Genomic DNA, 114,398 nt, shown 5'->3' with positions numbered 1-114,398 from the left:
ACGGACCGGATCGTCCGGTCGACGTTGGTCACCGCCTGGTTCTTGGCGGGCTGACCGGTGAGGACCTCGCCGTTCTTGGCGAAGGCCACGATGGACGGGGTGGTGCGCGACCCCTCGGAGTTGGCGATCACCGTCGGCTCGCCGCCCTCCAGGACCGCGACGACGGAGTTGGTCGTCCCCAGGTCGATGCCGACCGCTCGCGCCATGAATTCCTCCAGGTGGTGCGTCTGTTTGCGCCCTTTGTTGAGCGAAGCTGGCTCAAGTTTGCCAGGCGGACCGGCCTTGAGTCCACCCGACTCAACCTTTCTGACTGTCACAACGGGCGGGCGGGCGGCCGTGTTCCCGGTTCGGGAGGGTGATCCGGCGCACAGGGGACCCGTTCACCCGGCGGTGAACGGGTCCGGTCGCGCCTGGGGGTCAGACCCGCCCGAGGACCATGTTCCCGCTGTCCGTGCGCAGGAAGAGCTCGTACGCGGCATCCCGGTCGTTCACCACGCCCGTGATGTCGACCTTGCCGCTGTCGGTCTCCGTGACCACTTTGTACGCGCCGGCCGGAACCCGCACGGTGAGCTGCCCGCTGTCGGTCCTCGCGCGCACGGACGCGGGCTCGGCCAGCGCCAGCTCGACGTGACCCGATCCGGTGGTGACGGTCACCGGGCCCTTGGTCATGCCGGTGGCGCGCAGGTCCCCTGAGTCGAGCCGCACGTCCAGCGGGCCGCCCGCGCCGGTGATGGAGGCGTTGCTGGAGTTGCCCCTGAGCGAGACGCCCTCGACGACCTCGTTGAGGACGACGGTCCCCGAGTCGACCTCCAGGTCCACCGACAGCGCCCCCTCGGCGGACACGTCGCCGCCGTCGCTCTCGCCGGTGATCCGGGCCCGCTCGGGCAGCACCAGGTCGTAGGTGGCGGTGCAGTGCAGGCCGCAGCCCTCCAGGACGAGCGTCTCGCCCTCGACGCGGTGGCTGGTGGCGGGGGTCTTCGCCTCGTGGCGGGAGTAGCGCAGCGAGCGGGTCAGCACGGCCTCGGCGCCGGGGCGGTGCCGGAACACCACGTCGCCGTCGCTCTGCGCCAGGCGCACCTCGGTCACCGGCCTGCCCAGCCCGTACCGGTCGGTGGCCTCCTTCCAGACCAGCCGCACGCACGACGTGGTCCCGGCGACCAGCACCACCGCGAGCACCGCCGCGAACGCCCTGCGCGCGCCGCGGGCCCGCCCCTCGCTCCCCATGCGGTCAACGCTAGGCGCACGGGCGGTGCGCGGGCACCGGGGGAACCCCCGGTTGACGGGTGGGGGTAGCCCCACCGGGTGGCGTGCCCGCCGGGGGCTCAGGCCAGCGCCTCCACGATCGTGCGCAGCGCGGGCGCCGAGCGCGCCGGGTCGTCCAGGAACCACTCCGAGGCGATCACGTGCGACCCCGTCATGCGCTCCCACACCAGCCCCTGAACCGGGACCACCGTGATCACCAGCCGGAACGGCCGCACGGGCCGTCCCAGCCTGGTCTCCACGCCGCGCACCACCTCGCCGACGGGCAGCGCCGCGTGCCTGCCCCTGCGGGAGCGCCGGTGGTGGTAGTCGCCGACCAGGCCCTGCAGCGAGCGCAGCGCGCCGCGCAGCGCGGGCCGCTGGGCCAGCGAGCGGCTGTCCGGGTCGGCGGGCGAGGTGCCGTGGCGGTCGGCCCTGGCGTGGTCGAGCACGTCGGCCCACCAGCCGAGCCACTCCTGCGCGGCGCCCGCCCGGTCGACGCCGCGCGGCACCACGACGGGCACGGCGGGGTCGAGGCCCGGCAGCTCGGGGACGGTGTCCACGGACAGCGCGAGCGTGTCGCGCACGAACAGCGCGGTCGTCACGGTGTGGTTGCTCCCGTGCGACACCTGCCACGACTCCCGCCCGGTGAACCCCATGCCGACATTGTCCGGTGGTCGTGTCCGGTTCGGGGTTCTCCCGAGGCATCGGAAGGGACACGGCTTCGGCTCGCCCACCCCGGCGGGCACGGCCCGCTTCGGCTCCCCGGAGCGGCGCGCGGGGGGCGGCGCGCGGTCAGGAGTCGGACGAGCTGCCCAGCTCGATCGCGACCACGCCCGCGATCACGAGCAGCAGCCCGACGACCATCGTGGCGTTGATCCGCTCGCCGAACAGCACGACGCCCACCGCCGCGACGGCCGCGATGCCGAACGCGCACCAGATCGCGTAGGCGACGCCGAGCGGCATCCCCAGCTTGAGGACCTGGCTGAGCGCGCCGAACGCGATGGCGTAGGCGATCACCACGACGACCGAGGGGACCGGCTTGGTGAACCCGGCGGAGAGCTTCAGCGAGACGGTGGCGGTGACCTCTGCGACGATCGCCAGCGCCAGCAGGAGGTAGACCACGGGAAGCCTCCGGGAGCGGGTCGGGGGACGCCTGCGAGTCTAGGCGTCGCGACCGGGCGGTCCCGGCTGCGCGGGGAGCCTTCGCCAAGTGGTTACTGACCAGTAATCCAGCGTAGGCTCCCACGGAGGAAACCGGACTAGAAAGGCCGCGACCACATGGGAGCCCTCCAGCTCACCCTCGGCGCCATCGGCGTCGCCGCCAGCGCGTACGCCTGGGGAATCTTCGTGGCGGGCGTGGTCCGGATGGTGCGGATCATCCGGCTCGGCCAGCCCGACGCCACCCGCAACGGCCCGGTCTGGCCGAGGCTGCGCACCCTGGTGGTGGAGTTCGTCGCGCACACCAGGATGGCCAAGCTGCGCAAGGTCGCCCCGTGGCACTGGATGGTGATGTGGGGCTTCCTGATCGGCTCCGCGGTGCTGTTCGAGGCCTACGGCGAGGTCTTCTACCCCGGCTTCCACTGGCCGGTGATCGGCACCTGGTCCGCGTGGGCGCTGCTGATCGAGCTGCTGGGCATCGGCACCGTCGTGGGCGGCGTCGCGCTCGCGGTGATCAGGCAGCTGAACCACCCGCGCCGCGCCGACCGGGTCTCCCGGTTCGCGGGCTCCGACTTCAAGGCCGCGTACTTCGTCGAGGCCGTCGTGATCGTCGAGGGCCTGGGCATCCTGGGCGTGAAGGCGTTCAAGCAGGCCTCCGGCCTGGAGGACCCGCCGCTGTGGTCGTCCTTCGTGACCGCGCCGCTGAGCGAGCTGCTGCCCGCGAGCCCCGACTGGGTGTCGGTCATGGCGTTCGTGAAGCTGGTGACGGCGCTGATCTGGCTGGCCGTCGTGGCGAAGAACCTGACGATGGGCGTGGCCTGGCACCGGTTCAGCGCGTTCTTCAACATCTACTTCAAGCGCGAGGACGACGGCGGGGTCGCGCTGGGCGCGCTGCGGCCGATGATGAGCGGCGGCAAGGTGCTCGACCTGGAGGAGGCCGACCCGGACACCGACGTGTTCGGCGTGGGCAAGGTCGAGGACTTCACCTGGAAGGGCTGGCTGGACTTCAGCACCTGCACCGAGTGCGGTCGCTGCCAGTCCCAGTGCCCCGCGTGGAACACCGGCAAGCCGCTGTCCCCCAAGCTGATGATCACCGAGCTGCGCGACCACGCGTACGCGAAGGCCCCCTACCTGCTGGCCGGTGGCCGCCGCGACATGGCGGGCGACGAGGTCGGGCTGGTCGAGGACAAGTACGAGGACTACAAGAAGCGCCTGGAGTCGATCGACGTCCTGGCGATGGCCGAGGCCGAGCGCCCGCTGGTGGGCGAGGCGGGCGAGCTGGGCGTCATCGACCCCGAGGTGCTGTGGTCCTGCACCACGTGCGGCGCGTGCGTCGAGCAGTGCCCGGTGGACATCGAGCACGTCGACCACATCGTCGACATGCGCCGCTACCAGGTGCTGATCGAGTCGAACTTCCCGTCCGAGCTGGGCGGCATGTTCAAGAACCTGGAGAACAAGGGCAACCCGTGGGGCCAGAACGCCAAGGACCGCTTGGCGTGGGCCGACGACCTGGACTTCGAGGTCCCGGTGTTCGACGGCGAGCTGGGTGACGCGGAGTACCTGTTCTGGGTGGGCTGCGCGGGCGCGTTCGAGGACCGGGCGAAGAAGACCACCCGCGCGGTCGCGGAGCTGCTGCACACGGCGGGCGTGAAGTACACGGTGCTCGGCCCGGAGGAGAGCTGCACCGGCGACCCGGCGCGGCGCGCGGGCAACGAGTTCCTGTTCCAGATGCTGGCGCAGCAGAACGTCGAGGTGCTCAACAGCGTCTTCGAGGGCCGCGAGGCCGGGCGCCGCAAGGTCGTGGTGACCTGCGCGCACTGCTTCAACACGCTCGCCAACGAGTACCCGCAGGTGGGCGGCCAGTACGAGGTCGTGCACCACACGCAGCTGCTGAACCGGCTGGTGCGGGAGCGGCGGCTGGTGCCGGTGGCCGAGATCGCCGAGGACGTCACGTACCACGACCCGTGCTACATCGGGCGGCACAACAAGATCTATGAGGCGCCGCGCGAGCTGATCGGGGCCTCGGGCGCGAAGCTGCGCGAGATGCCGCGCAACTCCGACAAGGCCATGTGCTGCGGCGCCGGTGGCGCGCGCATGTGGATGGAGGAGCGGATCGGCAAGCGGATCAACCTGGACCGGGTGGACGAGGCGCTGGGCACCGCGCCGTCGAAGATCGCGACGGGCTGCCCGTTCTGCCGGGTCATGCTGACCGACGGGGTGACCGCGCGGCAGAACGAGAAGGTCGTGGGCGGCGGCGTCGAGGTGGTGGACGTGGCGCAGCTGCTGCTGACCGCCGTGCGGCGCGGGCAGGAGCTGGAGCGGGCGGACGTGCCGACCGACGAGTCGTCGACCGGGACGCCGCTGCCGGACGGCGACAAGGCCGCGACGAAGGACTGATCGGCGGGAACGCGCGGAGGGCCCCGTCGTCCGGGTTCGGACGGCGGGGCCCTCCGGCGTTCGCGGGGGCTTCGGGTCAGTCCTGCTCGACGGCCCGCTCGTAGACCAGGTTCAGCAGCCAGCTCGCCAGCGCCACGATGATCGCGCCGAAGAACGCGGGCCAGAAGCCGGTCACCTGGAACGGCAGGCCCAGCTCGCCCGCGACCCAGCCGGTCAGCCAGAACATCAGGGCGTTCACCACCAGGCCGATCAGGCCGAGGGTTAGCAGGTAGAACAGGCAGCCGAGGAACTTCACCACCGGCTTGACCACCGCGTTGACCAGGCCGAACACCACGGCCACCCCCAGCAGGGTGCCGATCTTCGCCGGGGTCGACCCGCCCTCCAGGTCGATGCCGGGGATCAGGGTCGACACCCAGACCGCCACGGCCGTCAGCAGTACCTGCGCCAGAATGCCCATGCCGCAGGGTAACCGCGAGGCTCCTCCGAACGGGTCAGGCGCGGCGGCGGCGGGTGCGGGTGGCGCGGTGCAGGACGAGACCCGCGAGCAGCAGGGTGAGGCCGGTCACCAGCGGCCAGAACGGGGCGGCGCCGGTCCTGGCCAGCTGCTTCGGGGCGCCGCCGACCGGGGGCGCGGTCGTCGTGGGGGTCGTCGAGCTGCCGGGCGCGCTCGTGGTGGTGCTGGACGGCGGGGTGCTGGACGGCGGGGCGGTGACGGAGAGCGCCAGCTCGGCGGTGTTGTCGCTCGGGTCGCCGTCGCCGAACGTGGTCCCCGGCGCGAGGACGACCCGGAAGCCGGTGATCGTCGGGTCGGTCAGCGCGTAGCGGAGCTTCGCGGTCGTGGTGGCGCCCGGCTCCAGCGGCGCGGTCAGCGCGAAGCCGTCGCCCTCGGCCACGACGCCCTCGCCGGTGGACAGCAGCTTCGCCTTCGGCCGGTCGACGGTGAAGCGCACGCCGTCCGCCGCCTCGCCGGAGTTGGTGACGGGGACGGACAGCTCGACCTCGTCGCCGACGGCGCGGGCGCCCGGCTTCTCGGGGCCGAGCTTGAGCGCCCCGAGCGCGAGGTCGGCACGCGGCGCGAAGTACGGGGTGTCCACGTGGACCTGCGCGCCCTTGCCGACGAACAGCTTCGTGGTGACGGCGGAGGGCAGCAGGCCCTGGGCGCGCAGGTCGGCGAGCGCCAGCTCGTGGTCGCCCTCGGGGACGTCCTCGATGCGGTACGAGCCGGTGGCGGTGAGGCCGCCGAGCCGGTGCACGGGCTGGAGCTCGCGCTCGCCCGCGTCCCGCACGCCGTCCCGGTCCGCGTCGACGAACGCCGAGCCGGTGACGACGCCGCCCCGGATGCCGAAGTCGAGCGTCGCGCCGCCGGTGCGGAACACCGAAGAGGGCGTGGTGGTCGCGTAGCGGTCGGTGTTGGCGTTGTAGATCGCCAGCGGGGTGCCGGAGGGCAGGCCGGTCGCGCGGTAGCGGCCGTTCGCGTCGGTGCCGTACTCGCCGATGTGCTCCTTGGTGGCGGCGTTGAAGACGCGGATGCCCTTGCCCGAGGCGAGGGCGGGCTCACCTGCGTCGACGACGCCGTTGCCGTTCCGGTCGAACCAGATGAGGCCTTCGAGGACCTCGCCGTCCTGGGCCAGGGCGGTGCCACCGCCGAGGAGCATCAGCACCGCGGTGACCGCGACCAGCTTCTTCACCTGGAGTCCCCCGTGGGAAAGGAAGTGTCGTGCGACGACACCCCGTCGTCGTGGGAGGGGCTCCGGGCGTTTCCGCGATCTGGATCACACCCCGGTCCTCCCCCGCACCGCTGCGGACGCGGGAACGCCGGGTGGCGCTCCGCTCGCCACCCGGCGTTCCGGGACCGCGCCCCGGTTCGGCGGGGCGCGGTGGGGGAAACCCGCGCCGGGAGGGCGCGGGAATCCGGGGTCAGGATTCTTCGGAATCGCCCTGCGCGCCGAGGGTGATGCTGGTGCTGTTGTTCTCGGCGCGCTTGTCGGAAGCGCCGAAATCGCCGGGCAGGACTTCCAGGGTGATCTCCCCCCTGCTCAGCGGGGCGGTCACCCGGAACCGCGCGCCGAGGTGCTGGACCTCGCGCCGGGCGCGGGTGTCGGTGAACGCGCCGACGATCTCCCCGCGCGCCGAGCGATCCGCCAGGTGCGGCATCACGCCGACGCCCACCAGCGGCGCCAACTGCTCGGGGAAGGTGAGCCGGGCGCCGAACCGGTCGTCCAGGTCGCCCCGGTAGGACGCGCCGCCGACGACCGTCACGATCTCTCCGGGCTCGTAGCGGTCCTTCTTCGGGGAGATCACCAGCGTGGTCGCGTAGTAGTCGTTCGCTCCCCTGGCGAACCCGGCGTCGACCGAGGTCAGGTGCGGTTCGGCGGCGGTGATCTCGATCTTCGCGAGACCGTTCGCGCCGCTGACCTCCGAGTCCCCGCCCCCACGGGTCCAGGTCTGGCCGTCGTCCTCGCGGTTGGGCGTGCGCAGCTCGTAGTCGCCCGCCGGGAGGCCGGCGAAGCGGTACGCGCCGTCCACGTCGGTGTTGGTGCTCCGCTCGACGCCGGTCGCCGCGTCCCGCAGGAACACCGGCTGGCCGGAGATCCCGTACTCGTCCTCGCCCCTGCGACCGTCCGCGTCGAGGTCGTTCCAGACGACCCCGGACGCGGAACCGCCGACCCCCTCGTCGGCGTTCGCGAACCCGGTGGTGAGAACCGGGAGAATCGCGGCGAGGGCGAGCGCCGCGACGATGAGCTTGCGGGTTCTGCGCATTTCCTGGTCCCCCACGGACAGGCATTTCGTGACGTGGGGAAGACGTTCCCTCTGGCGCTCGGGTTGCCCGTTCCCGACGTTTTTCGGTAACGAGCCGACAACGTTCGGTGAACCCGCCCGCGACGCGCGGAGGGGCCGGGCCACGACCGGTGTCGCGGCACGGCCCCTCCGGGGTCGGGCGGTCAGTCCGCGCGCCCGGCGCGGCGGCGGGTCAGGCTCACCGCGAAGGCCGCGCCGCCGCCGACGAGCAGCACGGCGCCGAGCGCGAGCGGGCCCGCGGGCGAGACCCCGGTGTCGGCGAGCGCCGCCTGCTGCTCCTCCTCCTCGTGCGCGACCGGCATGTAGACGTTCCTGGCGCCGCTCGCGGACGGGGTGCTGCTGGGCGCGGCGGCCTCGGGGGCGGGCGCGCCACCGGGCTTCCCGGCGCCCGCGCGCGCCGGGGTCGCGGCGGCGCCGCCTGCCACGACCGGCTCGCCGGTGGCGGTGATGGGGAGCGCCTGGGCGTTGTTGGCCGGGTTGACGTCGGTGGCGCCGTGCCGCAGGGGCAGGGCCTCCACCCGGACCTCGGCGGCGCTGAAGGGCGCGTCGACCCGGAACTCGTAACCGATGAACTCGATCAGGCCGGGGGACCGGTCGTCCTGGAACATGCCGGTGACCTCGTGCGGGCCGTCGGCCTTCCCGCTCGCGGGCATCCCGCCGACGCGGGTGAGCTTGGTCAGCCCGGCGGGCACGGTGAGGCGGGCGCCGAAGCCGTCCGGCAGGGGCCCCTCGTAGTAGGTGCTGCCGATGATCTTCACGGTCTCGCCGACCTCGTAGGAGTCCTTGGCGGGCTCGAAGAGGAGCTGCGAGACGGCGTAGTCGTTGCCCGTGGGGGCGAACCCGCCGTCGAGGCCCGTCACCGAGGGGCGCTCCTCGGTCAGGGTGACGGTGGCGGACGCGGCGACGGCGCCGGGCGTGAAGTCGGAGCCGCCGCCCACCGGGCTCCAGGTCTGGCCCTGCGCGGTGCGGTTCGGGAGGGAGAGGGTGTGCGCGCCGAGCGCGAGCCCCCGGAACGAGTAGCTGCCGTCGGCGGCGGTGGTCGTGGTCAGACCGCCCAGCACGACGCTCTGGCCGGAGATCCCCCTCTCCCAGTGGTTCAGCACGCCGTCGCTGTTCTTGTCGTTCCAGATGACCCCGGAGATCGCCCCCTCGCTCTTCTCCGGGATCTCCTCCTGGGCGTTGGCGACACCGCTCAGGAAAAGCGGTGAGACCACGGACGCGACGAGAACTGCGGCTACTTTCTCACGAGTGCTGCGCATTTCTTCTTCCCCCAGTTTTACCGCTCGGCCGTGCTGATCCACTGCCCTTGGAGGACGTCGCCCGGCACGCCGGGGTTGCTCCGCTCCGCGCACGACCGGTAACAAAACGACAACGCGGGAAGGGGGTCGCGGATACGTCTGCCGCACCGCGACCGAGGTCACGGTGCGGCAGTCCGAACCGGGGTGGCGATCAGGCCTTGGCGCGGCGGCGGCGGCTCAGGCCGAAGGCCGCGACACCGGCGGTCAGCAGGGCGCCCGCCAGCGCGATCAGGCCCACCGGGGACGCGCCGGTGGAGGCGAGCGAGCCGGTGGCCTGCGCGACCGGGGTCGCGGTGGGGGTGGAGGTGGAGGTGCTGGTCGCGGCGCTGGAGCCGCTGGTCGGGGCCGGGCTGGTGACATCGCCGACCGGCTGGTCGACCGGACCGGTGGCCGGGTCGGTGGTGGGCGCGGGCGCGACCGGGGCCGCGACGGCGGTGAGCGAGACGGTCGTGGTGTTGTTGGCCGGGTCGGGGTCGGTGACGCCGAAGTGGCCGGGCAGGACCTCCAGGGTGATCCGGCCCGCGTCGATCGGCTGGTCGATCCGGAACCGGGCGCCCGTGGAGCCGATCTCACCGGTGCGGGACGCCTCGGACATCATGCCCTCCAGCACGGTGGCGGGCTCAGCCTCGGCGAGGGTGCTGTACATGTCGCCGAGGCGGTTCAGCTTGGTCAGCCCCTTGGGCAGGGTCAGCCTGGCGCCGAGCAGGTCCGCGTGCGGCCCCTCGTAGTGGACGCCGCCGACGATCTCCACGACGTCACCGACCTGGTAGGTCTCCTTGCTCGGGCTCAGCGTGATCCGGGAGGCCCGGTAGTCGTTGGAGCCACCGGTGAAACCGGCGTTGACGCGGTTGATGTCCTTGAACTGCTCGTCGATCGTGAAGGGGGACCCCATCCGGCCGTACGACCTGAACCGCGAGTCGCCGCCGGTGGCGGTGAAGGTCTGCCCGTGCTCCAGGCGGTTGGCCATCTCCACCTCGTACAGGGCGTGCGGCAGGTTCTCGAAGCGGTAGGAGCCGTCGGCGGCCGTGGTGGTGACGACCGGGACGCCGGGGGCGGGCACCGCGGGGTCGTAGTAGAGCAGGGTGACCTGGTGGCCCGCGATGCCCGGCTCACCCGCGTCGATCAGGCCGTTGCTGTTGGTGTCCTGCCACACCAGCCCGGAGACGGAGCCATCGCCGGTCGGGATGGCGTCCTGGGCGGTGGCGACGCCGGTCAGGAACAGCGGGGCGATCGCGGAGCAGACGAGAGCGGCGGCGAGGTGCTTGCGGGTGGCGCGCATTTCTGATTCCCCCGGGAAGTTTCGTTCTTGTTCTTTGCCGTGCTGCTTGGGACATCCAGAAGACGCCTGCACCCCGGCCGGGTTGCGCCGGTTTCGACGAGTTGGGTAACGGAATGACAACGCTGGAAATGACCTTGAAAATGACGGAAGCCGCACCACGAAAATGATCGTGGTGCGGCTTCCGGGAATTCTTCTCAGCGGTGGGCCACAGGATAGGACGCGCTTGCAGGGGGTGGGTTGCGCAGTCGCGCGCCGGGTTCGGCAACGAAACGGCAACGCCCCCGCGCGTCGTCAGCGGCGGGTGTCGGTGCGGCGGAAGTTCAGGTGCGCGCGCGACGGCGTCGGCCCGCGCTGGCCCTGGTACCGGCTGCCCGCCTCGCGCGAGCCGTAGGGGAACTCGGCGGCGCTGCTGAGCCGGAACAGGCACAGCTGGCCGATCTTCATGCCCGGCCACAGCGTGATGGGCAGGTTCGCGACGTTCGACAGCTCCAGGGTGATGTGCCCGGTGAAGCCGGGGTCGATGAACCCCGCCGTGGAGTGCGTGAGCAGTCCGAGGCGCCCGAGGGAGGACTTGCCCTCCAGCCTGCCCGCCAGGTCGTCCGGCAGGGTCACCTGCTCGTAGGTGGAGCCGAGCACGAACTCGCCGGGGTGCAGGACGAACGGGTCGTCGCCCTCGGTCTCGACGAGCGAGGTGAGGTCGTCCTGCTGGATCGCCGGGTCGATGTGGGTGTAGCGGGTGTTGTTGAAGACCCGGAAGAACCGGTCGAGCCGCACGTCGATGCTGGAGGGCTGGACGAGGGAGTCGTCGAACGGCTCGACCACGAGCCGCCCGGACTCGACTTCTCCGCGCAGATCGCGGTCACTGAGCAACACGCTTGACAGGGTATGTGTATGATCGGAGCCGCACCGCAAGCGGGTGTAGTTCATTGGTAGAACGACAGCTTCCCAAGCTGTAGAGGCGGGTTCGATTCCCGTCACCCGCTCAGAAGCGAAAGGCCCAGGTCAGAGCCTCCACGAGGTTCACCGCCTGGGCCTTTCGCGTGTTCGGCCCCGGTGGGTCGCGCCGGTCCCGGCAGGTCCCGCGAACCCGCTCCCCACCTGGCACGACGCGCGTTCGCCCCGGTCGCCGGGCATCGGGAGCGGGGCGCGACGCGCCCGGCGGGACGAACTACACGATCGAGTGAGGCGACCACCGGCGCCCGACCGGTTCGGCGCGGTTTCCGGCGGTCCGGGACGGCGGTTCGGCGCCCCTCGGCGTGGCGCGGGCCGGCCTCCGCGAGGCGTTGTGCGGCATTCCGAAGCGGGGCAGCAAGTGATCTTGGTCATTCTCCGGCCGGGCGCGCAGGTTGCGATCCCAAGCCTTCCGTCTAGGCGTTGCTGACAGTCTTAAAGTTGCAACCTGCACACGCAGGTTGTCGCATGAAGGTTGCGATCGAAGGCTTAGACGCGGGGGTCAGCGCGCGATCGAGCTGATATCAGCGAAAACGGCCTCAAAAACTACCCCCCTGGAGCAGCGTCCGCGCGATCCGCAACCCGAGCCGGGGCACACCACCCGAAGACGTGAAACTTCGGCTTCCCGAGGGGTTAAGCGGTCATAAGCGCAGGTGCAGATCAACTTAACCCCAGACTTACGGCCATGGGGGTTTACCGGTCCAAGCGGACGCGGAACAAGGTGCTGCTGATCAGCGCGCTGCCGATGACCTTCGGCCTGCTGGGGCTCATCCAGCCCTGGACCGACGAGTGGGTCGGGAGCGAGTCGCTCTACTACGCGGGCGCCCTCAACTTCGCGCTGGGCGTGGCCCTCTGCGCGATCGGGCTGTTCAGCAGGGTCGAGCTGACCGCGATGGGGTTCGTCCTCCACAGCAGCACGGGCCACAAGCACGAGCTGGCGCGGCAGGACGTCGCCGAGATCTGGCACGTCGACTGGAAGCCCTCGTTCATCTACGTGCGCGACCACTGGGGCCGGGTCTTCACGGTCAGGACCTCGGTGCACGACGTGGAGTACGCCCGCCACCTCGTCCAGGTGATGCGCGACCACCAGCGGCAGGGCCAGCCGGAGATGCCGCCCGCCAGGTCCGGCTCGCACCCCGGCTCGGTCCCCGCGATGCGACCGGTGTCGCACCCCGGCTCCGTGCCCGCGATGCGGCCCGTGGCGCATCCGGGCTCAGTGCCGTCGATGCAGCCGGTGTCGCACCCCGGCTCGATCCCCGCGATGCGGCCGGTGTCGCACCCCGGTTCCGTGCCGTCCATGCGGCCCGTGGCGCACCCCGGCCTGCCTTCTCCCACGCCTCCCGCGAACCAGGCCCCCGCCCCCGAGGGGCGGGCCACCGGGTCCGCGCCGTCCCCGGCTCAGCCCACCACCTGAGCACCGGGATGACCGGCGCCGCCGCGCGGGAGCGGGCGGCGCCGGTCTCCGTCACTCCTTCTCGTTCCGGCTGTCGGCGTCGCGCCCGGTCCGGGTCCGGGTCTCGGCGTCGACCGCCACCGGCAGCGCCTCGCCGGTCGCCGCGTCCGTGCGCAGCGACTCCACCAGCGCCTCGCGCTCGGGCGACGGCTGCGGCTTGAGGAAGCCGATCGTCAGGTAGAGCACCAGGGACAGCACGAGCGGCCAGGAGACGATCACGCCCTGGGTCACCCACTCGGCCTTCTCGAACTGCTGCTGCCAGTACAGGAACACCCACGTGCCGAGGCCGCCGATCACGGACGCCTTCGCCGCGAGCGGCCCGATCCTGCGGAACGGCGGCAGCAGCCCGAGCATCAGCGGGATCGCGATCGGGCCCATCGTGGCCGCCACCAGCGCGATCACGATCTTGAGCACGAACCCCTTGGTGTCCGCCGTCAGCGCGATCGTCATGGAGAACCCGATGAAGACGAACGTGGTGAACCTGGCCAGCTTCAGCTGCGCGTCGGGGGAGAGCCCGGTGGCCCGCTTCCACAGCCTCGGCAGCATGTCGCGGGTGATCACGGCCGCGATCACGTTGGCGTCCGAGGACACCATCGCCATGGTGTGCGAGAAGAACCCGGCGAGCACCAGGCCGACCATGCCCGCCGGGAGCATCGCCTTGCCCATCTCGACGTAGGCCTGCTCGGCGTTGGCCTCCATGCCGGGCACGATCAGCGGCGCGGCCCACATCGGCAGGAACAGCACCAGCGGCCACACCAGCCACAGCACGGCGGACAGCAGGGCGGAGCGGCGGGCGGCGGCCCCGGACGGCGCGGCCATGTAGCGCTGCGCCAGGTTCCACATGCCGCCGTTGTACTCCAGCGTCTTGATCAGGAAGAGCGCCATGAAGAACACCAGGGTGTAGGGCCCGGTCAGCGGCTCGCTGTGCGAGGCGGGCAGCCGGTCCCACATGGTCCAGATGAAGTCGATCCCGCCGAAGTGGGCGGCGACCGCGACGAACATGGCGATGCCCGCGAGGCCCTGGATGACGAACTGCCCGAAGTCGGTGAGCGCGTCGGCCCACAGGCCGCCGAGCACCGAGTAGACCATGGTGACCACGCCGACGACGAGGATGCCGACCCACACGTCGACGCCCGCGAAGCCCTGGAGCAGCACGGCGACCGCGACCCACTTGGCCGCGATGTCGACGACCTTCAGCGCGGCGCCCGCCCAGGCCATGATCTGCTGGGTGGGCACGTCGTACCGGATGGCCAGGTACTCCAGCGGCGACTTGACCCCGTGCTTGGAGCGCAGGCGGTTCCACGCGGGCGCCCACAAGAACGCGCCGATGCCCACGCCGACGCCGATGGTCAGCGCCCACCAGATGTAGACGGTCAGCCCGAGCCGGTACGCCTCGGCGGCGAAGGCCACGAACATGACCGCGCTGTACCCGGACATGTGGTGCGAGATCCCGGAGAGCCACCAGGGCATCCGGCCGCCTGCGGTGAAGAAGTCGGCGATGGTGCTGATCCGCCCCCGCGACCAGACGCCGATCCCCACCATGACGAAGAAGTACCCGCCGACCACGACCCAGTCGAGGGTGTCCATCTGTCCTCCCTGCGTGCGCTGATGCCCGCGCGTGGGCAGCTCGGCTCGGGCGGCGGTTCCGGGCGGCTCCCACGCGGACGTGTGACGTAGGTCTTACGGAGGTGTTGCCGTGTGCGGTAGCCCACACCGGTCAAATGACTCACACTTGTGATCCTTGTTCACATACTTGATCAGTAGTCACGCAGAGTGAGTAAATCTTTCTTCGGGGAAACCGCGTCATATCGCGGGGTCCGCTGCGTCACAGGTCCATGGGAACCGGCGTCAACGGGCGCCCGCTGTCCGCGGCGGGCGCTGCTCGACTTGCCTCAGGACCGGGGGTCGCGCTCGTCGACCCCGTGCCGCTGCTCCGGGAGGGCCTGGCGGCGGTGGTCCGCCGGACGCCGGGGCTGAACTGGCTCGGCTCGACGGGGCACCTCAACTCGGCGGTGCGGCTGCACGAGCGGCTGCGGCCGGACGTGCTGCTGGTCGACTCGGTGCTCGACCCGCAGGGCCACCTGGCCTCGCTGCTGGTCGCGAGCGATCCGCAACTGGCGGTGGTCGCGCTCGTGCGCGAGCCGCACCGCACCCCGAAGTACGTGCGCGGCGCGCTCGCCGCGGGGGTGCGCGGCCTGGTGCCGCGCACCGCCGAGCCCGCCGAGGTGGTGGAGGCGATCCTGCGGGCGCACCGGGAGCGGGTGCACCTCGACCCGACGCTGGCGCCGCTGGCGGCGGGGTTCAGCCCCGGCGCGGACTCGGGCACCAGGCGGGCGCTGTCGCGGCGGGAGTACGAGGTGCTCCAGCTGATCGCGGACGGCCTGGAGAACCAGTCGGTGGCGGACGCGCTGTACGTGTCGGTGGAGACGGTGCGCACGCACGTGAAGAACATCCTGCGGAAGCTGCGGGCGCGGGACCGGACGCACGCGGTGTCGCTGGCGTACCAGGCCGGGCTGCTCAGCGGTCGGCTGGCGCCCTAGGCCGGGACCTGCGGTTCGCCGGGGGAGGCCCCTCGGCGCGGACCGGCGCCCGTTCGCGGGCGCCGGTCCCGGTCGTGCCAGGAGGACGTCCGCCGTCACGCGTCCGGTGGAACGGGAGGGGGCGCTCCGGCGTTCGGTCGACCACAACCGGGTGGCTGGCCTTGCCGAGGTTACTGACAGGTAATACCCTGCTTGTTACCGGTCAGTAAGGGGGATCAGGCCCCGACCTTGATGGAGTGAGCGACGAGATGGGTCACTACAAGAGCAACGTCCGAGACCTCGAATTCAACCTCTTCGAGGTCTTCAACGTGCAGGACCACCTCGGCACGGGGCCGTTCGAGCAGGCCGACGAGGAGACCGCGCGCGGCATCCTCACCGAGCTGAACAACCTCGCGGTCGGCCCGCTGGCCGACTCCTTCGCCGAGTCCGACCGCAACCCGCCGGTCTTCGACCCCAAGACCCACTCGGTGACCCTGCCCGAGTCGTTCCGGCAGTCCTACCGGGCGCTCTGGGACGGCGAGTGGTACCGGCTGTCGCTCCCGGAGGACCTCGGCGGCTTCGGCGTGCCCCCCTCGGTGCAGTGGGCGGCGTCCGAGCTGGTCCTGGGCGCGAACCCGTCCGCGTACATGTACATGGCGGGCCCCAACTTCGCCACGGTCGTGCACCGCAACGGCACCGAGGAGCAGCAGCGCTGGGCCCAGTTCATGATCGACGACGGCTGGGGCGCCACCATGGTGCTGACCGAGCCGGACGCCGGTTCGGACGTGGGCGCGGGCCGCACCAAGGCCGTGCGCCAGGAGGACGGCTCCTGGCACCTGGACGGCGTGAAGCGGTTCATCACCTCGGGTGACCAGGACCTGACCGAGAACATCATGCACCTGGTGCTGGCGCGCCCCGAGGGCCCCGGCATCGAGTCCCGGCCGGGCACCAAGGGCCTGTCGCTGTTCCTGGTGCCGAAGTTCCACTTCGACTCGGAGACCGGCAAGTCCACCGGCGAGCGCAACGGCGCCTTCGTCACCAACGTCGAGCACAAGATGGGCCTGAAGGCCTCCACCACCTGCGAGCTGACCTTCGGCCAGCACGGCGTGCCCGCCAAGGGCTGGCTGCTGGGCGAGGTGCACGACGGCATCGCGCAGATGTTCCAGGTCATCGAGTACGCCAGGATGATGGTCGGCACCAAGGCCATCGGCACCCTCTCGACCGGCTACCTGAACGCGCTGGCGTACGCCAAGGAGCGGGTGCAGAGCGCCGACCTGACCCGGATGACGGACAAGACCGCGCCGCGCGTCACCATCACCCACCACCCGGACGTGCGCCGCAGCCTGATGCTGCAGAAGGCCTACGCCGAGGGCCTGCGCGCGGTGTACCTGTACACCGCGACGTTCCAGGACAGGATCAAGCTGGGCGGCGAGGGCCAGGCGCTGGCCGAGAAGGTCAACGACCTGCTGCTGCCGGTGGTCAAGGGCGTCGGCTCCGAGCGGGCCTACGAGCAGCTCGCGCAGTCGCTCCAGACGCTGGGCGGGTCCGGCTTCCTGCAGGACTACCCGATCGAGCAGTACATCCGCGACTCGAAGATCGACTCGCTGTACGAGGGCACCACCGCGATCCAGTCGCTGGACTTCTTCTTCCGGAAGATCATCCGCGACAAGGGCCAGGCGCTCGCGCACATCAACGGCGAGATCCAGGCGTTCCTCGACGCCGAGGGCGGCAACGGCAGGCTCAAGGAGGAGCGGGCGCTGCTCAAGCAGGGCCTGGAGGACCTCCAGGGGATGCTCGGCGCGCTCGTCGGGTTCCTGACCTCCTCGCAGGAGGACGTGACCAACCTGTACAAGGTCGGCCAGAACTCGGTGCGGCTGCTCATGACCGCCGGTGACGTGCTGGTCGGCTGGCTGCTGCTGCGCCAGGCCGAGGTGGCGCTGACCAAGCTCGCCGGCGCGCCGTCCGCCAAGGACAAGGCGTTCTACGAGGGCAAGGTCGCGGTGGCGTCGTTCTTCGCCAAGACCGTGCTGCCCGAGCTGTCGGCGCGCCGCAAGTCCACCGAGAGCACCGACAACTCGCTGATGGACCTGGACGAGGCCGCGTTCTGACCGACGTCCCCGTGACGCGCGGGAGGGCGGCGCCCGACGTGGGTGCCGCCCTCCTCCGCGTTCCGGCCCGTCCCCTGCGCGGGCGGGCCCGCTCTCACGCGTGCGCGATCACTTGTGGGCCTTGGCCGCCGCGAAGCAGTAGCCGCCGTAGCCGACGAAGCCGAGCGCGATGACGATCAGCACGACGACGCCGTAGGGCTGGCCCGCGAGGGTGTGCAGCGCCTTGTCCATGCCGCCGGACTGGTTGGGGTCGGCGAAGATCGCGGCGAGCCCGACCAGGACGCCGATGGTCGCGATCGCGATGCCCTTGCCGATGAAGCCGACCTGGCCGAGCCGCTCGACGGTCTTCTGCGTGCCCTGGGGCAGCTCGGACATGTTCAGGTCGTCCTTGAAGGACTTCTTGACGCCCTTGCGGATCTGGTTGACCCCGACGCCGATGACCACCAGGGCGGCGATGCCGACGAGGAACTGCCCGCCGGGCATGGCCAGCACCTTGGCCGTGAGGGTCTGCTGCTGGGAGCCCGAGTCCGAGGACGAGCCGCCCACCGCGTAGGTGATGGCCGCGATGCCGATCGCGACGCCCGCGACCGCGCGGACGCCCGCCGAGATCCGGCGGAACAGGCGCTTGCGCTTCTCGGTGACCCAGCTGTAGCCGGAGGCGGCCAGCGCGGCCTGCCACACGGCGAACGCGAACAGGCCGATGGCCACGATCCACAGCAGCACGACGCCGAACGGCGCCTCGGCGATGGTCGCGACCGCGCCCTTCTGATCGGTCTGCTGGTCGGAGTCGCCGAGGACGACCTGGACGGTCAGCGCCGCCAGCAGGACGTGGACGATCCCGTAGCAGACCATGCCCGCCCGGCCGAGCAGTTGAACCGCCGGGTGTCTCCGCACCTCGTGAACGCTGTTAGCCACGACCGAGTGATACCCGGTCGTGGCTACAGCGAATCACCGAGCGTTGAGCGTGGTGCGTTCCGCGTGGTGCGTTCCGCGCTAGGCGGGCGGCGCCTCGCACACGATCTTCGGCGACGGGTCGTACTTGACGGTGCGGGTCTCGTTCCGCGACTGGCCGGTGCGCCGGTCCTTGATCGTGCGGGTGTCGGTGACCGTGAAGCCCTGGGCGCCCGCGCTCGCGACGCACGGCTGCGTGGACTTCTTGATCTCCTGCGGCTCGGTGTGGTTGGTCTTCTCACCCGTCGAGCCGGTGACGTCGTAGTTCTTGGTGCCCCAGAGGACGATCTTGATGGAGCTCGCGGTCCAGATGGTCTGGATCGCGACGCCCGTGTCGTCCGGGTTGGTGAACTTGATGTCGATCAGGCTGTTGCCCGCCGTGTCCATGAACACCGTGGCCTCGCGGCCCGCCGGGTACCGGGAGATCCAGTAGCTGTGCTCCTTGTGCCCGGCGTCCTTCATGCCCGCGTAGTAGTAGGCGTTGTAGAGCGTCGTGGCGAACTGCGAGATGCCGCCGCCGACCGCGCGGCCGGGGGCGCCGTTCTCGATGATGCCCGCGTCCACGTAGCCCTCCGCCTTGCCGCGCGGACCGGTGTAGCCGTTGAGGCTGAACGTCTCGCCCGGCTTCACGATCGCGCCGTTGACCTTCTCGGCCACCACGCGGATGTTCACGCCGGAGTCCTGGGCGAAGCCACCGGTCTGGAACTCGCCGATGACCTCCTTGATGCCCATCTTGTTCGCCTGCTCGGTGGTCACCTTGGCGGGCGTGTGCTTGTACTCCGCCTTGACCTCGCGCTTGTCGCCGCGCTTGAGCACGTCGATGAAGCCGTTCAGGGACTTGTCCCAGTCGACCCCGAGGCCGTCGACCGACTCCTTCACGGTGGGCTTGCCGCCGTCGAAGACGATCTCGGCGTCCTTGCCCTCCTTCTCGGTCTCCTTCAGCTGGGGACCGGCGGCCTCGATCACCTTGCCGTTGTCCACCTTGGCGTTCAGCGAGCCGTCGTCGGCGGGCTCGAACACCAGGACGGTGGCCAGGTTCTCCGGGGTCAGGGTGGCGTCCTTGCCCTCGCCCTTGATCACGACCGGGGAGGCGACCGCCGGGGTGGCGACCTCCTCCAGCGCCTTGGCGACGCCCTCCTCGGTGGTCTTCACCGGGGTGGTGGCGACCGGGAGCTCGACGCCGTTGCCGTTGGCCCAGCTGGACAGCAGCACCCGCGAGGCCTCGGGGACCTCCAGCTTCTGCCCCTGCTTCGGGTCGACGGCGACGGGCTTGGCGCCCTCGAAGCGGATCGTGCCCTCGGCCGGGTCGTGGTCGGTCGTGCCGCGCAGCCCCTCCAGGGCGGCCGTCACCTTGGCGTCGTCCGCCTTGGAGACGATGCCGACCTCGCGGCTGCTGAAGAACGAGGTGACCCTGGTGATCGGGGACAGCGGCTGGCTGCCCGCCTGGTCGAGCGTGGCGGCCCAGTCCAGTTCCAGCCCCGCGGCCTTCGGGTTCAGCTCGGTCTCGACGTCGCCCGCCGTGACCTTGATCGGCTTCTCCAGCCGGGGGCTGATCTCGTCGCGGAGCTTGCCCTCGGCGTCGGCGTGGCTCATACCGCCGACGTCGACGCCCGCGACCGTGACGCCGCGCGGGACGTTGCCGCTGGACACCGCGAGGTCGATGCCCCACAGCACCGCGAGCGCGCCCACGACGGACGCCGCGACCAGGCCGATCTTGCGGTTGCGCTTGCGCTTGTCGTCGGCCTCGGACGCCGGGGCGCCCCCGTCCGGCTGCTGCTCGACCATGTGGGGGCCGAACACCGTGGCCTCGGCCGGGTGCGCCGCGCCCTGGGGCGGGAACGTGCCGGGGCGCTGCCCCGGAGGCACGCTCATCCCACCCGGAGGGGTGCCCGGAGGCACGCTCATCCCACCCGGCGGGGTGCCCATCGGGATGCCCGCCGCCGGGGTCCCGGTGCGCGCGCCCGGCGGGATGGTCCCCCGACCGGGGTTCACGACGGTGGTGTCGCCGCTCCCCGTGACGGGCGCGAAGACCGCGGTCGCCTCGGTGGAGCCGGGGGGCGGCGCGGACTGGAACTTGCGCTGCCCCTCCGGGGTGACCGCCTGGGTGGCGTCCGCGCCGAGGTTCTTCGTCGCGTCCGCGCTCAGGTTCCGGGTGACCTCCTGGGAGCCGCCGGTCTGGGGACCACCGGCCTGCGGGGTCCCCTTCGGGGGCGTTCCGGTCTGGGCGCCCGTTCCCGGCGCGCCTGCTCCCTGCGCCCCTGCTCCCTGGGCCCCCGACCGCATCCACGGCGGGTCCTGCTCGCCACCGGTCTGCCCGGCGGCGTCCTCGCTCTCACTGCTGCTCTTCGTCGTCGCCTCGGCGGCGCCGCCCGGCGCACCCTCCGGGTTGAGCGCGCGCGTCACGTCGGCCTTGGGCTTGGCGCCCTCGGGGTCGAGCGCGCGCGTCACGTCGCTCGCGGGCTGCACGTTCTGCACGGTGGCCGCGGTGGACGCGTCCGACTCGGTGCTCGTGGCGGCGGTGGCGGCGTCGGGCTCCTCCGACGGCCAGCCCTGGTTCACCGCCGAGGCGGAGATGATCGTGGTGCGCTCCGAAGCAGTGCTCGACGGCGGGTGGGACGGCTTCTTCATGGCCGTGGTCCGCTCGGCGTCGTGCTCCGGTCGCTGGTTCTCCGGCACCGCTCCCCCTCTTGCTCTACCGCAAGGTCCTGGGACTGCTTACCCGACCGTCGTCACGCGGTGGTCACGTTCCGACCCGTCAGAGGTAAAGACCTGTGCCGTGGTCGGTCCGCTCGGTCGCGGTGGCGTGCACGTCGCGCTCCCGCATGACCAGGTAGGCGTGGCCCTGGACCTCGACCTCGAACTGGTCATCCGGGTTGAAGAGCACCCGGTCCCCGACCTTCACGTGGCGCACGTTCGTGCCGACGCCGAGGACGTCACCCCACGCCAGACGCTTCGCCACCTGCGCGGTCGCCGGGATCACGATGCCCCCGCTGCTGCGGCGCTCGCCGTCCTCCGGCGAGATCCGCACCATGACGCGGTCGTGCAGCATCTGGATCTCAAGCTTGACATCGGACACCGGAGGAGTCTACGTGGCCCCCCGGTGTCCCCCCGTGCTCACCCGTCGGAGCGAGCCCGCCTCACCCGTCCAGGCCGCCCATCATCAGCGGCAGCCGCGCCGGGCCGTCCGGGGTGATCCGGACCGGGACGCCCCAGTCCTGGCGGGTGAGCTTGCAGACCGGGTGCTCCACCGCCGGGTCGTCGGTGCAGCTCGCGGCCTGGGCCACCACGTGCAGCACGCCCTCGGTGAAGCCCTCGGCGACGCGCAGCTCGCGCACCAGGTCCGTGCCGACGCCCGCGCCGCCGACCAGCAGCCCCGGCGGGGAGCTGGTGATCTCCAGGCGGGTCGACGGGCCGTAGCGGTCGTCGAGCTTCTGGCCGGTGGGCGGGGTGAAGACGACGGCCAGCTCCAGCGCGCCGACGCCGATCTCGGTCGGGGGGCGGCGCACCCGGTGGGCGTCGCCGGTGATCCGGACGCCGGGGGCGACCGGGCGCTCCAGGCGGTGCGCGGCGGAGGCGACGACGACCAGCTCGCCGTCGACCAGCACGGCGTCGGAGGGCTCGGCGACGTCGGTGGCGATGGTGGAGACCTCACCGGTGGCCGGGTCGTAGCGGCGGACCGCGCCGTTGTAGGTGTCGGCGATGGCGAGCGAGCCGTCCGGGAGGGCGGTGACGCCCAGCGGGTGCTGGAGCAGTGCCTGGTCGGCGGGGCCGTCGCGGTGGCCGAAGTCGAACAGGCCCTTGCCGATCGCGGTGTGGACGGTGCGGTCGGGGTCGAGCCAGCGCAGGGCGGAGGTCTCCGAGTCGACCAGCCACAGCCGCTCGCCGTCCGAGGCCAGGCCCGAGGTCTGGGCGAAGAAGGCCTGGTCGGCGGGGCCGTCGTTGAGGCCCTCGACGGTGGTGCCCGCGAGGCGCTCCAGGCGCTTCGCGACCGGGTCGAACAGGCCGAGGGTGTGGTTGCCCGCCAGGGCGATGGCGACCGCGTTCGCAGGCTCCCACCAGACCAGGTCCCACGGGCTGGTCAGCGGGATCTCGTCGGCCGGGCCGTCGGTCGCGCCGTCGCGCCACTGCTCGCCGGTGCCCGCGACGGTGGTGACCTCGCCGGTGTCCAGGTCGAGGCCGCGCAGGAGGTGGTTGACGGTGTCGGCGACGACGGCGTGGTAGCCGGTCGCGGCGGCGACCTCGGGCGGGAGCAGGGCGATGCCCGCGGGTTCGGAGAAGGTGGGTTCGAGGCCGTCCGCGCGCCCGCGCTCGCCGGTGCCGATGCGGCGCAGGACGGTCTCGCCGTCGGCGGCCAGCTCGACCAGGGAGTGGTGGGCGGAGTCGCTGACCAGGAGGGTGCCCGCCGGGGTCAGCACGGCCTTGGCGGGGAAGCGCAGGGCGGTGTCCGGCGGGGGCGGGGCGACGTACGGGCCGTCGCCCCGGTGCAGGGTGCCCTTGGCGTCGTGCTCGGCGATCAGCTCGGTGACGACCTGGCGCAGCGCGTCGACGTGGCCCTCACCGGCGGCGACGTGCACGACGTAGCCCTCGGGGTCGACCAGGACGAGGGTCGGCCAGGCCTTGACGGCGTAGTTCTGCCAGGTGGTGAGCTCGGGGTCGTCGAGGACGGGGTGGTGCACCTCGTACCGCTCGACGGCGGCGGCCAGTGCGTCCGGGTCGGCCTCGTGGACGAACTTCGGCGAGTGGACGCCGATGGTGACCAGGACGTCGGCGAACTCGGCCTCCAGGGGGCGGAGCTCGTCCAGGACGTGCAGGCAGTTGATGCAGCAGAAGGTCCAGAAGTCGAGCAGGACGACCTTGCCCCTGAGCTGGGCGAGGGTGATGTCCTGGTCCCCGGTGTTGAGCCAGCCCCGGCCGACGAGCTCGGGGGCACGGACACGGGCACGGCGTCGCGCGGTCGTCACGGGGGAAGTGAACACCGGGGTGGGGGGTGGGTGTTCCCCAGCCCACCGGTTGGGACGGTGGTGGGGCGCACGACCGGGTGGTCGCGGGGCTGGTGGCGGGGTGCGCTCCAGGTCAGCGGACCGTCTTCGGGCCCAGGGTGTGGGCGCCCAGGGCTCGGACGCGGTCCTTCAGCTCGCGGTCCGCCGTCACCACGGTGCAGGGTCTCGGGGCGGCTTCGGCCACCAGGGCGACGATCTTGTCGTCGCCGCTCGCCTCGGCCGCCACGACCCGGACGCCCGGCACGGACTCCACGTGCTTCGCCCTGCCCTCCACGACCAGGACGACCTCCAGCGGGCCCGGCAGGGGTGGCACTCCTTCGGTGGACACCCGCACGAGGGAGTCGCGGAGGCGTTCGGCCGCTGCGGCCCGGTCTCGCCACCAGCCGTCCGGGACTGAGCCCACGACGTTCGCGCCGTCTACTACGAGCAGTGGGTCGGTCATGCCGCCATGCTGCACCGGCGTCGGGGTGGAGCCGGGGAGGTTCGGGGTTCCGATGCGGGTGTGGCGCGTCTGCCAGCGGGAGCGCGGGGTGCGGCAGTGGGGCTCGGGGTGGCGGGTGGGATGCGCGGCGACCTCGGCCCAGGGCCCCGACCGGGGGTTTGAGCTGGGGCGACCCGGAGCCGGACGTGGCAGAGCCCCGAGGTGCTGCCAGGTCGGGGGTCCGACAGCACTTCGGGGCTACCTGGAACATCGAGACACGATCGTGAGCCGTTACAGCCCCTGAAGCGTGCGACAGGGATCACGTTTTGATGTGCCCCACATGCACGCGAGACCCTGCCGCGCGGGAGGTGCGGCAGGGTCTCGTCGTTTTCCCCCGAAGAGCTCGCGCGGTTCCGGCGGGGCGCGCCCGGTGTCGAGGTCGGGCAGCCGTTCGCGCGCGAAGGCTTCAGCGGAGGGAGTCTCAGCGGAGGGTGTTCGCCTGCGCCTGGGCGATCACGATCAGCTCGTGGCGCATCGCGGGCGTCGGAGCCATGTCGATGGCGCGGGCGACGGCCTTGCGGTTGCGAGCCTCGACACGGCGGGCGCGGAGCTTCGCAGCGAAGTTCATCGGGAACTCATCCCTCTCAAAAGTATTGCTTGGCGCTTCGGGGCGGTACGTGTCAAGTATGCACCCTTCCCGTAACACAACGCAAACGATTCTCCGGTGAGCCGGGGCACATACCGAAGATTCGTCGGCCACAACCCTCTTGCTACCGAAGATTCACCCGTGCAGCAACTACCCTGTGCTGATCAACAACTACCCCGCGTGTCTGACCCGGTGACTTTCCGGGACCTTCGTCCGTGCCCCACCCGTCTTTCGGACGTGTTGTCAGGGACCACTCGGACGGGTTGGCTGGGGTGCATGGCCGAAGTGGTGACCAAGGGTGTCGGCAGGGTCGAGCGGACCGCCGACCGCGCGCAGGTGGACGTGACCTTCGAGGCCGAGGCCTCGACCAGGAACGAGGCCGCGGGCGCGCTCGCCGAGCGGGTCGGGCGGGTGGAGGAGCTGCTGCGCCGCGACGGCGCCGAGGTGCGGGTGCGGTCGCTGTCGGTGCACGACAACTGGCTCGGCGACCGCCGGGCGGGCGCGCGCGCCCAGCAGCGGTACGTGGTGCGGGCGACGGACCTCGCCGTCCTGGACGAGCTGCTGTCCGGGCTGGTCGCCGCCGAGCCCGCCTGGCTCAACGGGCCGACCTGGGAGCTGTCCTCCGACGTCGACGCGGTCACCGAGGCCCAGCAGGCCGCTGTGGCCGACGCCCGGCGCCGGGCCGAGGGGTACGCGGCGGCGCTGGGCGCCCGGCTGGGCCCGCTGCTGCGGCTGGCCGACGGCGACGGCGAGGTGTGGGCGGCCGAGGCCGCGAGGGCGACCATGGCCTACGGGGCCGGTGGCGCGCCCGGCGAGCCGGTGCGGATGGAGCAGCTGAACCTGGAGGCGCAGCAGATCGTGGTCACCGTCCGGTGCTCCGCGACCTGGACGCTGCTGGACTAGCGCCCTGGGGCCGCGCCGGGAGGACCCGGCGCGGCCCCGCGCCCCGTCACCCGGCCGCGACCGGCCCGGTCAGCTCCACCACCACCGCCCGGTTCTGCTCCGCCGCCCCCGGCACCGGCTGCCCGGTCGCGTCGACCTCGGGCCGCACCGGCTCGTCGTACCCGACGCCGCGCACCGAGGTCAGCGCCGCGCGCGGGACCCCCAGCGACACCAGCGAGTTCGCCACCCGGCGGGCCCTGCGCTCGGACAGCGCCAGCGCGCCCTCCGCCGCGCCCCGGTGCGCGGTGTGCCCGGTGATCCGCGCCGTCGTGCCCGGCCCGAACCGGCGGGCGATGCGCTCCATCGCCGACGACGCGGTGGGCACCAGGACGTCCGAGTCGGGCTGGAACAGCAGGGCGTTCGGCAGGGTCACCACCTCCGTGGCGCTCCCGGCGACCGCGCCCGCGTCCGCGTCCTCCCCGGAGCCCGCGTCGGCGGCGCCCTGGTCGGCGGAGCCACCCGGCGGCTCGTCCGGCAGCCCGCCCGCCACCGGCACGACGGGCACCCGCACCAGCGACACCGGTTCCCGCCGCTCGCCCGCCGTCACGTCCAGGTCGCACCCGGAGCCCTGCCCGCGCAGGCAGATCCCCCGCCACAGCTCGCCCAGCGCCCGCCTGCCGTCGTCGGGCAGGGGCTGCTGCGGACCGGCCACCTCGCCGAGGCCGCTGAGCAGCACCCGCTTGCCCGCGAGCCGGGGCACCGCGTCGACCGGGAGCGCGCTGATCGCGTCCGGCACGTCCAGGGCGAGCCCGCGCTCGGCGAGGTCGAGCGGCGCGGCGGTCTGCAGGCCGCTGCTCAGCAGCACCACGGTCTGCGCGCCCGGCACGCGCGCCGCCGCGGCCAGCAGGCCGAGCGGGTCGAGCTGGGGGTTGTCGCCCGCCGCCGCGCCGACCACGGACTCGACCTTGCCCAGCACCCCGACGAGCGCCTTCTCGCGCCGCTCCGGATCGCGCTCCAGCGCGCCGTCCCCGTTCCTCGGGCTGATCGGCCCGTCCCACAGGGTGATGGGCGAGTTGGCGCTGGACCGGTGCACGACCAGCCGCACGTCCCCGCCCACGACCGCTTCGCGCAGCACGGCCCGCACGGCGGGGGTGAGGGTGACGGCGGGTTCGTTGGCCGACGCGGTGACGCCGATGACGACGGTCGAGGTGGGTTCGCGCTCGGCGCACGCGGTCGTCGTCGCGGGCAGCAGCGCCAGGGGCAGCAGGAGGGTCAGGACTCGGCCGGGTGGAAGACGGACCATGCTCCGAATAACGGCGCCCCAGCGCGGCCCGTTACGGCCGAACGCAGTAATGCGGGGACGGATTTCCATTGTCCCGCAATGGTTTCAGCGCTCCAGGACGGCGACGACGCCCTGCCCGCCCGCCGCGCAGATCGAGATCAGCCCGCGCCCGGAGCCCTTGCGCGCGAGCAGCTTCGCGAGCGTGGCCACGATCCGCCCGCCGGTCGCGGCGAACGGGTGGCCAGCGGCGAGGGACGAGCCGGTGGTGTTGAGCCTGGCGCGATCGACGCGGCCGAGCCGGGCGCCGTGCGCGAGCGCCGGGTGGTCGGGGTCCTCCCAGGCCTTGAGGGTGGCGAGGACCTGGGAGGCGAACGCCTCGTGGATCTCGTAGAAGTCGAAGTCCGGCAGCGCGATCCCGGCGCGGGCGAGCATCCTCGGCACCGCGTGGACCGGCGCGGTGAGCAGGCCGTCGCCGCCGTGCACGTGGTCGACGGCGGCGGTCTCGGAGAAGGTGAGGTACGCCTGCACGGGCAGGCCGCGCGCCGCCGCCCACTCCTCGCTCGCCAGCAGGACCACCGCCGCGCCGTCGGTGAGCGGGGTGGAGTTGCCCGCCGTCATGCCGGAGTCGGCGCCGAACACCGGCTTCAGCGCGGCCAGCTTCTCCGGGGTGGAGTCGGGGCGCAGGTTCTCGTCCCTGGTGAGGCCGAGGAACGGGGTCACCAGGTCGTCGAGGAAGCCGGAGTCGTAGGCGGCGGCGAGGTTGCGGTGGCTGGCGGCGGCGAGCTCGTCCTGCTCGGCGCGGGTGATTCCCCACTGCCGCGCGGTGATCGCGGCGTGCTCGCCCATCGACCTGCCGGTGCGGGGCTCGCCGTTGCGCGGGACGTCCGGGACGACGTGGCCGGGGCGCAGCTTGCCGAGCGCGCGCAGGCGGGCGGCGGTGGTGCGGGCGCGGTTGAACTCCAGCAGGACCTCGCGCAGGCCCTCGTTGACGCCGATCGGGGCGTCGGAGGCGGTGTCGACGCCGCCCGCGATCCCGGAGTCGACCTGTCCGAGCGCGATCTTGTTGGCCACGGTGATCACGGCTTGGAGGCCGGTCCCGCAGGCCTGCTGGAGGTCGGTGGCGGGGGTGGTGGGGGACAGGGCGCTGCCGAGGACGGACTCGCGGACGAGGTTGAAGTCCCTGCTGTGCTTGAGGACCGCGCCGCCGACGACCTCGCCGACGCGCTCGCCCGCGAGGCCGAAGCGGGCGACCAGGCCGTCGAGGGCGGCGGTGAGCATGTCCTGGTTCGAGGCTCGGGCGTACGCGCCGCCCGCTCGGGCGAACGGGGTGCGGTTGCCGCCGAGGACGGCGACCCTCCTGGTGCCTGCCACGTGGCCTCCCTCGTCGCGGTGGCCCGAAGCTTACCTACTCGCGAGTAGACTTACTAGCCGGTAGGGAGTGTGATGCACTCATGGATCGGTACCAGTCCTTCGCCGGGACCGCCCTCGGGCGGTTGGTCGTTCGCAAGCTCGGACTCCCCGCGCCGCACCCGCTGCGGCGGCACGTCCCCGGACAGCCGCTGCTGGACGGGCCGGTGCTGCTCGGGGGTGGCGGGCGGTTGCGCGGGCCGGTCGGGCGGGTGATCGCGGAGGCCGGGGTTCGGGTGGTCGAGGCGGCGGGCCGGTCGGGGGCGGGCGGCCAGGGAGCGGGCGGCTCGGGGGCGAGCGGCCTAGTGGACGGCGGTTCGGTGGACGGCGGTTCGGCGGCTGCGGGCGATGGCGCGGCGGCTGCGGGCGGTGGCGTCGCGAGCGGGGTGGGCGGGCCCGCCGTCGGCGCGGTGAGCGGGGAGCTGTGGGGCGCGCTGGTGTTCGACGCGACCGGGATCGACTCGGTGGCGCGGTTGCGGGAGCTGCACGCGTTCTTCCAGCCCGTCGTGCGCTCGCTCGCCCCGTGCGGGCGGGTCGTGGTGCTCGGCTCGCCGCCCGAGGGGGCCGCCTCCCGCGCGGCGCAGCGGGCGCTGGAGGGGTTCACCCGCAGCCTCGGCAAGGAGCTGCGCCGGGGCGCGACCGCGCAGCTGGTCCAGGTCGCCGAGGGGGCCGAGGGCGCGATCGGGTCCACGGTCGAGTTCCTGCTGTCCGGGCGCTCGGCGTACGTGTCCGGCCAGGTCGTGCGGATCGGACCGGCCGAGGCCCCCGCGCCCTCCGACCGGGGGCGACCGCTCGACGGGCAGGTCGCGCTGGTCACCGGGGCGGCGCGGGGGATCGGGGCGGCCATCGCCGAGGTGCTCGGCCGGGACGGGGCGCACGTGGTCTGCCTGGACGTGCCCGCGTCCGGCGCGGCGCTGGCCGAGGTCGCGAACCGGGTGCGCGGGTCGGCGTGCCACTTCGACATCACCGCGCCGGACGCGCCGCGCGGGGTCGCCGAGCTGCTGGCCGAGCGGCACGGCGGGGTGGACGTGGTGGTGCACAACGCGGGGATCACCCGCGACCGCACCCTCGGTCGGATGACCCCGGACGAGTGGGACGCCGTGCTGTCGGTGAACCTCGCCGCCCAGGAGCGGCTGAACGGCGAACTCCTGCGGGTGCTGCGGCGCGGTGGCAGGGTCGTGGGGGTGTCGTCGATCGGGGGCGTCGCGGGGAACGCGGGCCAGACCAACTACGCCGCCAGCAAGGCCGGGGTGATCGGCCTGGTGGAGGCGCTGTCCGAGGAGCTGCGCGGGCGGGGGACGGCGAACGCGGTCGCGCCGGGGTTCATCGAGACCGCGATGACCGCCGCGATGCCGCTGCTGCCCGCGCTGGTCGGGCGGCGGCTCAACTCGGTGGCGCAGGGCGGGCTGCCGGTGGACGTGGCCGAGGCCGTGGCGTGGCTCGCGCACCCGGCGTCGGGCGGGGTAACCGGCAACGTCGTGCGGGTGTGCGGGCAGAGCCTGCTGGGGGCGTGATGGCGAACCTGGGACTGCTGTACGCGAAGGCCGCCCTGTCGGGGTTCGCCCGACGGGGTGAGGAGCTGCCGGGGGGTGAGCGCTCGGCGCGGGTCGTGGTGGACCGGGACCACCTGGCCGAGTACGCGCGGGTGTGCGGGTTCCGGCGGCGCGACGAGCTGCCGGTGACCTACCCGCACGTGCTGGCGTTCGCGCTGCAGGTGGACCTGATGACCGCGCGCGGCTTCCCGTTCCCGCTGCCGGGGCTGGTGCACGTGGCCAACCGGGTCACCCAGACCAGGCCGCTGCTGGTCGGCGAGCCGCTGGAGCTGCGGGTGCGGCTGGAGGACCTGCGCCCGCACGAGCGGGGTCGCCAGTTCGACGCGGTGACCACGGCCGAGGTCGACGGGGAGCGGGTCTGGGTCGACGTGTCGACATATCTACGGCGCTCGGGGGGTGGTGGCGCGCGGTCGGGCGGGGTGCTGGAGCCACCGGAGCCGAGCGCGGTGTGGCGGGTGCCCGGCGACGTGGGCAGGCGGTACGCGGCGGTGTCCGGCGACCGGAACCCGATCCACCTGTTCGGGCTGGCGGCGCGCGCGTTCGGGTTCAGGCGGGCGATCGCGCACGGGATGTGGACGAAGGCCCGCTGCGTGGCGGCGCTGGAGGGCCGGATCGGCGGGGCGCAGGTGGTGGACGCGCGGTTCAAGACCCCGCTGGGGCTGCCCGCGCGGGCGGAGTTCTCGGCGCGGCGGACGGTGGAGGGGTGGCGGTTCGCGGTGTGGAGCGGCGGGCGGCCGGTGCTGGAGGGGTCGGTCAGCGGGTGAGCAGCGCGGTTCCCGCTGCGGGGACGAGGCTGGTCCGGTGGGGAGGGGACCGCACTGCAGTACCGTGTTTCCCCGCACCTCTACTACAGCCAGGAGCACCGGTGATCGAGAACGGGGCGGGCGACCTCCTGGAGGCCGACGTCGAAGCACTCGTCAACACGGTGAATTGCGTCGGGGTGATGGGGAGGGGGCTGGCGCTGCAGTTCAAGCGCCGCTACCCGGAGAGCTTCGAGAGCTACGCGCGCGCCTGCGAGGACGGCGTGGTGGAGCTCGGCCGGATGCACGTGGTGGAGCGCAACGCGGTCACCGGCCCGAAGTACGTGGTCAACTTCCCCACCAAGGGGCACTGGAGATCACGGTCCAAGCTCTCCGACGTCGAAACCGGGCTCGACGACCTGGTCCGCGTCATCGAGGAGCGGTCGATCAAGTCGATCGCCATCCCTCCGCTCGGCGCCGGGAACGGCGGTCTTCCCTGGTCGGACGTGGAACCGCTGATCCGCGCGAAGCTCGCCGCACTCCCCGAGGTCACCGTTCTCCTCTTCACGCCGTCGAACGCCGACCGCCACTCACTCCCGAACCGGTGAGGACGACCTGAGGGCGCGGCGCGAGGGGCGGCCCTGCGCCGAGCACCACGGCTCCACCGCGTGGGGGCGCCTGGAGGAGACCGGCGCGCTGCGGAGCACCGCCCACGTCCGCCCCCGCGCGGCGGACGCCCCCCGGACACCCGCCGCGCGCCCCCCTCACCGCACCTGCACCCCCGAGATCGCCCGCGCCACCACCAGGCGCTGGATCTCCGAGGTGCCCTCGAAGATCGTGAACAGCTTCGCGTCGCGGTGCATCCGCTCCACCGGGTGGTCGCGGGTGTAGCCCGCGCCGCCGAGGACCTGGATCGCGCGCTCGGTCGCCCAGACCGCCACCTCGGCCGCCTTGAGCTTGGACATCGAGCCCTCGCCCGCCGTGAACGGCACGTTGTTGCGGCCCATCCAGGCCGCGCGCCAGACCAGCAGGCGGGACGCGTCGATCTCCACGCGGACGTTCGCCAGGTCGAACGCGATCGACTGGTTCTCGATGATCTTCCGGCCGAAGGCCTCGCGGTCCTTCGCGTACGCCAGGGCGTACTCGTGCGCCGCCCGCGCCACGCCCACGGCCATCGCGCCGACCACCGGCCTGGTCGTCTCGAACGTCGCCATCGCGCCCTGCACGCCCGCGCGCTGCCCCTCGCGCGCCCGCGCCAGCCGCGCCTCAAGCCGCTCCCGGCCGCCGAGCAGGCAGCGGCCCGGCACGCGCACGTCGTCCAGGAACACGTCCGCCGTGTGCGAGGCGCGCATCCCGTGCTTGCGCACCTTCGCCGGGGACGACAGGCCCGCCGTGCCCGGTGGCACGATGAAGCCCGCCTGGCCGCGCGCGCCCAGCGCCGGGTCCACCACCGCCGTGACCACGTGCACGTTCGCGATGCCCCCGTTGGTGGCCCACGACTTCTGGCCGTTGAGCACCCACTCGTCCGCCGCCTGGTCGTACACCGCGCGCGTCCGGTAGCCCGCCACGTCCGACCCGGCCTGCGGCTCGGACGCGCAGAACGCCGCCACCCGCGGGTCCGACTCGTCGCCGAAGCACTCCGGCACCCACTCGGCCAGCTGCTCCGGCTCGCCCGCCGCCAGGATGCCCGCGACCGCCAACCCGGTGCCCATCAGCGACAGCCCGATGCCCGCGTCACCCCAGAACAGCTCCTCGGTCGCGATCGGCAGCGACAGCCCGACCGGGTCGGCGAACCAGGTGGCCAGCGACTCGAACCCGTACAGGCCGATCTTCGCCGCCTCCCGGATCACCGGCCACGGCGTCTCCTCGCGCTCGTCCCACTCGGCGGCGGCAGGCCTGATCACCTCCGCCGCGAACCCGTGGACCCAGTCGCGCAGGTCCCGCTGGTCGGAGTTCAGCTCCAACGAGAAGGCGCCCACGTCAACCCCTCGGGATGTCGAACAGGCCCATGAACCCGGCCGCCAGCCCCAGGTCGCCCCGGACCTTGAGCTTGCCGGTCATGAACAGCACGGGCGCGGACGCGTTGCCGGTCGCCAGCTTCACGAAGTCCGTCGGCGCCGCCGTCACCACCGCGCGCGGCTCGCGGTCGAAGCCCTTGGCGATCGAGCAGCGCTCGTCCTCCACCACGACCTGGTAGTGGTCCTCCTCGGGCCCGGTGAGCGCGAAGTGCACCACGGCCCGCGTCGCGCCAGCGCGCTCGGGCCGGAAGTGCCGCTCCATGCGCCGGAACACCTCGTCCAGCACGCGCCCGCGCACGGCGGGCCGGGCGAACGCCTCGTCCAGCTGCCCCTTGGACGCGCGCGACACCAGGCGGGCGAAGTTCGTCGCGCCCATCGCGGCCAGGTCGAGCGGGGCCCCCGCGTCGGCCAGCGCGCCGAGCGCGGCGAGCAGGTCGGCGAACTCGCCCTCGGTGAGCTTGCGCGGGTCGACGCCCTCGGCGATGGCGTTGACGTCCGCCGAGCGCAGCGCCGGGTCGTCGGGGCTCGCGCCCTCCAGCGCGGAGATCAGCTCGGCGGGCCTGAGTCCCGCCACGGCCTCAGCGGTGAGGTCGATGGACACGGTGGCACCTCCTCGTCCGTACTGGCCCGTGAACCTACTCGTGAGTAGGTAGGGCGGCAAGGGGGTTCGCTAGCCTTGGGGTGAACGATCCTGGGGGTGTGATGGCAGCAGAGCAGCAGGTCCGCGCCGGTCGGACCAAGCGGCTGCCGCGCGCGGTGCGCGAGCGGCAGATCCTCGACGCCGCGGTGGACGTCTTCTCCCGGCTCGGCTTCCACGCCGCGTCGATGGACGCGATATCCGAGGTCGCGGGCATCTCCAAGCCCATGCTGTACGCCTACCTCGGCTCCAAGGAGGAGCTGTTCACCGCCTGCACCCGGCGCGAGTCCGCCAGGCTGATGGAGGCCATCGCCACCGGCGTGGAGGTCGACCAGGCTGCGGACGTCCAGCTGTGGACGGGACTGCGGGCGTTCTTCGGGTTCGTCGGCGAGCACCGGGCGAGCTGGCTGGTGCTGCACCGCCAGGCCAGCTCGCAGGGCGGGCCGTTCGCGGCGGAGCTGGCGGAGCTGCGCGGGCGGGCGATCGGCCTGGTGGCGCAGCTGGTGGCGCGGGCCGCCGAGGAGGCCGGGGTGCCCGGCGCGGGCGAGCGGGACGCCGAGAGCATGGCCGCCGCGCTGGTAGGCGCGGGCGAGTCGCTGGCCGACTGGTGGCTGGACCACCCCGACGAGCCGTCGGGGGTCGTGGCGGCGCGGTTGATGAACCTGGTGTGGATGGGGTTCGGGGACCTGGTCGACGGGCGCGTCTGGCACCCTGGCTCGCCCGAATAGGGCGAGTCAGAAACCCCAAGCCTTTCGAGGTGGACGGGAGAAGCCCCGCCTTCCGCTCTTGGTCTTTCCTCTTGGCGCCGCGAGGGCCGTTCCTTCCCTGTGCACCGGGAAGGAACGGTCTGCGACAGGTCAGCCGATCGACGCCAGCAGCCAGCGGCGCTCGTCGGCGGTGGACGGGACCGGCGGCCAGCCGTTGATCCGCGCGATCAGCACCCAGTAGTGCTCGGCCCTCGGGTCGCCGAACTCCCTGAGCCAGGCCCACTGGTCCTCGGCGTCCAGGGTCCCCAGCTCCTCGGCGAGCCGCGCGGAGATCTCCCGCACGATCTCGCGGGACTCGGCGGACCCGGCCTCGACGCCCGCGTCGATCGCCTCGCGCGCCCGCGCCACGGCGATCGTGAACGCCTCCGCGTTCCGCTCGCCCCCGGTCATGTCCACGCCCTCGGCGCGCATCTCCTGGTGCCGCTCGGACATCCGCCGGATCGACGCGCGGAAGTCCGCGTCCCGCACCAGGTTCGCCAGCTCGATCCAGGCCTCCACCTGCTCGGGCGACGGGTCGTCCGGCAGCTCGATCCGGACCGAGCGCATCATCGACTCGAAGCCCGGCTCCAGGTCGAGCCCCCCGAAGACCTCCTCGAAGAAGTCGTCCAGGACGCGCTGCCGCTCCTCCTCGGACAGCTTCGCCAGTTCGTGCACCATCTCCACCTCCCCTGATCTCGCCACCGCGCGCAGCACGGACCGGCGCAGCCGCAGCACCCGCAGCTGCGCGTCGATGGCCTCCGCGTGCGTCCGCGCCACCTCGGCGACGGACACCTCGCGCCCCAGCACGCGCCGCGCGGTCGGCAGGTCGAAGCCGAGTTCGCGCAGCGTGCCCAGGAGCTTGAGGCGGGACAACCCGTCGGCGTCGTAGCACCGGAACCCGCCGGACGTCCGCCCCGCGACGGGGATCAGTCCGGAGTCCGAGTAGAACCGGACGGCCTTGACGGTCATGCCGGTCATCCGGGCCAGGTCGCCGATCGAGTAGTACCGCACGGGGAACAGCCTGCAATCTCCCGTGAGGGGAGAGTCAAGACAGAAAAAGCCGCGTCACCCGATGCGGGGTGACGCGGCCTCTTCTGGGGATCTCGGCCGGAGTGACCTCAGTACGTGATCGCCACGGCGGGGTCGGCCAGGAGCGCGCCGACGTCCGCCAGGAACTGCGAGCCCTGCTGGCCGTCGACCACGCGGTGGTCGAAGCTCAGCGCCAGCTGGCACACCTTGCGCGGCACCACCTGGCCGTCCACCACCCACGGCATGTCGCGGATCGCGCCGAGCGCGAGGATGCCCGACTCGCCGGGGTTGAGGATGGGCGTGCCGGTGTCAACGCCGAAGACGCCGACGTTGGTGATGGTGAACGTGCCGCCGACCATGTCCGAGGGCTTGGTCCTGCCCTCGCGCGCGGTGGTGGCCAGCTCCTCCAGCGCGACGGCCAGCTCGCGCAGCGACATCCGGTCCGCGTCGCGGACCTTCGGCACCACCAGCCCGCGCGGGGTGGCTGCGGCGATGCCCAGGTGCACGTAGTCCTTGTAGACGATCTCGCCCGCCGGACCGTCCCAGGCGGCGTTCACGTCCGGGGTCCGCCGCGCCGCGAGCACCACGGCCTTGGCCGCGAACGCCAGCGGGGTCAGCTTGACGCCCCGGAACTCCGGGCTGTCCTTGAGCCTGGCCCGCAGCTCCATCATCGGCGTGACGTCGATGGTCAGGAACTCGGTGACGTGCGGGGCGGTGAACGCGCTGTCCACCATCGCCTGCGCGGTCGCCCTGCGGACGCCCTTGATCGGCACCCGCCGCTCGCGCGCTCCGCTGTCCACAGTGGACGGAGCGGGTTCGGCGACCGGCGCGGCCAGCGACGCCTCGACGTCCTCGCGGGTGATCACGCCGCCGGGACCGGAGCCGGTCAGCGCGCGCAGGTCGACCCCGAGGTCCTTGGCCAGCTTGCGCACCGGCGGCTTGGCCAGCGGGACGTAACCGCCTTGCGGCGCAACGGGTTCCGCGACCGCGACCGGAGCGGGCGCGGGTGCGGGTGCGGCCACTGGCGCGGGAGCGGGAGCCGCAGGCGCGACCGGAGCGGCTGCGGCCGGGCTCCCCTTGCGGGGGCGGCGCTTCGCCGCGCCGGACTTCGGCCCGTACCCGACCAGCGTGGGCACCCGGCCGGACTCCTCGACCGCCACCCCGTTGACCGGGGCCGCCGGGACCGGCGCGGGCGCCGCCCCGCTCGGGTCGACGTCGATGGTGATGATCGGCGTGCCCACGTCGACGGTCTGCCCGACCTGCACGAGGACCTCGGTCACCACCCCGTCCCACGGGCAGGGCAGCTCGACGGCCGCCTTCGCGGTCTCGATCTCCACGATGACCTGGTTGACCTTCACCGCGTCGCCGGGCCGCACGTGCCAGGTCAGGATCTCGGCGTCGGTCAGCCCCTCGGCCGTGTCCGGGAGCGGGAACTGCTTGTACTGCGGCACGATCTCCCCCTCACCAGGCCATCGAGCGGTCTACGGCGTCGAGCACCCGGTCGAGGTCGGGGAGGAACTCCTCCTCCAGCTTCGCGGGCGGGTAGGGCGTGTCGTACCCGGTCACCCTGAGCACCGGGGCCTGGAGCGAGTAGAAGCACTCCTGCTGCACCTGGGCCGCGATGTGGCTGGCCAGCGACGCCTCGCCGGGCGCCTCGGACACCACGACGAGCCTGCCGGTGCGCCGCACCGACTCGTACACCGGGCCGAGGTCCAGCGGCGAGAGCGAGCGCAGGTCGACGACGGCCAGCGAACGCCCGTCCTCCTCGGCGGCGGCGGCGGCCTCCAGCGCGGTGCGCACGACCGGCCCGTAGGCCGCGACCGTCACGTCCGCGCCCTCCCGCAGCACCCGCGAGGCGAACAGCGGGCCGGGGGCGGCGGTCGTGTCGACCTGCCCCTTCTCGTAGTAGCGCCGCTTCGGCTCGAAGAACAGCACCGGGTCGTCGCAGGCGATGGCCTGCTGGATCATCCAGTGCGCGTCGGCCGGGTTCGAGCAGGTGACGACCTTGAGGCCCGCGGTGTGCGCGAAGTACCCCTCGGGCGACTCGGAGTGGTGCTCGACCGCGCCGATGCCGCCGCCGTAGGGCACCCGGATCACGATGGGCAGCTTGAGCCTGCCCTGGGTGCGGTAGTGCAGCTTGGCGACCTGGCTGACGATCTGGTCGAACGCCGGGAAGATGAAGCCGTCGAACTGGATCTCGCACACCGGCCGGTAGCCGCGCAGCGCCAGGCCAACGGCGGTGCCGACGATGCCGGACTCGGCCAGCGGCGTGTCCAGCACGCGCTGCTCGCCGAAGTCCTTCTGCAGCCCGTCGGTGATGCGGAAGACGCCGCCGAGCTTGCCGACGTCCTCGCCCATGACGACGACCTTCGGGTCGGCCTCCATCGCGGCGCGCAGGCCGGAGTTGATCGCCTTGGCGATGGTGAGGGTCTGCACGGCGGCGGGCGCGCCCGCGTCCGGGCGGTCGACGGTCGGCGCGGCCATCAGCGCTCACCTCCGAGGAAACCGGCGTGGTAGGACAGGAACTCCTCGCGCTGGGCGTCCACGACGGGGCTGCCCTCCGCGTACACCTGGCTGAAGATCCGCTCGGCGGGCGGCGCCTGGAGCGACGAGCAGTGCTCGCGCAGCTGGGCGCCCAGCTCGTCGGCCTCCAGCTCGACGTAGTCGAAGAACTCCTGGTCGGCCCACTGCTGCTTGACCAGGTGCACCTTGACCCGCTCGATGGGGTCCTTGAGCTTCCACAGCTCCAGCTCGTCGGAGAGCCGGTAGCGGGACGGGTCGTCCGAGGTGGTGTGGGCGTCCATCCGGTAGGTGAACGCCTCGATCAGGACGGGGCCGTTGCCGGTGCGGCACTGGTCGAGCGCCCAGCGCGTGACGGCGAGGGTGGCGAGGACGTCGTTGCCGTCGACCCGGATGCCGGGGAAGCCGTAGCCGCGCGCCCGCTGGTAGAGCGGGAGCCGGGACTGGCGCTCGGTGGGCTCGGAGATGGCCCACTGGTTGTTCTGGCAGAAGAACACCACCGGCGCGTCGTAGACGGCAGCCCAGACGAAGCCCTCGTGCACGTCGCCCTGGCTGGTGGCGCCGTCGCCGAAGAAGGCCATGGTGGCCTCGCCGTCCTGGTCGCCCACGGCGCCGTCGAACCGCTGGCCCATGGCGTACCCGGTGGCGTTGAGCACCTGGTTGCCGATGACGATCGTGTAGGGGTGGAAGCGGTGCTCGACCGGGTCCCAGCCGCACTGGTCGGTGCCCCGGAACATGCTGAGCAGGTCGGTCGGGGGAACGCCCCGGCACCAGGCGACGCCGTGCTCGCGGTAGCTGGGGAACGCCATGTCCTGCGACCGCATCGCCCGCCCGGCGCCGACCTGCGCGGCCTCCTGGCCGAGCAGGGGCGCCCAGAGGCCGAGCTCGCCCTTGCGCTGCAGGGCGTTGGCCTCGCGGTCGACCCGGCGGACCAGGACCATGTCGCGGTACAGCCCGCGCAGCTCCTCGGCCGTGACGTCGACGTCGAAGTCGGGGTGGCGCACCCGCTCGCCCTCGGGGGTGAGCAGCTGCACCAGGTCCGAGCCGCCCTCGTCCGTGGCCTTGAGACCGGCGATCACCTGCGCGGCGGTCGGCGCGGCCCCGGTCGCCGGAACTGCGTCCGGACCGGGGTGCGTCCATTCTTCTGGGGACGACATCGTCCTGCTCCCTACGTCTAGGAGGCCGCCCGGTCGCTCGTGACGACCGTCCGCGGCTCGCCCTCCGGTCGTCGGCGACCCCGGTGAGGGCGGCCCGACAGCCGTCGGCACTGACGGTGTTCTCATCCACATCCTGACACGGAATCACTCAAACCGGTGAGTCCCGTCCCATTTTTCGGCAGACCGCACAGCAGTCTGAGCAGCACAAACAATCGGAAGGCCTATCTTTGGACCACCGATCACCCCGTTCGGATAACGAACACTACTGTCCCGGTTATCGCTTGTTAACAGAGCGCGTTCGGGGTGCCGCACGGCACGGGCGTGCCAGGATCAGGGGGTGGACCGATCTGCGTTGACCCGTACCGTCCGAAGCACCTGGGACGAGGACGTCCTGCCCAGCCTGACCGGGCTCGTCGCCGTGCCCGCCGTCTCCCCCGCGTTCGACCCGGACTGGGCCGAGAGCGGCCACCTCGACGCCGCCGTCGAGCACGTGCGCGCGTGGCTCGTGGCCCGCGACCTGCCCGGCGCGCAGGTGGAGGTGGTCCGCCTGCCGGGACGCACCCCGCTGCTCCTGGTGGACGTGCCCGCCACGGCGGGCGACGACACCGTGCTGCTCTACGGCCACCTCGACAAGCAGCCGCCGGTCGCCAACTGGTCCGAGGGTCTCGACCCGTGGACCCCGGTCGTGCGCGACGGCAGGCTCTACGGCCGGGGCTCGGCCGACGACGGCTACTCCGGCTACGCCGCCGTCACCGCCATCGAGGCGGTGCGCGCGGCGGGCGGGCAGCACGCCCGGTGCGTGCTGCTGCTGGAGACCAGCGAGGAGTCCGGCAGCCCCGACCTGCCCGCCTACCTGGAGCACCTCAAGCCCCGGCTCGGCGACGTGAGCCTGGTCGTGTGCCTGGACTCGGGCGGCAACGACTACGAGCGGATGTGGCTGACCACCTCGCTGCGCGGCCTGGTCCAGGTGGCGCTGACCGTGAAGGTGGTCGAGGGCGGCCTGCACTCGGGCATGGCCAGCGGCATCGTGCCCAGCTCGTTCCGGATCGCCAGGCAGCTGCTGGACCGGCTGGAGGACTCGGCCACCGGCGAGATCCGCCTGCTGGAGATGCACGTCGACGTGCCGGAGAACCGGGTCGCCGAGATCCGCGAGGCCGTGGCCGCCGCGCCGGGCTCGCTGACCGGGGCCGTGCCGTGGGCGGGCGGCACCGGGCCGGTGGACGAGGACGAGGTGCAGCTGGCGCTCAACAACGGCTGGCGGCCCACCCTGTCGGTCACCGGCGCGGACGGCCTGCCCAAGCCCGAGGACGCGGGCAACGTGCTGCGGCCCTCGACCACGCTGGTGCTGAGCTTCCGGCTGCCCCCGACGGCCGACTCGGCCGAGGCGCTGGCCGCCGTGGAGCGCGCGCTGACCACCGACGTGCCGTACGGCGCGGTGGTGGAGCTGTCGCGCACCGAGCACGCGTCCGGCTGGAACGCGCCGGAGCTGGCACCGTGGCTGCGCGAGTCGCTGGACCGGGTGGGCGCCGACGTGTTCGGCTCGCCCTGGCGGACGGTGTCGCTGGGCGGCTCGATCCCGTTCATGGGGCTGCTGCACGAGGCGTACCCGGCGGCGCAGTTCGTGGTGACCGGCGCGGTCGGCCCGGACAGCAACTGCCACGTGCCCGACGAGTGGCTGAACCTGGCGCACGCCGCGCGGGTCACCGAGGCCGTCGCGCTCGTGCTGGACGCCCACACCCGCAGGTGAACCGGGGCCGCTCCCGCCCGTCGCCGGAGGGCGGGAGCGGCGCCGTCCCCGATCACCGGTGATCGCGGTCGCAGGCTTTCCCGCGCAGGTCAAGGCCGGTTCGTGGGCCGTTCGCCGAGTTCCGTTAACCCGGACGGGTGGGCACCATTACGCAACCGAGAGGGAACCGGTGCACCGGATCGATGTCGCACACTGGGCCCGTGACCGAGCAAAGGCTGGAAGCCGAGCGGGCCAGGTTGGCCGTCTCGGACTCGCCCACCGCACCGTGGCGCCTGTGGGGCCCCTACCTGGCCGGGCGCCAGTGGGGGACGGTCCGCGAGGACTACTCCCCGGGCGGTGACGCCTGGACGTCGTTCCCGTTCGACCACGCCCGCTCGCGGGCGTACCGGTGGGGCGAGGACGGCATCGCGGGCATCTGCGACGTGCACGGCTTCCTCAACCTCGGGCTCGCGCTGTGGAACGGCCGCGACCCGATCCTGAAGGAGCGGTACTTCGGGCTCACCAACAACGAGGGCAACCACGGCGAGGACGCCAAGGAGCACTGGTGGGTCGTCGACGGGACGCCCACGCACTCGTGGATGAAGGTGCTCTACCGCTACCCGCAGGCCGAGTTCCCCTACGCCGAGCTGCGCTCGATGTCGGCGCACGCGACCAGGCAGGACCGCGAGCCGGAGCTGTCGGACAGCGGCGCGCTGGACGAGAACCGGTTCTTCGACGTCGAGGTGACCTACGCCAAGGCGGGGCCGACCGACGTGTGCGCGGTGCTGACCGCGACCAACCACGGCCCGGACGCCGCGCCGCTGCACCTGCTGCCGCAGCTGTGGTTCCGCAACACCTGGGCGTGGGGCCGCGACGACCGCAGGCCGCACCTGACCGCGTCGGCGCAGGACGGCTGGTCGCGGGTGACCGCCGAGCACGGCGCGCTGGGCCGCTACACGCTGCACGTCGAGGGCGCGCCGGTGCTGCTGGTGACGGACAACGAGACGAACGAGGTCGCCCTGTTCGGGGCGGCCGAGAACCCCACCCGCTTCACCAAGGACGGCATCGACCGGCACGTCGTGTCCGGCGAGGCGGGCGCCTGCCAGGTCGTCGGCCCCGGTGAGCGCAGCGCGCCCGGCACGAAGGCGGCGGCCTGGTACTCGTTCGGGTCGGTCCGGCCCGGCGAGTCGGTGACCGTGCGGCTGCGGCTGGTCGAGGGCGACGGGCACCCGGACGCGTTCGGCCCCTCGTTCGACGAGGTGGTGGGGGCGCGCTCGGCCGAGGCCGACGAGTTCCACCGCACCGACCTCGACCCGGTGCGCGCGGGCGTGGTGCGCCGCGCGATGGCCGGGCTGATGTGGACCAAGCAGCACTACCGCTTCCGCACCAGCGACTGGCTGGAGGGCGACCCCGGCAAGCCCGCCGCGCCGACCTCGCGCAAGAGCCCGCACGCGCGCAACTCGCACTGGCGGCACTTCGACGTGGCCGACGTGATCTCCATGCCGGACGAGTGGGAGTACCCCTGGTTCGCGGCGTGGGACCTGGCGTTCCACACCGTGCCGTTCGCGCGGGTGGACCCGGCGTTCGCGAAGGAGCAGCTGCTCCTGCTGTGCCGGGAGTGGCTGATGCACCCCAACGGCCAGCTGCCCGCCTACGAGTGGGAGTTCGGCGACGTGAACCCGCCGGTGCACGCCTGGGCCGCGCTCCAGGTGTACCGGTCGGAGCCGGTCCCGGACCGGAAGTTCCTGGCGAAGATCTTCCACAAGCTGCTGCTGAACTTCTCCTGGTGGGTCAACCGCAAGGACGCCGACGGCAGCTACCTGTTCGAGGGCGGGTTCCTCGGCATGGACAACATCGGCCCGGTGAACCGGTCGGAGCCGATGCTGGGGCAGTGGCGGCTGGAGCAGTCCGACGCGACCTCGTGGATGGCGGCGTACTCGCTGCACATGATGGAGATGGCGCTGGAGCTGGCGCGGGTCGACGACTCGTACGAGGACGTGGCCACGAAGTTCGTGGAGCACTTCCTGAGCATCGCGGACGCGGCGGCGCAGTTCGGCTCGGGCGGGCGCGGGATCTGGGACGAGACGGACGGCTTCTGCTACGACGTGGTGTCGCGGCGGCTGCCGGACGGGTCGGTGGAGTCCAAGCCGGTGCGGGTGCGGTCGATGGTGGGCCTGATCCCGGTGCTGGCGTGCGCGGTGCTGGAGCCGTGGGTGGACGCCGAGGTGCCGGGCTTCACCCGCAGGTTGGAGCACCTGCTGGCGCGCAGGCCGGAGCTGGCGCGGTTCATCACCCGCGAGCCGGACGGGCGGGCGCTGCTGTCGCTGCTGGACGAGCGCAAGCTGCGGCTGGTGCTGACCAGGATGCTCGACGAGGGCGAGTTCCTGTCGCCGCACGGCATCCGGTCGCTGTCGGCGGCGCACCGGGAGGGCCTGGAGGTGCAGATCGCCGACCAGGAGCACCGGATGGGCTACGAGCCGGGCGAGTCGCACACGCCGATGTTCGGCGGCAACTCGAACTGGCGCGGCCCGGTGTGGTTCCCGACGAACGCGCTGCTGGTCGAGGCGCTGCGCACGATCGAGTCGTTCCACCGGGGAAGGTTTCACGTGGAACTTCCCACCCGCTCGCAGCGGCAGGTGACGGCGGGGCGCGCGGCGGACGAGCTGGTGGGCAGGCTGGTGTCGCTGTTCCTGCCGGACTCGGACGGGCGCAGGCCGTCGGACGGCAAGCGGGTGGAGGCGACGGACTCACCGCTGTGGCGCGAGCACGTGACCTTCAGCGAGTACTTCGACGGGGACACCGGCGAGGGGCTGGGGGCCACTCACCAGACCGGGTGGACGGCGCTGGTCGCCTCGCTCCTGACGGACCGACGTCACACCACGAGCCGTTGACCACGAATTGCGGCCTCTACCCCGTATGAGCGTACATCCTTCACCCGAATGGCATTTGTAACGAAAATATCGTATCTAGACGCGCTCCGTAACAATCACGTGCTGTCATCAGTGTCCCCCGAGTGGCAGTATGCCGAACACTCAACCAAAAGAGTTACGAGGAGTGACACCGTGACCCGTCGATCCAGGCACGCCGTGCGCGCCCTGCTTCCGGTGCTCGCCCTGGCCGCCACCGCGACCGGGTGTGCGACCAAGGTGGACAACTCCGCGGGCGGTGGCAGCGAGATCAGCCTGGTCCAGGAGGGCAAGCTGGTCACCTGCACGCACATGTCGTACGAGCCCTTCCAGTTCACCCAGAACGGTGAGACGGTCGGGTTCGACGTCGACCTGGTCAACCTGGTCGCCAAGGAGCTGGGCGTCACCCAGCAGATCTTCGACACCCCGTTCGAGAACATCACCTCGGGCACGGTGTTCAGCACCGGCGAGTGCGACGTGGCCGCGGCGGGCATCACGATCACCGAGAAGCGCAAGGAAGCCGTCGACTTCTCCGACCCGTACTTCGACGCCAGCCAGGCGCTGCTGGTCAAGAAGGACTCCGGCCTGAAGGACCTCGCGTCCCTCAAGGGCAAGGTCCTCGGCGTGCAGCAGGGCACCACCGGCGAGGAGTACGGCAACGCGAACGCCCAGGCCAACGGCTACGAGGTCAAGCAGTTCGAGGACCTGCCGCTGCTGGAGACCGCCGTGCGCACCGGTTCGATCGACGCCGCCATCAACGACAACGGCGTGCTGTTCGACTACGCCAAGAAGTTCCCCGAGACCGAGGTGACCGCCGAGTTCGACACCGGCGAGCAGTACGGGATCGCCCTGAAGAAGGGCAACACCGCGCTCAACGCCAAGATCGGCGAGGTCATCAAGAAGGCCAAGGAGAGCGGCGAGTACGACACGATCTACGAGAAGTGGTTCGGGAAGAAGCCGTCGAGCAACTGACTCGGGAACCCGCGGGGCCGGTGCGAGAGCACCGGCCCCGCGCCCGTCCGAACCTGAGGGAGTGAGATGGCACTGTCCAAGCGGCAGCGCGCCAAGGTCTTCCGGGGCGCGCAGTACGCGCTGCTCGTCGTCGTCGCCGCCCTGATCGCGGCCGTGGCGGACTGGGAGGCGATCCGCAAGTCCTTCTTCGACGTCGAGACGGCGAAGGAGATGTTCCCGGACGTCATCACGACGGCGCTGGTGAACACGGTCGTCTACACCGCGCTCGGCTTCGCCGTCGGCCTGGTCGCCGGCCTGGTGCTGGCGCTGATGAAGCTGTCGTCGGTCGGCCCGTACCGGTGGATCGCGACGATCTACATCGAGTTCTTCCGGGGCGTCCCGGCGCTGCTGGTGTTCGTCGCGCTGAGCGTCGCGGTGCCGCTGGCCTTCGGCCTGAAGTTCGACATCTACTCCACGGCCGCCATCGCGCTCGGCGTCGTCGGCGCCGCCTACATCGCGGAGACGATCCGCGCGGGCATCAAGGCCGTGCCGAAGGGGCAGCTGGAGGCCGCGCGGTCGCTGGGCATGTCCCAGACCCGCACGACGGTCACCGTCGTGATCCCGCAGGCGTTCCGGATCATCCTGCCGCCGCTGACCAACGAGCTGATCATGCTCACCAAGGACTCCTCGCTGATCAGCATCATCGGGCTGATCGCGACCCAGCGGGAGCTGACCAAGTACGGCCGCGAGGTGCTGAGCCAGTCGCCGACGGTGACGCCGCTGCTCATCGCGGGCCTGTGCTACCTGATCATCACGCTGCCGCTGGGCTACCTGTCGCGGTGGATGGAGACGCGGGGCGCGGGCGGCAGCCGCAGCAAGAAGGTCAGCTCGCCGGAGTCCAAGGGTCTGGGGGTGTCGGCGTGACCGACGTCGTTGCTGAGGGCGGTGCGGCCGAGGCGGTCGCCGCCGAGGACATCGCGGTCGAGATCACCGGGCTGAAGAAGTCGTTCGGCCCGCTGGACGTGCTCAAGGGCATCGACCTCCAGGTCAGGCGGGGCGAGGTGGTGTGCGTCATCGGGCCGTCCGGCTCGGGCAAGTCGACGCTGCTGCGCTGCGTGAACCTGCTGGAGGAGCCCAGCGGTGGCAAGATCGTCGTCGACGGCGTCGAGCTGACCGACCCGGACGTGGACATCGACCGCGCCCGCACCCGGATCGGCATGGTGTTCCAAAGCTTCAACCTGTTCTCCCACCTGAACGTGCTGAACAACCTCACGGTCGCGCAGCGCAAGGTCCTCAAGCGGGACCAGAAGCAGGCCGAGGAGATCGCGCTGCGCAACCTGGAGCGCGTCGGCCTGTCCGAGAAGGTCGACGCCATGCCCGCTCAGCTGTCCGGCGGGCAGCAGCAGCGGGTCGCGATCGCGCGGGCGCTGTCGATGGACCCGGACGTCATGCTGTTCGACGAGCCGACCTCGGCGCTGGACCCGGAGCTGGTCGGCGACGTGCTCGCGGTCATGCGCCAGCTCGCCGACGAGGGCATGACGATGCTCGTGGTCACGCACGAGATGCAGTTCGCCCGCGAGGTGGCGGACAAGGTGCTGTTCATGGACGGCGGGTACGTCGTCGAGCAGGGCCCGGCCGAGCAGGTCATCGGCGACCCGCAGCAGGAGCGGACCAAGACCTTCCTGTCGCGGGTGCTCAACCCGAACCACCAGGTGTGACGTGGAGGGCGCGCGGCTGGACGTGCTCGACCCGAGCCCGCCGCGCGCCTTCCGCGTCCCCGCCGCCGAGCTGCTGCGGGCGCTGCCCGCCGAGGGCGGGTGGCCGCTGGCCAGGCGGCGCGGGGCGGTGCCGCCGGTGCTGCGGGTGGCCGACCGGTTCGTCACCGGGCAGCTGGACCTGCGGGCCGTCGAGCTGAACTACCTGCTGGAGTTCGAGCGCTGCCGGTTCGAGGAGCCGCCGGACCTGCGGCAGGGCAGGCTGGCCGGGGTGCAGTTCACCGGGTGCTGGTTACCGGGGCTGCTGGCCAGGAATTTGAGCAGCGCCAACGAGTTCTCGCTCGTGGCCACCGCGTGCGCGGGTCCGGTGGACCTGACCGACGCGGACGTCGCGGGCTCCCTCTCCCTGCAGGACACCTGCATCGCCGTGGACGGCGGAGAAGCGCCCGCACTGCACGCCGACCGGCTCAAGCTGGCGGGAGCGCTGCTGGCGCACCGGATCGAGGTGCGCGGCGAGCTGCGGATGGCGGGCGCGCAGATCGGCGGGAACGCCAACTTCAACGGCGGCGAGCTGGACAACCCCGGCGGGTACGCCCTGCGCGGCAACGGGATCAGGGTCGGCGGGAACCTGGTGCTCGGCGGCGGGACCGCGCGCGGCACGGTGTCGCTGGTCAACGCGCAGGTCGAGGCGAAGCTGACGCTGCGCGGGACGGTGCTGTCGGCCGGGCGGCGCGCGGACGTGGAGCTGGACCAGAGCGGGGACGCCGCGTCGACGCTCGTGCTGGACCGGGCGTCGGTGAACGGCGACGTGGAGCTGGACCACGGGTTCTCCAGCGCGGGACCGGTGCGGGCGGTCAACAGCGCGATCGGCGGGACGCTGTCGCTGAGCCGGGGCCGGTTCGACGGGCTGGACGTCGGCGGCGGGCGGCGCGGGCGGGCGCTGCACCTGGACGGGGCGCGGGTCGACGGGGACGTCACCGGGCGCGCGGCGCGCGTGCGCGGACAGCTGCGGATGGTGGACGCGGTGGTGCGCGGGAGCCTGCTGCTCGACGGGTCCACTGTGGACAACCCGCGCGCGGACGCGGTGCTGGGCAACCGGTCGCGGGTCGGCAGCAACCTGGCGTTCCGCGAGGGCGAGGTCGCGGGCGGCATCGAGCTGCGGGCGGTGCAGGTGGGCGCGAACCTGGACCTGCGCGGCAGCCGGGTGGTCGAGCCGGGCAGCTACCGGCACCAGCGGGGGCGCAAGCCGTCGGTGGACGTGGGCGGCGCGGTCATCGGCCGGGACCTGATCTGCGCGGCCGGACCGGGCGCGGACGGTCCGGGGGAGTTCACCGCGCACGGCGGGGTGCGGGCGCGGCGGGCCAGGATCGGGCGGATGGCGACGTTCGCGGGCTCGGTGCTGGGGGACCGGTTGGACGCGCAGGCGCTGAACCTGCTCGGCGTGCAGGTGCAGGACCTGGTGCTGACGCCCGCCTCGGCCCCGCGCGGGGGCGTGGTGCTGCGGCAGGCCAAGTGCGTGACGCTGGAGGACAACTCGGCCTTCTGGGACGCCACCGGGTGGATAGACCTGGAGGAGTTCCGGTACGACTCGCTGCGCGACCCCATCGACCTGCGCGACGACGGGGCGGTGGAGCAGCGGTTGCGCTGGTTGCGGCAGGCCATGCGGCGCTCGTACCGGCCGGGGCCGTACGACCAGTTCGCGGAGATGCTGCGGGCGGGCGGCAACGACGAGCACGCGGCGACCGTGCTGGTGGAGAAGCAGCGGCTGCGGTACCGGGCGCTGGCCGAGGGCAGGCGGTGGTTGCGGCCTCTGGTACTGGTGTGGAGCTGGTTGCAGCGGTCGATGGTCGGGTACGGGTACCGGCCCGCGCGGGCGCTGGGGTGGCTGGTGGTGTCCTGGCTGCTGGGCGGGGCCTGGTTCGCGCTGGGGCCGGACCTGGTGGAGATCAACGCCGACGACACGCTGCCGTGGAACGCGTGGCTGTTCACCATCGACCTGGTGGTGCCGATCGTGGACTTCGGCAACAAGAACCGGTGGCAGACGCCGGGTGCGTCGCAGTGGATCGCGTCGGGGCTGATCGTGCTGGGCTGGGTGCTGGCCACCACGGTCGCGGCCGGGTTGACGCGGATGCTGAAGCGTTAGCGGGCTTCCCGCAGTTGTGCGGTGCGCGTCCCCAGGCGCGGGCGGATGGTGGTGGCGTTCCCGCCGCTCGTGGGCGACCGCCGCCGCCTGAGGGGGATGTCCCTTGGCAGAGAACCGTTCCGAGCACCGTTCCGAGCACCGCTCGCTGCTGGCCGTCGACATGGCGGGCTCCAGCGCGCCGGACCGCAACGACCGCGCCATGGCACGCGCGCGCGACGCGCTGTTCGGGGCGCTGGAGAGCGCTTTCGACCGCAGCGGCGTGCCGTGGCGGGAGTGCGAGGTGGAGGTCCAGGGCGACGGGTGCGTGGTCCGGGTCCCGGCGCGCTTCCCCAAGGCCGCGCTGGTGCACCCGCTGCTGGGCCACTTGTCCGACCTGCTGCACGAGCACAACGAGTTCGCCTCGGCGTCGACGCGCGTGCGGGTGCGGGCCGTGCTGCACGCCGGGGAGCTGGCGGTGGACGGGCGCGGGATGACCGGCAGGCCGCAGGTCGCGGTGGCCCGGCTGCTGGACTGCGCCGAGCTGCGGGCGGCGCTGGCGGGCGCGCCGTCGGCGGCGGTGGCGCTGGCGGTGTCGGAGCGCTTCTACGAGGACGTGGTGGAGCCGGGCGGGCTCGGGATCACGCCGGACGACTTCTGGTTCGCGGAGGTCGGCGGAGCCGGGTCGCTGACGATCGCCTGGCTGACCGTGGTCGGCGAGCGCGGGCGGGGCGCGCGGGGGCGGGCCGACGGGGCGCGGGACGCCGGAGCAGGCGCGAGAACCGGCGCGGGTCGGGTCGGGCGGGTGGAGCCGGTGGAGCGGAAGCCGTCCGGCGGCTTCACCTTCAACGGCGCCACCACGTTCCACGGCGACGCCATCGTGGGCGACAAGCACGTGTGGACGGACGAGAAGGGGAGGAACCGGTGAACGCGGAACCGCTGTCCCAGAACGAGAGCTACGTCGGCCAACGACTGCTGTTCCAGCGCGCGCACGACGTCGAGGTCAACCTGACCGACGCCATCGGCGGTTGGGGCGCGCGCTACCTGCTGCTGAAGGCGTTCGGCGGGGCCTTCCTCATCTTCTTCCTGGGGGCCGGGGCGACGGCCGTGGTGGGGGGCGCCGGGGCCCTGATCGGCGACTCGGGCTTCACCATGGCGCTGCTCGGCCTGATGACGTTCCTGCTGCCCTGGGCGTGGTTCGCGGGGGTGCTCCTGCTGCCCCAGCACCGGGTGCTCAGCGACTGGCACCTGCTGCTGGACAAGCAGGCCCCGGTCGCGGAGACCGCCTACGGCGTGGTGTACCGGGCGCTGACGGCGGACCGGAAGATCCCCGCGACGATCACGCCGCGCCGGGTGGCGGTCGGGGACCCGGCGCCGGGGGTGCGCAACGTGCTGCGGGTGTCGCTGGGCCGGTACAGCGTCTACGTGTCGGTCTTCGCCTTCGGCAACGACCTGTACCTCGGGTGGACGATGTGGCTGCGGTTCCTGCCGATCACGGCGCTCCGGCGCTGGCTCGGGTCCTTCCTGCGCGGGGACCGGGGGCTGGCGGGCGCGATCGAGATGGAGCCGGTGAAGGCGCTGCGCGAGGCGGTGCACAACGCGCTGCGCGAGGCCGTGGAGGCGGCGGCGGTCGGGCGGACCGTGCCGATCGTCGAGACGTTCGGGTACGAGGTGCCGCTGGAGCGGGACGGGCAGTGGTTGATGTCGGCGGGCGGCGGGCGGGAGGCCGTCGCCGAGGCCGGGACGGGCGCGCCCCAGGGGCTCGGGGGCGGGACGCGGCTGTCGGTGAGCAGGCAGGTCGAGGTGTTCTCCGAGCGCGGCGAGGTGCTCGGGACCGCGGAGCCGGGCACCTCGTACGAGCTGCTGCGCGAGGACGGCGCGGGACTGCTGGTGCGGGACTCCTCCGGCGCGGTCGCGGTGATCAGGGACCGCGACGCGGTGCTGCGGTGATCGTCCTCGCCCGGCGGGGCTTCCGCTGGGAGGCGCGGTTCGGGGCGCGGTTCGCCTCGGCCGTGGACCTGTCCGAGCTGGCCGGGTACTCGGACCGGCTGCCGGACGCCCGGCGGGCCGGGGCGAGGCGGGAGACCGTCGCGTACCTCGGCGCGCTCGGGCAGGCCGGGCCGGACTGCGAGTTCGCCCTGCACGGCGGTCCCGGCTGGTCAGGGATCACCGGGGTGCTGCGCGGGCCGTACCGGGAGGGCGTGGAGCGGGACGCCGAGCGGGTGCTGGAGCGGCTGCTGGCCGTTCCCGAGCACCTGGTGGCCGAGCCGGGCCTGCCCGAGCCGGACGCGCTCGAACCGCCGCGCGCCGGGTGGGTGGCGCAGCTGCGCAGGCGGTGCCTGGTCGCCCCGGCGACCAGGCCGGACGCCGGGACGCGCTACTACCTGACCATGCCGCCGCTGGAGTCCGAGCCGAGGCTGTGGGACGGGCTCGTCGACCGGCTGCCCGAGGGGGTGCGGCTGGTGGTGGGGCTGCGGCCGGTGCCGGTCGCGCCCGAGTTCACCGCGCGGCTCCGGTCGTACGCCGAGCGGTACGCGGTGCTGGGCGCGCCCGGCGAGTTCTCCGGCGGCGGGATGTACAGCGGGCGGCGGGTGCTGGCCGGTGAGCCGTTCGCGGCGGGCGCGGCGGCGCTGTTCCACGACGCCGCGGAGCGCTACGCGGGGTGGGCGTTCCGGGCGCGGGTGTCGCTGGTGGCGCCGGACGGGCTCGCGCCCGCGCTGGTCGGCGCGCTGGAGCAGGCGACGCGCGGGGTGCTGGTGGAGCCGACGCCCCTGGACCGGGAGGCGGCGCTGCGGTCGCTGACCTCGTGGGACGCGCCCGCGTGGGGTGCCGACCCGGCGGTGCCGCCCGCGCTGGCGCCGCTGCGCGAGCTGGCCGACGCGGCGGACGCCGCCCAGGTGGCCTGGCTGCCCGCCGCCGCGACCGGGGTGCTGCGGTCGCTGCCGGTCACGCCGCCGCCACCGGAGCGGCGGACCGCGCGCGGGGTCGTGTTCGAGGGGCCGGTGACGGTGGCGGGGGACCTCGTCGGCGGGGACAAGCACCGGTGGGACGCGCCGCGCTGAGCCGCCGCCCCCGCTCGGACCGGGCTCCGGCCGGGGGTGTCCCGCGTCGCTCCCGGCTGCGGCTTCCCGCAGGGAACCGGATCGGCTTACCGTGAGTCCTACGGGTAGGCGAACGGTGGGAAGGTGGCTTCGGTGTACATCGACGAGTCAGCAGGTGCGGCGGACAGCGAGCTCAAGGTCACCGTCGACGACGAGGAGTACACCGTCGAGGTCGGGTACGACCTCGACCACGACGGCGTGGACGAGACCGCGGTCGTGGAGACGGACGACGGCGGGCACATCGCGTTCTCCGACACCGACGGCGACGGGGACGCGGACCTGATGACCACCTTCGACGACCGGGGCGAGGTGGTCGGGCAGTCCAAGTTCGACGACGCGTCCGGCGAGTGGGTGCGGATCGGGGACGAGGCCGAGCGGACCAACTCGGCCGAGGGGCGGAGCATCACCGTCACCACCGCGAGCGGGTCGCGGGACGTGGGGCCCGCGACCGTGGACAGCGACGAGGACGGGCGCGCCGACAGCGTCATGGTCGAGGACGCCGAGGGCGACACCTGGCTGTTCACCGACTCGGACGGCGACGGGCAGGCGGACGTGGCCACCGAGATCACCCGCGACGGCGAGGTCACCGTCTCGCAGCGCACCGGCGACGCGGAGTGGACCGAGGTGGAGCACGGCAAGTTCGACTCCACCGGCAAGTACACCGTGGACTCCAGCAGCGACCAGCTGTGGGGCGACGGGGTGGACGACCGGACCGCGGTGTCGGGCGTGGTGCGGATCGACTCGACCACCGGGCAGTGGATCAGCCCCAACTGAGCCGACGCGCGCGACCCCGTTCGGGCGCGCGCCGAGCGGTGCTGTTCGGTCTCGTTTTGCCATCGTTCGACCGGGGGGTCGAAGGTCGGGCGCGACTCGGGCCGAAGAGAACAACCAGGACCAGCGCTCGTCAGCCGCGCTGGTCCTCTTGTTGTGCGGGGACGCCGCCCGTTGTCCGGGTGGCGCTGCGCGAGTGGCGCGCGGAGAACGGGCGCGTAGCCCACGAACGGGCGCGGGCTGAAGGCGTCGACGTGCCCGCGCCCGCCCGGAACGTCCGGGTGCGAAAAGCGCGCTCCGGCGTGATCCGCGTCTCGACTCGCGCGTGGACGGTGCCACGCGACGGGGTCTGACTGGCCGGAATCGGCGGTCGCGCCGCAGGTGAACGCGGTTCCCCGCCCTTCTTGAACAATTCACCGATCGATCCACCCGACAAAGTGAGAGCGCTTGCACAATCGCGGCCGTAACGCTGCCCGGCGCCCCATCGCATTTGTCCGCTGAACCGTTGCGGATTGATCGGTGATCGGGTGCTGAATCGATTACCTGATCGGTTTTGTGAGGCAACCGACAGGTCGTCGCGGTGTCACCCGGCATTCACCCGGCTAACCTCCGTCCATCCCTTTCAGCGCACGCCCCCACCGGGGCGGGCGCAGCCATTCCCGAGGACGCCGACGTCCCGCCCGGACGTCGTCGTCCGCCCGTGGGCAGGTGCTTCACCGAGGAGACGAGACGAGATGACGGCAGTGACCATTCCCGGTCTCGACCAGGCCCCGACCGACCACCAGGAGCTGCTGGCCTGGGTGCGCGAGATCGCCGAGCTGACCTCTCCCGACCGGGTCGTGTGGGCCGACGGAACACCGCGCGAATGGGCCGAGCTGACCGGAAAACTGGTCGACGCGGGCACTTTCACCCCGCTGGCGAAGAAGCCGAACTCGTTCTGGGCGGCCTCCGACCCGACGGACGTGGCGCGCGTCGAGGAGCGCACCTTCATCTGCTCGGTCGACCCGGCCGACTCCGGCCCCACCAACAACTGGGTGGACCCGGCCGAGATGAAGGCGACCATGACCGAGCTCTACCGGGGCTCGATGCGCGGGCGCACCATGTACGTCATCCCGTTCTGCATGGGGCCGCTGACCGCGGACAAGCCCATGCTGGGCGTGGAGATCACCGACTCCGAGTACGTCGTCGTCTCCATGCACATCATGACCCGCATGGGCACGCGCGCCCTGGAGCTGTTCGGCGACGGCGTCCCGTACGTGAAGGCGCTGCACTCGCTCGGCGCGCCGCTGGCGTCCGGTCAGGCCGACGTGGCGTGGCCGTGCAACGACACCAAGTACATCACGCACTTCCCCGAGGAGCGGACGATCTGGTCGTTCGGCTCCGGGTACGGGGGCAACGCCCTGCTGGGCAAGAAGTGCTACTCGCTGCGGATCGCCTCGGTGATGGCGCGGGACGAGGGCTGGCTCGCCGAGCACATGCTGATCCTCAAGCTCACCTCGCCCGAGTCGAAGGTCTACTACATCGCGGCGGCGTTCCCGAGCGCCTGCGGCAAGACCAACCTGGCGATGCTCCAGCCGACCATCCCCGGCTGGAAGGTCGAGACGCTCGGCGACGACATCGCGTGGATGCGCTTCGGCGAGGACGGGCGGCTGTACGCGGTGAACCCGGAGAACGGGTTCTTCGGCGTCGCGCCGGGCACCGACTACCACACCAACCCCAACGCGATGCGGACCATCGAGAAGGGGAACTCGCTGTTCACCAACGTCGCGCTGACCGACGACGGCGACGTGTGGTGGGAGGGCATGGGCGAGCCGCCCGCGCACCTGACCTCGTGGAAGAAGGCGGACTGGACGCCGGGCTCGGACGAGCCGTCGTCGCACCCGAACTCGCGCTACTGCACGCCGATCGAGCAGTGCGACATCAAGGCGCCGGAGTGGGACGACCCGAACGGCGTGCCGATCTCGGCGATCTTCTTCGGCGGTCGGCGGGCCACGACCGTCCCGCTGATCACCGAGTCGCGGGACTGGCAGCACGGCGTGTTCATGGGCGCCACGCTGTCGAGCGAGACCACGGCGGCGGCGGTCGGCCAGGTGGGCGTGGTGCGGCGCGACCCGATGGCGATGCTGCCGTTCATCGGCTACCACGCGGGCGACTACTTCCAGCACTGGATCGACACCGGCAAGGGCGCGGACGCCGACAAGCTGCCGAAGGTCTTCTACGTCAACTGGTTCCGGCGCGGCGAGGACAAGCGGTTCCTGTGGCCGGGGTTCGGCGAGAACTCGCGGGTGCTCAAGTGGGCGGTCGAGCGGATCGAGGGGCGCGCGGCGGCCCGTGAGACGCCGATCGGGCACGTGCCGACCGCCGAGGCGCTGGACCTGTCGGAGCTGGGCGCGTCGGTGGAGGACGTCGAGGCCTCGCTGGCGTTCGACGCGGACGAGTGGCGGGCCGAGCTGCCGCTGATCGAGGAGTGGTTCGCGAAGATCGGCGACAAGGTGCCGACCGCGCTGCGCGACGAGCTGGAGGCGCTCAAGCAGCGGCTCGGGTAGAGGGTGGCCGGGCGGGCCGCGGTCCGGCCCGCCACGTGGCCCGGTGGACAACGGCGTCCACCGGGTTCCTGCGTTTTCACGGCCGGTTCGAGGGTTGAGAAGCCGATCTTCGGGGTATCCGCGCGCCGGGTTTCCGGCTCGGCCGGATGGCTGTGGACAACCGAGTTGTCCCCAGCCTTTCCCCAGTTCTCCACTCTTGCGCCGGCAGTTCTCCACAGCTGTGGACAACTGCATTGAGGGCCATCGCGAGGGTTATTCATGCTGCTCAGAGCGGGTTTCTACTTAGCTCGGCGGCTGTGGAAAGTCAGCCTTTTGATCAACTATTCCGCCTGTGGAGACTAGTTCTCCACAGGTTGTGGATGAACCTGTGCACAGGTTGTGGAGATTGTGGACAGCTTGCGCATGGACCTGTCGACGGGCCGCTGTGGACAACTCAGGCGCCCTCCGGCGGGTCACCCCGGAGTGCTCGCTCGGGCGCGCTACTCGGGCAGCGGCCCCCGGCCGAGTCCCCACAACCTGCCGGTGAACGGGCGGGCGGCCTCGGCGTAGCAGACGGCGGTCGTGAAGCCCTCGGACCAGGCCTGGCTGCCGAACGAGCGCCAGGAGGCGAAGACGTCCTCGCGGACGGCCCCCACGTAGCCGTTGACCTTCGCCGCGCAGTGCTCCGACGCGGCGGCGTTCACCTGCTCCTCGGACAGCGGCGCGTCCTGCGGACCGCCGAGCCGGAGCACCCCCGGCACGGCCTCGGCCAGGTGCGCGGCGTCGCAGGCGACGATCTCCAGCGCCTCGTCGCGGGCGGGCGAGCCGCTCGTGCACAGCTGCACGGACGCGAACCCGGTGGCCTTGAGCAGGCCCGCGAGCGACCCGGTGCGGCTGGCCTGCTGCCCGCTGGGCGAGATCTCCACCGCCGTGCACAGCCGCCAGCGGTCGCCGCGCGCCCAGCCGTCCGCGCTGGGCCAGATCGCCTGGGCCTGGAGGCGGGTGGCGTCGTGGTCGGCCGCGCCCAGGTACTCGGCGAGCGCGGCGCGGCAGGCGGGCAGGGCGACCCGGCGCAGGTCGCGCTCGGAGCGCTGCTCGACCCCGGCGAGGTCGCCGATGGCGATGACCTCGGCGACGTGCGGCGCGGCGCAGTCGACCGCCTTGAGGTCCTGGTCGACGCACGAGCCCGGCTGCGGCAGCTCGCTCGCGGCGGGCGTGATCGAGGGCCGGAGCACAGCGCCGTCCGGCGTCCCGCCGACCTGCTCTGTGCACCCGGCGAGGACAACAGCCACCACGGCCAACAACCCGCTCAGCGCCCGCCAGCGTCGCACGCGATCACCCTACTGGTGCGACCGGTGACGCTGCGCTGAAGAAACGGGGTCGAAGTACCGGGGCCGCAGCGGTGCGGGCCGGAAGGACCGGGTCGGGCGCGGGGCCGGGTCGGGCCCCGCGCCCGGCGCGCGGGTCAGACCAGGGCGACCAGGGCGATCACCTGGTCGGTGATGGCCCTGCGCTCGGCCTCGAAGAACTCGTCGGTCAGCGCGTCGCCCTCGGGCTGGCTCAGGACCGGGGTGTGCAGGTGACCGCCGAGCACGCCGGTCGCGCCCAGGCCGGTGCGCACCCGGTTGGCCCGGTACATGCTCTCGTTGGACAGGTAGTCGCCACCGCCGCCGGTGGCCGCCGCCGCGCCCGGCGTCGGCTCGCCCGTCCCGCAGCGCTGGGCGCCCGGCGCGGGGGTCGTGCCCACCGGCCACTCGCAGAAGCTCCGGTTGAAGAGCACCGGGTAGTCGCCGGTCGGCGTGGTCGTCATCCGCTCGTGGGGCAGGGTCGTCTCGATGAACTCGGTCGACGGCTGCGGCCAGCCCGCCGCGTCCGGGACCACGCCGGGCGAGGAGGCGTTGTTGTTGTCCGGCGACCAGCCGCGCCAGCGCGCGGCCCAGCGCTCCACGTCGAACTGGCCGGGCCTGCCCTGGCTGACCGTGACGAAGGCGTGCGGGCGCTGCCCGCCGGTGACGGTGGAGCCGTAGAAGCGCTCGACGACGCCCTTGTCGAACTCGCCCCAGGTCACCGGGAGCACGGCGACCTCGACCAGCACCCGGCCCTGCGGGGTGTCGATCACCCGGCCGTCCAGCTGGAGCGCCGCCGCGCCGGACGGGTTGCTGCGGGTGATGCCGGAGCCGTCGAGGAAGAACGGGTCGAACCCGGTGAGGGCGATCCGCCGCACCGGGCGGTCGGCCGCGCGCCCCTCGGGGGCGGGGGCCGCGTCGGGGGTGGCGCGGGGGACCTGGCCGAGCAGCGCCAGCGGGTCGGTCCCGATGGTGCTGCCGAGCCGGTCGGCGGGCGTGGGGCCGGTGGTGTTGGGGCCGTCGAAGCTGCCGCCGCCGCCACCGTTGCCGTTGCCGACGCCTGCGGAGTGGGGGCCGTCGGCGCTGCCGCCGCCACCGCCGTTGTCGGCCCCCGCCGCGCTCCCGCCATCGCGGGCGGCCTCGGCGAGCGGGAGGGCGATCGGCGCGCCGTTCGCGCGGAACCGCACGTCGGACAGGCCGCGCGAGGCCCGGTCGAGCCGGTCGAGAAGCGCGGACCGGTCGGCGGCGGGCAGCGCCCACCGGGGCTGCCACTGCCGCAGCGCCTTGGTCATCCCCAGCCGCGCCCAGTACAGCGGCCGGTCGTCGTGGGCGTCCCACTCCTGCGGCGCCTGGGCGCGCTCGACCGCCGCGCGCCACAGCCCCTCGCCCACCCGCTGGACCAGCCCGGCCGCGTCCCGCCTGCCGGTCCCGCACAGGGCGGAGGCGAACCGCGCCACCTCGTCGTCGAAGCCGCCTAGCCGCGCCAGCTCCGGCCCGACCGGTGGTGCGGCGGGGTCGAGGACGGCGGTCAGCCGCCGCTCCTCGACGGTCAGCGGGGCGTTCGGGTCCGAGCACCCCGGAGCGGTTCCGGGAGCGGCCACCGCGGCGGGCGCGGCGGTCAGGGCGAGCGTCAGGGCGGTCAGCACCGGTGTCACCGTGCGCAGTTGGAAGATCACCCCGTGATGTTCTCCGCCTGCCCGCCCGCGCGAAACCCGCTGAAGGACGGTGCCCGCGCCGCTCAACGGCGGCACCCCCGCGCGGTCGCCGCACGGGCTCCCCGCGCAGGTCCGGGCGGTCGTCGAACGATCAGCGGAGCCGGTGGCAGGCCCTCCGACCAGTAGGATCGCCCCCATGACCACCGCTGAAGCCGGCACCTGGCTCCGCGCGCTCGCCGAGGACGGCGCGCGGATGAGCCGGTCCAGCACGGCCGAGCGGGTCGCCGACGCGCTCAGGGCGCGGGTGCTCGACGGGGCCATCAGAGCGGGCAGCCAGCTGTCCGAGAAGTCGCTCGGCGACGCGCTGCGCGTCTCCCGCAACACCCTCCGCGAGGCCTTCCGGCTGCTCACCCACGAGCGCCTGCTGGTGCACGAGCACAGCCGGGGCGTGTTCGTGCGCGTGCCGAGCACCGAGGACGTGGCCGACCTGTACGCGGCCCGCCGGGTCATCGAGGCGGGCGCGCTGCGGCGGTGGCCCGACGCCCCCGAGGAGCGGCGCTCGCGGGTGGGGGACGCGGTCCGGTGGGCCGAGCGGTTGCGGGACGACGAGGACTGGGTGGGCGTGGGCACCGCGAACGGCCGGTTCCACGCGGCGATCACCGCGCTCGCGGGCAGCGCCCGGCTGGACGAGGAGATGCGCCGCCTGCTCGCCGAGCTGCGCCTGGTGTTCCAGGTCGTGGGAGACCCCGAAGGCTTCCACCGCGACTACCTGCCGAGGAACCGCGCGATCGCCGACCTGCTGGAGTCGGGCGAGCTCGACGCCGCCGAGTCGGCCCTGCTGTCCTACCTGGACACCGCCGAGGAGCACGTCACCCGAGGGCTGGGCACGCTCTAGCCGCGTTCGTCGGGCCTTGCCCGGACGGGGTGACCGGGCCGGCTGGAACGCCCGATTTGTCACTTTGAGTGATCGATTGATCACGATTGCGCCACACAACCAAGGCACAGTCGGGCGAAGGCAGTGACGTTCGTCGCCCCGCCGTCCTAGCATCCCCCGACACCGTCGTCAGGGACAGCTTGGAGGGCGCAGCTCAATGCCTCGAAAATCGCCTGCCCGGAACGCCGGGCTGCGGTGGAGCAACTGGAACCTCCTCCTGCTGCTCCCGCTGCTCATGCTCATCACGCCGTGGTTCAACGACGACGAGCCCCGCGTCCTGGGGCTGCCGTTCTTCTACTGGTACCAGTTCGCGTTCGTGCCGATCGGCGTGGTGTGCGTCGGACTGGTCTACGTCAAGACCAAGGACGCCCCGACCACCACCGGCCCCGACGAGCTCGGCGTGGACGACCTGGACGAGCGGGAGGCCGACCGGTGAGCACCGAATCCCTGCAGTGGACCGAGCTCTCGGTCTTCGCCGTCCTGTTCCTGCTGGTGACCGTGCTGGGCTTCTTCGCGGCGAAGTGGCGGGCGGGCGACACCCTCGACCACCTCGACGAGTGGGGCCTCGGCGGCCGGAAGTTCGGCTCCTGGATCACCTGGTTCCTGGTCGGCGGCGACCTGTACACGGCTTACACGTTCGTGGCCGTCCCGGCGCTGGTGTTCGGCGCGGGCGCGCTCGGCTTCTACGCGCTGCCTTACACCGTGGTGCTGTACCCGATCGTGTTCCTGCCGCTGGTGCGCATGTGGTCGGTGTCCAGGGTGCACGGCTACGTCACCCCGGCGGACTTCGTGCGCGGGCGGTACGGCTCGCACTGGCTCGCGCTGATCGTCGCGCTCACCGGCATCCTCGCGACGATGCCGTACATCGCGCTGCAGCTGGTCGGGCTGGAGGCCGTGCTGCGCACGATGGGCCTCAACGGCAGCGGGATCATGGGGCACCTGCCGCTGTTCATCGCGTTCGTGATCCTGGCGCTGTACACGTACCAGTCGGGGTTGCGCGCGCCCGCGCTGATCGCGTTCGTCAAGGACAGCCTGATCTACGTGGTGATCCTGGTGGCGGTGATCTACCTGCCGGGCAAGTTCGGCGGCTGGGGCGCCATCTTCGACACCGCGCAGGCCGCCTACGACAAGACGCCCGCGAAGTCGGACGGTGTGCTGCTGAACGCCAACAACCAGCTCCAGTACGCGACGCTCGCGCTCGGCTCGGCGCTGGCGCTGTTCCTGTACCCGCACTCGCTGACCGGCATCCTGGCCTCGCGCGGGCGGAACGTGATCAAGCGGAACATGGTGGCGCTGCCCGCCTACTCGCTGCTGCTGGGCCTGCTGGCGATGCTCGGGTTCGTGGCGATCAGCGCGGGCGTCAAGCCGATCACCAACCAGGCCACCGGGCGGCCGGACACGAACACCATCGTGCCGGTGCTGTTCGGGCAGGAGTTCCCGGCGTGGTTCGCGGGCGTGGCGTTCGCGGCCATCGGCATCGGCGCGCTCGTCCCGGCGGCGATCATGTCGATCGCGGCGGCGAACCTGTGGACCCGCAACATCTACAAGGAGTACCTGAAGAAGGACGCGACGCCCGCGCAGGAGGCGAAGCAGGCGAAGCTGGCGTCGCTGGTGGTGAAGTTCGGCGCGGTCGCGTTCATCGTGTTCATCGACCCGCAGTTCTCCATCGACCTGCAGCTGATCGGCGGCGTGGTGATCCTGCAGACGCTGCCCGCCGTGGCGATCGCGCTGTACACCCGGTGGTTCCACCTCTACGGCCTGGTCGCCGGGTGGGCCGCGGGCATGGGCTGGGGGATCTACCTGCTGTACACGATCCCCAGCGCGGACGGGAAGCGTCCGCACTTCGCCGGGTCGGCGCTGGCGCTGGACAAGCTGTCGCTGTTCGGCTGGCACCCGTTCCAGGGGTCGGCGGTGCAGATCTACGTCGGCATCGTGGCCGTCACGGCGAACCTGGTCGTGGCCGTGCTGGTGACCCTGGTGGCGCGCAGGTTCAAGGCGGCCAACGGGAGCGACGAGACCACGCCGGACGACTACCACGTGGACGAGGACAGCGACCGGGTCAAGCCGGTGGCGGCCCACTGAGCCGGGAGGTCGCCAGCGCCGCGGCGCCGACGAGGCCCGCCCGGCTGCCCAGCCGGGCGGGCTCCACCCGCAGACCGTCCAGGTAGGACAGCCGGGCGTGGTCGGCCACGGTCTCCCGGACCGGGTCGAGCAGCAGGTCCCCGACCTGAGCCACGCCACCGCCGACGACGGCCAGTTCGAGGTCGCACAGCGCGGCGGTGGCGACGACGGCCAGGCCCACCGCGCGGCCCGCGCGCCGGAACGCGGCCTGCGCGACCTCGTCGCCCGCGAGCGCGTCGGCGGCCAGGTGGGCGGCGTCCGCGCCCTCGGGCGCCCGCCAGCCCTGGCGGCGCGCCCAGGCGACCACCCTCGGCCCGCCCGCGACGGTCTCGGCGCACCCGCGACCGCCGCACGTGCAGGGCTCGCCGTCCTCCTCCACGACCACGTGCCCGATGTGGCCCGCGTTGCCGGTGCGCCCGAGCAGCAGCTCGCCGCCCACCACCAGCCCGCCGCCGACGCCGGTGGACACGACCAGGCCGACCATGTCGGCGGTCCCGCGCCCGGCGCCCGTCCAGTGCTCGCCGTAGGCCATGCACGGCCCGTCGCCCGCGAGCTCGACGGGCAGTCCGGGCAGCAGCGCGGACACCCGGTCGACCAGCGGGAACCCGCGCCAGCAGGCCACGTTGATGGGGCTGGCCGTGCCCGCGACGAGGTCGACGGGCCCGGCGCAGGCGATGCCGACCCCGGCGACCGGCTCACCGGCGAGCACCTCGTCGGCGACCCGCGCGACGGCGGCCCAGGTGCGCTCGGGGTCGTCGGTGGGGGTGGGGGTCCGCGCGGTGCGCACCACGGCGCCGTCGCGGTCGACGAGCCCGGCGGCGACCTTGGTGCCGCCGATGTCCAGGGCCAGGACCAGGTCCGTCATTCGCGGGAGTGTAGTTCGGGGTCAGGGGCCCGCGCGGCGGGTTCGGCAGTCCCGCGCGCCCGCGAGCGCGGAGGTCAGCGCGGCCTGGAAACCGGGCACCTGCTCCACGTCGAGCGCGAAGCAGAACTCGGCCTCGGGACCGATCACCTCGACCACGTCGCCGGAGACCTCGACGACGCAGGTGTTCTCGGCGGCGTAGCTGTCGAAGCAGTCGACGGGCCACTCGCGTCGGATCACTCCGGGCTCATCCTCGGACACCGCCTGCGACATGTCTTCTCCCACCTGGTTGCATACACGCAACGCCAGCCCGTTGCTAGCTAAAACTTAAGCCCAGTGTGAACACTTAACTATCGCCTGACGGAGTGAAACCGCCATGTCCTCAGTCCGGCCGACAGTCGAGCGGCTGCAACTCGGCGTCAGCCTCACCAGACTCCGAACAGCCGCGCGCAAGTCCCAGAGCGAGGCCGCGAGCGCCATCGACCGCACGGCGGCGCGGCTGAGCCAGGTCGAGAACGGCAAGGGCAGCCTCGGGACGGAGGAGCTGGTCAAGCTCCTGGACTTCTACGACATCCGGGGGAACGAGCGGAACACGATCCTCGCGCTGGGCGCGGCGGCCCGGCGGCGGTCGGTGCGGCGCGGGTACGTGGACACGCTGCCGGAACCGTTCCAGCGCTTGGTGGAGATGCAGGTCGCGGCGAGCCGGATCAGCTGGTACGAGTGCGGCGTGATCCCCGGTCTGGTGCAGTCGCCGGACTACCTCCAGGCGATCATGCGCACCGGGAACTCCATCTACTGGGAGAGCTCCGAAGAGGAGACCGGCAATCGCATCTCGTTCCGACTGGATCACCAGCGACGAGTGCTGGAATGCAGTGACCCGAAGGAAATCACGGTCATCTTCACCGAGGATTCCTTGCAGCACGTCGTCGGCGGCACTTCAGTGATGCGAGGCCAAGCGCTCCACCTGCTGCAACTGCTGGAGCGGCACGAGAACCTGACGATCGGGATCGTGCCGAACAACGCGGTGGACAACCCCGCGCTGGGCGGTGGCCTGGTGCTGCTGGACTTCCAGGAATCGTCACCGGTCAGCTTCGCTCCGCTGCTGTACGGACCGTGCACCTACTACGATCAGGCCGAAGACCTCGCAACGATGCAACGAATGTACGACCGGGTCGAAGAACTGGCGCTCAGCCGTGAGAACACCCGAGAACTGCTGATCGATCTGGTGAGGAAGGACGCGTCATGACCCGCGACACGGGCTGGTTCACGAGCACCTACAGCTCGGCGGGCAGCAACGCTTGCGTGGAGGTCCGCTTCACCTGGCACAAGAGCAGTCACAGCTCGGCGGGCAGCAACGGGTGCGTCGAGGTCAACCACGCGGGCGCCACCGTCGGCGTCCGGGACTCGAAGAACCCCACCGGCCCCGCGTTCCGCTTCACCACCGCGGCCTGGTCCGCGTTCCTGGGGACGGTTGTCGACCGCTGACACGGGCTTTCCGCTCATCCCTCTCCCGGAGGTGCCGTGGCTTCGTTGGAGGATGTGGGCACCGCCCTGTCGAACGTGTTGGCACAGGTCACCGAAACCCGAACTCTGCTCGTCCAAGCGGGCGACCTCGCCGAGGAAGCCGCTGAACTGGTCAGCGCAGCAGGCACGGGGACCTTGCAGTCCGACGTCGAACTGACCACGGTGAGCTTCCTGGAAGCCGCGAACGGAATCTTCGACCGAGCTGGGCTCATCGCGGCGCTCGACCGAGCCGAGGAGACCACCTACAAGATCATGGTCACGCTCGGCCTCACCAGCACAGCCGCGCCACCGGCTCAGACCGCTCCGACACCATCCCACCAGGATCGCTTGAAGGCGCTGCGCGGGGAACTGCCGCCTGCCGTGGTCGCGAACACCGGTTCCAAAACGCACGGACGGTGGTTCACGCCCCACGGGGAAACCCACGAGATCATCAGCGGCGACGACCCCGGTGCGCGAGCAGCGCTCCAAGCCATTCGCGATGAGGGCTGGTCCGGGTTCGGCAGACCGATAGTGGTGATGCACGTCGAGCTGAAACTGGCGACGCACATGCGCAACGCGGGCATCGAGCACGCGACACTTGTGATCAACAACGTTCCCGGCAAGCTGACGCTGAGCTGTGAGAGCCTGATCGGCGTGGTGCTGCCCGCAGGCAGTTCTCTCACGATCTACGGCATAGACGGCTACCAGCGCACTTTCACCGGAGGACAACGAGCGCCGTGGTGACCCTGCACGCGATCTTCGACCGGGAGACCGGCGATGCCCCCATCGTGATCCGAACGCAGGAGGACATGAGCGCGCTGGTCGAGCGCGTGCGTGCCGAATCCGCGAGCGTCCCTTGCCCGAGCATCGTGGAGATCACCGACGCCGAGGACCCCTGGTGCCGGCCTTTCGCCTACGCGGGCATCGGCGTGGACCGGGGCTTCGTCCAGGTGCACGCGGACCCGCCCCTCACAACTATCGGCGACCCGAGCGCCACGGGCGTCGTCGTCTACGACCTCCAAGGCGAGGGCACCGACATCCCCGCCGACCAGGAGGTCCCGATCAGCGCCGTGCGCGCCGTGCTCTCGGCTTACCTCGCCCACGACGCGGCGCTCCCCGAGGGCTTTCCCGGCGTCCGCGCTGCGGAGTGAGCGCCCCGGCCTTCACGCGCGGTCTCGCAACGCCCTGATCCTGGCCAGCAGGTCGTCCACCTTCACGCGTCCCGCGCGCAGCTCCGCTACCTGCTTCGTCGCCGCCTGGACCGCGCGGGTGCGCTCGCCCGCTTCCATGCGCAGCGCGCGGTCCACCTCGCGCAGCTCCGCCTCGATCGCCTCGACCCGCTTGGCGAGCGCGTCGTCCAGCGCCAGCGACAGCTGCTGCTCGACCTCGATCAGCTGCTCGGCCACGAGCTGGTCCAGGGTGGACCTGGCGTCGGCGATCGAGTCCGACAGCCACTGCTTGGTGTGCTGCTTGTCCGCCGAGTGCTTCCGCGTCCGCGCCATCCACCACCCCGCGCCCAGGCCGATCACCAGCGTCGCGGGCAGCACGATCGGGTTCAGGGCGCCGATGCCCAGCCCCGCCAGCGGCAGCGCGGCCAACCGGCCCGCGCCGAGGCCGCCCGAGACGCCCATGAACACCAGCAGCTTGTCCTCGGCGGTGGGCGTGCGCTTCTCCGGCGGGCGCAGCACGATCGGCGGGGTGACGCCGCGCGCGAACTGGCCCCTGATCACCGCCATCTCGTCCGGCGTGAACAGGTCCGCCAGCGCCAGGTCCGCGACCTTCCCCAACCGGTGCCCGAGCCCCGCGCTGATCCGGGACGACACGACCTGCAGCGCCGCGTCCACCTGACCCGGCAGCGCCACCAGCTGCTCCCGGTCGGCGGCGTCGATCGCGGTGCGGAACCACGTCTGGAGGTCCCGCACCTGCCTGGCCACCTCGTGGTTGCCCTCCACGCGCGCCCGCTGCACCTCGCCGCGCAGCTTGACCTGCCAGCTCCGGGTGGATGACCTGCGCTGGGCGTTCAGCTCGTCGCGCCGCCCCCGCAGCACCTCGGCCTGCTCCTCGCCCGCCGACAGCGCGCGCAGGTCCGCCTCGGCCCCGGCCACCAGCTCGTCCAGCACGGTCGCGAGCGCGCGCAGCCCGTTCGCCTCGCCGAGCATCGCCGCCCGGCCGACCACCAGCTCCTGCAGCGCCCCCTGCAGCTCCGCGACGCCGGACCGCTCGCGCAGCATCGCCGCCGCGTCCGGGTTCGGCGCCGTGGCGGCCAGCTCGAACATCCGCGCCGACACCGGGTGGAACACCGCCTTCGCGAACCTCGGCGCGTGCTGCGCCAGCAGCGCCCGGTCCGCCTCGACCACCTCGCGCCAACCCCGGAACTGGTCGACCTTGGTCAGCGCGAACACCACCGTCTCGACCCGCTCGCCGACCGCGCGCAGGAACTCCAGCTCGCCCCTGGTGAACGGCGCGGAGGCGTCCACGACGAACAGCAGCGCGGTCGCGTCCGCCGCCGCCTCGGCCGCCAGCTCGCCGTGCGCGGCGTCCAGGCCGCCGACGCCGGGGGTGTCCACGAGCGTGAGCCGCTCCAGCAGCGGGATCGGGGCGTCCACCTCCACCGACCTGGGCGGGACCGCGCCCTCGGGCAGCTCGTGCGCGGCGGAGACCCAGTCGACCAGCCGGGCCCGGTCGAACTCGACCGGCGGGGCGCTGCCCGCGTAGCGCGCGCGGCACGCCCACCGCTCGCCGTGCCCGAACACCAGGTACGCGGCGGTGGCGACCTCGGCGTCCACCGGGGACAGGCCTGGCGTCGCCAGCAGGGCGTTGACCAGGGAGCTCTTGCCCCGGTTGGTCTCGCCGACCACCACGACCGACGCCTTCCCGCCACGCCGGGTGTCCACGAACGCGGCGGCGGCCGGGTCGACCGAGCGCACCAGCGCGGTCAGCTTCTCCCGCGTCTGGCGGACGAGCTGGGGCAGCGGCTGCGGGGCGGTCATCGGGCCGTGTAGACGGTGACGATCGGCGCGCGCAGCGCGCGCCCGCGATCGGCGAAGCCGACCACCTCGGTCTCGGCGACCAGGCCGTCGAGCGTGGCGTCGTCGGTGGGCACCACGCCGCCCGCCTCGTGCACGGACGGGTCGAACCGCTCGCCGTCCGGCCGCAGCGCGGTCACGCCGATGGCCGACAGGCCCTCCTCGATGCGCTCGACGACGCCCGAGCTGCGGGCGCGGTCCAGCGCGTACAGGCACAGCTGGACCAGGGCGCGCCGCTCGGCGAGCGCCTGGTCGAGCAGTTCACCCGCGATGGTCTCCACGTCGGGCTCCGACGCCCCCCGGCCCGGTTCCGTTCCACCGCCGCCCCACGTCATCGCCGCCCCCGAACCCGCTGACCCCGCACCTGCTGCTGCCCCCGCACCTGCTGCCAGATCAAGAAGTACGCCCGGTGCACGACGTGCGCGACCCGGCTCTGCGCCGGGGTCGCCCCGAACGAGGCGAACGAGCGCCACCACCCGGCGCGCTCCAGCGCGTGCGCCGCCACCGCCTCGGGCGGCCTGCCCACCATGCCCAGCTGCTCCACCGGGTCGGGGGACGTGCCGAACCGCAGGACCTCCTCGGCCAGGTCGACCGGCATCCCGACCGCGCCCGACGCGACCAGGGTCAGCGCCTCCAGCAGCCGCAGCTGGTGGGCCTCCGGCTTGGCCAGCAGCACCTCGATGGCGTTGTGCACGCGCTGTCGCTCGTTCGGGTCGCCGGAGGCGGCGGCCAGCGCGCTCACCGAGGCGAGCGCGGCGGCGGCCTTGATGCCGTCGGCGCGGGCGCGGAACACCGCGTTGAGCCTGCCGCGCACCCCGTCCAGCCCGGACGCGTCGAGCAGCTTGCGGCGCAGCGCGCCCGCCGTGATGGCCGGTTCGGCGTCGACCGCCTCCAGCGCGGTGCGCACGCCGTGCAGGTCGAGCCGCTCCAGCAGCCTGGCCCTGGCGGCGGCGGGCACGTCGCACTCCCAGGCGGTGAACAGGTCGGCGGACATCAGCAGGGTCTCGCGGGTGGCCTGGTCCAGCTCGGCGAGCTTGCGCAGCGCGTCGGCGTCGGCGGAGGAGAAGCGGCCGGTCTCGGCGGACTCGGCGACCAGCCCGATGACCGGCAGCACGTCGGCGACCCTGGGCTTGAGCGTCTTGGCCTGGCGCTCGGCGAGCAGCAGGGCGGCCTTCCACACGTCGCCGTCCGCGCCCTCCACGGTCTCGGCGGCGATGGTGTCGGCCTTGTTGAGCACGGCGATCGCGTTGGCCGGGCCCGCCTCGCGGCCCGCCGTCGCGGCGGTGAACGCGGCCAGCGCCTGCCGGTCGTCGACGCGGACGCCCTGGGTGAAGACGTAGAGGACGGCCTCGGCACCCGCGACCGCGCCCCTGGACACCGGGTCGAGCCCACCGCGGTGCAGCACGGCCTCGGTGCGGGCCACCGAGTCGGCGTCGAGCGAGCCGAGGCCGGGGGTGTCGATGACGGTGAGGTCGCGCAGCACGGCGTTGGTCAGGAACGCCTCGACGTGCGAGACGGTGGCGAGGTCGACGCCGAGCTCGGCGGGGACCGCGCCCTCCGCGTCGAACGGGAGCACCTGCTTGCGGCCGTCGGTGAGGACGACCTCGACCCGGTCGACCGTGCCGTACTGGTAGCGGGTGACCAGGCGGGTGCACTCGCCGACGTCGGTCGGCGCGACCCGGCGGCCGATCAGCGCGTTGACCAGTGTGGACTTGCCGGACTTGATGCGGCCCGCGACCGCGACCTGGAGCGGCGCGGCCAGCCTGGCGAGCACGCCGCGCAGTCCGGCGGCGGTGCGCGGGGAGACGTGCGGGGCCAGGCCCGTGCACAGCGACGCCACAGCCGCGGAGAGCGGACCCGCGTACCTCGCCTGTCCTGTCACCCCCGAATCGTGCCACGACCGAACGGCTGACACCCCGGAGCGGTTGCCGTCGCCCGGTTTCCGGGACGCCGCCATAACCGCTGCTGATCGCTCCTGGGCCGGTCGGCTGCCCGCCCGAACGGGAATCGGGTTACACCCCCGCGAGTCACGGGTACACGACTCACCGTGAGCGTCGGGTAGAGAGAGGCTGGAGACATGGACCAGGGGTATGCCGTGTTCCTGCTGCTCGGTGTGGTGCTGGTGCTGATCGACGGCCAGTTGATCTACCGCAGCGGTCGGGGCTACATGAACCGGGCTTACGGCGACCCGGAGGCGGCGGCGTCGATGACGCGGCTGGCGACGGTGCTCTTCCACTTGGTGATGTTCGGGCTGCTGGCGCTGGTGTCGCTGATCACGCCGGACACCGGGAACCAGGTCCAGAACGTGGTGGTGCAGCTCGGGATCATGCTGCTGGTGCTGGCGGCGGTGCACGCCGCGACGATGGTGATCCTGGCGCGCATCCGGGACCGCCAGATCCAGCAGCAGCTCGCGGACGAGATGGCGCGCGAGAGCAGGCGGTTCGAGCAGGAGAACGGTCCGGTGGGGCTGCGCAAGCGCATCGTCGAGCGGACCACGCCGGGACCGGAGGCCGCGCCGGTGGCGCAGGAGCCGCTCGCGCCGCCCGCCGACCTGCCGCCGACCACCCCCGCGCAGGGCGTGGCGCAGCAGCCGCTGGTGGCCGAGCCGGAGACGCCGCGCGGCAGCACGCCGCCGTCCGGGGTCCCGCAGCCGGGTGTCCCCCAGGCCGGTGTCCCGCAGGCGCCCGCGCCGAGGGCGGGCGAGCAGCCCGTGGCGCAGCCGTCCGTCGTGGAGCAGTCCCAGGTGGCCGCGCAGCGCGCCGAGAACAAGGCCGACCCGTTCACCGTGCACACCAAGCGGTAGTCCGGGAGCAGGTCCGCTGACCCCGGTCGGGTGGTTCGCCGAACCACCCGACCGGGGTCAGCCCGTGGTAGGAGCAGGGCTCAGACCGCAGCGCGACGCGACGGCCCCGCGCGCTGCCTAACCTGGTCACCGTGCGGCGGCTGAGCCTGTGGATGCGAACGCACCCCGCGTTCGGGGACACCCTGATCGCCGGGGTGATCTTCCTGTTCGACCTGCTCACCGTCGTGGTGCTCGCCGAGTCCGTCGACGCCGACGGGCAGCCCGTCCCCAGCTCCGGCCCGTCCGGCGCGGCCTGGCTGCTCGTGATGGCGCTGATGATCGGCCCGCTGCCCGCGCGCAGGAGGTACCCCAGGGCCAGCAGCGCCCTGATCATGCTCGGCGGGGTCGTCCAGCTGCTCACGCACGGCACCTGGTGGGGTGGTGGGCTGCCGGTGCGGCCCGCCGACATGGCGCTCGCCGTCGCGCTCTACACGATGGTCGTGTACGCGGGCAGGCGGCAGAGCCTGCTCTACCTCGCGCTGCTGGGCGCGGGCACCGTCGTGTGGGCGGTGACCTCCATGGACAGCGCCCTCGAATCGGTCGCGCTGCTGTTCACGGCCGCGCCCGTGCTCGGGTTCAGCTGGGCGCTCGGCGAGTTCGTCGGCGCGCGGCACGCCTACCACTCCGAGCTGGAGCAGCGGCTGCGGCTGCTGGAGCTGGAGCGCGGGCAGCAGGCCAGGATCGCGGTGGGCGAGGAGCGGTCGCGGATCGCGCGCGAGCTGCACGACGTGGTGGCGCACGCGGTGAGCGTGATGGTGGTGCAGGCCGACGGCGCCGGGTACGCGATCCGGACGCAGCCCGAGCTGGCCGAGGCCGCCGTGCGCACCATCTCCGACACCGGGCGGCAGGCGCTGGCCGAGCTGCGCAGGCTGCTGGGCGTGCTGCGCAGCGAGGACGGGTCGGGCACGCAGTGGGCGCCGCAGCCGGGCGCGGGCGACCTGCGGGAGCTGACCGAGACGCTGCGCGCCTCCGGGCTGCCGGTGACGCTGGTGGTGAACGGGGACCTGGGCGCGCTGCCCGCCGGGCTCGGGCTGGGCGTGTACCGGATCGTGCAGGAGGCGCTGACCAACACGCTCAAGCACGCGGGCAGCGGGGCGAGCGCGGTGGTGCGGGTGGACTGCGGTCCCGAGCGGGTGCGGATCGAGGTCGTGGACGACGGCTTCGGCACGCCCCACGACCTGGTGGAGCTGTCCGGCGGCAACGGGCTGATCGGGATGAGGGAGCGGGCGGGGGTGCTGGGCGGCCTGCTGGAGGCCGGTCCCAACCCCGGAGGCGGGTGGCGGGTCAGGGTGGACCTGCCGCTCGTGCCCGCGTGAGCGGTGTTCCCGGAGCCGGCGCTCCGGAGGGGACCTAAGGTGGCTGACCATGATCCAGGTGTTGCTCGTCGACGACCAGGAGCTCATGCGGATGGGTTTCCGCATGGTGCTCAACGCGCAGGAGGACATCAGCGTCGTCGGTGAGGCGGGGGACGGGCTCGACGCCGTGCACATGGCCGACCAGCTGCGGCCCGACGTGGTGCTGATGGACGTGCGGATGCCCGTGCTCGACGGGGTCGAGGCGACCAAGCGGATCACCGAGGCCGGGACGGCGCGGGTGCTGGTCATGACCACGTTCGACATGGACGAGTACGCGCTGTCCGCGCTGCGCAACGGGGCCAGCGGGTTCCTGCTCAAGGACACGCCGCCCGCCGACCTGGTGTCGGCGCTGCGCGCGGTGGCCAGCGGGGACGCCGTGGTGTCGCCGAGCGTGACCAAGCGGCTGCTGGGGCGGTTCCTCGGCGAGGGCGGCGGGACGCTGCGCGACGCGTCGGTGCTGGACGCGCTGACCGAGCGGGAGCGGGAGGTGCTGGTGCTGATCGCCAAGGGCATGTCGAACACGGAGATCGCGCGGAAGCTGTTCCTGTCCGAGGCGACCGTGAAGACGCACGTGGGGCGCATCCTGGCGAAGCTGGAGCTGCGGGACCGGGTGCAGGCCGTGGTGCTGGCCTACGAGACCGGGCTGGTGCGGCCGGGCGACGTGTGACGGGTGACGGGTGACCGGTCCGGCGGCCTCGTGACGGGCCGCCGGACCGGTCTCCGCTCAGCGGTAGTCCGCCGCGTCGAAGTCCGCCGGGTCGCGCTCGGGCTTCACGACGTCGTCGTTCCAGCGGCCCCAGTCCGGCCGGGAGCCGTCCAGGTCGGTGAAGCCGTACTCGCGCATGAGCGTCCACGACGCGAGCGCCTGGCCGGTGAACCGGTGCTTGTCCGGGTCGGCGGCCAGCGCGGCCAGGCCCCGGCCGAGGTAGTGCGGGGTCTCCGACATGGCGTAGTGCGGCTCCTTGGCGATCGCGTCGCGCCAGGTGGCCTCGGTGACGCCGAAGTGCTCCAGCATCTGCTCCGAGCGCAGGAAGCCGGGGGTGGCGGCGACCGAGGTGCAGCCGTGCGGCTCCAGCTCCTCGGCCATGACCCGGCCGAAGCGGCGGATCGCGACCTTCACCGAGTCGTAGGCCAGGGTGCCGGGGTAGTGGTCGTCGGTGTCGCCGTCGGTGACCTCGACCAGCAGGCCCCCCGGCTCGCGGATCAGCAGCGGGACCAGGCGGTGCAGGGAGACCAGGTGCGCCCGGACGCTGTTGTCCCACATCCGCAGCTGGGCGTCGAGGTCCTGCTCCCAGAAGGGGGCGAACTCCACGTCCAGCTCCCCGCCCCAGACGTCGTTGACGAAGACGTCGAGCTGCCCGTCGCGCTCGGCCTCGATCCGGTCGCGGAACGCGGCCACGTCGGCCGGGTCGGTGAAGTCGCAGCGCACCGCGATGCCGGTGCCGCCCGCCGCCGTGACCAGCTCGGCGGTCTCCTCGATGGTCTCGGAGCGGCCGATCGGCGACCTGCTCTCGCGGGTGGTGCGCCCGCCGACGAACACCGTGGCGCCCGCCGCGCCCAGCTCGACGGCGATCGCCCGGCCCGCGCCGCGCGTCGCGCCGGTCACCGCCGCGACCTTGCCCTTCAGCGTCATGCTCTCCCCTTGTCCGGTTGCCTCGTCAGAGGACGTCCCCAGGCGTCCAGCACCGCGTCCACGTCGTCGAGCATCCGGTCGACCAGCCCGCCGCCGGGTCGGATCGACCAGTCCAGGGTCGCGCCGGAGACCAGCGCGTGCAGCACCCGCGCCGCCCTCGCGGGCTCCGGGGCGCCCGGCAGGTCGGCCGCCGCGACCAGGTCGCGCAGGGCGGTCTCGATCGCGACGTGCAGGTCGGCGAGCAGGGCGCGCAGGGCCGGGTCCATGAGGTCGACGCCCAGCTGGGCGAGGTGGTTGCCCGCCGTCTCCGGGTTCGGGGTGCCCTCGAAGAACCACGCGGTGAGGGCGGCCCTGAGCCCCGGCAGCGGCGGCAGGCCCTCGGCCGCGGCGCGCATCCGGTTGCCGACCTCGGCGATCTCGCGCCTGCTCAGCGCTTGGAGCAGGCCGCTCTTGGAGCCGAAGCGGGCGGCCAGGGTGCCGACGGAGACCCGCGCCTCGGCGGCGACCTGGGCCATGGTGAAGTCCGGGCCCTCGCGGCTGATGACGTCGCCGGTCGCCTTCAGCAGGCGCTCGTCGGTGATGGACTTGGGACGTGCCACGCGAGTTATTGAACCACGATTCATTAATGGGGTCCAGCGCCGGGGCCTGCGGGTTTCCCGAGGGGAGCTCACCTAGGGTGGCCGAATGGAGCAGACACCCCGGCTGATCGCGCTGGACATCGACGGAACCCTCGTCCCGACCGGGAGCGACGAGGTCTCGCCCGCCGTCCGGGACGCGGTCGGGCGGGCCGTCGCGGGCGGGGCGCGGGTCGTGCTGTCCACCGGGCGGAGCGTGCTCGGCGCCGTGGGCGTGGCCGAGCGGCTCGGGGTGGGCGGGACGCTGCTGTGCTCGAACGGGGCGGTGTGGTGGGACGTCCGGGCGGGGGCGGTGGTCCGGCGGTCGGTGTTCGACGCGGCGGCCTCGCTGGCGGTGCTGCGGGAGGCGCTGCCGGGGGCGGTGTTCGCGAGCGAGGTCGTCGGGGTGGGGAGCCTGGCGCTCGGGCGGTGGGACGAGGGGGACCTGTCCGGGGAGGTGCGCGAGGTCGGGGTGGGGGAGTTCACCGCCGAGCCGACGTCGCGCCTGGTCGCGCGGTGGGTCGGGCGGGACCCGGAGGAGCTGGCCGCGCGGATGTCCGGGATCAGGCTGCCAGGGGCCACGTGGACCTCGGACCACGTGGAGGCGTGGTTGACCGTGGTGCCGGAGGGGGTGTCGAAGGGGGCCGAGCTGGAGCGGTTGCGGCGGGAGCTCGGGGTGGACCGGGCGGGCACGGCGGCGGTCGGCGACGGGCACAACGACGTGGCGATGCTGCGGTGGGCCGGGTGCGGGGTGGCGATGGGGCAGGCGCCCGAGGAGGTGCGCGCGGCGGCGGACGTGGTGACCGGGACGCTGGCGGAGGACGGGGCCGCGACGGCGCTGGGGCGGTGGTTCTGAGATTTGTCGTCCGATGGATGACATTCGGACTTGTCATCCATGTGATGACGCGCTAGTCTTGGTGCCACAGCGCATTGACCGCAAGTCGATACGTGGAGGTGGTTCCTGATGTTGATGCGCACCGACCCCTTCCGTGAGCTGGACCGCTTCGCGCAGCAGGTGCTGCGGGGCGTCGGCGGCCTCGGGTCCGGCGGGCAGGGCGGCACGTGGTCGCGGCCCGCGATGATGCCGATGGACGCTTACCGGGTTGGGGACGAGTTCGTGGTGGAGTTCGACCTGCCGGGGGTGGCGGCGGACGCGATCGAGCTGGACGTGGAGCGGAACGTGCTCACGGTGAAGGCCGAGCGCAGGCCGGGACGCCTCGGGCGGGATGCGGCTGGTCGGGGTTCGGCTGGTCTGGGTGGGACTGGCCTGGCAGCGGCGAACGACTCCGGGGCGGGTGCCGCCGGTACCGCGGGCGCCGAGGTCGGCGAGCGGAGGACCGGGCAGCCGAGCGAGGTCGAGCAGTCGGGCGTGGTCGAGATGGTGGTGTCGGAGCGACCGCTGGGCGTGTTCTCCCGGCAGCTGTTCCTGGGCGACGCCCTGGACGCGGAGAACATCCGCGCCGACTACGACGCGGGTGTCCTGACCCTGCGCATCCCGATCGCCGAGCGCACGAAGCCGAGGAAGATCGCGATCGGCAGCGCGGGGAACCGCAGCACCGACCACACCACGGTGGACGCCGCGCACGTGGACCGCAAGGAGTTCGGCGCCGAGGGCGCGCCGACCAGGACCTGATGGTCGAGCCGGGGCTTGGCGGTTGGGGCCAGGGCTTGGTGGTTGGAGCGATGCCTGGTTGTTGAGCCGCCGATGCCTAGCTGTTGAGCCAGGGCCTGGTGGTTGAGCCAGAGCTTGGCGGTTGGAGCGATGCCTGGTTGCTGAGCCAGAGTCCGGTGGTTGAAGCGATGCCTGGTGGTTGAGCCGCCGGAGCCTGGTGATCGAGCCGGTGCCTGATGCGTGAGCCGATGCCGATGGTTGGGCACGAGCACTCGCACGGGCAGCAACACGCACAGTCCAGTCCGCGCAGTCCAAACAAGGGCCGTGCGGAAGAACATCGATGAGCGAGTCGAACACGCACACGGGTACCGGGACTCCGCGCGGGTCCCGGTACCCGCGCGTGTCGTGAGACATGGCCGGCCCTGCCGCCCGCCGCCTGCTGCCCGAGTTCCCCTGCCCGCTACCCGCGCCCCGAATTTCGCTCCCCGAGTTCCCCTGCCCACCGCCAGAGTTCGACTGCTCGCCACCCGCGATCCGCGTTCCACCGCCCGCTCTCCGCGCCCCACGACCCGCCGCCCGACACCCGCGTCCCGGCACCGCGCTGCCCGACACCCGACATCCGCGTTCCGCACCCCGACACCCGAGTCCCGCTGCCTGCTGCCTGCTGCCTGCTGCCTGCTGCCTGCTGCCTGCTGCCTGCTGCCTGCTGCCTGAGTACTACCGCCTGCTGCCCGCCATCCGAATCCCGCCGTCCGAGTCCCGCTGCCCGAGTCCCAGCGCCCGCTGCCCGCCATCCGAGTCCCGCCGTCCGAAGTCCCGCTGCCCGCTGCCAAAGTCCTGCCGCCCGGCACCCGCGTACCGCACCCGCCGCCCGCGCGTGCCGCTCGTGAACCGCGCGGTTTTCACCTCGAAGCGAGTCCCGCGCCGTGGAGTCCCGTCGCGGAGCAGGTCGGTTACTCCGAGCCGCTCAGCCGCAGAGCGGTCAGCCGTGAGTCAGACCGGGCGCGAGGCGAGCCCCATCGTGGACAAACCGGTCGTGGACGGGCCGGTCGCGGACGGGCCGGTCGCGGACGGGCCGGTCGTGGGCAGATCAGTCGCGGGCAGGTCAGTCATAGGCGCGCCGGTCGTGGCGCGCCGGTCATGGGCAGGCCGGTCATGTGCGGGCCGGTCATGTGCGGGCCGGTCATGGGACAGGCCCACACACACCACCCCACCGTGCGGCAGGTCAGTCGTTGGAGACCGGGATCTCCGCCCTGACCTCCCAGCCACCGGTGGGGCGCGGTCCGGCGGTGAAGGCGCCGCCGAGGAGTTCCGCGCGTTCGCGCATCCCCACCAGGCCGTAGCCGCTGGAGCCGGTCAGCGGGGAGGTTCGCTGGCGGCCGTCGTCGGCCACCCGCACGCGCACGGCGGAACCGTCGCTGGTCACCTCCACGTCGACGCGCGTCACCCCGTCCGCGTGCTTCCTGGTGTTCGTCAGCGACTCCTGCACCAGCCGCAGCACCGACCTGGCCAGCGCCACCGGGAACTCGCCGGGCAGGTCGACGCTCAGCCGCACCGGTTGGCCCGACTTCTCGGCCACCGCGCGCACGTCGTCGGCCAGGCCGCTGTCCGTCGCCTCCGGGGCCGCCGCCTCCGAGTCGCGCAGCGTGCCGACCAGCCGCCGCATCGCCGTCAGCGCCTCGTTCCCGCTGGTCACGATGATCGGCAGCACCTCCTGCGCCGCCTGCGGCACCGCCTGGGCCGCCTGGGCGTGCACGACGATGCCGGTCACGTAGTGCGCCACCACGTCGTGCAGCTCCCTGGCCAGCGCCATCCGCTCCGCGTGCTGCGCCGCCGCCACCTCGGCCCGCACCGCCGTCGCCCGCTCCCGGTCGCGCGCCCGGAAGTACAAACCCGTCCCCACCGACAGCGCCAGCAGGATCACCGTGACGACGGCGTTCGGCAGCAGGCTGGGCTCGGCGGGGAAGTGGTCCGGGTACCTGACCCAGTAGTTCGGGCGGATGTAGTACTCGGCGACCCCGGCGACCACCAGCACCACGAGGGCGACCGTCGAGCGCCAGACCTCCTCCTGCCGCACGACGATGGCCGCCATCGCCATCATCGCCCCGAGCTCGACCACCGTCAGCGCGCCCAGCAGCGAGGGCCCCGGCGTGGCCTCGGTCATGCGCATCAGCACGGAGGACACCACCAGCGCGGTGGCCGCGGCGAGCACCGCGTCGAACGGCTTGCGCGGCGAGACCACCGCCAGTGCGGTGAGCGACAACGACCCGATCAGGTTCGTCCAGACGGGGCCCTCGCCCTGCGCTTGGAGCAGCAGGAACATCACCAGGACGCTCGCGAGCGGCCACTGCCGTCGGGCCAGTGCCCGCCATTCGAGGTTGGTGCCCTCCACGGGAGAACACCGTAGAACCTTCCGGGTGAACCTGCGTCACTCCCTGGTCGGGTGCGGGGTCAGCCACGAGGTGGACGGAAAGCCGCAGATGAGCACCCCGCTGGCCGATGTCGGATGACCCGCGCGCGGGCGACCCTGGTGGTGGGGAAGCTCGGAGGAGGAGAGAACGATGATCACAACGATCGCGACGTGGACCGGAGCCGCGCTGGGCGTGCTCGTGCTCGTGCTGATGGCGGTGTCCAGCGTGCTCGTCGACTCGCAGAAGTGAGCGGCAGAGGTGACGCGGAGCGGGGAGTGCGCACAGGGGAAGCGCCCTGTGCGCACTCAGCCCGGCAGCGTCACAGCCGCTCGAACATCAGGTCGTGGCTGACCCGCTCCTCCTCGACCGCGCGCTGCTCGAACTTCGTCACCGGTCGCCACTCCGGGCGCGGGGCCCAGCCGTCGTGCAGGTTGCGCAGCGCGGGCTCGGCGGAGCACACCTCCAGCATCTGCTCGGCGTAGCTCTCCCAGTCGGTCGCCATGTGCAGCGTCCCGCCCGGCCGCAGCCTGCTGGCCAGCAGCTTCACGAACTCCGGCTGCACGAGCCTGCGCTTGTGGTGCTTCTTCTTGGGCCAGGGGTCCGGGAAGAAGATCCGGACCCCGGCCAGCGTCCCCGGTTCGACGTGCGACTCCAGCAGGTCGACCGCGTCGCCGCGGAAGGCCCGCAGGTTCGTCGCGCCGAGCGCCTCGGTGCGCAGCAGAAGCTGCCCCAGGCCCGGCTTGTACACCTCGACCGCGACGTAGTTCAGCTCCGGCGCGGCGGCCACCAGCTGGCTGGTGGTCTCACCCATGCCGGAGCCGATCTCCAGCAGGACGGGGGCTTCCCGCCCGAACCAGGCCGTGAAGTCCACCGGCCCCTCGGGGAGCGCCTTGACCTCGCGGCCGACGCGGTCCCAGTGGGTGTCCCACGCGCGCTGCTGACCGACGGTCATCCGCTCGCCTCGCTGGACGTAGCTGACGACGGTGCGGTGGTGCGCGGGGCGTTCCTGCTTGCTCGGTGTCACGGGCGCACAGCCTAGGACAGCGCTACGCGATGTTCTCCAGGTCCTCGATCTGCTCGCCCAGCTCGGCGGGGGTGAAGGCGATCGGCTGGCGCAGTCCCGGCCCCCGGTGCGCGGGCAGCAGGTCCACCCAGCCGGGGTGCTCGTCGGTGAACTGGACGGTGGTGGGCTCGGCCGGGCCGTAGACGCCGCTCTCGGACGGGACGAACTCCCAGTAGCCGACCTCGCCCTCGTCCGCCCACGGCACGTAGATCCACCCCGGCCTGCTCAGCAGCAGCACCGACACCTCGTCCTCGACGGCGAACCCGGCCGCGCGGGACGGGAGCCTGCCCCGGTCGAGCGCCCGCAGCCACCACGGCGCGGGGACGCGGGCGCCGACGCCCCGGACCGCCCGGTACAGCGAGAGCACCTGGCGCTCGTCGGCCCGGTGCACCCAGGCTCTGCGGGACTGCGCGGGGGACGAGGCGAGCTCGGCGCCGCCCGCCGCCTCGATGGCGTCCGCCCACTCCAGGCCGAGCATGGGTTCGACGCGCAGCCCCCGGTCGCGCTGGCGGGGTCGGGGGAGCTCGGTGGGGCGCGTCGCGGAAGTCGGCAGCTTCGCCTGTGGTGACCGCTTCGCCTGGGATTCCGCGTTGAGGTCTGGATCGAGCACCGCCACGGGTTCACCTCCGGAGGGTTCCTTGACGGGGTTGGCGAATTCGCGTGCGTGCACACCGCCGCCTCACGATTCGCTACTTTCATCCCACCTGCTCGCCCGGTTCCTGTCATGGCCGGTTGGGACAGTTCACGGGGTCTTAACGAAGGACTTACTCCGTGCGCGTGACCTCTTGAGCTCGAAACATGAACGGCATCGAATATTTGTGACCTGAACCACAAGGCGGTGTTCCGAAGGTGCTCCCGGTCGCGCTCGCGGTGCTGGCCATGGTCGCGCAGACACCCGCCTGGTCGGTCGGCCAGCAGCAGTGGCACCTGGACGCGCTGGGGGTGCACCGGGCGCACGAGCTGGCTCGCGGCGACGGGGTCGTGGTGGCCGTCGTGGACTCCGGGGTGGACGACACGCGCCCGGACCTCGCGGGTCGGGTGCTGCCGGGGACGGGCGTCGGCGACGCGGTCGGCACCGGCGGGGTCCAGGACCGGTCGGGGCACGGGACGGCGATGGCCGCGCTGATCGCCGGGGTCGGCGAGTCCGGCGGGGTGCTGGGCGTCGCGCCCGCCGCGCGGGTGCTGCCGGTGTCGGTGGGCGTGGACGGGACCGGGTTCACGCTGGCCGCCGTCGCCGAGGGCGTGCGGTGGGCGGTGGACAACGGGGCCGACGTGGTGAACCTGTCGCTGACCTCGGTGGCGACCCTGACGCCCGAGCTGACCGACGCGGTGGACTACGCGTTCGAGCACGACGTCGTGGTGGTCGCGGGCACCGGCAACTCCGGCGAGGAGCACGTGGGCGCGCCCGCCGACATCCCCGGCGTGATCGCGGTGGCGGGCACGACCCGCGACGGCTCGCCGTGGGCGCGGTCCAACACCGGGCCGACGACCGTACTGGCCGCGCCCGCCGAGCGGGTGGTGACGGCGGTGCCGCTCACCTCGTCGGCCAGCGGGTACGCGGCGGTCGACGGGACCAGCGCGGCGACGGCGCTGGTGAGCGGCGTGGTGGCGCTGGTGCGCTCGCGGTTCCCCGACCTGGACGCGGCGAACGTGGTGAACCGGCTGGTGATCAGCGCCGTCGACCTGCTGGAGCCGGGGCGGGACGACCGGACCGGGTTCGGGCTGGTGAACCCGGTGGGCGCGCTGGAGGGCCGCATCCGCGAGGTGGACCGCAGCCCGCTGCTGCCGCCGAGGCCGCCGCTGCCCGCCGCGACGGCGGCCCCGGACCCGGCGCTGGCGAGCGCGGAGCCGGACCGGGGGAGCGCGCGGGTCGAGGCCGAGCCGGGCGGTGGGGTCGGGCCGGTGGAGCGGACCGCGTGGGTGACGGCGGTGGTGCTGCTGCTGGCCACGGCCGGGCTGGTGGTGCTCCGGCGCTTCCGGAACGCCGAGCCGGGCGCAGCGGGCACGCCGAGCGCGGACGGGCCACCGCCGGGCACGTGGCCACCGGGCACGACCACGCCGGGCGCGCCGGACGCCGAGCACCCCTGACGCCCGCCCCGCAGGCCCCCCGAACAGCGAGGAGCGCGGGCGCCTCCCCGAAGGCCGCCCGCGCTCCGCTTCCCCCGACCGGCCCGCCACCCCGACGGGCGGGCCGGACGACCTCCCCCGCTACGCGTCCCTGCGGTTCACCACGACCAGCGACACCACGAAGACCGCCACCGCCACCGCCGCGAAGTAGCCCAGCGACGGCCACGGCCCGAGCGGCCCCTCCGGCGCGGGCGGCTGGCCCGTCCCCGCCACCGCCGCGCCGGTCGGCGACCCGAGCACGAAGTTGTCGACCACCGCGAACGGCAGCCAGTCCTGGATCTTCGGCCCCACGTTCGGGATCAGCCCGACCAGGCTCTCGCCGACCATCGAGTACACCAGCAGCACGGCCACCGCCCCCGCGGTGTGCCTGACCAGCGCCCCGACGCCCACGGCGAGCACCGCGGCGGCGGCGTAGACCAGGCCGACGCCCGCGACGTGCCGCCAGTCCGCCGCCGAGTCCAGCGCCAGCTGCGAGGAGTCCGCGGCGACCAGCCTGCTCGCGCCCCACGAGGTGAACGCGATGACCTCGCCGACGATCCCGGCGAGCAGCGCGACCACGACCACCTTGGCGACCATCACCGCGTTCCGGTCGGGCACGGCCTGGAACGTGGCCCGCATGGTCCCGAACCGGTACTCGGTGGTCACCGCGAGCGCGGCCATCACCATGACCACGGACATGCCGAACGAGTAGGTGAACTGGGTCGTGCTCACCTGGACCGGCGCCTCGGCGGGCATCTCCATCGCGATCAGCGTCGCGATCCCCGAGGTCATCACGAGCGCCAAGGCCGCGCACCACCACGGCGACCGCGTGCTGAACAGCTTGATCCGCTCGACGGCGAGCAGGGCCACGGCGGTCACACCCCCTTCTCGGCGGAACCGGTCTGGTACTCGACCGAGTCACCGGTCAACTGCATGAACGCCTCCTCCAGCGAGGCCCGCTGCGGGCTCAGCTCGTGCAGCACGACCCCGTGCCCCGCCGCCACCTCGCCGACCTCGGCCCCGGTCGCGCCCTCGACCGTGAGCACGCCCTCCGCGCCCTCGGCGACGGTGAACCCCTTGTCCCGCAGCAGGGACGAGAACCGCTGCCACTCGGGCGAGCGCACCAGCACGGTGGCCTTGGCGGAGCGCTCGACGAACTCGGCGGTGCTGCACTGGGCGATCAGCTCACCCCGGCCGATCACCACGAGGTCCTCGGCGGTCAGCGCCATCTCGGACAGCAGGTGGCTGGACACCAGCACGGTGCGCCCCTGCGCGGCCAGGCCCTGCATGAAGCGCCTGATCCACAGGATGCCCTCGGGGTCCAGGCCGTTGACGGGCTCGTCGAACAGCAGCACCTTGGGGTCGCCGAGCAGGGCGCTGGCGATGCCGAGCCGCTGGGACATGCCGAGCGAGAACCCGCCCGCCCGCTTGCGCGCCACCTTGGTCAGGCCGACCTCGTCGAGCACCTCGTCGACCCTGCGGACCGGGATGCCGTTGGACCTGGCCATCCACAGCAGGTGCGTGCGGGCCGAGCGGTTGGGGTGCACCCACTTCGCGTCGAGCAGGGCGCCCACGACGCGCAGCGGGTTCTTGATCTTGTTGTACGGCGTGCCGTCGATCAGGACCCGGCCCGCCGTCGGCCGGTCGAGGCCCAGGACCATCCGCATGGTGGTGGACTTGCCCGCCCCGTTCGGGCCGAGGAAGCCGGTCACCCTGCCAGGTCGGACGGTGAACGACAGGTCGTTCACCGCTACGGTGCTCCCGTAGCGCTTGGTGAGGCCGATCGCCTCGATCATCGAGTGCTCTCCTCTCGCTTCCCCGGTTCTCCGCTGTGGTGAAAAAACTTCCACCCCGGCGTGCCCGCGCACATCGACCGGTAGTCGAAAGCCGCGTCCTTCTTCGGTCTCATCTTCGGTATTACTGCGAACGGGCGACTCCGTGATCACCCTGAGTCAGCCCTGCTGTTTCCCGCGCGGGCTCTCGGGGTTCCGCGGCCCTACGGTTGGCCCCATGGGTTACACGGATGCCCCCGAGGGCTGGTGGCGTGAGTTCGTCGCGGCCAGGCCGCGCACCGGGAAGCTGGCCGTCGTCCGCGCCGACGGGTCGCCGCACGTGACGCCGGTCTGGGTCGACGTGGACGGCAGCTCGATCGTGTTCACGACGCACGTGGAGTCGGTGAAGGGCAAGGCGATCCTGCGCGACGGGCGGATCTCGCTCTGCCTGGACGACGAGGAGCCGCCCTACGCGTTCGTGACGCTGTCGGGGAAGGCCGAGGTGGACGACGACCCGGAGCAGGTCACCTACTGGGCGGGCAGGCTCGGCGCGCGGTACATGGGGGCGGACCGGGCGAACGAGTACGCCGAGCGCAACGGGGTGCCCGGCGAGGTCGTGGTGCGGCTGCGGAACCCCAAGGTCGTGGCGAAGGTGGACGTCGCCGACTGAGGCGGCTGCGGGAGTGGGCGGTCCGGGCCGAGGGACCTGGTCCGGGTGGCCGGGGCTAGTCGCCGAAGACCAGCCTCGGTCGCCGCAGCGGCGCCTTCCACAGCCGCACGGCCAGGTCCGCGTACCACTCCTGCGCCTCCCGCTCCTCCTCGAAGCCGAGCAGGAACGCGATGTCGTCCCAGGTCCAGCCCTGCCGGATCAGCAGGGCGATCATGCTCGCGTCGGACTGGTCCACCTTCCGGCGCGCGTCGAAGTTCATGTGGGCCCAGCCCGCGATGACGTCGTCGGGCACCCACGCCCGACCGACCCCCGCCGAGTCGACCTCGACGGAGAGCGGCATCGCGACCAGCGGCATCCCCCCGACCAGGCGGTGCTGCTCGGGGGTGAACCGGCTGCGCAACCAGTCGTCCACGGCTCTGGGGCAAGGGCGCGGTCCCTCCACGTGAACGAGTTTCGGCTTGTCACCCCGGCCGGTCAACCGCTCTTGCGGCAGGATTCACCGCATGACCTTGCGCCTGCACGCCCCGGTGGTCCTGCCCTGCGACCCCGCCTGCACAGTTCTGCGCGACGCGGTGGTCGACGTCGACGAGCACGGCAGGATCGCCTTCGTCGGCCCCCGCGCGGACGCCCCCGAGCACACCGGGACCACCCGCGAGCTGACCGGCATCCTGATGCCCGGCCTCGTCAACGCCCACGCGCACACCCCGATGATCCTGCTCAGGGGCATGGGCGGCGACCTGCCGCTGATGCGCTGGCTCCAGGAGGCCATGTGGCCCGCCGAGGCCAAGATGACCCCCGCCGACATGCGCTCGGGGATGCTGCTCGGCGCGGTCGAGATGCTCCGCAACGGCGTCACCACCAGCGCGGAGATGTACTTCAACGGCGAGCAGCTCGCCGAGGCGGTCATCGAGGCCGGGTCCCGCGCGCTGTTCGGCGCGGCGATCATGGAGCTGCCCGGCATGGACTGGCGGGCGCAGACCGACGAGGTGAACCGCTGGATCGACGCGGACGGCCTGCGGATCGGCCCGCACGAGCGCTTCGAGATCAGCTACGGGCCGCACTCGGCGTACACGCTCTCGGCGGACGCGCTCGGCGTCGTCGGCGGCGAGGCCAGGCAGCGCGGGGCGCTGGTGCAGGTGCACGTGGCCGAGTCGACGCAGGAGGACGTGGCGCAGCGCGAGCAGTACGGCTCGGTGCCGAAGCTGCTGGAGCAGGTCGGCGCGCTCGGCGGTCGCGTGCTGTCCGCCCACTCGGTGCACCTGTCCGACGAGGACGTGGCGATCTACGCCCGGCACGGCGTCGGCGTGGCGCACTGCCCCGGCTCGAACATGAAGCTCGCCTCCGGCGTCGCGCGGATCAGGTACTACCTGGACAACGGCGTGAAGGTCGGCCTGGGCACGGACGGCCCGGCCAGCAACGACGACCTGGACCTGATGGAGGAGGCGCGGCTGGCCGCGCTGCTGGCGCGGGTGTCGGGCCTCGACGCGACGGCGATGCGGGCGGCCGACGCGCTGCTGCTGGCCACCAGGGGCAGCGCGGACGCGCTGGGCCGCGACGACATCGGCGCGCTGGAGGCCGGGCGCTGGGGCGACGTGGTGCACGTGGACGTGGACGACCCGGCGTTCGCGACCGGGCTGGACGCGCCGGACGAGCAGGTGCTGGCGAACCTGGTGTGGGCCAGCGGGACGCGGCGGGTCAGCGACGTGTGGGTCGCGGGCGAGCAGGTCGTCGAGGCGGGCGAGTCGACGCGGGTGGACCGCCGGAAGGCGCAGGCCGAGGTGGCGGGGATCGCGGCCCGGCTGCGGTAGCGCGTCCCGCGCTCCCGGCCGCCGCGTCGCGGCCGGGAGCGGGCGCCGCCCAGGGGCTCAGCCGAGCTTGGTCCTGGGGCGCACCACGATCTCGGTGATGTGCGCGTCGTCCCCGGCCAGCACCGCGCGCGCCACCGCGTCCGCGACGGACCCGGCCCGCAGGTACAGCTCGGCCTCGTACTCGCCGCCCTCCTGCTGCCGCACGTCGCGCTGCATGTCCGTGTCGACCCGGCCGGGGTGCACCGAGGTGACGCGCAGGGCGGGCTCCTCGGCCCGCAGGACGTCGCCGAACGCCCGCAGCGCGAACTTGCTGGCCGCGTAGACGCCCCAGCCGGGGTTCGCGCGCAGCCCGGCGCCCGAGTTGATCAGCACCACGTCGCCGCGCGCCTCGCGCAGCAGCGGCAGCGCCAGCCGGGTCAGCTCGGCGACCGCGACGACGTTGACCTCCAGGGTCCGCCGCCACACCTCGGCCGACGCGTCGGACAGCGGCCCGAGCTCGGCGACGCCCGCGCTGTGCACCAGCACGTCCAACCGCTCGATCCCGGCGACCGCGCGGGCCAGCGCGTCCGCGTCGGTCAGCTCGACGGCGAACGGCCGGGCGCCGGGCAGCTCGTCGGCCAGCGCCCGCAGCGCGGCCTCGTCGCGCCCGCCGAGCAGCACGTCGTGGGTGGGGGCGAGGGCGCGCGCCACGGCGGCGCCGATGCCTCGGGAGGCTCCGGTGATCAGGGCTGCGGGGCGTTCGGTCATGGGGGAACCCTAGAGGGTGAACCGGGTGACGTCCGCGCGCGCCGCCGCGATCACCCCTGGTCAGCGCGACGGCCCCGCGCACGGGGTGCGCGGGGCCGTCACCCGTGCCGGGTCAGCCGCAGACGCGACCCCGGTCCTTCTTCCACACCGCGACCACGGACGGCCTCGGCTGCGAGGTCCCGCCGTCCGGCCAGTGCGACGCGGGGTTGTCGGCGTTCGCCCCGTCGACCTCGCCGGGGTGCTGCACCGACACCAGCACGAACTCGTCGTCCACCACGGGCCCGCAGGTCTCCGCGCCGCGCGGCACGGTCAGGAACTGCTTGACCCGCCCCCGGTACCTGCCCTCGACCGGCACGGCGAACAGGCCGTCGTTGGAGCCGAGCGCGTTGCCGTCGGTGGAGATCCACAGGTTGCCGCGCGAGTCGAACGCGAGGTTGTCCGGGCAGGAGATCGGCGAGACCTGGGTCTTGTCGTAGCCGCCGAAGTAGGTGTCGGCGGTGGCCGGGTCGCCGCAGACCAGCAGCAGCTTCCAGGAGAAGCTCAGCGCGGTGTTGTCGCCGCGCCGCTCCTCGATCTCCAGCACGTGGCCGTGCTTGTTGCCGGGGCGCGGGTTGGGCTCGGTCGGGCCCTCCTTGCCGGTCTTGCCCCGGTCGGTGTTGTTGGTCAGCGCCGCGTAGATCCGGCGGTTGCGCGGGTTCGGCTCGACGTCCTCGGGCCGGTCCATCTTGGTCGGCGACACCGCGTCGGCGGCGAGCCGGGTGAAGACGTAGACCTCCTCGGCGGTGAAGCCGGGCACGAACGAGCGGTTGCCCGCCGCCAGCCGGATCCACTCGCCCGCGCCGTCGAACTCGCCGTCCGATGGCAGCTTGCCGGAGCCGTCGATCTCGGCGGCCGGGCTGTCGCCGGTGAGGCGGGCGACGTACAGGGTGCCCTTGTCCAGCAGCTTCTTGTTGTGCTCGCGGGCGTGCTTGCTGTTGCCCGGCTTGTACTTCTCGTCGGAGACGAACTTGTACAGGTAGTCGAAGCGCTCGTCGTCGCCCATGTAGGCCACGACGCGGCCGTCCTGGGCGATGATGACGTTCGCGCCCTCGTGCTTGAAGCGGCCGAGCGCGGTGTGCTTGACCGGGGGCGCGTCCGGGTCGTGCGGGTCGATCTCGACGACCCAGCCGAAGCGGTGCGCCTCGTTGGGCTCCTGCGTGAGGTCGAACCGCTTGTCGAACCGCTCCCACTTGCGGGTGGTCGCGCCGGAGGACATGCCGTAGCGGGCGATCCGCTTCTGCCGCACCGGGTCGGTGACCGCGTTGCCGTTGGCGAAGTACTGGTTGAAGTTCTCCTCGCCGGACAGGATCGTGCCCCAGGGCGTGACGCCGCCCGCGCAGTTGTTCATCGTGCCGAGCACGCGGGTGCCGGTGCGGTCGGCGGAGGTCTTGAGCAGGTCGCTGCCCGTCGCCGGGCCGGTGACGCGGAACTCGGAGGTGAGGGTGACGCGGCGGTTGTAGCGGCGGTCCGGCTTGGGCCGGAGCTGGCCGCTGCGCCGGTCGCGCTCGACCAGGACCACGGACATCCCGTGCGCGGCCCAGGCGATCTCGACCTGCTCGCGGGTGGGGTTCGCCGCGTCGTAGCCGCGGAACATGAACTCCTCGGTGGTGTACTCGTGGTTGCTCACCATGAGCCACCGGTCCCGGCCGTCGAGCGGGACCAGGCCGCAGAAGTCGTTGTTGAAGCCGAACTGCTTCGCCTGCGCGGCGGCGGTCTGGCGGTCGAAGTCGAACTTCGGCGCGCCGGGCAGGACCGGGTCGCCCCAGCGGATCACGACGGACTGGTCGTAGCCCTCGGGGGTGACGACGCGGTCCTCGGTGTTGGGGGCGACGGGCGTGAAGTTGAGCCCGTCGCGCCTGCGCCCGCCGCCGAGGTCGAAGTCGGCGCCCGCGAGGTCGGGCTTGCCTGGGGCGGCTGCGGCGGTGCCCGCGAGGCCGACGCCCGAGGCGCCCGCGACGGCGAGCACGGCGCCCGCCTTGAGCAGGCCCCGGCGGCGCACGACCTCGCCGACGACGTCGCCGAAGTAGGCGTTGTCGGAGGTGTTGGGCGCCTCGTGGGCGCAGGCGTTGCCGCAGCGGTACCGGCAGGTGACGGCCGCTCGGCCGACCGGGTGGTTCGGGAACAGGGGCAGCAGGTGACGACCCTGGTCGGTGGGAGAGGGCACGCGGACCTCCGTGCATCGGTGGGAGCTCGTCATCGGGGAACTCGCGAGACGCTAGGTTTCGCAGTCCTCGTCCGGTGGGACAGCGGGTGAACGCCAGGCGAACACCTGCGCCGGGGGTGGAGAACGGATCACCCGCCGTCCGTCCGGACGCGCGCTCCTGCCGCGCTGGGGCGCTCAGCCGAGGCCGATGTCGCCCAGCCTGCCGCGCTCCTCCCGCCACACCGCGACCACGGACGGCCTCGGCTGGGAGTCGCCGCCGTCCGGCCAGTGCGACGCCGGGTCGTCGGCGCTCGCCCCGTCGACCTCGCCGGGGTGCTGCACGCACACCAGCACGACCTGCCGCCCGACGACGGGCCCGCAGGTCTCCGCGCCGCGCGGCACGGTCAGGAACTGCTTGAGGTGCCCCCTGGACCGCCCCTCGACGGGGACGCCGAAGAGGCCGTCGTTGTGACCCGCGAGCGCGCCGCCGGAGTCGGTGGCGATCCACAGGTTGCCGTGCGGGTCGAACGCGACGTTGTCGGGGCTGGAGATGGGGGAGACGCGGTCCTTGGGGAAGCCGCCGAAGTAGGTGTCGGGCGCGGCCGGGTCGCCGCAGACCAGGAACAGGTTCCAGGCGAAGGTCGTGGACAGCGGGTCGTCGCGGCGCTCGGTCAGCTCCAGCACCTGGCCGTGCCGGTTGTTGATCCTCGGGTTCGGCTCGGTCGCGCCCTCCTTGCCGGGCTTGCCGCGCTCGGTGTTGTTGCTCAGCGCGCAGTACAGGACGCCGGTGCGCGGGTGGGTCTGGAGGTCCTCGGGGCGGTCCATCTTCGTGGCGCCGACCCGGTCGGCGGCGATCCTGGTGAAGACGCAGACCTCCTCGGCGGTCATGCCGTCCACGAGGGACCGGGTCCCGGAGACCAGCGGGATCCACTCGCCGGTCCCGTCGAACCGGCCGTCCGAGGGCAGCGCGCCGGAGCCGTCGATCTCCTCGGGCGGGCTGTCGCCGGTGAAGCGGGCGACGTACAGGATCCCGTCGTCGAGCAGGGTCATGTTGTGCCTGCGGGCGGCCTTGCTGTCGCCGGGGCGGAAGCGCTTGGCGGAGACGAACTTGTAGACGTACTCGAAGCGCTCGTCGTCGCCGGAGTAGGCGACCACGCGGCCGTCCGCCGCGATCCGGACGTTGGCGCACTCGTGCTTGAAGCGGCCGAGGGCGGTGTGCTTGACCGGGGTGGAGGTCGGGTCGTGCGGATCGAGCTCGACGACCCAGCCGAAGCGGTTGACCTCGTTCGGCTCCTGGGCGAGGTCGAAGCGGGGGTCGAAGCGCTCCCACTTGCGGGTGGTGGCGGAGCCGGTGACGCCGTAGCGGGACAGGCGCGGGTCGGCCAGGGCCTCGGCGTTCGCGAAGTACTGGTTGAAGTTCTCCTCGCCGGACAGGATCGTGCCCCAGGGCGTGACGCCGCCCGCGCAGTTGTTCATCGTGCCCAGCACGCGGGTCCCGGTCGGGTCGGCGGAGGTCTTGAGCAGGTCGCCGCCCGCCGCCGGACCGCGCACCTCGAACGGGGTGGCGAGGGTGATGCGGCGGTTGTGCCGGGAGAACACCGGGCGCAGCGCGCCGTCGCGCGGGGAGCGCTCGACGCGGACGACGGTGAGCCCGTGCGCGGCCCAGGCGATCTCGACCTGCTCGCGGGTGGGGTGGTCGGCGTCGTAGCCCCGGAACATGAGCTGCTCGGTGGTGTACTCGTGGTTGACCACGAGCAGGCCGGTCAGCTCGCGCGGGTCCAGGGGGAGCAGGGCGGCGAAGTCGTTGTTGAAGCCGAACTGGCGGGCCTGGGCGGCGGCGCTCTGGTGGTCGAAGTCGAACTCGGGGGCGCCGGGGAACAGCGGGTCGCCCCAGCGGATCACCACGGACTGGCGGTAGCCGTCGGGGACGACGACGCGGTCCTCGGCGTTGGGCGCGACGGGGGTGAAGTCGAGCCCCCTCGGGGCCGGGAGGCCTGCGGCTCCGGTGGTTTCGGCGGCTTCGGCCGCTTCGGCGCCCTGGGCGGAGAGGGTCGCGAGCGCGACCAGGGCCGTGCCGCCCAGGAGCGCGGTCCTGCGGCTGACGAGGTCGCCGAAGTACGGGTTGGCCGTGGGGTTGGGCGCCTCGTGGAAGCAGGCGTCACCGCAGCGGTAGCGGCAGGTCAGCGCCGCGCGGCTGGGCGAGTGGTTGCCGATCAGGGGGAGCTGGAACGTCACGTCGAACGCCTCCTGCGGTCAGGTCGGGTCAACTGACCGTAGGCCGGCGTTCACCCTTTGTTAACCCACGGCGTCCTCGCCGACCAGCACGGCTTCGGCGGGCACGACGCGGTCGTCCCCGCCCTTGAAGGCGAGCAGCGCGGCGGCCAGCGCGCAGGAGATCGCGGCGACGACGAACGGCTGGGGGAGGTGGCTGACGAACGTGGCGGCGAGCGCGCCGCCCAGCCAGCGCAGGAAGTTGTAGCCCGCGCTGGCGACCGGCCTCGGCGCGGGGCTGACGCTCATCGCGGTTCCGGTGAACAGGGTGTTGAGCAGGCCGGAGACCAGGCCGGACACGATGATCGCGACGACCAGCAGGGTCTTGTCCGGCACGGCCATGACGAGCATCAGCGCGGCGAACGCGAGCACGGCGACCAGCGCGGCGCGGCGCTCGCCGAGGCGGGCGGCCAGGCGCGGGGCCAGCAGGACGCTGGAGAGCGCGACGCACAGGCCCCAGCCGAAGAAGACCAGGCCGATGTCGACCGCGCCCCAGCCGAGCACGAACGGCGACCAGGCGAGGACGGCGAAGAACGCGGCGGTGTAGAGCGCGGAGGCCAGGGCGGTGCGCAGCAGGCCGGGGTGGCGCAGGGCGCGCAGCGGGTCGAGCACGCCGACCCGGCCGCGCTTGCCGTCGTCGGCGAGCCAGACCGCGCAGAGCACGAGGGCGAGGGCCATCAGCACGGCGGTGCCCAGGAACGGGCCGCGCCAGGAGACGCTGCCCAGGAGCGCGCCGAGCAGCGGTCCGACGCTCAGGCCGAGCCCGAGGGCGGCCTCGTAGAGCAGGATCGCGCCCTCCTGGCCGCCGCTGGCCGCGCCGACGATGACGGAGAGGGCGGTGGCGATGAAGAAGGCGTTGCCGAGGCCCCAGACCGCGCGCAGGCCGATCAGCTGGCCGATCGAGCCCGCGAGGGCGCAGAGCAGGGTGGCCACGACGATCAGCGCGAGGCCTGCGACGAGGGTCCGCTTGGCGCCGAACCGGGCGCTGGCCGCGCCGGTGAACAGCATGGCGAGGACCTGGACGCCGAGGTAGGAGGAGAACAGGAGGGTGACCTGGGACGGGGTGGCGTCGAGGCCTTCGGCGATCGACAGCAGGATCGGGTCGACGAGGCCGATGCCCATGAAGGCGATCACCGCGGCGAACGCCGTGACCCAGACCTGGCGGGGTTGGTGGCGGAATTTCATTTCGCCATGCTAACCGATTTTACTTAGCATGGCGAAGGACCGTTCGAGGCAGTAGCTTCGGCCGGATGGATGCTGTGGTGTTCGACCTGGACGGCGTGCTGGTGGACTCCGAGCGGACGTGGGACGAGGTCCGCAGGGCGTTCGCGGCCGAGCACGGCGGGGTGTGGCCGGACGGGGCGACGGTCGCCATGCAGGGCATGAGCACCCCCGAGTGGGGCGAGTACCTGGTGCGCGAGGTCGGCGTGCGGCTGAGCGCCGGGGAGGCGTCGTCCGGGGTGATCGCCGAGATGGCCCGCAGGTACGAGCAGGGCCCGCCGGTCCTGCCGGGCGCGGTCGAGGCGGTCCGCGCGGTGGCCGAGCGGTGGCCGGTGGCGATCGCGAGCTCGTCGCCGCCGGTGCTGATCCAGGCGTTCCTGGAGGCGACGGGCCTGGGGGAGCTGGTGCGGGTGGCGGTGTCGAGCGAGCAGGCGGGCGCGGGCAAACCGGCCCCGGACGTGTACCTGCTGGCCGCGCGGGGGCTCGGCGTGGAACCGGGGCGGTGCGCGGCGGTGGAGGACTCGACGAACGGGCTGAAGTCGGCGCGCGCGGCGGGGATGGCGGTGTACGCGATCCCGAACCCGGACTTCCCGCCTTCGGCGGAGGCGTTGGAGGGGGCGGTGGTGCTGGGCGGGATCGGGGAGCTGGTGGGGGCGTTGACACGGGGCTGAGACGGGGGGCGACGTTAGCCCGTTCAGCTCAACCACCAGTAACCTCCCCGCGTGGAGATCAAGTCGGCCGTTCACCGGGCCTTCGCCGACGAGTCGTTCCAGGAGAGCCCGGACAACCAGGGCTTCTACGTGCTCGCGGCCGTCGTGTTCGAACCGGAGCAGCACGAGGCGGCACGCGAGCTGGTGCTGGCTCTCCCCGGTCGCCCGCGCAACGCCAAGCTCCACTGGACCTCGATGAGCAAGAAGTACCGGCACGAGGCGGCGCGCCGCTTGGCCGAGCTCGACGGGATCCACGTGGTCGCGATCGGTTCGCCGGTGGCCCCGCGCAGACAGGAGCGAGCGCGGGCTGCCTGCTTGACCCGGCTGGTCCACGAATTGCACGGCTGCGCGGTGACCGAGCTCGTCCTGGAGGCCAGGACCGCAGAGCTGGACGAGCACGACATCACCACCGCGACCGGCGCCCGCTACCAACTGCCCAAGGGCACCCGGTTCCGGGTCACCCATCAACGGGGAACCGAAGAACCGCTGTTCTGGGCGGCCGACATCGTGGCGGGCGCCGTCAGGGCCGGACGGATGGGCAAGCCGGAGTACCGCGAACTGCTGGGAGAACGGCTCTACGACGTCGAAGTCGACACCGGTCGCTGAGCGAGCAGGCGCGCGACCTGCGGACATGCGTAAGGCCAGGGTCCCGGTATACCCCAGGTGCACCTGGCCTTGCGACTCGAGCGGCACCCACGATGCCTCTCTCCCGCCATGAACTATACCCCCTGCGGCGGGGTGCGGAATCGACTCGGCCGGGTGAACCCGGACAAGCCCGCACCTTCATCACCCCCTGCTCCCACCAGGTGAAACACCTAGCCTGTCGGCATGGAGCAACGAGTTGCCGTGGTGACCGGCGCCGCGCAGGGCATGGGGTTGGAGATCGCCGGCCTGCTGCGGGCCGAGGGGTACTCCGTCGTCGGGTTCGACCTGGCCGCCACCGAGGGCGGGGTGGTCGGGGACGTGTCCTCCGAGGAGGACGTGGCGCGGCTCGCCGAGCACGTCGGGGACCGGGTGGACGTGCTGGTCAACAACGCGGGCATCGCCGCCATCACGCCCTTCGAGGAGACCTCCCCGCAGCTGTGGCGGCGGGTCATGGAGATCAACCTCACCGGGCCGTTCCTGCTCTCGCAGGCGCTCGGGGCGAAGATGCTCGCGCGCGGCTCCGGCTCGATCGTCAACATCGCCTCGGTGGCCGGGCTGAGCGGCGTGGCGGACCGGGCCGCCTACAACGCCAGCAAGCACGGCCTGATCGGCATGACGCGCACGCTCGCCGTCGAGTGGGGCGGGCGCGGGGTGCGGGTCAACGCGGTCTGCCCCGGCTGGGTCAAGACCGAGATGGACGTCGAGTCGCAGGCGGGCGGGCACTACGGCGACAGCGACATCACCGACCACGTCCCCATGGGGCGCTTCGCGTTCCCCGGCGACATCGCGCAGGCCGTCGCGTTCCTGGCCGACCCCGCGCGCAGCGGCTTCGTCAACGGCGTCGCGCTGCCGGTCGACGGCGGCTGGACCGCCGACGGGTCCTGGCAGTCGCTTCGGCTGTCCAAGCGCTGAACGGGAACGAGCCGGGCGGCCCCCACCAGCGCTGGGGGGCCGCCCGGCTCGTCGGAGAACCCGGACGTCAGCTCAGCGCTCGACCTCGCCGCGGATGAACTTCTCCACGGCCTCGCGCGCCTCGGTGTCGTCGTACTGCTCCGGCGGGGACTTCATGAAGTACGACGACGCCGACAGGATCGGCCCGCCGATCCCCCGGTCCAGGGCGATCTTCGCCGCGCGCACCGCGTCGATGATGATGCCCGCCGAGTTCGGCGAGTCCCACACCTCGAGCTTGTACTCCAGGTTCAGCGGCACGTCGCCGAACGCCCGGCCCTCGAGCCGCACGTACGCCCACTTGCGGTCGTCGAGCCACGCCACGTAGTCCGACGGTCCGATGTGGACGTTCCGCTTGCCCATGTCCCGGTCGACCTGGGAGGTGACGGCCTGCGTCTTGGAGACCTTCTTGGACTCCAGGCGCTCCATCTCCTTCATGTTCAGGAAGTCCATGTTGCCGCCCACGTTCAGCTGCATGGTGCGGTCGAGCTGGACGCCCCGGTCCTCGAACAGCTTGGCCAGCACGCGGTGCGTGATGGTCGCGCCGACCTGGGACTTGATGTCGTCGCCGACGATCGGCACGCCCGCCGCGCGGAACTTCTCGGCCCACTCGGGGTCGGAGGCGATGAACACCGGCAGGGCGTTCACGAACGCCACGCCCGCGTCGATGCACGCCTGCGCGTAGAAGCGGTCCGCGTCCTCGGAGCCCACCGGCAGGTAGGACACCAGCACGTCGACCTCGGCCTCGCGCAGCGCCGCGACGACGTCCACGGGCTCGGCGTCGGACTCCTCGATGGTCTCCAGGTAGAACTTGCCGAGGCCGTCGTAGGTGTGGCCGCGCTGCACGGTCACGCCGAGGGGCGGCACGTCCGCGAGCTTGATGGTGTTGTTCTCGCTGGCGAAGATCGCCTCCGAGAGGTCTGTCCCGACCTTCTTGGCGTCCACGTCGAACGCGGCGACGAACTCGACGTCGCGCACGTGGTAGTCGCCGAACTGGACGTGCATCAGGCCGGGAACGCGCGTGGCCGGGTCGGCATCGCGGTAGTACTGGACACCCTGCACCAGCGACGCCGCGCAGTTGCCCACTCCGACGATGGCCACTCGAACAGTGCGGCGCTTGTCGCCCATGCCGAGTCCTCCTTCTTGTTCTGCGTCAGTCATTCGTCCCGCTCACCCAGTTCGGCCTGCTCGTGGGCGATCAGCTCGTTGAGCCACCGCACCTCGCGCTCGCTGCTCTCCAACCCCATGCGGTGCAGCTCGCGGGTGTAGCGGTCGATCCGCTCCCCGGTCTCGGCTAAGGAGGACCGCAGGCCCTCCCTGCGCTCCTCGACCCGCCGCCTGCGGCCTTCGAGGATGCGCACCCTGACCTCGGCGGGCGTCCGGGAGAAGAAGGCGAGGTGCACGCCGAACGAGTCGTCGTCCCAGGTCTGCGGCCCGGCGTCGGCCAGCAGCTCCCCGAACCTCTCCTTGCCCTCAGCGGTCAGCCGGTAGACCTTCCGCGTCCGGCGGTTCCAGGCGCGCTCCTCCTCGCCGGGGACCTCCTCCACGATCAGCCCGTCGCGTTGCAAGCGGCGCAGCGCGGGGTACAGGGCCCCGTAGGAGAAGGCCCTGAACGCCCCGAGCAGGCCGTGCAGCCGCTTGCGCAGCTCGTAGCCGTGCATGGGCGCCTCGTGCAGCAGGCCCAGGATCGCGAACTCCAACACGAGATCACCCCCTGATCCGCACGCCGATGGGTGAACCGAGTATATCGACGCGATACATCCGACCCTCCTGGAGCTGTGTCATCTCGCACACAGTGGCACTGTGACGAGCGCCACTGGCCTGAACGGCCCTCCGGCGGGATCGGGGGGCCACGTACTCTGGGGGCCGTGCTGACCCAACGCCAGGTCGTGGACTACGCCCTGCAGCGCAGAGCGCTGCTGGCGGGGGTCCACGCTGGCCGGGTGGGCACCATGGAGGTGTGCGACGCCAGCCCGTACCTGCTGCGAGCTGCGAAGTTCCACGGCGAGCCGAGCGACGTGACGTGCCCGGTGTGCCGCAAGGAACCGCTCACCCTGGTGTCCTGGGTCTACGGTGACGAGCTCAAGCACGCGGCAGGGTCCGCGCGCACGCCGGAGGAGCTCGGGCGGATGGCTAACCTCTTCGAGGAGTTCTCCGTCTACGTGGTTGAAGTTTGCCGCACGTGCAGTTGGAACCACCTGGTGCAGTCATACGTCCTGGGGACGCGGGGGATTGGCTCGACCAAACCCCGCCGCAGGACCGCGTCGGAGTGACCCCGCTCCCGGTGCGGTTGGTGTGACCACCGAACCGCGCGCACTCGGCGCGCCGGTCTGGGAGGCCTTTTCGTGAACGACCAGCATGACGACAGGCACGGTGGCGGGGAGCCGCAGTGGCCGACCGGGGAGGACCCGGACGGCGGGGCGATGCCCCCGCGCCGGGGCGCCCAGGACCAGCCGGAGCGGAACATGCCGCCCGGCGGTTTCGCGCGCCCCGGCTCACCCGGCGGTCCGCCCCCCCGGCAGCCCGGCCCCGGTGCGGGTCCCGGCCCTCGGGCAGGCGGTCCCGGCACACCCGGCGGCGGCGCGCCCGGCACACCCGGTGGACCCGGCGGCCCCCTGGGCGGCCCTCCCCCCGGTGGCCCCATGCGGCCCCCCATGCCCCCCGGCGGTCCGCGGCGCCCCGGCCCCGGTGGCCCCGTGCCGCCCGGCGGGCACCTGGGCGCGGGTGGTCCCGGCGGTCCGCGCCGCCCCGGCGGCCCCGGCCCCGAGCGCAGGCCCGGCGAAGAGCCGACGGACATGCTGCCCGCGCTCACCCCGCCGCCACCGCCGAAGCGCGAGCCCGACCTGCTCACGCACCGCGAGGCCGACGAGGAGATCGACGCCTTCTACGAGGGCGACGAGGACGACTACGACGACGAGCTGACCGACGACGAGGAGCGCGCCCTGCGCCGCAAGAAGATCTGGCGGCGCGTCCGCCGGGTCTCCTACGTGGCGCTCGGCCTGATGATCCTGTCGCCGGTGGTCGCCTTCGCGATCGCCTACCAGGTGATCGACGTCCCGAACCCGGAGGACATCGCCGCCCAGCAGGGCAAGGCGATCACGATCCTGTACGCCGACGGGTCCCCGATGACCACGATCGCGGACAGCGGGTCCAACCGGTCGATGATCACCTACGAGGAGCTGCCCGAGGTCGTCAAGAACGCCGTCTTCGCCGCCGAGGACCCGACGTTCATGACGAACCCCGGCTTCGACTTCACGGCGATCGCCCGCGCGGTCTGGTACCAGATCAAGGGCGGCGACAGCGGTGGCTCGGGCCTGACGCAGCAGTACGTCAAGAAGGCCACCGAGGACGAGTCCGCGACCCTCACGCGCAAGTTCAACGAGATGGTCCGCGCGTACAAGATGTCCAAGCAGCAGAAGAAGGAGGACATCCTCGCGGCCTACCTGAACACGATCTACTTCGGCAGGTCGGCGTACGGCGTGAAGACCGCCGCGAAGATGTACTTCAACAAGGACCTGAAGGACATCTCGCAGGCCGAGGCCGCCCTCCTCGCGGGCATGATCCAGAACCCCGGCCGCTCCGAGGAGACGGAGTACGTCAAGGAGCGCTGGGAGTACGTGCGGGGCCAGCTGGTCAAGAACAGCATGATCGACCAGGCCACCGCGGACTCGATGCAGCAGCCGCCGATGGCGCCGCTGGAGGAGGTCACCGAGAACGCGCTGACCGGTCCCAGGGCGTTCATCCAGCAGCAGGTGTTCTACGAGATGTCCAGGGACCCGATCGGGATGACCCAGGAGGACGCGGGTCGCAAGGGCGTCGTCATCCACACCACGATCGACCAGAAGATGCAGCAGGCCGCCGAGGACGCGGTCAACGAGGTCATGAAGGGCGAGCCCGAGGAGCTGAAGACCTCGCTCACCGGCATCGACCCGAAGACCGGCGCGGTGCTCGCCTACTACGGCGGCTCCGACGGCATGGGCCTGGACTACGCCACCGGCACCATCCAGGAAGCGGGCTCGTCGTTCAAGCCCTTCGACCTGGTGGCGGCGCTGGAGGACGGGTTCGGCCTCGGCTCCCCGTTCGACGGCGTGTCGCCCAAGTCGTTCCCCGGCATGGACACCAAGATCCGCAACGCCTCCGACCCCACCAACTCGTGCGGCCCGGAGTGCCCGCTGCGCGAGGCGATGAGGCTGTCGCTGAACACCGTGTTCTACGACCTGGTGTTCAACCACACCGGCGCCGACGCGGTGGCCGAGGCGGCCTGGGCCGCGGGCATCCCGAAGCAGGTCTCGGTCGGCGGTCAGAAGATCGACACCCTGGTCGGCGAGGGCGGCGGCAAGCCCAACACCGGTATCGCGCTGGGCGGTGACGTCGCGCGGGTGCGCCCGTTCGACATGGCCTCGGCCTACGCGACGTTCGCGGCGCGCGGCGTCCACCACGAGCCGTTCTTCGTCTCGAAGATCACCGACTCGTCGGGCGAGACCATCCTGCACCAGCACATCGACCAGAAGCGCGACGCCTTCGACACGACCAACTCCCAGCTCAACCGGGACATCGCGGACAACGTGACCGAGGCGCTCAAGCCGATCCCGCAGCACTCGAAGATCGCGTGCGCGGGTGGCCGCGAGTGCGCGGGCAAGACCGGCACGCACGAGCTCCCGGACGACGCCTCGCAGAACTCGAAGGCGTGGATGGTCGGCTACACCAAGTCGCTGTCGGCCTCGGTGTGGATGGGCCGCAACGAGGGCAACGTGGCGCTGAAGAACGCCGCGGGCCAGCCCATCTTCGGTGGCGGCCTGCCGGGTCAGATCTGGAAGAAGTTCATGGACAAGGCCCTCGACGGGACTCCGAAGGAGACCTTCGACAAGGCCAAGCCCCTGGGCCAGTACAACAACCCGGTGAAGACCTCCTCGGCCAAGCCGAGCACGCCGTCCTCCGCGCCGCCGTCCTCGACGTCCAGGAGCCGCGAGGAGGACGAGGACGAGTCGACCCCGCCGTCTCCGTCGAGGAGCAACGGCAACAGCTCGTCGACGCCCAACACGGGCATCACGTGCCTGCCGGGCCTGTGCCCGCCCGACCCGAGGCCGACCGGGGGTCCGAACCCCGATCCGGCTGTCGGCGGCGGCGGCCGGAACGACGGCGGAGGCTGACCGCACGTCCGCTGACGAGGGGCGCGCATCCCACCACGGGGTGCGCGCCCCTCGCGCTTTCCGGAACCACCCGGACCCGCGCTGCGGGCTTGCTGTCCGTCGCGCAGAGCTACCCGTAGCATCCGGCGGGTGGCCAGTCCTTCGCAGCACTCCCAGGCGTCAGCCGAAGACACCGACTCGCTCACACCCGAGGAACGGGTGCACCCGACGTGGACGGAGTCGCTAGCCAGAGGCTTGAGCAGGCCGTTCGGCGGACCGGCGGGCAGGCACGCCTCGCTGGGCAGGCAGTGGTTCTGGACACCGCTGCGGGTGGTGCTGCTGCTGACCCTGGTGACGCTGTCGCTGGCGTTCCTGCAGAAGTCCCCCTGCATCCAGCAGTACGTGGACTCCAACGGGGTCGTGCAGCTCGACTGGCGGGGCGGCAAGCAGTACACCGCCATGTGCTACTCCGACACCATCCCGCTGTACACGGCGGAGCGGCTCGACCAGCCGGGGATGTTCCCCTACAAGACGCACTGGTTCGACGACCAGGGCAAGCCGACCGAGCACATCCGGTACATGGAGTACCCGGTGCTCACCGGCCTGTTCCAGTGGGTCAACGCGCGCATGGCGCAGGGCTGGACCGCGATCGCGGAGAGCACCGGCCTGCTGCCCTCGCCGATGACCGTCATCGTGTACTTCGACTTCACCGCGCTGTGGCTGGGGCTGGCCTGGCTGGTCACCGCGTGGGCGACGCTGCGGATCGCCCGCCGCAGGCCGTGGGACGCGGCGCTGGTCGCCGTCTCGCCGCTGGTGCTGGTGCACGCGTTCACCAACTTCGACACGCTGGCCACCGCGTTCGCCACGGCCGGGATGCTCGCCTGGGCGCGCAGCAAGCCGATCCTGGCGGGCGCGCTGATCGGTCTCGGCGCCGCCGCCAAGCTGTACCCGCTGTTCCTGCTCGGACCGCTGGTGCTGCTGTGCTTCCGGTCCGGGAAGATGCGCGAGGCGCTGAACACCGTGCTGGCCGCCGCGCTGGCGTGGCTGGCGGTGAACCTGCCGATCCGGCTGGCCTACCCGGAGGGCTGGGGCGAGTTCTTCCGGCTCAACACCCTCCGGGGCGTGGACCCGGACACGATCTACAACGTGCTGGTGCAGTGGACCGGCTGGACCGGGTTCGACCCCGGCCTCGGCTTCCGCGAGCCGCCCGCCGTGCTGAACGCGGTCACCGCCGCGCTGTTCCTGCTGTGCTGCGCGGGGATCGCGGTCGTGGCGCTGTCCGCGCCGACCAGACCCCGGCTGGCGCAGCTGTGCTTCCTGGTGGTGGCGGCGTTCCTGCTGACCAACAAGGTGTGGAGCCCGCAGTACTCGCTGTGGCTGGTGCCGCTGGCCGTGCTGGCGGTGCCGAGGTGGAAGCTGCTGCTGGCCTGGATGACGGTGGACGCGCTGGTGTGGGTGCCCCGGATGTTCTTCTACCTCGGCGAGGAGAACAAGGGCCTGCCGATCGACTGGTTCCTCGGCGCGGTGCTGCTGCGGGACGCGATGGTGCTGCTGCTGTGCGTCGTGGTGCTGCGGGAGATCTACAAGCCCTCGCTCGACCTGGTCCGGGTCTCCGGTGACGACGACCCTGCGGGCGGCGTGCTCGACGGCGCCCCCGACCGCAGGGTGCTGCGGCTGCGGCCCGCCGACCGGACGGCCACGCCCGCCTGAGCCGCGCGCTCCGGCCCGACTACGCCGAAGGCGCCCTCCCCGCTGTGGGAAGGGCGCCTTCGGCGTCGTCGGGGCCTTCGGGGCTCCGGGGCCGTCAGGCCTGCGCGGGCGACGGCGGTGGCGACGGCGCGAGGTGGGCGGTGATCCGCTCGCGGGCGGACGGCACCACGTCCGACTTGAGGAAGAGGTAGAACAGCGCCACCAGCAGCGCGGCCCGGCCCCACACGCCGATCACCACGGCCTGCGCGGAGAACCCGTCGTAGATGCCCGACGGCTGCCCCTGCTCGATCGCGTAGTACCAGCGGAAGATCCCGATCCCCATCGCCAGGTCGGCGGCGAAGTAGGCGAACGACCAGGCCAGCGGCACCCGCATCAGCACCAGCATCGGCACCAGCCACAGCGTGTACTGCGGCGAGTGCACCTTGTGCAGCAGCAGGAACCCGCACAGCATCGCGGCCGAGACCGGGATCCACGGGTAGACGCCCTCGCGGGTCCAGCGCAGCCAGCCGACCCAGCAGGCCAGGCCGAACGAGATCAGCATCGTCATCGGCGACAGCACCCCGACGATCGCCTGCATCGCGTCGTCGCTCATGAACGGGCGCATCGACCAGTACCAGATGGAGTTGGTGGTGATGTCCACCCGCCGCATCCCCTGGAACGCGAACGACGCCTTCCAGCCCTCCAGGCCGAAGACCGCGAACGGCAGGTTCACCACCACGACCGTCACGATCGAGGCCAGCGCGACCTTCACCGCGCCCACCACGTCGTACCGGCCGCGCTGCGCGGTCAGCACGTGCAGCGCCAGCGGCAGCACGAAGATCGCCGGGTAGATCTTGAACGCGAACCCGAGCCCCAGCAGCACGGACGCCACCAGCGCCCGGTCGAGCAGCGGCCGGTCCGCGCCCCTGCGCCCCCAGCCGCGCTGCACCACGTAGGCCGCGGCGACCGCGCAGAACACCACCGGCAGGTCCCAGTTGTGGTACGCGTACAGCACGAGCGGCGGGCCGATCGCCCACAGCAGCGCGCGCCAGCGGGCCAGCTTGCCCAGCAGCCAGCCGGTGGCCAGCCCGAACGGGGCCATCAGCAGCGCGGAGAACAGCAGGAACTCGGCGTCGGTGTGCGCGAAGATCGCACCGCCCCAGATCAGCAGGCCGGTCAGCACCGGGTACTCGACCACGCCGCCGATCAGCACGCCCTTGGGCGTGATCCCGCCGTGCACGTAGGGGAACACGTGCCGGTCGACGTCGCGCCCGATCCAGAGGTGCTGGATGTCGGAGTAGCAGACCTCCTGCTTGTTGCGCACGTCGTAGTCCGGCTCGGTCCGGCCCCACTGGTTGAACTCGGGCCCGGTGCAGCGGTCCTTGTTGGCGTACCCGGCGAGCAGGGTCAGCCCGCACAGGAGGACCAGCGCGGCCAGCGCCGCGCGGCCGAACCGCCGGGTGCGCGTACCGGCGTCGTCCACCAGCGGGGCCACCGCCTCCCGTGTCGTGCTCATCGGGCCAGGTGCTCGCGGAGGTAGGCGATGTCGGCCGCCTGGCCGTCACCGGGCGTCTCCACCAGGACCGGCGCGCCCGCCGAGGCGCACACCGCGACGAGCTGCTCGGGGTCGATCTTGCCCGATTCGACGTTCGCGTGCCGGTCCCTGGACGAGCCGAACTCGTCGCGGGAGTTGTTCAGGTGCACCAGGTCGATCCGGCCGGTGAGCGCCTTGACCCGCTCCACGACGCCGACCAGGTCCTCACCGGCGGCGAACGCGTGGCAGGTGTCCAGGCAGAACCCGGCGCCGAACTCGCCCACCGCGTCCCACAGCCTGCCGAGGCGGTCGAACGAGCGGGCCATGGCGTTGTCGCCGCCCGCCGTGTTCTCGATCAGGATCGGCACCCCGAAGCCGCCGTCGTCGACCTGCCGCTCGAACAGCTTGCGCCAGTTGGCGATGCCGTCGGCCGGGTCGTCGTCCTTGGTGACGTGCCCGCCGTGCACGATCAGCCCCAGCGCGCCGACCTCGGCCGCGCGCGCCGCGTGCTGCACCACCGCCTTGCGGGACGGGATGCGGACGCGGTTGTTCAGCGAGGCCACGTTGATCAGGTACGGGGCGTGCACGAAGACGTCGAGCTCGGAGTCTTTGAGCGCCTGCGCGTGCTGGTGCGCCCCCGGCGCCTTCCAGCTCTGCGGGTCGCTGAGGAAGAACTGGACCACCTCGGCCCCGCGCTCGGCGGCGGCGGCGAGCGGATCGTCGTCTCGGACGTGAGCCCCGATGCGCATGAGGTGCAGGGTAGCCGTGCCGGGGCGGGGTCCGGTCGGCAGCGCCACGACGAGGAGCACCCGATCGCCGATCGGCAGGCGCCCGCGCGCGGCCCTAGGCTCGTTACCAACAAGTAGGAAGTGCGCCGCCCAGAGCGCTCGGAACCGCTCGGCGGCCCGGCACCGGGAGGCGACGATGCGCACCCGAAGCACCCGCTTGGCAGGCGCCGGGACCGCGCTGGCCGTGGTCGGGACGACCGCCTGGCTGGGCGCGGGGACGGCGGCGGCGGCGGCGGAACCCGTGGTGCTGGGGGAGTGCCGGACGGTGGTGCGGGGCGAGCCGGGGACGCCGCTCGCGCTGAGCACCTCCGCCGTGCTCGCGCCGGTCACCGACCTGGTCAGGGCGGTCCCGCTGCTGGGTCCGGGGCTGGCGGAGCCGTTCCGGACCGCGTTCGCCGCGCTGCCGCCGATCCCGATCGGCGCGATCCCCACCGGGCAGGGCGTGGTCACCGGCGGCCAGATCGCCGCGCGGGTCAACGGGGCGCTGGGGGAGCTGCCGCTGCTCGGTCCCGTGCTGACCACCGTGACCGGCGGGGTCGGCCGGGTGCTGGGCGGGCTGTGCTCGGTGACGGCGATCGGGGTCAACGCCGTCGTGGCGCCCGTCCAGGAGGGCGTGGGCGGGGTGGCCGACGCGTCCGAGGCGGTCGTGGAGCAGGTGCTGCCGCCCGTGCCGCAGCGGCCAGCGCCCCAGCAGCCCGCGCCACCCGCGCCGCAGCCGCAGCCGCAGCAGCCACCCGCCCGGCAGCCCGAGGAGCTGCCGGGGCAGGGCTCGGGAACGGGGCGGGGCGCGACCACCGGGACCTCGTCGGCCGTCGCCGCCCCAGGGCGGGACCTGCTGCGGTGGGGCGCGGACTTCACCCAGGCGCCCGCGCTCGGGCACGGGGCGCTGCCGTTCGCGGCGCGCGGCGAGGTCGGCGGTCCCGGCGCGGGGCGGGGGCTGCCTCAGGCGGCCGATCGCGGGGACGCCCACGAGGCCGGGCGGGCGCGGGCGCTGCCGGGGCTGGCCAACGGGGTGGCGACGCCGGTGCTGCTGGCCGTGGTGCTGCTGGCGTGCGTGACGGGTGCGCTGGTGCGCACCTGGGTGCTGCGCCGCACGTCCGCCCGCTGACGAGGCGCGCCCGCCGGGCCGCGCGAAAGGCCCGACCGATGATCTTGAACCGCTCGGGGTTCCCGCCTCCCGCGCGCCCGAAACGCGTCGCGGACCAGTCGGTTTCACCGAGCGGGCCGAACCCCTGTAGGCTGTTCGGGTTGCTGACGCGACGACCCTCCTGCCACGGAAAGCCCGTGGCCGTGAGTCCACAGGAGGTGAGTGGTCTTCATGCGTCATTACGAAGTGATGGTCATCCTCGACCCCAGTCTCGACGAGCGCACGGTCGCGCCCTCGCTCGACACGTTCCTCAACGTCATCCGCACGGCGGGTGGCAACGTCGAGAAGGTCGACGTCTGGGGCAAGCGCAGGCTGAGCTTCGAGATCAACAAGAGCGCCGAGGGCATCTACGCCGTCCTCGACCTCCTCTCGACGCCCGAGGCCGTGAAGGAGCTGGACCGCCAGCTGGGTCTGCAGGAGACGGTGCTGCGCACCAAGGTCCTGCGCCGCGACCCCGCGAAGGCCGCCAAGGCAGCTGCCAAGGCCGCCGCGCGGGCCGCCGCTAAGGCCAAGGCCTGAGGGAGAACCGGACATGGCAGGCGAGACGACGATCACGGTGGTCGGGAACCTGACCTCCGATCCGGAACTGCGCTTCACCCAGTCCGGTGCGGCGGTGGCCGGTTTCACGGTCGCCTCCACCCCGCGCACCTTCGACCGCCAGTCCGGCGAGTGGAAGGACGGCGAGGCGCTCTTCCTCCGCTGCAACGTGTGGCGCCAGGTCGCGGAGAACGTGGCCGAGACGTTGACCCGCGGTTCGCGGGTGATCGTCACCGGCAGGCTCCGCCAGCGCTCCTTCGAGACGAAGGAGGGCGAGAAGCGCACCGTCGTGGAGCTGGAGGTCGACGAGATCGGCCCCTCGCTGCGCTACGCGACCGCGAAGGTCAACAAGGTGAGCCGAGGTGACGGCGGCGGTGGCGGCTACGGCGGCGGCCAGCAGCAGTCCCGCGGTGGTGGCGGTGGCGCCCCGGCCGACGACCCGTGGGGCTCCGCGCCTCCGGCGGGTTCCGGCGGCGGTTTCGCCGACGAGCCTCCCTTCTAGACCAGCACCGGTCACCCCAGAACCTCACCGCGTCACTCCAGGAGTACACACATGGCCAAGCCGCCTGTGCGCAAGCCCAAGAAGAAGGTCTGCGCGTTCTGCAAGGACAAGAACGCCAACCTGATCGACTACAAGGACACCACCCTGCTCCGGAAGTACATCTCGGACCGGGGCAAGATCCGCGCTCGTCGCGTCACCGGCAACTGCAGCCAGCACCAGCGCGATGTCGCCATCGCGGTGAAGAACGCCCGTGAGATGGCGCTGCTGCCCTACACCTCGACCGCTCGCTAAGAAGAAGGGGGATAACACCGTGAAGCTCATCCTCACCGCTGATGTCAGCGGCCTCGGTGGCCCCGGCGACATCGTCGAGGTCAAGGACGGCTACGGCCGCAACTACCTGCTGCCCCGCGGCCTGGCGATCCTCGCCACCAAGGGCGCGGCCAAGCAGGTCGAGGTCATCCGCCGCGCGCAGGAGACCCGTCGCGTCCGCGACCTGGACCACGCGAAGGAGATCAAGGCCTCCCTGGAGGGCTTGGGTTCCGTCTCGCTGAAGGCCAAGGCCGCCGCGGGCTCCAAGAAGCTGTTCGGCTCCGTCACCTCGTCCGACGTCGTGTCCGCGGTTCGCGCCGCGGGCGGCCCGTCGCTGGACAAGCGGTCCGTGGACCTGGCGGGCCACATCAAGACCCTGGGCAAGCACTCGGTCACCGTCCGACTGCACCCCGAGGTCACCGTGTCGCTGCCCGTCGAGGTCTCCTCGGTCGGCTGAGTGCGCTCCGGAAGCGCCGTCCGCCCCGTCGCGGGGTGGGCGGCGCTTTCTGCTGAGTTGTCCACAGCCCCTGTGGAGAACTCGCTGTGACGGGGTCGCCACGACACGCCGTGCGACAAGTAACACGCGACACGCCGAAGTTGTGACCCACTAATTTCTCCACAACTCACTCACAGGGTCTGACCTGGGAATTTTGGAATCACAGGTCGAGTTGTCCCCAAGTTGTCCACAGGTTCGAGGCGACCTGTGGTCAGCTCGGCCAAACCATCCCCAAGTTCTCCACAGGCTTGTCCACAGGCCCGGTTGCTTGGTCCGTCCGGGTGGCTCTAGCGTCCCTGTGTCGCTGTGCGTGGCTCCTCGCCGATACCGGGGAGCCGGGGTAGAACGGTCGGCACGAACGGATTGGGGTGGGTCGCTGTGGCGGTGGTGGACGACCGGGGCATGGCCGAGCCAAGCTTCGAACGGCAGCCGCCCCAGGACTTGGCCGCGGAGCAGTCCGTGCTCGGCGGGATGCTGCTGAGCAAGGACGCGATCGCCGACGTCGTCGAGGTGCTCGCGCCGAACGACTTCTACCGGCCGGCGCACCAGGCGGTGTACGACTGCGTCCTCGACCTGTACGGCCGGGGCGAGCCCGCCGACCCGATCACGGTGTCCGCGGAGCTGGAGCGCAGGGGCGAGCTGCTGCGGGTGGGCGGCGCGCCGTACCTGCACACCCTCATCGCGACCGTGCCCACCGCGGCGAACGCGAGCTACTACGCCGAGATCGTCGCCGAGAAGGCGGTGCTGCGCAGGCTCGTCGAGGCCGGGACGCGCATCGTGCAGCTCGGCTACAACGGCGCCGAGGGCGCCGACGTGGACGAGGTGGTGGACCGGGCGCAGGCGGCCATCTACGAGGTGACCGAGCGCCGCACCACCGAGGACTACGCGGTGCTGGAGGAGCTGCTCCAGCCGACCATGGACGAGATCGACGCCATCGCCTCGCGAGGCGGCTCGTCCCTCGGCATCCCGACCGGCTTCGCGGACCTGGACCAGCTGACGAACGGCCTGCACGGCGGTCAGATGATCATCGTCGCGGCCCGTCCCGGCGTCGGCAAGGCGCTGGCCCTGGACACCCCGCTGGCCACCCCGACCGGGTGGACCACGATGGGCGAGGTCCAGGTCGGCGACCACCTGCTCGACGCGGACGGCCTGCCGACGCGGGTCGTCGCGGCGACCGGGGTGCTGCGGGGCAGGCCCTGCCACGAGGTGGTGTTCTCCGACGGGTCGGTGCTGCTCGCCGACGCCGCGCACCAGTGGCTGGTCGGCGCGCCGGGGGCTTCCGCCGTGCGCACGACCGCCGAGCTGGCCGAGGCGCTGGGCCGGGGCGAGACCCCGTCGGTGCTGAACGCCGCGCCGCTGGCGCTCCCCGACCGGCCGCTGCCCATCGCGCCCTACTCGCTGGGCGTGCTGCTCGGCGGCCACGCCGCGTCCGCGCGGTTCACCTCGGAGGACGCCGAGGTGCTGTGGAACGTGGAGTCGGACGGCTACGCGGTGCGCGCCTCCCCGGCCTGCCAGGGCTGCGGGACGCCGTCCACCGGCGTGCGCGAGTGCCCGGAGTGCCACAGCGAGCGCGGCACCCTGCAGGGCCTGCTGCACGGCGCGGGCGTGCTGGGATCCGAGCGCGTCCCCGCCGGGTACCTGCGGGCGTCCGAGCCGCAGCGGCGCGCGCTGCTCGCCGGGCTGCTGGACACCGCTGGGGTGGTGGCCGAGGACGGCTCGGTGCGGTTCGACGCGGCGGGCGACGGCCTGGCGCGGGACGTGCGCGAGCTGGTCGTCGGCCTGGGCTACCGCTGCGGCGGGACCGGGACCGGGGTCGTCTTCGAGGCCGGGGACGACGTCTTCCGGGTGGAGCGCAAGCGGCTGGAGCACAAGGACCTCGGGCAGCGCGGGGACGCCGGTGCGCGGCTCGTGGTCGAGGTGCGGCCGGTGGCGAGCGCGCCGGTGCGCTGCGTGGAGGTCGACAACACCGCCCACCTGTACCTGGCCGGTCGGTCGATGATCCCGACGCACAACTCGACGCTGGGGCTGGACTTCGCCAGGTCCTGCTCGGTCAAGCACGGGCTGACCAGCGCCATCTTCTCGCTGGAGATGAGCCGCACCGAGATCGTCATGCGGATGCTGTCCGCCGAGGCGCGCATCCGCCTCGGCGACATGCGCGGTGGCACCATGAGCGACGACGACTGGACCCGGTTGGCGCGCCGGATGAGCGAGATCAGCGAGGCGCCGCTGTTCGTGGACGACTCGCCGAACCTGACCATGATGGAGATCCGGGCGAAGGCGCGAAGGCTCAAGCAGCGGCACGACCTGCGGCTCGTGGTGGTGGACTACCTCCAGCTGATGTCGTCGGGCAAGAAGACCGAGTCCCGCCAGCAGGAGGTCTCGGAGTTCTCCCGGAACCTGAAGCTGATCGCGAAGGAGCTGGAGGTCCCGGTGATCGCGATCAGCCAGCTGAACCGAGGTCCCGAGCAGCGCACCGACAAGAAGCCGCAGCTGTCCGACCTCCGCGAGTCCGGCTCGCTGGAGCAGGACGCGGACATGGTCATCCTGATCAACCGCCCGGACGCCTGGGAGCGCGACGACCCGCGCGCGGGCGAGGCCGACCTGATCATCGCCAAGCACCGCGCCGGGCCGACCGCGACGATCACGGTGGCCCACCAGCTGCACTACAGCCGGTTCACGGACCTGGCGCAGGGCTGACCTGAGGGGTCGCCGGGCGGGCGCGGGCCGCCCGGTGACCGCCACCCCCAGCCACGGACGAACGGCCGTCGCGGTCACCGGGCAGACCCTCCGCGCGCCGGTTGCCCCGCGCGCTGGGACCGGTCGCGCGCTGCGCCCCCGGTCCCGGCCGTCCCCCTGCGGCTGCTCCGACGTAGCCGGCCGCTGCAGGGCGGGACGAGTTGCGGACCGCACGGTCACCGGTCGCGCCGGTTTCCCGGTGACCGGTGAGCGCGGCTCCCGGCGGGTCGGGTCAGAGGGAGCCGAGCGCGCGCAGGGGCGAGCCACAGCTCGTGCTTGGCGCTGGGCGCGTGCAGCAGCGAGCGGCCGAGCGCGCGCTCGACCTTGGTCAGCCGCTTGCGCGTGGCCGGTGCGGAGATGGCCAGCGCCGACGCGGTGGCGGGCAGCCGGGCGTCGGCGCGCAGCCAGGCCAGGACCGTCTCGACGCCCGCCCGGTCGATCGGGCGCAGCCGGGACCTGGCCCAGACGCCCGCGACCGGGGTGGCCAGCAGGCCGTCGAGCTCGCCCGCCGGGCCCGGTGTGGTGGCGGCGGCGCCTGCGCGGTGGGTGGTGTGCAGGCGCAGGGCGAGCCAGGCCGCCGACTGGTCGGCGACGCTGGTCAGGTCGAGGCCGAGCAGGGCTTCGAGCAGGCGCAGGCGCGCGGACAGCGTGTTGCGGTGGATCTTGAGGTGGCGGCTGGCCCCGGTGTCGAAGGCGATCCAGGAGTTCAGGGTGGCCAGGAGCTCCTCGGCGCCGGGATCGGCCCGCCGCGCGGGCACGTGGGTCAGGCACGGCGCGAGGAACCCGGCCGCCCAGGACGGGCCGCCCGCGCCGAGGAACGGGGTGAGGTCGGCGTCCCGGTCGAACCGGGCGCACCGGCCGGGCACGCCCCTGGCCAACGCCAGCGCGTGGAACGCCTGCTCGTAGCCGAGCGCGGTCTCGCTCAGCGGCACCTCCTGGCTCACGCCGGTCCTGGCTTCCGGCACGTGCTCGGCGATCAGCCGGTCCAGGTCCGGCCGGTCCCGCTGCTCCCGCCTCGGGGGGACGAGCGCGATCAGGTGCCGGGGGCGGACCGGGCAGGGCACGATCCACGCGCGTCCCCGCGCGAAGCGCTCGACCTGGTCGGCGACCTGGGAACGCCTGCCCGGCGGGCACTCCACCACGTGCACGCGGGCCATGTCCGGCAGTCCCGGTCCCAGGGTCGCGGCGATCCGCCTGGCGGCGGCCAAGCTGCCGATCATCAGCAGGTGCAGCACGGCCTCGCGGCCCTGCGCCAGCGCCGACGCGACCCGCTCGGCCAGTGCCACCCGCCAGGCGAGGCCGAGGATCCGGGCGGCGTCGGCGAGCGGGGCGCCGTGCCCCGGCCTGCCCGCCACCACCAGGTACGGGGCCGCGCCGCCCGCCGCGTCGAGTCGGACGACGTCGATGGCGCCGTCCGCACCGCCGAGCACCGCCGAGGGCACGCCGTCGCGGTGCAGGACGGCCACGGCGGCGGAGGCCACGACCAGCGCCGACGGGTGGGGCGCTGACCGCCTCGCGGGCGCCGCGAGGGTCCTGCCCCCGGCGTCGAGCAGCACCGCCGTCCCACCGGTGCGCCGGGCGAGCCAGTCGAGCAGCGCGCCGACCGCGTCGGGCTGGGCGGCCAGCCGGACCAGCGCGACGACGTCGTCGGCCCGCTCGGCTGAGCCCGCTGTCGCAGTCACCTGACCCGGTCCGACGTCGACCACCCCCTGGGCGCGCGAGCCGACCATAACCGGATTCGCCCACGCCCGAACAGAGCGGGAGGCGCGCCACCTGCGGGTTCGGCCGCGCCACCGCGCCGCTCGGCTCGCCGGGGCGCCGGGTCGCCGCCGCGCCGCAGGGCTGGAACCGATCTTCGATGACATCATCGGGGGAGGAGCCGAGGAATCGAGGCAGGTCGAGACCAGCGTTCGCACCGGACCGAGCGCCCACTACCGACGGGAGGTCGCCCCCATGGGCCTGAAGGTGAGCAAGCACCGCGTCGACCACGGCGAGGGCTCGTTCCTCGTCGCCGGGATCTCGGGGGTGGTGGACCTGTTCACCTCCCCGAAGCTGTGGACGGAGCTGGTGGTCGAGGAGATCGACGAGGGCGCGTTCCTCGTCGTGCTGGACCTGGAGCGGGTCGAGTCGCTCGACCACCACGGGCTCGGGGTGCTCGCCGGGGCGCTGGCCAAGGTCCGGGCCAACGGCGGCGCGCTCGCGCTGGCCGGGGTGGGCGAGACCGTGCTGGACGCGCTGGAGCTGGCCCGCTTCGACGAGATCATCCCGATCGCGGACACGGTCGAGGAGGCCATCGCGATGGCCAGCGGCGAGGAGCCCGCGCCGTGACCGGTCAGGGCGCGGGCCCGTCGTCGCGGGTCAGATGCCGGTTCCGCCCGCCACCGGGAGCACCGCGCCGGTCACGTACGAGGCGCGGTCGCTGAGCAGCCAGGCCGCGGCCTCCGCCACCTCCTCGGGCGCGGCGGCCCTGCCGAGCGGGGTGGACGCGACGATCCGGTCGATCACGCCGGGGTCGTGCGACTCCCAGTCGTCGACCATCTCGGTGCGGGTCAGGCCCGGCGCGATGGCGTTCACGCGGATGCCCGCGCTGCCGTAGGTGACGGCCGCCGACTCGGTCAGGCTGTTGACCGCGCGCTTGGCCGCCGCGTAGGCGGGCAGCGCGGGGTTCGCGATCAGGCTGCCGACGCTGCTGGTGTTGACGATCGCGCCGCCGCCGGTGGGGATCATGGCCTTGACCTCGGCGGCCACCGCGTGGAACACGCCCTTGAAGTTGACCCGGACGATCAGGTCGAGGTCGTCCTCGCTCACGTCCGCGAGCGGGTGGGGCGGGGTGGCCGTCCCGCCGTTGTTGAACGCGACGTCGAGCCTGCCGTGCCGCTCGACGACCGTGCGCACCAGGTGGTCGATGCTCTCCTTGTCACCCAGGTCGGTGACCACGTACGAGGCTCCTGGCAGCTCCGAGGCGAGGGACTTGAGCGCGCCCTCGCTGCGCGCGGCGAGCACCACGGTGGCGCCCTCGGCGGTGAACAGGCGGGCGGCGGCGGCGCCGATGCCCCGGCTGGCCCCGGTGACGAGCGCGATCTTGTCGGCCAGCAGTCCGGTCTTGGTCATGGCTCCACCGTGCCGCGCCGCGAAGCGCTCAGGCAGGCCCTGCCCGTACCTGTCAGACGGCGGTCGCGGGCGGCATCCTCGGGGGCGTGGACAAGGCTGAGCTGGGCCGCTTCCTGCGGTCGCACCGCGAGCGGCTGTCGCCGGGGACCGTGGGACTGCCTTCGGGCGGACCGCGCCGCACCCCCGGTCTGCGGCGCGAGGAGGTGGCGGGGCTGGCGCACATCTCGACGCAGTACTACACGCGGCTGGAGCAGGCGCGCGGTCCTCGGCCGTCGCGGCACGTGCTGGTCGCGCTGGGCAGGGCGCTGCGGCTCACCGACGCCGAGCGGGACCACCTGCACGCGCTGTGCGGGCGGCCCGCGGAACCACCGGGCGTGTCCCGCGACGTCCCCGACCGGGTGATGGACCTGGTGGAGCGGCTGCCGGACACCGCCGCGGTGGTGCTGGACGCGAAGTACGACGTGCTGGTGTGGAACCCGCTGGCGGCGGCGCTGCTGGAGGACTTCTCGGCGCGGCCCCCTCGGGAGCGCAACATGATCCGCCGGTACTTCCTGGACCCAGACCCGGCGCGCAGGCACTACGGGATCGAGGACGGCGGCGAGTTCAGCCGGTTCGCGGCGGCGCACCTGCGGGCGGTGGCCGCCCGCTACCCGCGCGACCGGGGCGTCCAGGAGCTGGTGCGGGAGCTGCTGCGGGGCAGCGCCGAGTTCGCGGAGCTGTGGCGGGTGGCCGAGGTGTCGGGCGAGCACGGCATGGCGAAGGTCGTGGCGCACCCCCGGCTCGGCCCGATCCCGCTGGACTGCGACGTGCTGGTGGTGCCGGAGCGGGACCAGCACGTGGTGCTGTTCACCGCCCCGCCCGGCACGCCGGGGCACGACGCGCTGCGGCTGCTGTCGGTGCTCGGCCTGCAGGAGGTGCCCTGAGGGTGGGCGGACCGGGGTCGGGCGGGCCGGCGGTAGGTTCGTCGGCGTGGGTTACGCGGTGGTCGACGTGGAGACGACCGGGTTCCGGCGGTCCGACCGGGTGGTCGAGGTGGCCGTCGTGCAGCTGGACCGGGACCGGCGGGTCACCGGCGAGTGGTGCACGCTGCTGAACCCCGGCCGGGACCTCGGCCCGCAGCACGTGCACCGGATCAGGGCCGCCGACGTGTGGGGCGCGCCGACGTTCGCGCGGGCGGCGGGCGCGCTGGCGCGGCGGTTGGCCGGGCGGGTGCTGGTGGCGCACAACCTGGCGTTCGACGCGCGCTTCCTGGCCGCCGAGTTCGGTCGGGTCGGGGTGGACGCGGACTTCGACGGGCTGTGCACGATGCGGTTGTCGGGTGGGCGGCGGTCGCTGCGGGACTGCTGCGCAGGCGCCGGGGTGCCGCTGGTGGACGCGCACTCGGCGCTGGCGGACGCGCACGCGGCGGCGGCGCTGTTCGCGCGCCTGCCCGAGGCGCCCCCGGCGGGCGCGCTGGACCTGCCGCCGCTCGGCGAGGACGTGCCCGAGGTCCGGCGGGGCGCCGCGGACCTGGCGCCGTCCAGCGCTCCGGCGAGCGGTGGCGAGGGGCCTTCGGCGCGGTTGGCGCGGGGCGACCTGGTGGTGTTCACCGGGCAGATGGACGACGCGCGCGACGTGTGGGTGGACCGGGCGCTGGGCGCGGGCCTGCGGGTGAACTCCGGTTACGTCACGCGCGCCACGGCGCTGCTGGTCGCGGCCGACCCGTTCTCCCTGTCGACCAAGGCGAGACGGGCCCGCGCGTACCGGGTGCCGATCGTGTCCGAGGGCGCGTTCGCGGCGCTGCTCGCCGGTCTCGCCACCACGCGCACCGGCGGTCTTCCCGACGGGCTCGTCGACGAGCCGCTGGGCAAGATCAGCTGAAAGATCACCGGACCGGGTGGTCGCGCAGGTGTTGAAATGCCAGCTCGGCGCGGGGAGGCTGCGAAGAAGGCCCATGCAGCCCCCGGTGGGAGGCACGACTGCGATGCGCACCCGGATCGGTCCCTGGGACGAGCTGATCGCGGAGCTGCCCGTGGGCGTGCTGCTCCTGGACGCGCGGGGCGCGGTGCTCGCGGAGAACCGGGTGGCCGCCGAGCTGGGCGCGGCGGGCGAGGCGCGCGACGACTCGGGCGCGCCGCTGCCGTCGCGGGCCGAGCTGGCCAGGCAGGTGCTGCGCAGCAGGTCGACGCTGGTGCTGCCGGTGGTGCTGCCGCGCACGCGGGTGTGGGCCGAGTACCAGCCGCTGGACGAGCGGGTGCTGGTGCTGCTGCGCCCGGTGCAGGCCGACGTGCCGCACAGCGCGGGTCTGGTCGACCCGCTGACCGGGCTGCCCGGCCGGGCGCTGCTGCTGGACCGGCTGGACCAGGCGCTGGTGCGGGCGCGCACGCACGGCACGCTCGCCACGCTGGTGCTGCTGGACGTGCGGCACCTGGCCGAGGTGAACCGGGCGCACGGGTTCCACCGGGGTGACGAGCTGCTGGTGGTGCTGGGCGCGCGGCTGCGGGCTGGCTTGCGCGCGGACCACACGGTGGCCAGGTACGGCGGCGACGAGTTCGCGGTGGTGGCCGAGCACCCGAACGGGACGGGCGAGGCGGTCGCCGCGCGGGTCGGCGAGCTGGCCGGTCGCGCGGTGCGGATGTCGGGCGCGCGGGTGCGGCCGGGGGTGCGGGTGTGCTGGGTGACCAGCGACGGCGCGATCCCGGTGCACGCGCTGGTCGGGCACGCGCAGGACCGGTTGCGCGGGCGCGGCCGGGCCTCGGAGAACTGACCGCCGCTCCGGCGCGCAAGCGCTTGGCGCCGCGCGGACCCCGGCGGACGAGCACGAACCCGCCACGTCGCCCCCGCCACGTCGCCCCCGCCGGACCACTCCCACCGCACTGCCCAGACACGCACTGCCCCGACCGCGTCGCCCTGCACCGCGTCGGGTCGAACCCCGCACCCGCCCTCGCACCCCGGTGCCACCACCCGCCCCGCGCAAGGGCTCGGCCCCCGGCGCGGATCGCGCCGGGGGCCGAGCGGGAGGGTGGTTCAGCTAGTCGTGCTCAGCGCTCAGAGCGAGCCGAACATCGACGGGATCGCCAGCAGCGAGCCGAGCGGCGAGCCGCCCTTCTGGCCGCCGAGCTGCTCCAGCGGGTTGACCTTCAGGCCGCTGGTGGCCTTGGTCAGCTGGTCGGTCGGCAGGGTCGGGGCCGAGGAGCGCTGGCCACCGGTCAGGCCGCCCACCAGGGGCAGACCGCCCTGGGTCAGGCCGCCGACCACCGGCAGGCCGCCACCGGTCAGGCCACCGACCAGGGGCAGACCGCCCTGGGTCAGGCCGCCCACCACGGGCAGGCCGCCACCGGTCAGGCCACCGACGACCGGCAGGCCGCCTCCCTGGGCGCTGCGACCGCTGATGCCCGGCAGGCCACCGGTCAGGCCACCCACCAGCGGCAGGCCGCCACCGGTCAGGTTGCCCACCGGCAGACCGCCGGTCAGGCCGCCGACCACGGGCAGGCCACCGGCGAGGCCGCCGACGACCGGCAGGTCGCCCTGGAACGAGCGCTCCATCATGAACACGTTGTTCAGCAGCGGCAGGCTCGTGATCGACAGGTGGCGGTCGACCGAGCTGGGCAGGTTGATGCCCTTGGTGTCGCCCGCGCCGTCGACCTCGTCGCCGGTCTCGACCTCGTGCGTGCTGGACACCAGCGTGGTCGCGGTGCCGAGGACCTGCGCGGGCACGTCCACCACGGTCGCGGCGGCCTCGACCGGCGCGTACACCTCGGCGGCGGACAGCGAGCCGGAGCCCACCGTCTCGGTGCTGCCGCCGACCTGGGTCAGGGCGGTGGAGTCGGTGACGCTGTCGGCCAGGCCGAGCACCGACACGGCGTCGCCGTGGACGGCCGGGCTGCCGGAGATCGGCGCGGTCACCAGCATCCCTGACGCGGCCGAGTCGAGGCCCGAGGTGTCGTGGTCGCCGCCGACGACGAGGGTGCTGTCGTTGGTGTGCGTGGTGTTGCCGTTGCCCGCCACGCCACCGGCGATGCCGAACACCTGCGCGGGCAGGCCGATCTGCGGGGCGATGCCGTTGCCGGACACCGAGGCGTTGTCGCCGTTGGTGGCGACGTCGCCGCCGGTGGTGACGTCGGCGGTGTTGCTGGTGACGACGTCGCCGTTGCCCGCGACCACGACCGAGTGGCCGAAGGACTGGAGCGTGGACGCCAGCGGGACCGAGGCGACGTTGCCCGCGATCGCGCCGTCCTCACCGGTGGAGACGGCGTCGCCGCCGACCGTGGAGGTGAGGAAGTTGTCGCTGTTGCTGTAGTGGTTGCCGCCGACGCCCACCGCGGACCCGAAGAGCTGCGCGATGTTGTTGGTCGGGGCGTACGCGATGTTGCCGGA

At 72.7% G+C, this 114,398-nt stretch carries 101 protein-coding genes, 1 tRNA gene and 2 pseudogenes (2 of these 104 running past the window's edge); 53 read left to right on the top strand and 51 right to left on the bottom strand.

Annotated features, from left to right (window positions below; translation table 11 throughout):
- The 4 genes from dnaK to LV78_RS08150 all read right to left on the bottom strand — a co-directional run.
- Nucleotides 1-206 carry the 5' end (the start) of a molecular chaperone DnaK gene (gene dnaK / locus LV78_RS08165; protein WP_253844100.1) on the bottom strand. Its footprint begins 1,654 nt before the window's first position, so only the first 206 of its 1,860 coding nucleotides appear in the window; it begins with the start codon at nt 204-206; its stop codon lies off the left edge, out of view.
- 211 nt (nt 207-417) lie between these two features.
- Nucleotides 418-1,224 (bottom strand): DUF4097 family beta strand repeat-containing protein, encoded by an 807-nt coding sequence (locus tag LV78_RS08160; RefSeq protein WP_253844099.1) that lies wholly within the window; start codon nt 1,222-1,224, stop codon nt 418-420.
- 98 nt (nt 1,225-1,322) lie between these two features.
- On the bottom strand, nt 1,323-1,898 hold the full coding sequence (locus tag LV78_RS08155) for a hypothetical protein (protein ID WP_253844098.1): 576 nt from the start codon (nt 1,896-1,898) through the stop codon (nt 1,323-1,325).
- Nucleotides 1,899-2,034: 136 nt separating this feature from the next.
- Complete coding sequence (locus LV78_RS08150; protein WP_253844097.1) at nt 2,035-2,364, bottom strand: DMT family transporter; 330 nt, start codon at nt 2,362-2,364, stop codon at nt 2,035-2,037.
- 156 nt (nt 2,365-2,520) lie between these two features.
- On the opposite strand from LV78_RS08150, the gene LV78_RS08145 reads away from it, so the two are divergent.
- Nucleotides 2,521-4,797, top strand: coding sequence for a (Fe-S)-binding protein (locus LV78_RS08145; RefSeq protein ID WP_253844096.1), 2,277 nt, complete (start codon nt 2,521-2,523; stop codon nt 4,795-4,797).
- Nucleotides 4,798-4,873: 76 nt separating this feature from the next.
- On the opposite strand, the gene LV78_RS08140 is transcribed toward LV78_RS08145, so the two are convergent.
- The 6 genes from LV78_RS08140 to dcd all read right to left on the bottom strand — a co-directional run bounded on the left by LV78_RS08140 (nt 4,874) and on the right by dcd (nt 11,046).
- Entirely contained in the window at nt 4,874-5,254 is a 381-nt protein-coding gene (locus LV78_RS08140) for a phage holin family protein (protein WP_253844095.1), read from the bottom strand.
- 34 nt (nt 5,255-5,288) lie between these two features.
- Nucleotides 5,289-6,485, bottom strand: a complete 1,197-nt coding sequence (locus LV78_RS08135) for a hypothetical protein (protein WP_253844094.1) — start codon at nt 6,483-6,485, stop codon at nt 5,289-5,291.
- 229 nt (nt 6,486-6,714) lie between these two features.
- On the bottom strand, nt 6,715-7,557 hold the full coding sequence (locus LV78_RS08130) for an SdrD B-like domain-containing protein (protein ID WP_253844093.1): 843 nt from the start codon (nt 7,555-7,557) through the stop codon (nt 6,715-6,717).
- 182 nt (nt 7,558-7,739) lie between these two features.
- Nucleotides 7,740-8,810, bottom strand: a complete 1,071-nt coding sequence (locus LV78_RS08125; protein WP_253844092.1) for an SdrD B-like domain-containing protein — start codon at nt 8,808-8,810, stop codon at nt 7,740-7,742.
- Between the two features lie 235 nt (nt 8,811-9,045).
- Complete coding sequence (locus LV78_RS08120) at nt 9,046-10,173, bottom strand: SdrD B-like domain-containing protein (RefSeq protein WP_253844091.1); 1,128 nt, start codon at nt 10,171-10,173, stop codon at nt 9,046-9,048.
- Nucleotides 10,174-10,464: 291 nt separating this feature from the next.
- On the bottom strand, nt 10,465-11,046 hold the full coding sequence (gene dcd, locus LV78_RS08115; protein ID WP_253844090.1) for a dCTP deaminase: 582 nt from the start codon (nt 11,044-11,046) through the stop codon (nt 10,465-10,467).
- A gap of 39 nt (nt 11,047-11,085) precedes the next feature.
- On the opposite strand from dcd, the gene LV78_RS08110 reads away from it, so the two are divergent.
- Both LV78_RS08110 and LV78_RS08105 read left to right on the top strand, forming a co-directional pair.
- Nucleotides 11,086-11,156 (top strand) — tRNA-Gly (locus LV78_RS08110).
- A gap of 653 nt (nt 11,157-11,809) precedes the next feature.
- Entirely contained in the window at nt 11,810-12,538 is a 729-nt protein-coding gene (locus LV78_RS08105) for a hypothetical protein (protein WP_253844089.1), read from the top strand.
- Between the two features lie 51 nt (nt 12,539-12,589).
- Here the strand turns inward: LV78_RS08105 and LV78_RS08100 are convergent, their stop codons facing one another.
- Complete coding sequence (locus LV78_RS08100; RefSeq protein ID WP_253844088.1) at nt 12,590-14,164, bottom strand: sodium:solute symporter family protein; 1,575 nt, start codon at nt 14,162-14,164, stop codon at nt 12,590-12,592.
- Between the two features lie 248 nt (nt 14,165-14,412).
- On the opposite strand from LV78_RS08100, the gene LV78_RS08095 reads away from it, so the two are divergent.
- The gene (locus tag LV78_RS08095) at nt 14,413-15,117 is read left to right on the top strand and encodes a response regulator transcription factor (protein WP_015805634.1); all 705 of its coding nucleotides are present in this window, start codon (nt 14,413-14,415) and stop codon (nt 15,115-15,117) included.
- A 248-nt stretch (nt 15,118-15,365) separates the two neighbouring features.
- A complete protein-coding gene (locus LV78_RS08090) occupies nt 15,366-17,204 on the top strand; it encodes an acyl-CoA dehydrogenase (protein WP_253844337.1) in 1,839 nt (612 codons plus the stop codon).
- Between the two features lie 108 nt (nt 17,205-17,312).
- On the opposite strand, the gene LV78_RS08085 is transcribed toward LV78_RS08090, so the two are convergent.
- The 6 genes from LV78_RS08085 to LV78_RS08060 all read right to left on the bottom strand — a co-directional run bounded on the left by LV78_RS08085 (nt 17,313) and on the right by LV78_RS08060 (nt 24,204).
- Entirely contained in the window at nt 17,313-18,098 is a 786-nt protein-coding gene (locus LV78_RS08085) for a DUF1206 domain-containing protein (protein WP_253844087.1), read from the bottom strand.
- Between the two features lie 99 nt (nt 18,099-18,197).
- Nucleotides 18,198-20,831 (bottom strand): VanW family protein, encoded by a 2,634-nt coding sequence (locus LV78_RS08080; RefSeq protein ID WP_253844086.1) that lies wholly within the window; start codon nt 20,829-20,831, stop codon nt 18,198-18,200.
- Between the two features lie 79 nt (nt 20,832-20,910).
- Nucleotides 20,911-21,204, bottom strand: a complete 294-nt coding sequence (locus LV78_RS08075; protein ID WP_049797036.1) for a GroES family chaperonin — start codon at nt 21,202-21,204, stop codon at nt 20,911-20,913.
- A gap of 88 nt (nt 21,205-21,292) precedes the next feature.
- On the bottom strand, nt 21,293-23,116 hold the full coding sequence (locus tag LV78_RS08070) for an NHL domain-containing thioredoxin family protein (RefSeq protein WP_253844085.1): 1,824 nt from the start codon (nt 23,114-23,116) through the stop codon (nt 21,293-21,295).
- A 112-nt stretch (nt 23,117-23,228) separates the two neighbouring features.
- Nucleotides 23,229-23,597 (bottom strand): PIN domain-containing protein, encoded by a 369-nt coding sequence (locus LV78_RS08065; RefSeq protein ID WP_253844084.1) that lies wholly within the window; start codon nt 23,595-23,597, stop codon nt 23,229-23,231.
- A 460-nt stretch (nt 23,598-24,057) separates the two neighbouring features.
- Nucleotides 24,058-24,204 (bottom strand): hypothetical protein, encoded by a 147-nt coding sequence (locus LV78_RS08060; protein WP_015805641.1) that lies wholly within the window; start codon nt 24,202-24,204, stop codon nt 24,058-24,060.
- A gap of 294 nt (nt 24,205-24,498) precedes the next feature.
- Between LV78_RS08060 and LV78_RS08055 the strand changes: the two genes are divergently transcribed.
- Nucleotides 24,499-25,125: an SIMPL domain-containing protein gene (locus LV78_RS08055; protein WP_253844083.1), complete on the top strand. Its 627-nt coding sequence runs from the start codon at nt 24,499-24,501 to the stop codon at nt 25,123-25,125.
- Nucleotides 25,126-25,171: 46 nt separating this feature from the next.
- Here LV78_RS08055 and LV78_RS08050 read toward each other — a convergent pair whose 3' ends face one another.
- The gene (locus LV78_RS08050) at nt 25,172-26,407 is read right to left on the bottom strand and encodes an OmpA family protein (RefSeq protein WP_253844082.1); all 1,236 of its coding nucleotides are present in this window, start codon (nt 26,405-26,407) and stop codon (nt 25,172-25,174) included.
- Nucleotides 26,408-26,491: 84 nt separating this feature from the next.
- A complete protein-coding gene (locus tag LV78_RS08045; RefSeq protein ID WP_253844081.1) occupies nt 26,492-27,757 on the bottom strand; it encodes an acetyl-CoA C-acetyltransferase in 1,266 nt (421 codons plus the stop codon).
- An 80-nt stretch (nt 27,758-27,837) separates the two neighbouring features.
- Here LV78_RS08045 and LV78_RS08040 point away from each other — a divergent pair, with 80 nt between their 5' ends.
- The 3 genes from LV78_RS08040 to darG all read left to right on the top strand — a co-directional run bounded on the left by LV78_RS08040 (nt 27,838) and on the right by darG (nt 30,694).
- The gene (locus LV78_RS08040; protein WP_253844080.1) at nt 27,838-29,307 is read left to right on the top strand and encodes a 3-oxoacyl-ACP reductase; all 1,470 of its coding nucleotides are present in this window, start codon (nt 27,838-27,840) and stop codon (nt 29,305-29,307) included.
- Entirely contained in the window at nt 29,307-30,110 is an 804-nt protein-coding gene (locus LV78_RS08035) for a MaoC family dehydratase (protein WP_253844079.1), read from the top strand. The genes LV78_RS08040 and LV78_RS08035 overlap by 1 nt, the downstream gene beginning before the upstream one ends.
- A gap of 101 nt (nt 30,111-30,211) precedes the next feature.
- Nucleotides 30,212-30,694, top strand: a complete 483-nt coding sequence (darG, locus tag LV78_RS08030) for a type II toxin-antitoxin system antitoxin DNA ADP-ribosyl glycohydrolase DarG (RefSeq protein WP_253844078.1) — start codon at nt 30,212-30,214, stop codon at nt 30,692-30,694.
- A 156-nt stretch (nt 30,695-30,850) separates the two neighbouring features.
- Here the strand turns inward: darG and LV78_RS08025 are convergent, their stop codons facing one another.
- Both LV78_RS08025 and LV78_RS08020 read right to left on the bottom strand, forming a co-directional pair.
- Nucleotides 30,851-32,065 carry an acyl-CoA dehydrogenase family protein gene (locus LV78_RS08025; RefSeq protein ID WP_253844077.1) on the bottom strand — a complete coding sequence of 405 codons (1,215 nt, stop codon included), beginning with the start codon at nt 32,063-32,065 and terminating at the stop codon, nt 30,851-30,853.
- A 1-nt stretch (nt 32,066) separates the two neighbouring features.
- Nucleotides 32,067-32,705 (bottom strand): SCP2 sterol-binding domain-containing protein, encoded by a 639-nt coding sequence (locus LV78_RS08020; RefSeq protein ID WP_253844076.1) that lies wholly within the window; start codon nt 32,703-32,705, stop codon nt 32,067-32,069.
- A 101-nt stretch (nt 32,706-32,806) separates the two neighbouring features.
- Between LV78_RS08020 and LV78_RS08015 the strand changes: the two genes are divergently transcribed.
- Complete coding sequence (locus LV78_RS08015; RefSeq protein ID WP_253844075.1) at nt 32,807-33,469, top strand: TetR/AcrR family transcriptional regulator; 663 nt, start codon at nt 32,807-32,809, stop codon at nt 33,467-33,469.
- A gap of 129 nt (nt 33,470-33,598) precedes the next feature.
- Here LV78_RS08015 and LV78_RS08010 read toward each other — a convergent pair whose 3' ends face one another.
- From LV78_RS08010 to pdhA, 4 genes are all read right to left on the bottom strand, one after another.
- Complete coding sequence (locus LV78_RS08010; RefSeq protein ID WP_253844074.1) at nt 33,599-34,498, bottom strand: MerR family transcriptional regulator; 900 nt, start codon at nt 34,496-34,498, stop codon at nt 33,599-33,601.
- A 107-nt stretch (nt 34,499-34,605) separates the two neighbouring features.
- The gene (locus tag LV78_RS08005; protein WP_253844073.1) at nt 34,606-35,967 is read right to left on the bottom strand and encodes a dihydrolipoamide acetyltransferase family protein; all 1,362 of its coding nucleotides are present in this window, start codon (nt 35,965-35,967) and stop codon (nt 34,606-34,608) included.
- A gap of 10 nt (nt 35,968-35,977) precedes the next feature.
- The gene (locus LV78_RS08000) at nt 35,978-37,000 is read right to left on the bottom strand and encodes an alpha-ketoacid dehydrogenase subunit beta (protein ID WP_253844072.1); all 1,023 of its coding nucleotides are present in this window, start codon (nt 36,998-37,000) and stop codon (nt 35,978-35,980) included.
- A complete protein-coding gene (pdhA, locus tag LV78_RS07995; protein ID WP_253844071.1) occupies nt 37,000-38,193 on the bottom strand; it encodes a pyruvate dehydrogenase (acetyl-transferring) E1 component subunit alpha in 1,194 nt (397 codons plus the stop codon). Before pdhA ends, LV78_RS08000 begins: the two co-directional genes overlap by 1 nt.
- 337 nt (nt 38,194-38,530) lie before the next feature.
- Here pdhA and LV78_RS07990 point away from each other — a divergent pair, with 337 nt between their 5' ends.
- From LV78_RS07990 to LV78_RS07940, 11 genes are all read left to right on the top strand, one after another.
- The gene (locus tag LV78_RS07990) at nt 38,531-39,940 is read left to right on the top strand and encodes a M20/M25/M40 family metallo-hydrolase (RefSeq protein ID WP_253844070.1); all 1,410 of its coding nucleotides are present in this window, start codon (nt 38,531-38,533) and stop codon (nt 39,938-39,940) included.
- A 200-nt stretch (nt 39,941-40,140) separates the two neighbouring features.
- Complete coding sequence (locus tag LV78_RS07985) at nt 40,141-42,810, top strand: MGH1-like glycoside hydrolase domain-containing protein (protein WP_253844069.1); 2,670 nt, start codon at nt 40,141-40,143, stop codon at nt 42,808-42,810.
- A 171-nt stretch (nt 42,811-42,981) separates the two neighbouring features.
- Nucleotides 42,982-43,797, top strand: a complete 816-nt coding sequence (locus LV78_RS07980; RefSeq protein ID WP_253844068.1) for a transporter substrate-binding domain-containing protein — start codon at nt 42,982-42,984, stop codon at nt 43,795-43,797.
- A 66-nt stretch (nt 43,798-43,863) separates the two neighbouring features.
- Complete coding sequence (locus LV78_RS07975; protein ID WP_253844067.1) at nt 43,864-44,700, top strand: amino acid ABC transporter permease; 837 nt, start codon at nt 43,864-43,866, stop codon at nt 44,698-44,700.
- On the top strand, nt 44,697-45,494 hold the full coding sequence (locus LV78_RS07970; RefSeq protein ID WP_308208686.1) for an amino acid ABC transporter ATP-binding protein: 798 nt from the start codon (nt 44,697-44,699) through the stop codon (nt 45,492-45,494). The genes LV78_RS07975 and LV78_RS07970 overlap by 4 nt, the downstream gene beginning before the upstream one ends.
- 1 nt (nt 45,495) lies before the next feature.
- The gene (locus LV78_RS07965) at nt 45,496-47,634 is read left to right on the top strand and encodes a translocation/assembly module TamB domain-containing protein (RefSeq protein ID WP_253844066.1); all 2,139 of its coding nucleotides are present in this window, start codon (nt 45,496-45,498) and stop codon (nt 47,632-47,634) included.
- A gap of 103 nt (nt 47,635-47,737) precedes the next feature.
- Nucleotides 47,738-48,538, top strand: a complete 801-nt coding sequence (locus LV78_RS07960) for a hypothetical protein (protein WP_253844065.1) — start codon at nt 47,738-47,740, stop codon at nt 48,536-48,538.
- Nucleotides 48,535-49,560 (top strand): hypothetical protein, encoded by a 1,026-nt coding sequence (locus LV78_RS07955; protein WP_253844064.1) that lies wholly within the window; start codon nt 48,535-48,537, stop codon nt 49,558-49,560. The genes LV78_RS07960 and LV78_RS07955 overlap by 4 nt, the downstream gene beginning before the upstream one ends.
- A complete protein-coding gene (locus tag LV78_RS07950) occupies nt 49,557-50,672 on the top strand; it encodes a hypothetical protein (RefSeq protein ID WP_253844063.1) in 1,116 nt (371 codons plus the stop codon). Before LV78_RS07955 ends, LV78_RS07950 begins: the two co-directional genes overlap by 4 nt.
- A gap of 132 nt (nt 50,673-50,804) precedes the next feature.
- Nucleotides 50,805-51,485, top strand: coding sequence for a hypothetical protein (locus LV78_RS07945; RefSeq protein WP_253844062.1), 681 nt, complete (start codon nt 50,805-50,807; stop codon nt 51,483-51,485).
- Nucleotides 51,486-52,216: 731 nt separating this feature from the next.
- Complete coding sequence (locus LV78_RS07940; protein WP_253844061.1) at nt 52,217-54,028, top strand: phosphoenolpyruvate carboxykinase (GTP); 1,812 nt, start codon at nt 52,217-52,219, stop codon at nt 54,026-54,028.
- A 479-nt stretch (nt 54,029-54,507) separates the two neighbouring features.
- Here LV78_RS07940 and LV78_RS07935 read toward each other — a convergent pair whose 3' ends face one another.
- Nucleotides 54,508-55,338, bottom strand: coding sequence for a septum formation family protein (locus LV78_RS07935; RefSeq protein WP_253844060.1), 831 nt, complete (start codon nt 55,336-55,338; stop codon nt 54,508-54,510).
- A gap of 134 nt (nt 55,339-55,472) precedes the next feature.
- Complete coding sequence (locus tag LV78_RS07930) at nt 55,473-57,029, bottom strand: PA0049 family protein (RefSeq protein WP_253844059.1); 1,557 nt, start codon at nt 57,027-57,029, stop codon at nt 55,473-55,475.
- A 175-nt stretch (nt 57,030-57,204) separates the two neighbouring features.
- Here LV78_RS07930 and LV78_RS07925 point away from each other — a divergent pair, with 175 nt between their 5' ends.
- The 3 genes from LV78_RS07925 (at nt 57,205) to mctP (ending at nt 60,024) form a co-directional block, all read left to right on the top strand.
- The gene (locus LV78_RS07925) at nt 57,205-57,903 is read left to right on the top strand and encodes a GntR family transcriptional regulator (RefSeq protein WP_253844058.1); all 699 of its coding nucleotides are present in this window, start codon (nt 57,205-57,207) and stop codon (nt 57,901-57,903) included.
- A 196-nt stretch (nt 57,904-58,099) separates the two neighbouring features.
- On the top strand, nt 58,100-58,378 hold the full coding sequence (locus tag LV78_RS07920) for a DUF3311 domain-containing protein (RefSeq protein WP_253844057.1): 279 nt from the start codon (nt 58,100-58,102) through the stop codon (nt 58,376-58,378).
- Complete coding sequence (mctP, locus tag LV78_RS07915) at nt 58,375-60,024, top strand: monocarboxylate uptake permease MctP (RefSeq protein WP_253844056.1); 1,650 nt, start codon at nt 58,375-58,377, stop codon at nt 60,022-60,024. The genes LV78_RS07920 and mctP overlap by 4 nt, the downstream gene beginning before the upstream one ends.
- Here the strand turns inward: mctP and LV78_RS07910 are convergent.
- Both LV78_RS07910 and LV78_RS07905 read right to left on the bottom strand, forming a co-directional pair.
- Nucleotides 60,002-60,928, bottom strand: a complete 927-nt coding sequence (locus tag LV78_RS07910) for an ROK family protein (RefSeq protein WP_253844055.1) — start codon at nt 60,926-60,928, stop codon at nt 60,002-60,004. The two genes, mctP and LV78_RS07910, sit on opposite strands and share 23 nt — an antisense overlap.
- Before the next feature lie 21 nt (nt 60,929-60,949).
- Nucleotides 60,950-61,165 carry a hypothetical protein gene (locus LV78_RS07905; protein WP_253844054.1) on the bottom strand — a complete coding sequence of 72 codons (216 nt, stop codon included), beginning with the start codon at nt 61,163-61,165 and terminating at the stop codon, nt 60,950-60,952.
- Between the two features lie 136 nt (nt 61,166-61,301).
- On the opposite strand from LV78_RS07905, the gene LV78_RS07900 reads away from it, so the two are divergent.
- From LV78_RS07900 to LV78_RS07885, 4 genes are read left to right on the top strand one after another with little or no spacing between them, the layout of a single operon-like run.
- Nucleotides 61,302-62,171 carry a helix-turn-helix domain-containing protein gene (locus LV78_RS07900; protein WP_253844053.1) on the top strand — a complete coding sequence of 290 codons (870 nt, stop codon included), beginning with the start codon at nt 61,302-61,304 and terminating at the stop codon, nt 62,169-62,171.
- Nucleotides 62,168-62,410 (top strand): DUF397 domain-containing protein, encoded by a 243-nt coding sequence (locus tag LV78_RS07895; RefSeq protein WP_253844052.1) that lies wholly within the window; start codon nt 62,168-62,170, stop codon nt 62,408-62,410. The genes LV78_RS07900 and LV78_RS07895 overlap by 4 nt, the downstream gene beginning before the upstream one ends.
- A 36-nt stretch (nt 62,411-62,446) precedes the next feature.
- Nucleotides 62,447-63,172, top strand: a complete 726-nt coding sequence (locus LV78_RS07890; protein WP_253844051.1) for a DddA-like double-stranded DNA deaminase toxin — start codon at nt 62,447-62,449, stop codon at nt 63,170-63,172.
- Nucleotides 63,166-63,579, top strand: coding sequence for an Imm1 family immunity protein (locus LV78_RS07885; protein WP_253844050.1), 414 nt, complete (start codon nt 63,166-63,168; stop codon nt 63,577-63,579). The genes LV78_RS07890 and LV78_RS07885 overlap by 7 nt, the downstream gene beginning before the upstream one ends.
- Nucleotides 63,580-63,591: 12 nt before the next feature.
- On the opposite strand, the gene LV78_RS07880 is transcribed toward LV78_RS07885, so the two are convergent.
- Genes LV78_RS07880 through LV78_RS07870 form a run of 3 tightly spaced genes read right to left on the bottom strand, consistent with a single transcriptional unit; the run spans nt 63,592 to nt 67,336 of the window.
- Nucleotides 63,592-65,418 (bottom strand): dynamin family protein, encoded by a 1,827-nt coding sequence (locus tag LV78_RS07880; RefSeq protein WP_253844049.1) that lies wholly within the window; start codon nt 65,416-65,418, stop codon nt 63,592-63,594.
- Nucleotides 65,415-65,789 (bottom strand): nucleotide exchange factor GrpE, encoded by a 375-nt coding sequence (grpE, locus tag LV78_RS07875; RefSeq protein WP_308208685.1) that lies wholly within the window; start codon nt 65,787-65,789, stop codon nt 65,415-65,417. The genes LV78_RS07880 and grpE overlap by 4 nt, the downstream gene beginning before the upstream one ends.
- Nucleotides 65,786-67,336: a dynamin family protein gene (locus LV78_RS07870; protein ID WP_253844048.1), complete on the bottom strand. Its 1,551-nt coding sequence runs from the start codon at nt 67,334-67,336 to the stop codon at nt 65,786-65,788. The genes grpE and LV78_RS07870 overlap by 4 nt, the downstream gene beginning before the upstream one ends.
- Nucleotides 67,337-67,531: 195 nt before the next feature.
- Between LV78_RS07870 and LV78_RS07865 the strand changes: the two genes are divergently transcribed.
- From LV78_RS07865 to LV78_RS07855, 3 genes are all read left to right on the top strand, one after another.
- Nucleotides 67,532-68,257 (top strand): hypothetical protein, encoded by a 726-nt coding sequence (locus LV78_RS07865; protein ID WP_253844047.1) that lies wholly within the window; start codon nt 67,532-67,534, stop codon nt 68,255-68,257.
- 131 nt (nt 68,258-68,388) lie between these two features.
- Nucleotides 68,389-69,612 carry a sensor histidine kinase gene (locus LV78_RS07860; protein WP_425546827.1) on the top strand — a complete coding sequence of 408 codons (1,224 nt, stop codon included), beginning with the start codon at nt 68,389-68,391 and terminating at the stop codon, nt 69,610-69,612.
- Between the two features lie 49 nt (nt 69,613-69,661).
- Nucleotides 69,662-70,318 (top strand): response regulator, encoded by a 657-nt coding sequence (locus tag LV78_RS07855; protein ID WP_253844046.1) that lies wholly within the window; start codon nt 69,662-69,664, stop codon nt 70,316-70,318.
- Between the two features lie 57 nt (nt 70,319-70,375).
- On the opposite strand, the gene LV78_RS07850 is transcribed toward LV78_RS07855, so the two are convergent.
- Both LV78_RS07850 and LV78_RS07845 read right to left on the bottom strand, forming a co-directional pair.
- On the bottom strand, nt 70,376-71,284 hold the full coding sequence (locus LV78_RS07850; RefSeq protein ID WP_253844045.1) for an SDR family oxidoreductase: 909 nt from the start codon (nt 71,282-71,284) through the stop codon (nt 70,376-70,378).
- Nucleotides 71,281-71,883: a TetR/AcrR family transcriptional regulator gene (locus tag LV78_RS07845; protein ID WP_253844044.1), complete on the bottom strand. Its 603-nt coding sequence runs from the start codon at nt 71,881-71,883 to the stop codon at nt 71,281-71,283. The genes LV78_RS07850 and LV78_RS07845 overlap by 4 nt, the downstream gene beginning before the upstream one ends.
- A gap of 85 nt (nt 71,884-71,968) precedes the next feature.
- On the opposite strand from LV78_RS07845, the gene LV78_RS07840 reads away from it, so the two are divergent.
- From LV78_RS07840 to LV78_RS41970, 3 genes and pseudogenes are all read left to right on the top strand, one after another.
- A complete protein-coding gene (locus LV78_RS07840) occupies nt 71,969-72,754 on the top strand; it encodes an HAD family hydrolase (RefSeq protein WP_253844043.1) in 786 nt (261 codons plus the stop codon).
- 108 nt (nt 72,755-72,862) lie between these two features.
- Nucleotides 72,863-73,126 (top strand): annotated as a pseudogene (locus tag LV78_RS41975) (Hsp20/alpha crystallin family protein); the annotation flags it as partial.
- Nucleotides 73,127-73,270: 144 nt separating this feature from the next.
- Nucleotides 73,271-73,531: pseudogene (locus LV78_RS41970) on the top strand (Hsp20/alpha crystallin family protein); the annotation flags it as partial.
- A gap of 1,204 nt (nt 73,532-74,735) precedes the next feature.
- On the opposite strand, the gene LV78_RS07830 reads toward LV78_RS41970, so the two are convergent.
- The 3 genes from LV78_RS07830 to LV78_RS07820 form a co-directional block, all read right to left on the bottom strand.
- Complete coding sequence (locus LV78_RS07830) at nt 74,736-75,902, bottom strand: sensor histidine kinase (protein WP_253844041.1); 1,167 nt, start codon at nt 75,900-75,902, stop codon at nt 74,736-74,738.
- A gap of 338 nt (nt 75,903-76,240) precedes the next feature.
- On the bottom strand, nt 76,241-76,873 hold the full coding sequence (trmB, locus tag LV78_RS07825; protein ID WP_253844329.1) for a tRNA (guanosine(46)-N7)-methyltransferase TrmB: 633 nt from the start codon (nt 76,871-76,873) through the stop codon (nt 76,241-76,243).
- Between the two features lie 94 nt (nt 76,874-76,967).
- The gene (locus tag LV78_RS07820) at nt 76,968-77,594 is read right to left on the bottom strand and encodes a hypothetical protein (protein WP_308208684.1); all 627 of its coding nucleotides are present in this window, start codon (nt 77,592-77,594) and stop codon (nt 76,968-76,970) included.
- A gap of 239 nt (nt 77,595-77,833) precedes the next feature.
- Between LV78_RS07820 and LV78_RS07815 the strand changes: the two genes are divergently transcribed.
- Entirely contained in the window at nt 77,834-79,072 is a 1,239-nt protein-coding gene (locus tag LV78_RS07815) for a S8 family serine peptidase (protein ID WP_253844039.1), read from the top strand.
- A 120-nt stretch (nt 79,073-79,192) separates the two neighbouring features.
- Here the strand turns inward: LV78_RS07815 and LV78_RS07810 are convergent, their stop codons facing one another.
- Nucleotides 79,193-79,960 (bottom strand): hypothetical protein, encoded by a 768-nt coding sequence (locus LV78_RS07810; RefSeq protein ID WP_253844328.1) that lies wholly within the window; start codon nt 79,958-79,960, stop codon nt 79,193-79,195.
- Between the two features lie 5 nt (nt 79,961-79,965).
- Complete coding sequence (locus tag LV78_RS07805; protein ID WP_253844038.1) at nt 79,966-80,886, bottom strand: ABC transporter ATP-binding protein; 921 nt, start codon at nt 80,884-80,886, stop codon at nt 79,966-79,968.
- 214 nt (nt 80,887-81,100) lie between these two features.
- On the opposite strand from LV78_RS07805, the gene LV78_RS07800 reads away from it, so the two are divergent.
- Nucleotides 81,101-81,532, top strand: a complete 432-nt coding sequence (locus LV78_RS07800; protein WP_253844037.1) for a PPOX class F420-dependent oxidoreductase — start codon at nt 81,101-81,103, stop codon at nt 81,530-81,532.
- A 55-nt stretch (nt 81,533-81,587) separates the two neighbouring features.
- On the opposite strand, the gene LV78_RS07795 is transcribed toward LV78_RS07800, so the two are convergent.
- Nucleotides 81,588-81,944, bottom strand: a complete 357-nt coding sequence (locus LV78_RS07795; RefSeq protein WP_253844036.1) for a hypothetical protein — start codon at nt 81,942-81,944, stop codon at nt 81,588-81,590.
- Between the two features lie 91 nt (nt 81,945-82,035).
- On the opposite strand from LV78_RS07795, the gene LV78_RS07790 reads away from it, so the two are divergent.
- Nucleotides 82,036-83,340, top strand: a complete 1,305-nt coding sequence (locus tag LV78_RS07790; protein ID WP_253844035.1) for an amidohydrolase family protein — start codon at nt 82,036-82,038, stop codon at nt 83,338-83,340.
- Between the two features lie 57 nt (nt 83,341-83,397).
- Here the strand turns inward: LV78_RS07790 and LV78_RS07785 are convergent, their stop codons facing one another.
- The 4 genes from LV78_RS07785 to LV78_RS07770 form a co-directional block, all read right to left on the bottom strand.
- Entirely contained in the window at nt 83,398-84,087 is a 690-nt protein-coding gene (locus LV78_RS07785; RefSeq protein WP_253844034.1) for an SDR family oxidoreductase, read from the bottom strand.
- Between the two features lie 112 nt (nt 84,088-84,199).
- Nucleotides 84,200-86,323, bottom strand: a complete 2,124-nt coding sequence (locus LV78_RS07780) for a PhoX family protein (protein ID WP_253844033.1) — start codon at nt 86,321-86,323, stop codon at nt 84,200-84,202.
- Between the two features lie 141 nt (nt 86,324-86,464).
- Nucleotides 86,465-88,504, bottom strand: coding sequence for a PhoX family protein (locus LV78_RS07775; RefSeq protein WP_253844032.1), 2,040 nt, complete (start codon nt 88,502-88,504; stop codon nt 86,465-86,467).
- 60 nt (nt 88,505-88,564) lie between these two features.
- Nucleotides 88,565-89,725 (bottom strand): MFS transporter, encoded by a 1,161-nt coding sequence (locus LV78_RS07770; protein ID WP_253844031.1) that lies wholly within the window; start codon nt 89,723-89,725, stop codon nt 88,565-88,567.
- 65 nt (nt 89,726-89,790) lie between these two features.
- Here LV78_RS07770 and LV78_RS07765 point away from each other — a divergent pair, with 65 nt between their 5' ends.
- The 3 genes from LV78_RS07765 to LV78_RS07755 all read left to right on the top strand — a co-directional run bounded on the left by LV78_RS07765 (nt 89,791) and on the right by LV78_RS07755 (nt 92,028).
- Nucleotides 89,791-90,432 (top strand): HAD family hydrolase, encoded by a 642-nt coding sequence (locus LV78_RS07765; protein WP_253844030.1) that lies wholly within the window; start codon nt 89,791-89,793, stop codon nt 90,430-90,432.
- 51 nt (nt 90,433-90,483) lie between these two features.
- Nucleotides 90,484-91,077, top strand: a complete 594-nt coding sequence (locus LV78_RS07760) for a DUF3800 domain-containing protein (RefSeq protein WP_253844029.1) — start codon at nt 90,484-90,486, stop codon at nt 91,075-91,077.
- A 222-nt stretch (nt 91,078-91,299) separates the two neighbouring features.
- On the top strand, nt 91,300-92,028 hold the full coding sequence (locus LV78_RS07755; RefSeq protein WP_253844028.1) for an SDR family NAD(P)-dependent oxidoreductase: 729 nt from the start codon (nt 91,300-91,302) through the stop codon (nt 92,026-92,028).
- Nucleotides 92,029-92,100: 72 nt separating this feature from the next.
- Here LV78_RS07755 and LV78_RS07750 read toward each other — a convergent pair whose 3' ends face one another.
- Nucleotides 92,101-93,192, bottom strand: coding sequence for an inositol-3-phosphate synthase (locus LV78_RS07750; protein WP_096497480.1), 1,092 nt, complete (start codon nt 93,190-93,192; stop codon nt 92,101-92,103).
- A gap of 29 nt (nt 93,193-93,221) precedes the next feature.
- Complete coding sequence (locus LV78_RS07745; RefSeq protein WP_253844027.1) at nt 93,222-93,767, bottom strand: PadR family transcriptional regulator; 546 nt, start codon at nt 93,765-93,767, stop codon at nt 93,222-93,224.
- 165 nt (nt 93,768-93,932) lie between these two features.
- Here LV78_RS07745 and LV78_RS07740 point away from each other — a divergent pair, with 165 nt between their 5' ends.
- The 3 genes from LV78_RS07740 to LV78_RS07725 all read left to right on the top strand — a co-directional run bounded on the left by LV78_RS07740 (nt 93,933) and on the right by LV78_RS07725 (nt 98,903).
- Nucleotides 93,933-94,337, top strand: coding sequence for a DUF5318 domain-containing protein (locus LV78_RS07740; RefSeq protein ID WP_015805702.1), 405 nt, complete (start codon nt 93,933-93,935; stop codon nt 94,335-94,337).
- Between the two features lie 423 nt (nt 94,338-94,760).
- On the top strand, nt 94,761-97,214 hold the full coding sequence (locus tag LV78_RS07730; protein ID WP_253844326.1) for a transglycosylase domain-containing protein: 2,454 nt from the start codon (nt 94,761-94,763) through the stop codon (nt 97,212-97,214).
- A gap of 129 nt (nt 97,215-97,343) precedes the next feature.
- Nucleotides 97,344-98,903 carry a glycosyltransferase family 87 protein gene (locus LV78_RS07725; protein ID WP_253844026.1) on the top strand — a complete coding sequence of 520 codons (1,560 nt, stop codon included), beginning with the start codon at nt 97,344-97,346 and terminating at the stop codon, nt 98,901-98,903.
- 94 nt (nt 98,904-98,997) lie between these two features.
- On the opposite strand, the gene LV78_RS07720 is transcribed toward LV78_RS07725, so the two are convergent.
- The gene (locus tag LV78_RS07720; protein WP_253844025.1) at nt 98,998-100,398 is read right to left on the bottom strand and encodes a glycosyltransferase family 87 protein; all 1,401 of its coding nucleotides are present in this window, start codon (nt 100,396-100,398) and stop codon (nt 98,998-99,000) included.
- Nucleotides 100,395-101,165 (bottom strand): deoxyribonuclease IV, encoded by a 771-nt coding sequence (locus tag LV78_RS07715; RefSeq protein ID WP_253844024.1) that lies wholly within the window; start codon nt 101,163-101,165, stop codon nt 100,395-100,397. Before LV78_RS07715 ends, LV78_RS07720 begins: the two co-directional genes overlap by 4 nt.
- A gap of 175 nt (nt 101,166-101,340) precedes the next feature.
- Here LV78_RS07715 and LV78_RS07710 point away from each other — a divergent pair, with 175 nt between their 5' ends.
- The 6 genes from LV78_RS07710 (at nt 101,341) to dnaB (ending at nt 106,892) form a co-directional block, all read left to right on the top strand.
- Entirely contained in the window at nt 101,341-102,312 is a 972-nt protein-coding gene (locus tag LV78_RS07710; protein ID WP_253844023.1) for a hypothetical protein, read from the top strand.
- A 210-nt stretch (nt 102,313-102,522) separates the two neighbouring features.
- Entirely contained in the window at nt 102,523-102,870 is a 348-nt protein-coding gene (gene rpsF / locus LV78_RS07705; protein ID WP_253844022.1) for a 30S ribosomal protein S6, read from the top strand.
- A gap of 13 nt (nt 102,871-102,883) precedes the next feature.
- Complete coding sequence (locus tag LV78_RS07700) at nt 102,884-103,390, top strand: single-stranded DNA-binding protein (protein ID WP_015805709.1); 507 nt, start codon at nt 102,884-102,886, stop codon at nt 103,388-103,390.
- Nucleotides 103,391-103,441: 51 nt separating this feature from the next.
- Nucleotides 103,442-103,681: a 30S ribosomal protein S18 gene (rpsR, locus tag LV78_RS07695; protein WP_253844021.1), complete on the top strand. Its 240-nt coding sequence runs from the start codon at nt 103,442-103,444 to the stop codon at nt 103,679-103,681.
- A gap of 19 nt (nt 103,682-103,700) precedes the next feature.
- Nucleotides 103,701-104,156: a 50S ribosomal protein L9 gene (rplI, locus tag LV78_RS07690; protein ID WP_253844020.1), complete on the top strand. Its 456-nt coding sequence runs from the start codon at nt 103,701-103,703 to the stop codon at nt 104,154-104,156.
- A gap of 417 nt (nt 104,157-104,573) precedes the next feature.
- A complete protein-coding gene (gene dnaB, locus LV78_RS07685; RefSeq protein ID WP_425546826.1) occupies nt 104,574-106,892 on the top strand; it encodes a replicative DNA helicase in 2,319 nt (772 codons plus the stop codon).
- Nucleotides 106,893-107,107: 215 nt separating this feature from the next.
- On the opposite strand, the gene LV78_RS07680 is transcribed toward dnaB, so the two are convergent.
- Nucleotides 107,108-108,613, bottom strand: coding sequence for a helix-turn-helix domain-containing protein (locus LV78_RS07680; protein WP_253844019.1), 1,506 nt, complete (start codon nt 108,611-108,613; stop codon nt 107,108-107,110).
- Nucleotides 108,614-108,884: 271 nt separating this feature from the next.
- On the opposite strand from LV78_RS07680, the gene LV78_RS07675 reads away from it, so the two are divergent.
- The gene (locus LV78_RS07675) at nt 108,885-109,259 is read left to right on the top strand and encodes an STAS domain-containing protein (RefSeq protein ID WP_096497487.1); all 375 of its coding nucleotides are present in this window, start codon (nt 108,885-108,887) and stop codon (nt 109,257-109,259) included.
- A 30-nt stretch (nt 109,260-109,289) separates the two neighbouring features.
- On the opposite strand, the gene LV78_RS07670 is transcribed toward LV78_RS07675, so the two are convergent.
- Nucleotides 109,290-110,042: an SDR family NAD(P)-dependent oxidoreductase gene (locus LV78_RS07670; protein WP_253844018.1), complete on the bottom strand. Its 753-nt coding sequence runs from the start codon at nt 110,040-110,042 to the stop codon at nt 109,290-109,292.
- Between the two features lie 86 nt (nt 110,043-110,128).
- On the opposite strand from LV78_RS07670, the gene LV78_RS07665 reads away from it, so the two are divergent.
- From LV78_RS07665 to LV78_RS07655, 3 genes are all read left to right on the top strand, one after another.
- Nucleotides 110,129-110,965 carry a helix-turn-helix transcriptional regulator gene (locus tag LV78_RS07665; RefSeq protein ID WP_253844017.1) on the top strand — a complete coding sequence of 279 codons (837 nt, stop codon included), beginning with the start codon at nt 110,129-110,131 and terminating at the stop codon, nt 110,963-110,965.
- A gap of 46 nt (nt 110,966-111,011) precedes the next feature.
- A complete protein-coding gene (locus LV78_RS07660) occupies nt 111,012-111,902 on the top strand; it encodes an exonuclease domain-containing protein (protein ID WP_253844016.1) in 891 nt (296 codons plus the stop codon).
- Nucleotides 111,903-112,005: 103 nt separating this feature from the next.
- Nucleotides 112,006-112,788: a diguanylate cyclase domain-containing protein gene (locus LV78_RS07655; protein WP_253844015.1), complete on the top strand. Its 783-nt coding sequence runs from the start codon at nt 112,006-112,008 to the stop codon at nt 112,786-112,788.
- Between the two features lie 281 nt (nt 112,789-113,069).
- Here the strand turns inward: LV78_RS07655 and LV78_RS07650 are convergent, their stop codons facing one another.
- Nucleotides 113,070-114,398, bottom strand: the end of a protein-coding gene (locus LV78_RS07650) for a beta strand repeat-containing protein (RefSeq protein WP_253844014.1). The gene runs 1,734 nt beyond the window's last position; the window shows 1,329 of its 3,063 coding nt (coding positions 1,735-3,063); its start codon lies beyond the right edge, outside the window; it ends in the stop codon at nt 113,070-113,072.

Origin of the sequence: Actinosynnema pretiosum (assembly GCF_024171695.1) — a bacterium.
Lineage (GTDB): Bacteria > Actinomycetota > Actinomycetes > Mycobacteriales > Pseudonocardiaceae > Actinosynnema > Actinosynnema pretiosum.
This window is presented reverse-complemented; position numbering and strand designations above follow the sequence as displayed.

What these genes read in the sequence shown, in the direction of transcription:
- LV78_RS08155 (WP_253844098.1), bottom strand. Translation starts at nt 1,898, where the DNA reads ATGGGGTTCACCGGGCGGGAGTCGTGGCAGGTGTCGCACGGGAGCAAC.
- LV78_RS08035 (WP_253844079.1), top strand. Translation starts at nt 29,307, where the DNA reads ATGGCGAACCTGGGACTGCTGTACGCGAAGGCCGCCCTGTCGGGGTTC.
- LV78_RS07765 (WP_253844030.1), top strand. Translation starts at nt 89,791, where the DNA reads ATGGATGCTGTGGTGTTCGACCTGGACGGCGTGCTGGTGGACTCCGAG.
- LV78_RS07715 (WP_253844024.1), bottom strand. Translation starts at nt 101,165, where the DNA reads ATGCGCATCGGGGCTCACGTCCGAGACGACGATCCGCTCGCCGCCGCC.
- LV78_RS08015 (WP_253844075.1), top strand. Translation starts at nt 32,807, where the DNA reads ATGGCAGCAGAGCAGCAGGTCCGCGCCGGTCGGACCAAGCGGCTGCCG.
- LV78_RS08060 (WP_015805641.1), bottom strand. Translation starts at nt 24,204, where the DNA reads ATGAACTTCGCTGCGAAGCTCCGCGCCCGCCGTGTCGAGGCTCGCAAC.
- LV78_RS08100 (WP_253844088.1), bottom strand. Translation starts at nt 14,164, where the DNA reads ATGGACACCCTCGACTGGGTCGTGGTCGGCGGGTACTTCTTCGTCATG.
- LV78_RS08055 (WP_253844083.1), top strand. Translation starts at nt 24,499, where the DNA reads ATGGCCGAAGTGGTGACCAAGGGTGTCGGCAGGGTCGAGCGGACCGCC.
- rpsF (WP_253844022.1), top strand. Translation starts at nt 102,523, where the DNA reads ATGCGTCATTACGAAGTGATGGTCATCCTCGACCCCAGTCTCGACGAG.
- LV78_RS07800 (WP_253844037.1), top strand. Translation starts at nt 81,101, where the DNA reads ATGGGTTACACGGATGCCCCCGAGGGCTGGTGGCGTGAGTTCGTCGCG.
- LV78_RS07900 (WP_253844053.1), top strand. Translation starts at nt 61,302, where the DNA reads ATGTCCTCAGTCCGGCCGACAGTCGAGCGGCTGCAACTCGGCGTCAGC.
- LV78_RS07675 (WP_096497487.1), top strand. Translation starts at nt 108,885, where the DNA reads ATGGGCCTGAAGGTGAGCAAGCACCGCGTCGACCACGGCGAGGGCTCG.
- LV78_RS08075 (WP_049797036.1), bottom strand. Translation starts at nt 21,204, where the DNA reads ATGCTGCACGACCGCGTCATGGTGCGGATCTCGCCGGAGGACGGCGAG.
- LV78_RS07910 (WP_253844055.1), bottom strand. Translation starts at nt 60,928, where the DNA reads ATGACGGACCTGGTCCTGGCCCTGGACATCGGCGGCACCAAGGTCGCC.
- LV78_RS08145 (WP_253844096.1), top strand. Translation starts at nt 2,521, where the DNA reads ATGGGAGCCCTCCAGCTCACCCTCGGCGCCATCGGCGTCGCCGCCAGC.
- LV78_RS08065 (WP_253844084.1), bottom strand. Translation starts at nt 23,597, where the DNA reads ATGACCGACCCACTGCTCGTAGTAGACGGCGCGAACGTCGTGGGCTCA.
- LV78_RS08000 (WP_253844072.1), bottom strand. Translation starts at nt 37,000, where the DNA reads ATGGCCGCGCCGACCGTCGACCGCCCGGACGCGGGCGCGCCCGCCGCC.
- LV78_RS07720 (WP_253844025.1), bottom strand. Translation starts at nt 100,398, where the DNA reads ATGAGCACGACACGGGAGGCGGTGGCCCCGCTGGTGGACGACGCCGGT.
- grpE (WP_308208685.1), bottom strand. Translation starts at nt 65,789, where the DNA reads ATGACGTGGGGCGGCGGTGGAACGGAACCGGGCCGGGGGGCGTCGGAG.
- LV78_RS07805 (WP_253844038.1), bottom strand. Translation starts at nt 80,886, where the DNA reads ATGATCGAGGCGATCGGCCTCACCAAGCGCTACGGGAGCACCGTAGCG.
- LV78_RS07840 (WP_253844043.1), top strand. Translation starts at nt 71,969, where the DNA reads ATGGAGCAGACACCCCGGCTGATCGCGCTGGACATCGACGGAACCCTC.
- LV78_RS08040 (WP_253844080.1), top strand. Translation starts at nt 27,838, where the DNA reads ATGGATCGGTACCAGTCCTTCGCCGGGACCGCCCTCGGGCGGTTGGTC.
- LV78_RS07700 (WP_015805709.1), top strand. Translation starts at nt 102,884, where the DNA reads ATGGCAGGCGAGACGACGATCACGGTGGTCGGGAACCTGACCTCCGAT.
- LV78_RS07670 (WP_253844018.1), bottom strand. Translation starts at nt 110,042, where the DNA reads ATGACCAAGACCGGACTGCTGGCCGACAAGATCGCGCTCGTCACCGGG.
- LV78_RS07785 (WP_253844034.1), bottom strand. Translation starts at nt 84,087, where the DNA reads ATGACCGAACGCCCCGCAGCCCTGATCACCGGAGCCTCCCGAGGCATC.
- trmB (WP_253844329.1), bottom strand. Translation starts at nt 76,873, where the DNA reads ATGACCGTCGGTCAGCAGCGCGCGTGGGACACCCACTGGGACCGCGTC.
- LV78_RS08105 (WP_253844089.1), top strand. Translation starts at nt 11,810, where the DNA reads ATGGGGGTTTACCGGTCCAAGCGGACGCGGAACAAGGTGCTGCTGATC.
- LV78_RS07770 (WP_253844031.1), bottom strand. Translation starts at nt 89,725, where the DNA reads ATGAAATTCCGCCACCAACCCCGCCAGGTCTGGGTCACGGCGTTCGCC.
- LV78_RS08090 (WP_253844337.1), top strand. Translation starts at nt 15,366, where the DNA reads ATGGGTCACTACAAGAGCAACGTCCGAGACCTCGAATTCAACCTCTTC.
- LV78_RS07880 (WP_253844049.1), bottom strand. Translation starts at nt 65,418, where the DNA reads ATGACCGCCCCGCAGCCGCTGCCCCAGCTCGTCCGCCAGACGCGGGAG.
- LV78_RS07855 (WP_253844046.1), top strand. Translation starts at nt 69,662, where the DNA reads ATGATCCAGGTGTTGCTCGTCGACGACCAGGAGCTCATGCGGATGGGT.
- LV78_RS07750 (WP_096497480.1), bottom strand. Translation starts at nt 93,192, where the DNA reads ATGGGCGACAAGCGCCGCACTGTTCGAGTGGCCATCGTCGGAGTGGGC.
- rpsR (WP_253844021.1), top strand. Translation starts at nt 103,442, where the DNA reads ATGGCCAAGCCGCCTGTGCGCAAGCCCAAGAAGAAGGTCTGCGCGTTC.
- LV78_RS07865 (WP_253844047.1), top strand. Translation starts at nt 67,532, where the DNA reads ATGGACCAGGGGTATGCCGTGTTCCTGCTGCTCGGTGTGGTGCTGGTG.
- LV78_RS07790 (WP_253844035.1), top strand. Translation starts at nt 82,036, where the DNA reads ATGACCTTGCGCCTGCACGCCCCGGTGGTCCTGCCCTGCGACCCCGCC.
- LV78_RS08160 (WP_253844099.1), bottom strand. Translation starts at nt 1,224, where the DNA reads ATGGGGAGCGAGGGGCGGGCCCGCGGCGCGCGCAGGGCGTTCGCGGCG.
- LV78_RS08095 (WP_015805634.1), top strand. Translation starts at nt 14,413, where the DNA reads ATGGGAACCGGCGTCAACGGGCGCCCGCTGTCCGCGGCGGGCGCTGCT.
- LV78_RS07850 (WP_253844045.1), bottom strand. Translation starts at nt 71,284, where the DNA reads ATGACGCTGAAGGGCAAGGTCGCGGCGGTGACCGGCGCGACGCGCGGC.
- LV78_RS08140 (WP_253844095.1), bottom strand. Translation starts at nt 5,254, where the DNA reads ATGGGCATTCTGGCGCAGGTACTGCTGACGGCCGTGGCGGTCTGGGTG.
- LV78_RS08120 (WP_253844091.1), bottom strand. Translation starts at nt 10,173, where the DNA reads ATGCGCGCCACCCGCAAGCACCTCGCCGCCGCTCTCGTCTGCTCCGCG.
- LV78_RS07755 (WP_253844028.1), top strand. Translation starts at nt 91,300, where the DNA reads ATGGAGCAACGAGTTGCCGTGGTGACCGGCGCCGCGCAGGGCATGGGG.
- LV78_RS08130 (WP_253844093.1), bottom strand. Translation starts at nt 7,557, where the DNA reads ATGCGCAGAACCCGCAAGCTCATCGTCGCGGCGCTCGCCCTCGCCGCG.
- LV78_RS07780 (WP_253844033.1), bottom strand. Translation starts at nt 86,323, where the DNA reads ATGACGAGCTCCCACCGATGCACGGAGGTCCGCGTGCCCTCTCCCACC.
- LV78_RS07895 (WP_253844052.1), top strand. Translation starts at nt 62,168, where the DNA reads ATGACCCGCGACACGGGCTGGTTCACGAGCACCTACAGCTCGGCGGGC.
- LV78_RS08050 (WP_253844082.1), bottom strand. Translation starts at nt 26,407, where the DNA reads ATGGTCCGTCTTCCACCCGGCCGAGTCCTGACCCTCCTGCTGCCCCTG.
- LV78_RS07940 (WP_253844061.1), top strand. Translation starts at nt 52,217, where the DNA reads ATGACGGCAGTGACCATTCCCGGTCTCGACCAGGCCCCGACCGACCAC.
- LV78_RS07710 (WP_253844023.1), top strand. Translation starts at nt 101,341, where the DNA reads ATGCGCACCCGAAGCACCCGCTTGGCAGGCGCCGGGACCGCGCTGGCC.
- LV78_RS07655 (WP_253844015.1), top strand. Translation starts at nt 112,006, where the DNA reads ATGCGCACCCGGATCGGTCCCTGGGACGAGCTGATCGCGGAGCTGCCC.
- LV78_RS07925 (WP_253844058.1), top strand. Translation starts at nt 57,205, where the DNA reads ATGACCACCGCTGAAGCCGGCACCTGGCTCCGCGCGCTCGCCGAGGAC.
- LV78_RS07920 (WP_253844057.1), top strand. Translation starts at nt 58,100, where the DNA reads ATGCCTCGAAAATCGCCTGCCCGGAACGCCGGGCTGCGGTGGAGCAAC.
- LV78_RS07975 (WP_253844067.1), top strand. Translation starts at nt 43,864, where the DNA reads ATGGCACTGTCCAAGCGGCAGCGCGCCAAGGTCTTCCGGGGCGCGCAG.
- pdhA (WP_253844071.1), bottom strand. Translation starts at nt 38,193, where the DNA reads ATGTCGTCCCCAGAAGAATGGACGCACCCCGGTCCGGACGCAGTTCCG.